The following is a 108,942-nucleotide window of genomic DNA, read 5'->3' as shown; positions in this document are numbered from 1 at the left end:
CTTCATCTTGAAGATCGGATCGTATAGCGCGCTGTGCCCGAGATCGTAGGCGGCGAGCTTCTCGGCCGTTTCGGGGTTTCGGCGGTCTTCCGAGTAAATCGGGCAAGCATTGAGGACGAGGACGAGGTCCACCATCTCTTCTGCCTCGACCGCTTTGCCGAAGTCCGAGAGTCTTTCCATGCAGAACTGCTTGGTTTCGCCATGCTTACCGTCCAGCATTTCCTGCTGATAGGTTGTGAGCTTCATCGCCATGACCAACTCCTTCGAAATAGAGTGAATTCTTGAGTTCGGGCTATGCCCGTCGAGTGATAGTGACGGTCGCCTTCTGGCCGACCTCGGGTGCGTCGATCTCAACGATGTCGCCATTCTTGATGGTCGTGATCGGGTCCTGGTCCAATTTGTCGACCGCTGGGATCTCGGAGGCGATGGCGCCGCTGATATCGAAGGGGAAAATCTCGCGGCAGATGAGGCCGGCCGGGCCGTGTTTCGACTGTTTGACCTTGAAGTAGAGGCTGACGGCTCCGCTGGTTGAGCCGGTCACGGTCGGATAGACGACGATCTTGCCCGTCACGGACTCCCCCTGGTGATCCCAACCGGCCGTCAGGACCTTGCCGTCTTCGTTGCCGACGTGATTGAACGCCCATCCAAACCGATGGCTGAACACCATCGCTTCGGCTTTCGCCTTGCCTTTGGACCGCGCGATGCCGGTCAATACGATCTTCTGTTCTTGCGTCGTCATCTCTGTCGGCCGCGGTGCTATGGTCTGTTCCATTTTACCCTCGCTGTTGAATGTTGCGCTGAGCACAATCACGCTTGCTCAGTGACTTAACTGCTCCTCAGTTCTTGCAATGATTTCAGCCTGCTGGCTGGGGGACAGATCGACGAAGAAGGCGCAGTAGCCGGCGACCCGCACGACTAGATCCCGATACTTCTCCGGATCCTTCTGCGCCTCGATCAGGACTTCCCGATTGAGGATGTTGAACTGGATGTGCACGTGTTTCTGCGCGGACCACGTGCGGATCAACTGCATCAGCCGGCGCGTCCCCTCTTCGCCAGCGACGTTCGCCGGCGACATCTTCATGTTGAGGAGGTCTTCGCGATGCTCCTTGTAGATCTGGCAGGTCGCCCTCGCGATCGAGTTAAGGGTTACCGTGGGGCCCTTGGTGTCGCAGCCGTGTGAGGGCACGATCCCGTCCGAAAGAAATTCGCCGGCGCGCCGTCCGTTCGGCGTCGCCATCGTCACCTTGCCGCTGGGGTTGTGGAAGGTGATCGGAATGATGCGCATGTTGGCGCTCTGGCCGTGCGGCCTGGGATGCCTGTGGGCATATTCCATGACCGTGCGCTGGATCCGGTATCCGATGGCATCGACCCACTCGATGCCGTTGCCGTATTTGGGCGCATTCACGCACATCTGGCGGATGGCCTCTGCGCCTTCCCAATTCTTTTCCAGCGCGTCGAGCAGCTCGTCCCAAGTCAGCTTCTTCGTATCGTAGATGAGGTGCTTGATGGCGGCGAGGCTATCGATGCAGGTCGCGAACCCGCCGAGCCCGTCGATGCAGGAAGCGTCGAGCGCGCCCGGGATGTAATCCGCGTGGGTATGGAGATCCCTGCCGTGCTCCATGCATAGATCATGCATCGTGGAGGCCAGAGGGGCGGCGATATATCGGGGCTTCAGACCGGCCGCGATATAGTTCTGAATCATGATGTGCTTGACGACGTTCTCAAGCTGCAGCTGATACGCGTTCCACACATCCTCGTAGGTCTTGAAGGTCCTCGGATCGCCGGTCTTCAACCCAAACTGTTCGTTGTAGATCTTCATCTTGCCGTCGCGGAGGGTCATCTCCATGACCGCTCCGTAATTGATGCCCGCATTGCCCGTTTTATGCGTCTCGCGGTTCGGCAGGCGTGATTCCGAGCAGCCGGACATCGCGTAATCGAGCGCTTCCCGCTTCTCGATCCCGTTGCTCATAAACCAGGGAACTTCGAACTCGTCGTTGATCAGCTTGGGCGAGCCCTTGCCGTCCTTGATGGTCTCGGCCACGGCATGCAGGAACCGTTCCGGCGTCCCGGCATGGATCCGCACACCCAGCTCGGGATAGCTGATCGGCAGCGGACGGGTGGATTCCAGAAGAACGTAAGAGAGCTCGTTAGTGGCGTCGAAGCCGTCCGGCGTCTGGCCGCCGATGGTCACAGTCTCGTGGTGGGAAAATCCTTCGCGGCCTTTGGCCGCGGAAGGCGACATCTGGGACTCGATGCTCTGCATGATGTTGAGCCACAGGCACTGGAACAGTTCCTGCGCGCCGTCCGGTGTGATCCGTCCCTCGTCGACGTCCGCTCGGTAGGTCGGATAGAAATACTGGTCCATCCGGCCCTGGTTGATCTGTCCTCCGACCTGCTCTTCGAAGCGCGAAAAGAGCTGGGTGAACCACTGAGCCTGGATGGCCTCGCGGAAGGTGCGCGCGGGGTTTTCCGGGACCCACGCGCAAATCTCCGAGATCTCTTCCAGCTCCTTCTTGCGCTGCCGGTCCGTGGTCGTCGCGGCCATCGATGCCGCCAGTTCGGAATACCGTTTGGCGAAGAGGCTCAATGCGTCGCAGCTGATGATTGCCGCTTCGTAGAACGGTTTCTTGAATGCCAGGTCGCGCGGGTCTTCAAGCGAGTTCAGCCGCTCCCGGGCTCCCTCGCGCAGGCCCTTGCATCCGCGCTTCAGGATCTTCTCGAAGTCGATGACCCAATTCTGGGAATGGCGCATCGTCGACGTGGAAATGATCACGAACGAGAACTTGGTCCCGACATTCTCCGGGTCAGAGCCCCAGCAAAAATGCCGGGTCTCGGGCGGCAGCGCCTTGATGAAGTTCGGCGTGAAGTCCTTGCCATTCCAATAGGGAAAAAGGACCTCGTCGATGATCCTCTTGTCTTCGTCGGTTACCGTGACGGCGTCATGTGCGCCCTTGGCCGTAATGAACGCCTCGGCACCCGCCTGCATGATCGTCCCGTCGAGTTCCGGGTAGGCGAGCGTGTATCGGCCGAGCCACGTATTGGGCCGGCCGACGATCAACTCGTCGTCGAAGATGGTGACGGAGATATTCTCCGCGATATGATGGAGCGCCTTTGCCCAGCGCCAGACCAAGGGCTGGCCTTCGGTCTGCTTGAAGGACTCGGTGAAATAGACTGCCCGCTCAAGAGTAAGTTGCGGCGGCCCATAATTGCGGATCGCGTCGTGCAGCCGAAGCACTCGATCCGTTACACGGCCGCGCAGGAGCTTCGCGCCGGTCTCGATCGCACGCTCCTGGCTTGAGAGGTTTTCAGCTTCGGCAGTTTTGACTTCGGCGACGTCCATGTCGGTTCACACTCGCGCTGACCCTCGGATCGATGAGTGCGAATCTACGCGCGCCGGTGCCCGGCCCTATCCGTGATGTTCCGTAAGTAGTTGTAGGGGTTATGCGGGTGCCGCCCTGCTTCGCCGCATCTGCAATGGTTAGTCGTGGTTATCCCTGCGGACCCCGGGAAAACCCCAAAAGCCTTACCCATGCTACGAGTCTAAAAGACGGCTTCCAGCGCTCGGTTAGGGAGCCTTCTCATGATCAGTTTCATGTTCGCCACCGGGATCGAAAACAGCGTGCCGACCATCCAGAACGGCCGTCATCGCGTCGACGAGCTGGAAAAGTGCGGCTTCTACAAGCACTGGCGCAAGGACTTCGACCTTGTGCAGGAACAGGGAATACATTTCCTGCGCTACGGACCGCCGATCCACACGACCTGGCTTGGGGACGGCCATTACGACTGGAGCTTCGCGGACGAAACGTTCAACGACCTGAAACGGCGCGACATCGTGCCGATCGTCGACCTTTGTCATTTCGGCGTTCCGGACTGGGTCGGAGACTTTCAGAACCCGGATTTCCCAAAGCTGTTCGAGCGCTACGCCGGCGACTTCGCGGCGCGCTTTCCGTGGGTGCAGCTCTATACCCCGGTCAACGAGATGTTCATTTGCGCCACCTTCTCTGCACGCTGGGGCTGGTGGAACGAGCAGCTGAGTTCGGACCCGGCCTTCGTGACCGCGCTCAAGCATATCGTCAAAGCCAATATCCTGGCGATGTACGCGATCCTGGAAATCCGGCCTGACGCGCTGTTCATCCAGAGCGAGTCTTCCGAATATTTTCATCCGGAAAGCCCCGACGCGATCGGCGCCGCCGACGCCTTCAACGAGCAGCGCTTTCTGTCGCTTGATCTCAACTACGGCTACGACGTTTCCGGGCGAATGATGGAGTTCCTGCGCGACTGCGGAATGACGCTCGACGAGTACAAGTTCTTCCGCACGAAGAACCTCCGGCATCACTGCATCATGGGTAATGATTATTACATCACCAACGAGCATCTCGTGCACGCCGACGGCCGCACCGACCCGTCGGGCGAAATCTTCGGTTACCACACGATCACGGCCGAATATTTCCAGCGCTATCGCCTGCCGGTGATGCACACGGAAACGAACCTGTGCGACGGCTCAAGGGGTGAAGCGGTGACGTGGCTCAACAAGGAATGGGCGAATGTCCTTCGCATCAAACGAAGCGGCGTGCCGGTGGTCGGTTTCACCTGGTATTCCCTGATCGACCAGGTCGACTGGGACAGCGCCCTTCGAGAGAACCGTGGCAACGTGAATCCGCTCGGCCTGTACGACCTCGATCGCAACATCCGGCCGGTCGGCCGGGCCTACAAGAAGCTCATCGCGGATTGGTCGAACCTGGTCGATGCGCAGACGGTCTGCCTGACCATTCCCGTATTCAGCCCCTCCGAGCAGGAAGAGCCGCTCATCATCCGGGAGCAAGCGAAGGCGCGCTCCAATCGCATCGCCCTGAGCAAGCTGTCGCTTTCGGCCCTGAAAGAGCCGGCGATCGCCGAAAGCAGCCGAAAGCTCCCACAGGAAGCGATCTGATCGTCTTTCGGAGCCACCGGTTAATCCAATCGGCCCATCCCAACAGGAACGGGAATGAGCAAATCCAGGCGAATTCTCATCATCGCCCTCGGAAGCCTGGGATTCCCGATTGCCGCAGCCGGCGCGTTATATTGGTGGCTGCTCGGCGCCGTCACAGCAACAGATCGCGCGCCCTTCCTTCAGGCCAAAGCGCTGGTCGCGCTCGGATGCCTGATGGTCATCACCTCTCTCGTGTTGGGGCGCCGGCTCTCTCGGTAGCGCCCTGCGTCCGGTTTCAACCCATTGCGGACATTCGCGCTTCTGTTAGCCTCCCACCAGCGGGAGAGTGAATGGTCATTCGTCGTATCCGGGAACATGCGGCGCACGCTGACTGGTTCACGGTAGGTTTAGACCTGCTGATCGTGATCATCGGCGTTTTCCTGGGCATGCAGGCGAACAATTGGAACGAGACGCGGGTCGAGCGCCAGCAAGCCGAAAGTTATCGTACCCGGCTGGTCGAGGATCTGCGGGCGAATGAATCGGATCTCAAGCAACGGCGGGAATATTATCGCCAGGTTCGACATCATGCCCTGGCGGCGCTCGAGGTTCTCGACCATCCATCGGCGTCGGCTGGTGAGCAGTTCCTTATCGACTCATTCCAGGCGACCCAGATCGTCCCGCGCACCTTGTCCCGGTTCACATATGACGAGATGATCGCCGCGGGCGGGCTGGACCGGCTGGGCAATGCCGCCCTCAGGACCAGGGTGAAGAATTACTATTCGGCTATGGAGACGGCCGAGACAACCTTTCGATCGACACCACCCTATCGCGAACATCTCCGGCGTGTGATGCCGTATCAAGTGCAGCAGCGCGCGCGAATCCGCTGTCGCGAGAAATTGGGCACGGCTCAGTCCGGCGAACAGACAAACGTCCTTCCAACTTCTTGCGCGCTTGAGCTCGATTACGAGATTGTAGCCAAGGCCGTCACTCGCATTCGGTCATCGCCCGAGATTGCTGATGACCTGACACGCCACCTGATCGACCTCGATCTAAAGCTCGACTTGTTTGACCTCTTCGAAGGTAGGGCCCGGAACCTTCGCCAGAATATGGAAGTAAAAACCTCCTAGCTAACGAGATGGCAGCTTTCGACCCAAAACTGCCATTGCGCGACTTCAGCCGGCGACCAACTCCGCGAATTTGGCGAGGTCGATATTCCCGCCTGACACGACGCAAACGATCGGTCCCTCGCGGGCCTCTTCAGTAAGCGCCGCAGCCAGGGCCAGTGCGCCCGCCCCTTCCGCAATCGTTCGCGATCTCTCCGCGATGAGGCGCATCGCGTCTCGCGTCTGGTCGAGGGTGACGGTGATCGCGCCATCGGTGACCGGCCGCATGCGCTGCCACATGCGCTCGGTGACGCTCTTCCCGCCTGCGCCGTCGACGAACGACGCCTGCCAGTCAGGGAACTTCCGCGGGCCGCCTTCGCGCAACGACAGCGCATAGGGGGCCGCCGTCTCTGGTTCTGCGCCGAGCACGCGCACGTTCAGACGCTTCCCCTTGATCGCGCTGCCGACGCCAGTGATCAGGCCTCCTCCGCCGATGGCGCAGATGACGGTCTTCACGCCCGGCAGGTCCTCTAGGATCTCCAGCCCCATCGTCCCGTGTCCGGCGATGAAGTCGTGATTGTCGAAGGGGTGCACGAACGTGCTCTCCAGTCCCGGGAATTGGTGCGTCTCCGCCGCGACCCAGGCGTCGTCGTAGGACACCGGCACGATCGTCGCGCCCAGCGCGCGCATGCGGTCGAGCTTGGTCTGCGGCGCCGTCTCGATCGCGACCACGGTGCTCGGGATGCCGAACGCCCGCGCGGCATAAGCGACGCCCTGCCCGGCGTTGCCGGCGCTGATCGTCCACACGCCACGCGCCCGCTCCTCGTCCGACAGCTTGGCGACCGCGTTGGCCGCGCCGCGGATCTTGTAGGCGTTGGTCGGCTGCAGGTTTTCGAGCTTGAGATAGATCTCGCGCTTGTCCCCGGTGTCGATCCGCACCAGCGGCGTTCGCAGAACGGTCCCCGCGATGCGCTCCCTCGCCTGCTCGATGTCGTCAATCGAGATCGGCCGAACCGGATGGATCATTGTCTTCCCCTCGCGCTTGCGCACGCTTCTAGACAGGCGCCGCCTGCCTTCCAATGTTGGAATCCACCTGCCACGCTCGATGCCTTGGCTCCGGCCAATGGCCTTAAAGTCACGGCGAAAGAGCCGCTCACCGTGACTTTAATGACCTTAAGGCTCTTCTCCCTCTACCAACGTCATTGCGGGCAGCGCGGCGACGCGGCAATCGGGCGCTGGATTGCTTCGTTTTGCTCGAATTGACGGAAAAAACGCGATGAAAACTCCCCAGCTCCTCAATTATGAGCGCGACCAGTGGGTCGCCGGCGCCGGCAACCTGGCGGAAATATCGAGTGCGATCGACGGCGCGCCGGTGGCGATGACGGGCTCCGGCGGGCTCGATTTCGGCGGCATGCTCCGCCACGCCCGCGAAGTCGGCGGGCCGGCGCTGCGCAAGCTCACGTTCCATGAGCGCGCGCGGATCATCAAGGCGCTCGGTCTCGCGATCATGGCCCGCAAGGAGGAATTGTACGAACTCAACTATCTGACCGGCGCAACGCGCAAGGACGGCTGGATCGACATCGAAGGCGGTGCAGGCACACTGTTCTCCTTCTCGTCTAAAGGCCGGCGCGAACTGCCCGATGCGCACGTGCTTCTCGACGGCCAACTCGAAGGCCTGTCGAAGAACGGCACCTTCGTCGGCCAGCACATCTACACCTCGCTGCAGGGTGCGGCGGTGCACATCAACGCGTTCAACTTCCCGGTCTGGGGCATGCTGGAGAAGCTAGCCCCAACACTGCTCGCGGGCGTCCCGGCGATCGTGAAGCCGGCGTCGGCGACGTCCTACCTCACTGAGGCGGCGTTCAAGATCATGATCGACGCCGGCGTGCTTCCACCGGGCGCGGTGCAGCTGATCGTCGGCGGCGTCGGCGACTTGTTCGACCATCTGACGGGCCAGGACATCGTAAGCTTCACCGGCTCGGCCTCGACCGCGCTGAAGCTGCGCATGCACCCCAACGTCACCCGGGACTCGGTTCGCTTCGTCGCCGAGCAGGACAGCCTCAATGCCTCCCTACTCGGCCCAGATGCTGCGCCCGGCACGCCCGAGTTCGACCTCTTCATCAAGGAGGTCGCCACCGAGATGACGGTGAAGGCGGGCCAGAAGTGCACCGCCATCCGCCGCGCCATGGCCCCGGCGCAGTATCTCGATGCAGTCGAGCAGGCGCTGAGCGAGCGGCTGGCGAAGACCAAGGTTGGCGACCCGCGCGCGGAGGACACGCGCATGGGCGCGCTCGTCAGCGTCAGCCAGCGCAACGACGTGATCCAGCGCATCCGCGAGCTCGAAGCCGCCGGCGCCCGCATCGTCGCCGGCGACCCCAACGCGCGGCCGCCGATTGCCGGCGGCGCCTTCCTGCCGCCCGTTCTGCTGCGCACCGACGATCCATGGGGCAACGATGCCGTCCACGACTGCGAGCCGTTCGGGCCGGTCTCGACTATCATGCCCTACCGGGACATGTCAGACGCCATATCGCTCGCCAATCGTGGCAAGGGCAGCCTGGCGCTGTCGCTCTTCACCCACTCGCCCAACGCCGCGCGCGACTTCGTGCAAGGCGCCGCCGCTTTTCACGGCCGAATGCTGGTCATCGACCGCACCAACGCCGCAGAATCCACCGGCCACGGCTCGCCACTCCCAGTCCTCGTTCATGGCGGCCCCGGCCGCGCCGGCGGCAGCGAGGAGATGGGCGGCATCCGCGGCGTGAAGCATTACATGCAGCGCACCGCGATCCAGTCGTCGCCCGCGATGATCGCCGCGATTACCGAGCAATACGTGCCCGGCGCGCCGAAGCATTTCATCGGCACCCACCCCTTCACGCTGAAGATGAGCGAGCTTCACATCGGCGACACGTGGAAGACGGACGCGCGCACCGTCACCATCGAGGATATCGAACATTTCGCGGAGTTCACCGGCGACAAGTTCTACGCCCACATGGACGAGGAAGCGGCGAAAGCGTCGCCGATCTTCGAAGGCCGCGTGGCGCATGGCTATTTGATCCTGAGCTTCGCCGCTGGCCTGTTCGTCTGGCCTGACCCTGGGCCCGTTCTTGCCAACACCGGCCTCGAAAACTTGCGTTTCCTTACCCCGATCTACCCTGGCGATTCACTGCGCGTGGAACTCACCGTGCGTTCGAAATCGATCAAGTCGGAGGAGACCGGCCAGGTGCGCTGGGCGGTCGAGGTCTTCAACCAGAAGGACGAACTGGTGGCGACCTACGACCTGCTGACAGAGAACGTGCCCTGATCGCAGCAACCGTGGGGCTTGCGGATCGTTCGGGTTGCGAAATCTCAAAAAGGAGAGCGACCATGAAAGTCAGTGAAGTGATGACCCGCGACGTGCAGACCGTCAGCCCGGACCAGCCGGTGCGGGAGGCCGCCTCCTTCATGCTGAGCGCAGATGCAGGCTCGATCCCCGTGACCGAGGGCGAACGGCTGATCGGCATGATCACCGACCGCGACATCGCAGTCCGCGGCGTCGCCAAGGGCCATGGCCCCGATACGCCGGTGCGCGACCTGATGACCGACGACCTCGTCGTCGTGCGCAGCGACGACAATGTCGAAGACGTTGCAACGAAGATGAGCGAAGCGCAGGTGCGCCGCCTTCCGGTGATCGACGAGGACAACCGCCTGTGCGGCATTGTCAGCCTCGGCGACCTCAGCCGCCAGACCGACACGGAATGCGCGACGCAGGCGCTGGAAGGCGTGACCCAGAAGGGCGGCCAGCACCAGCAGTAAGGAGCACTCCCGCCAGTGGCGGGAGGGTGACTTAGCGGCCCGCGATATCCTTGATCGCGCGATCGACGATCTGGGCATCCGTGCCCGCATCGTGTCGCTCGGCGATCAGGCGCGCGGCGGCCTTGGTCGCGGCGTCGGCGGCAGCGGCGCGAAGCTGATCGACAGCGGCGCGCTCTTCGGCGGCGATCTTCTCCTCTGCCATGCGCGTGCGGCGCTCGACGAGCGCTTCGGCATCGCGCTGGGCCTTGGCGACAATCTCTTCGGCTTCGTGCTTCGCGCGCCCGAGAAGCGCAGCGCGATCCTTGTCCGCCGATGCCGACTTCGCCTCATATTCGGCCTTCAGGGCTTCGGCTTCCTTGCGCAGCGATTCCGCCTCGGCGAGCTGGTCGCGGATCGTGGCGATTTTCGAGTCCAGCGCCTTGCTGATCGCGGCCGGCACCTTCTTCCATATCATGATCGCGATGACGACGATCATCGCCAACGAGATATAGGCAGGTGCGGCAAGGCCGAACGCCGTAGGCTCCTCGTGAAGTGCGCCGCCGTCATGCTGGACGGAAGCGACGGCTTCCGGATGCTCGACGGGCTGGCCGGGATTCTGCGGCTGCGGATCAGACATTGAGCTTGCCCTTCACTGCCTGCGCGGCGTCCTTGGGATCGACCTGGATGCCGGTAAGGCGGTCGACCATCTCGCGCGTGGCGTCGGCCGCAACGGCCTCGATCTCCGCCCGTGCCGCGTCGACGGCCGAGCGGATCTTCGCTGAGGCAGCCTCGACCTTGACGTTGATCTGGTCGGCTGCAGCATTGACCTTGGCTTCGGTCGCCTGGGCACTCGACTGCTTGGCCTCTTGGGCAAGGCGCGCTGCCTCGCCGCGAGCAGCATCCATGCGGGCGCGCCACTCGGCCTCCGTCGCCTCCGCCTCGGATCGTGCGGCTTGCGCGCGCTCAAGGTCGTCAGCGATCTTCTTGTCACGCAGCTCAACCGTGCCCTGGATCTTCGGAAGCATCCCTCGCCCAATGACGAAGAAGATGATCCCGAACACGACCAGCAGCCAAAAGAGCTGCGAGAAGAAGATGAACGGAAGTTGTTCTATCTGAGGCATTTCAGTCCCCGGCGCCTAGCCTTTCAGGCGATTAACGCGCGTAGAGAATGATCATCGCGACGGCGAACGCGATGAGGCCCAGAAGCTCCGCCGCGGCGAAGCCGATGAAGAGACGGCCCTGCTGGCTGTCAGCAGCCGCCGGGTTGCGCAGCGCGCTCTCGAGGAACGAACCGAAGACGTTACCGACGCCGACGGCGGCAGCACCGACGCCAATCGCCGCGAGACCGGCACCGATGACCTGAGCGGAAGCGAAATCCATGTGAAACTCCTTGGCTTGAATATTAGTGAAGATTGATTGCGTCGTTGAGATAGAGCGTCGTCAGCAGCGCGAACACGTAAGCCTGGATCGCGCAAACCAGCAGCTCCAGCGCGGCAACGCCGACGATGAAGACGAAGCTCAGAGCGCCCACGCCAATGCCTACCGCACCGCCGTTGAAACCGCTGACAATGAAGCTTCCGAACACTTCCATCAGGATGTGGCCGGCGATCATCGCGACGAACAGTCGGAGACCCAGGCTGAACGGGCGGACCATGAACGAGATGAACTCGATCGCGAAGATCAGGGGGACCATCACAATCGGTGTGCCGTGGGGCACGAACAGCGAGAAGAAATGAAGACCGTGGCGCCAGAAACCGACGATCAGCACGATCGAAAAGCTCATCACGGCGAGCACGCCAGTGATGGAGAAATGGCTGGTCGTAGTGAAGCTGTGCAAGCCCGGAATGACCGCCAGGGGCAGAAGACCGAGCAGGTTCGCGACGAGAATGAAGGTGAAAAGCGAGAAGATGTACGGGACGTACTTCTTGCCTTCAGGCCCGATATTCACCTTGACCATGTCGTCGATGAAGCCAGTCAGCCCTTCGACGGCGACCTGCCAGCGCCCGGGCACCAGCTCACGCTTCATGCCAAGCGCCATGAAACCGAAAATCAGCACGAGAGCCACCAGCAGCCACGCCGAGCTGGTGGTGAAGCTGATGTCGTATTTGCCCAGGTGCAGCGGAACCAGCGGCTCCACGGTGAACTGGTGCATCGGGTCGATCTTGGTACCGGCCGCCACGCTTGTCTCTCGCCTCTACTCAGTTGCCCGGCGTCGACCGGGTCTTTGAAAGCCGCATGATGTTCCTCACGCCGACGCCGAATCCGAAGAACAGCATCAGCAGAAAGAACAACGGAAAGGTCCGGTGACCGGCCGCTCCGGCCAGGCTGTCCAGACCCCAGCCGATCACTGCGCCGCCTACCGGAGCGCCGATCAGCTGGCCGAAGAGTTGCTGCCACAACCGATCGCTCGGGTTCGGCTCCACATCTCCGGTCCGTTTCGCTTCCGCCTGCTGCAATCGGTCGAGCCGCTCATCGAGCGATTCGAGCCGTGCGTCTGGTGGAAGCTTCGGAACCTCTGCGCTCTCGTCCTCTGCCATGCGTCTCCCCTGTGCGTCGCCCCTGCTGAAATCCAAGGGCCAGACGGGGCGAGAAACATGGCGGAAAAGCGATACCGCCAAGGCGCCGCCCCTTTATGAACAGGGCCACCGATAGTCAACCGCAGGCTACGGCTGTAAGCTCCGCCGCCATGAGATGTGCGATGATTTTGGCCTTGGCGCTCGTGACCGCCTCAGGCGCCGACGCCAAAGCGGTGAAGATCGTGCGCAACAGCAGCGCGCTGGAATTCAGTTATGCCTGGCCGGCGCAGGCCGCGGCGATCCCCGCGCTCAACCGCTGGATGCAAACCGACGCCGACAAGATTTTCAAGCGCGAAGCCGCTGCGGCCAGGAGCGACTTCCAGAATTCGAAGAAGAGCAACTATCCCTTCCATCAGCACGAAATTCAGATGGCTTGGGAAACGGCAGGCCAGTCTACACGCCTGCTCTCGCTCGACGGCAGCTTCTACGGCTTCACCGGCGGTGCGCACGGGCTCGGCTCGAGCTCGGCGCTTCTATGGGACGGCGCCCGCAACGCGAAGATCGACATCCAGCAGCTTTTGGCCGTGGGCCAGACCTGGACCGGCGCAATCCGCCAGCCTTTCTGCGTCCTGCTGAACCGCGAGCGTGCCAAGCGCCGCGAGGAGCCGATCAAGCCGGGCGGGATGTTCACCGAATGCCCGGCCTACAAGGAGCTGACGGTCCTTATCGCCGACAAGAATTCGAACAATCGCTTCGATCATGTCCAGGTGACGGCCGACCCTTATGTTGCCGGCCCCTATGTCGAAGGTCCCTATGTGATCGACCTGCCCATCACCGCGGCGATGATTGACCGTCTGAAGCCCGAATTCCGCCCGTCCTTCGAGCCTCAGCGCCCCGTGCAGTAAACGGGGACCGAAACCGGTTGCCCCGCCGCGCGCCGCCGCCAGCCGCCCTGGCTAAGCATGTAGACTTCACCCACCGAAACCCGCGCGAGCAGCTGGCATCCCGCCGTGATGCCCACGTCCGCCGGGCTGACGCCCCGGCTCGCCGCCAGGTTGCTGTAGAGAGAGCGCCGCTGGATATTGATCGTCGCGACCTGGTTCCGGACCGCGCCCGACACGGATCCGGCCACGCCCAGATAACCGTCGAAACGCTCCCCGACCTGCCCAGATGCGCGCGCCGCGTTGACCGCCGGCGTCTGCGCCACGACAGGCGCAGTCACCGCCAGCAACGCGAGGAGCAAAAATTTCCTCATTGCTTCGGCTTGTTCTGCGGAAAGGCTTGCGGGTTCTGGTTGATCAGCTGCTCGACGTCGCGCTGCAGCCTCACCACGACCTCCTGACGGATGGTGACGTTGAGGTTGATGTCGATCGGCTTGTCCGGCGCCTTCAGCGAAACGCAGCTCGCCAGTGGCACGGACAGGATCGCTGTCGCGAACAACGCGGGACGGGAAATGGGCTTTCTCATCTTTTCTCTCACTTGGGCTTCGTGGGCTGGGGCTTCGTGGGTTGAGTTTGGGTTGGCGGCGCCGTGTTCACTTGCTCGTTCACGGGCGTTTGCGATTGCTGCTGCTGTTCCTCGACGTTGCGGACTTCGGTCGTAATGCCGGGGATGTCGTCGAGCGGCCGCGGCAGCACGTCCTTGATCACCTCGCGCGGATCACGGACCGCCTTTGCAGTGGCGATCAGCGCACGGAAGGGGCCGGTGATGTTAACGCTCAGGCGCAGCGGGATCTTCTTCAGCAGACCGCGGATGATGCGCTGTGTGCTCGTCGACTGCCCGATGCCGGCACCGTCGATGCTCAGCCGCGCGGCAAATTCGCCTGCGAGATCACCGTCGAGCCGAACGATCATCGACTTGAAGCGCAGGTCGCGCAGCGCGTTGAAGGCGATATTGCCCATCGTGCCGAGGCTCGCCTTATTGACCACCCCGACATAGGCGAGCGAGCCGCCGTTCTGGGACTCGAGCCGGCCGCCGACGATCCGGCCTCCATTCTCATCGAAGATCATCGGTAGGACGCCATCGAACTTGCCGGTCGCGTCGAGCTCCTTGAAGCCCAGGGTTTGCACGAACACTTGCGCGTCGAGGCCAATGACTTGGAACGTCAGGCGCTTGGCTGTCGGCCTGGCGAAGTTGAGCACGGTTTCCTGAAGGACCAGGCGCCCACCCATGAAAGGCCACTCGCCGCGCTCGATTTTCACCAGCTGGCCGGGCAGCAGCTGGTAATGGATCTGCCCGTTCTCGACGAGAATACCGGGATTGATCGATCCGACGGTCATCAGCTGCCCCGGCGCCGTCGTCAGGCCGAGCAGGTCGTTGAAGTGGATTGTCCCGCGCATGCCGGTGACGGGACCGAACGGCGCGGCGAGGTCGATGCCATTGGTGGTGAAATCGCCGGTCGACGTAACCTTGCCGCTGCTGTTCCAGTCGATCCGGCCGTTGCCGCTGATCGTTCCTCTAACCAGCGCGATGACGCCCTCGGTCAGCCGCGTAAGCTGGTCCGGCTGGAGATTGTCGCCGAACGTGATCCCCGGCACATCGAGCGTCGCGTGGCCGGCGCCGCTCGACAGGCGATGTTCGATGTTGACGTCGGTCACCCTGATCCCGGTCGCCGGGTTGCGTAGCGTGCCCCTCGCGCGGACGAAATCGCCGGCAAGCGAGAAATGGGTGTCGTCGCTGCGAAGCGGATAGAAGCGCGGGTCGGCGTCGCGATCGGTGACCGTCAGCGCGCTCTTCACATCAAGCTTGCTGTTGCGGAAGGTCCAGCTTCCTGTGCCATCGCTGAGCAGCAGCGGCACGTTGCCGATCGTCGCCTTCGCGCCGCCGAAAGTGCCCTTGAAATTCGATCCTGCAAATGAGCCGTTGAGCCGCGCCGCATCGAAGAGGATCGGCGAATCCGGCTTGCCCAGTCGCATCGCCAGGCTGTTGAAGCCGAACCGGTCGCCCGTGATCTGGCTGTTAGCCGCGACCAAGTGCAGCGGGGAGCTGCCGATGCGACCATTCAGCACCGGCTGGTTGAGCCGCGCCGCGGTGACCACCGACCCGCCCGGACTCTTCGAGATGATCGCGCCTCCAATTGGGCATACCGGAAGGCGTGTCGCGCCGAGCTGGATCGAGCTCATCTGGAACAGGTTGAAGCTGACGACCGCGCAGCTCGTGCCGAAGGCAAAGCTGCCGCCCTGCCCTACGCGACCCTGGATCGGCAGGCGCAGCGCCTGCACCCTGCCGCCGGGGAATGGTCCGTCGAGCTGCGCGACCATGCTCATCGCCGTCGACCCGCCCGGCCCCGGCCCGAAGCGGATGGTGTCGAGCGCCAGCCGCTGCCCGCCCGCGGAGTAAGGTGCAAGCTGCGCAGTGCCGCTCATCGGCGCGCCGGGACCCGGCTGGCTGAGCGATACGCGACCAGTCGGCAGACCGCCGCCGGCCATTTCGAGATTGCCGTCGATGCGCAGTCCGCCCGCCGGCCAGTAATAAGTCACGCCGCTGCCGCCGAAGACGCGAGCGCGAGCGCCGCCAGGTGCGGCGATCGTCGCATTCTGAATCCGCGCGCCGCCACCGCCGATGAAGTTGACGAGCCGGATTTCGCCCGCCGCGTTAAAATTCTTCGACACGCGGAGGAAGGCGTTGCCGATGCTACTCGCCACCGGGCCGATCGGCGTTTTCGCCACGGCCGCCAGCGGCCCTGTCACGCCGGCCAGCATCGACGGGTCGAGCGCGGAGCTATCGGCATTGAACTTGCCGATCAGGGCGAAGGTCCCCGACGAAAGCCCGAGGTGATAACCGCCCGCCAGCCGCGTACGATCGGCATAAATGGTGCCGAGCCGCGACTTCTGCGCCGACAGCCGCACGCGCCCGTCGACCTGCTTTAGCGACCCCTTGTAGGTCAGCTCGCCGTTGAAAGCCGCGAGGCCGTTGGCGCCGGCCGACAGCGTTTTGATCGCCATCCGCCCGCTGCCGTCGACGTTCGTGAACGCCTCGTTGAAGCTGGCCTTCGCGTCGAAGCGCGGTGCGGCAACGTTGAAGTGGCTTGCCGGGCAGTTGAAGCTGCTGAGCGTCACCGGCCCTTCGACCTGCGGCCGCCTTGCGATGACCGCAACCGCGACGTTCACCCGCAAATCGGAAGCGGCGCATTTGCCGGGGATGATACGCGGGCTGTTCACCGCGACCCGGCCCTTGAAGCCGCCGCTGAGCCGCCCCGCTCCGTCCAGCGCCACACCGACGGGCCCGAATGGCGTCGCAAGCGCGATGGTGCTGTCGGCAACGTCGATCACGACGTCAGGCAACTGGAACGGTTTGTTGCTAGGCGGCGGCATCAGCCTGTCGATCTGGCCCCAGCTCACGCGATTCTTCACCAGCTTGCCGCGCAGGCGCACGCCGCGCGCCTCCACACGGAAGACCTGGAAATTTCCGTCGAGCTTCAGCCGCATCTGAATGATGGCGTGCTTCGCGGTCAGGTCGGGATGCCTGGGATCACCGATAACGAGGTCGCTGACCTCTTGCGTACGGAAGCCGATGCGGTCGAGGTGATAGCTTGCCTGGACGCCCCGCCGCTCGAACTCGCGTTTCAGGAAGTGGGTGGCGATCGGACGCCGCTGGATCCAGACGATGGTGACGGCAACCGCGAACACCAGCAGCGCGGCGAGCGCCACCAGCATTGCAAGGCGGCCCCAGCGCGAGCGGCGCACGACGATAGTGCCGCCGGGCTCCGCGCCCAGCACCTCACGCCCCTCCTCGCTCGACCGATCGCTCATTGGGCTTATCTAACCCCTTCCGCGCATGACCGTTCCGATTGCGGCATGACCCTTTCCTGCGCTGAGAACTCCCGTTACTGCCTCCCCCGCTCGGGTAAAGTCGCAAGAAAGCGGCATGCACGGGCACGCCCAGAAGATTGAAGAAGCGGAAAAGCCGTCCGGGCACCGGGGACGGTTGCGGCAGCGTCTGCCGGACGCCGGGCCGCAAGGTTTCCACAATTATGAGCTGATCGAATATCTGCTGACGCTGACGATCCCACGCGTCGACACCAAGCCGCTGGCGAAGAAGCTAATCGGTGAATCATCCAAGCGGCGACCTTACGCCTTCGAGCCAGGACATTCGCCTGACCCGCAACCTAGTCGACGCCGGCCGGCACATGAAGATCGCCATCCACGACCGCGTCGTTGTCGGCGCCCAAGGCCGCACCAGCATGCGGGCGATGGGGCTGATTTAGCGAGGATAACCAATGGGCAACGCACGAAGGGGCTATCGGCGAGGGCCACTCGCGAGTAGTGCGCGGCAATGCCCCATTCCCAATTGCATCCCGCCCTCGCCGGGGCGCTCGATTCTCGTGGCTATGAAAAGCTGACCCCGGTCCAGTCGGCCGTTGCCGCCGAAGAGGCTCATGGACGCGACCTTATCGTTTCGGCGAAGACCGGGTCGGGGAAGACGGTCGCCTTCGGGATTGCGATCGCTTCGGCCGTCCTGGAGGGCGAGACTGCACCGGTAGCGCGAGCACCGCTCGCGCTGGTGATCACGCCTACACGCGAGCTTGCCATCCAGGTGAGCAAGGAACTGCAGTGGCTCTTTGCCGGCGCCGGCGCCCGCGTGGTGACTTGCGTCGGCGGCATGGACCCGATGAAGGAGCGGCGCGCACTTTCGAGCGGCGCCCACATCGTCGTCGGCACGCCGGGGCGGCTCCGCGATCACCTCGAACGCGGTGCACTCGATCTGTCTTTTCTGCGCGCGGCGGTGCTCGATGAAGCCGACGAGATGCTCGACATGGGTTTCCGTGAGGAACTCGAAGAAATCCTCGATGCGACACCGCAAGGCCGCCGAACATTGTTGTTCTCCGCCACGATGCCGCGCCCGATCGTCGCTCTCGCCAAGCGCTATCAGAAGGACGCGCTCCGTATCGAGACGCTCGGGGATAAGGAAGGCCACCAGGACATCGCCTATCAGGCGATGGCAGTGTCGCCGACCGACATCGAGCACGCGGTCGTCAACCTGCTTCGCTTCCATGAGGCGGAGACCGCCATCCTGTTCTGCGCCACGCGCGACGCCGTCCGCAGGCTTCATGCCAGCCTCAACGAGCGCGGCTTCCACGCCGTGGCCCTGTCCGGCGAGCACAGTCAGAATGAGCGCAATCAGGCGCTGCAGGCGCTTAGAGACCAGCGCGCACGCGTGTGCGTGGCGACCGACGTCGCGGCGCGCGGTATCGACCTTCCTTCCGTTTCGCTGGTTGTCCACGTCGAGCTTCCACGCGACGCGGAGGCGCTCCAGCATCGTTCCGGGCGCACCGGCCGCGCGGGCCGCAAGGGAACCGCGGTGCTGATCGTCCCATTCCAGCGCCGGAAACGGGTTGAGGGGATGCTGCGCGGAGCGCGCATCGACGCACAATGGATCTCGGTGCCCTCGGCGACCGAAATCCGTGCGAAGGATCGTGAGCGAATGCTCGCGGCGTTGTCGGCGCCGGTCGAGCTCGAGGACGAAGACCGGGAGCTCGTGACTCAGTTGATGACCGAGCTGGCGCCCGAGGCGATCGCCGCGGCGCTGATAAAATCGCTTCGAACGGACATGCCCGCGCCGGAGGACATCATCGGTTCAGGGCGGCGAGACGATCGCGGCGCGGAAGGTGGGCCGCGACCCGGCTTTGAAGACGCAAGCTGGTTCCGCATCAACGCCGGTCGCCGCCACAATGCGGATCCTCGCTGGCTGCTCCCTTTGATTTGCCGTTACGGGCATGTGACTAGGACCGAAATCGGTGCCATTCGGCTGGCGGCCAACGAGAGCTTTTTCCAGGTCAGCGAGCGTGCCACGCCCGGATTCATCAAGGCGCTGCGCCGAGCAAACATTGCGCCGGAGGACCAAGGTCTGATGATCGAGCTTGCCGAGCCGCGCGAGAAAAGCTCAACTTACCGCCCGGAGCTTGCCCACGAGAGACCACGCCCAAAGAAGAAACCGCGCCGGACTGCCGAAAGCGTTGCGAGCCGCCGATGATCCGTCGAACCGCGTAGCGGCAAGCCGTTGCCACCAGCCCCAGAATCCCGCCGAGAGAAAATTGAAACAATGTTCGGACTAAGCAGCGTTCCGTCATGCTGAACGAATTCCCCGAAGTGCACTCCGAAACTGAGGAGCCAACCCAGATCTCCGGCCGCGAAGCGCCGATCGACCCGCGGCGCCTGGTGCGAGATCTGCATGCCTTCCGCGACCCGAGCGTCGGCCGCAGCCTGCGCGAGCTTGCCGTGACTCTGGCGCCGTTTTTGGCGCTAATCGCAATCACGCTCGTGGCGGTAGAGGCCGGTTACGTGGTCGCGCTTCTGCTCATTGCCCCTGCGAGCCTGTTTCTTCTTCGCCTGTTCCTCATTCAGCACGACTGCGGACATGATGCCTTCTTCCCCAGCCGGCGCGCGAACGACTGGCTGGGACGATTCCTGGGAGTGCTTACGCTCACCCCCTACGATTGCTGGAAACGGTCCCACGCGCTCCATCATTCGACCACCGGAAACCTCGATGCGCGCGGTTTCGGCGACGTGGATACGCTGACCGTTCGCGAATTCCTGGGCCAGAACCGGTGGAAGAGATTGCTGTATCGCTTTTATCGCCACCCAGTGGTGCTGTTCGGCATAGCGCCAACCTACCTGTTCCTTCTGCGCCATCGACTTCCGGTTGGCTTGATGAAGGCGGGAAGCCGTTACTGGGTGAGCGCATTGGCGACCAATGCGACTACGGTCGCGCTCGTCGCGCTTGGGACCATTTGTTTCGGCCTTTCGACCATCCTCTTCACATTCGTGCCAGTCGTGCTCCTCGCGGCGTCACTCGGCGTCTGGCTCTTCTACATCCAGCACCAGTTCGAGGAGGCCCATTGGGATCGCGGCGATGATTGGTCATTCCACGACGCCGCGCTGCACGGAAGCTCGCACCTCGAGCTTCCCCGCGCGTTGCGCTGGTTCACCGCGAACATCGGCATCCATCATGTCCATCACCTATCCAGCCGCATTCCTTTCTACCGGCTGCCGGAGGTGCTGGAGCGCTACCCCCAACTCGTCTCCATCAACCGTTTCACTGCCGTCGAAAGCCTGAAGGCGCTGCGATACTCCCTCTGGGATGAGCAGCAGAGACGGATGGTGAGCTTTTCGGCGGTGTCGGCCCGCTAGGCGATTTGAAGCCTGGCGGCGGCTCTGCTAGCCGCCTCGCCATGGTTCCCCGCTACTCGCGCCCCGAAATGTCGGCCATCTGGTCGGCCGAAAACCGCTACCGCATCTGGTGGCAGATTGAAGTCTTTGCCGCGGAGGCGATGGGCAAGATCGGCATGATCCCGGCCGAAGACGCCGCGACCATTCGCGCCGCCTATGATCGCGACATGCTGGGCAAGATCGATATCGATGCGATCGACGCCATCGAGGCGGTGACCAAGCATGACGTGATCGCCTTCCTGACCTGGGCCGGCGAAAAATTGGGGCCCGAACGGCGCTGGCTGCACCAGGGCATGACCAGCTCAGACGTGCTCGACACGGCGCTGGCGGTGCAGTTGAAGCAGGCGGCCGACCTACTGATCGACGACATCGACAAGCTGCTCGACGTGCTGAAGCGCCGCGCGCTGGAGCACAAGCTGACCCCGACGATCGGCCGCAGCCACGGCATCCACGCCGAGCCGACGACCTTTGGCTTGAAGCTCGCCCAAGCCTATGCCGAGTTCGTCCGCAATCGCCAGCGCCTGATCGCCGCCCGCGACGATGTCGCGACGTGCGCGATTTCGGGTGCGGTCGGCACCTTCGCCAACGTTCCGCCGTCGGTCGAGGAGCATGTTGCCGAAGCGCTCGGACTAACGCCGGAACCGGTCTCGACCCAGGTCATCCCGCGCGACCGCCACGCTCATTTCTTCGCGACGCTTGGGGTGATCGCTTCGTCGATCGAGCGACTAGCGACTGAGATCCGCCACCTGCAGCGTACCGAAGTGCTCGAGGCCGAGGAATATTTCTCGCCCGGCCAGAAGGGAAGCTCGGCGATGCCGCACAAGCGCAACCCGGTTCTGACCGAAAATCTTACCGGTCTCGCCCGCATGGTCCGCGGCTACGCGCTGCCGGCGATGGAGAATGTGGCACTGTGGCATGAGCGGGACATCTCGCACTCATCCGTCGAGCGCTTCATCGGACCGGACGCGACGATCACGCTCGACTTCGCGCTCGGGCGGCTGACGGGCGTCGTCGACAAGCTCATCGTCTATCCCGAGCGGATGCAGAAGAACCTCGACCGGATGGGCGGCCTTGTCCACTCACAGCGGGTCCTGCTGGCGCTTACGCAAGCGGGCCTCAGCCGCGAGGAATCCTACGCTTTGGTGCAGCGCAATGCGATGAAGGTGTGGGAATCCGATGGCCAGCTTTCGCTGCTCGAATTGCTCAAGGCTGATCCTGAAGTTTCGCAGCGACTCTCGGCCGATGAACTCAACGCGCTGTTCAACCTCGATTATCACTTCAAGCACGTCGACACGATTTTCGACCGTCTGTTCGGCCCCTCGGCCTAAGCGTTTCGCATCGCCCATTTTTTATGGTGCACCGCGCAGCCAGAAGGCTATTCTAGGCGCGTTCAGAAGCCGGGGGGCCGATGACCGAAGTCCAAGAATTGCACGCTGAAACGATTGCCGAATCGCATCCGCACCGCGACGTGCAGGTCCAGGATGGCGCTTATCTCCTTGAGCTGTCGCTCGACTGGATGGTACTGCGCGCTTCCGAGAACGTGCATCACCTGCTCGGCGAATCGCACGTCACCTTAATCGATGAGCCGCTCGGCCGCTTCGTGCACAGCCAGGCGCTCCACGACCTCCGAAACCTCTTCTCGCGACTTAGCGGTACAACCGGCATTGGCCGAGCATATGCTGTGCGACTGACCAATGACCCAGACCTGTTCGACATCGCTTTCCAGCTAAGCGATGGCCGCGTGCTCCTTGAAGCAGTCCCGACGACCGGATCCTTCGGCGAAGCTTTCGGCACGGTCGGCGGCCTTATCGCCGGTCTCGCCAATAGCCGTGGCCAGGCGTTGCTCGACGCCGGCGCCCGTCGGATGAGGGCGCTGACCGGTTACGACCGGGTGACGCTGATCTGTGGGGACGATAGGGCCGAGAGCAGTCGCGGCGCTTTTGCGGAACCTTGCGATTTGTCGGCGGAAATCCCGGCAATCGTCGCCGACACCGAGCGCTCAGGCGTAAGCATCTTCCCTCGTGACGAAGATACTTCAGTCGCCGACGCGCTAATGCGTTTGCTTGACAGCGGTGCACCACCGAGCGCCGGTGTCCGCGCAGCGATGCGCGTCCCTTTCAGCGTCGATGGCTTGACCGGCGAATTCCGCTGCGAGTCACGGACGCCGCGCGAGCCGGGCTTCGAGCTCCACGCCGCGGCCGAGCTGTTCGCACAGCTATTCGCGATGCGGCTTGAGATCGATCATCTGAAAAACGGCTGATCAGCCACCGAACATATCTCGCACGCGGCCGAAGAAGCTCTTAGCGTTCGGGCATTCGTCGCCCGTTTCGGTGCCGCGGAATTCCTCGAGGATTTTCTTCTGCTCCTTGCTGAGGCGCGTCGGCGTCTCGACTAGGATGCGCGCGACAAGGTCACCCCGGCCGCGGCCGTTAAGGACGCTCATGCCCGCCCCGCGATGGCGGAGTTGCTCGCCCGATTGGACGCCGGCGGGAATCTTGATGTCGATCTGCTGCCCATCGAGGCCCGGCAGGCTGATCGATCCGCCGAGCGCCGCCGTCGTGAAGGTGATCGGGCAATCGGCAATCAGCGTCGTGCCTTCGCGAGCGTAGATCGAGTGCCGCTTCATGTGGACGAAGATGTAGAGATCGCCGCTCGACGCGCCGCGGACACCTGATTCCCCTTCACCCGAGACGCGGATGCGCGTGCCTTCGTCAACGCCGGCTGGGATTTTGACCGCCAGCTTGCGCTGCTGAAGCGCGCGGCCCTCGCCCTGGCAGTTGGGGCACGGATCGGAGATAACCTCGCCAGCGCCGCGGCAGGTTGGGCAACCGCGCTCCACCACGAAGAAGCCTTGCTGCGCGCGCACCTTGCCGGCTCCGCCGCAAGTCTTGCAGGTGCTGGCGCAGCGATCGAGGCTGGTGCAGCCTCGGCCATCGCACACTTCACAGCGCGCGTTTGCTTCGATGGTGACGGTCTTCTCGGCGCCCGTGAACGCTTCCTCGAGGCTCAGCTCAAGGTCATAGCGCAGGTCGGCACCACGCGCGGCATTCTGGCGAGCGCCACGCGGATCCATGAACTCGCCGAAGATCGTCGAGAAAATATCGGAAAAACCGTTGAACCCGGCGTCGCCGAAAGGATCGCCGCCGCCGCCGCCATTCTGGAAAGCAGCCTTGCCGAACCGGTCGTAGGCTGCGCGCTTCTGAGGATCCTTGAGAACGTCATAGGCCTCATTGATCGACTTGAAATGCGCCTCGGAATCCTTGCACCCGTTCTTCCGATCGGGATGGTGTTCCTTCGCCATCCGGCGATAAGCGGCCTTGATCGCGGCGTCGTCCGCACCGCGGGCAACACCCAGCAGCTCGTAATAGTCCTGCTCGACCATCACCCTTCCCCGCTACGCAACTGATGATGCCGCGGCGCCTCCCACAGCAAGAGAGCGCCGCGCGCGATCATGCGCCCTTATTCTCTTCGTCGACTTCCGAAAATTCGGCATCGACAACCTCTTCCTGCGGCTGCTCGCCAGCGCCGCTCTCGGCACCGGCGTCGGTACCGGCAGCGCCTTCGGTTTCGGCCTGCTGCTGCTGATACATCGCCTGACCGAGTTTCATCGCCGCCTGCGTCAGCGCCTGTGTCTTCTGGGTCATCTGTTCAGCGTCGCCGCTCTCGACCGCGGCCTTAGCCTCGGTGAGCGCAGTCTCGATCTCCGTCTTGATCTCCGGAGACACCTTGTCGCCATGCTCTTGGAGCTGCTTCTCGGTTGTGTGAATGAGACTTTCGGCGTTGTTCTTCGCCTCGGCCGCAGCGCGCCGCTTCTTGTCTTCGTCGGCGAACTGCTCGGCTTCCTTGACCATCCGCTCGATGTCGGAATCGGCGAGGCCGCCCGACGCCTGGATGCGGATCTGCTGCTCCTTGCCGGTGCCCTTGTCTTTCGCGGAAACGTTGACGATGCCGTTGGCGTCGATGTCGAACGTGACCTCGATCTGCGGCACGCCACGCGGCGCCGGAGGAATGCCGACCAGGTCGAACTGGCCGAGCACCTTGTTGTCGGCAGCCATTTCGCGCTCGCCCTGGAAGACGCGGATGGTGACCGCGTTCTGATTATCCTCGGCGGTCGAGAAGACCTGGCTCTTTTTGGTCGGGATCGTCGTGTTGCGGTCGATCATCCGGGTGAACACGCCACCCAGCGTCTCGATGCCCAACGACAGCGGCGTGACGTCGAGCAGAAGCACGTCCTTGACGTCGCCCTGCAGAACGCCGGCCTGGATCGCTGCGCCCATGGCGACGACTTCGTCCGGATTGACGCCGGTGTGCGGATCGCGGCCGAAGAACTCCTTCACCCGCTCACGCACGCGCGGCATACGAGTCATGCCGCCGACGAGGACGACTTCAGCAATTTCCTTGGCGTCGATGCCGGCGTCCTTGAGCGCCTTTTTGCACGGTTCGATCGTCCGCTCGATCAGATCGTCGACCAGCTTCTCGAGGTCGGCGCGGGTAAGCGTCTCGACAAGGTGAAGCGGGGTCGTCGTGCCGCCTTCCATGCGGGCGGTGATGAACGGCTGGTTGATCTCCGTCGACTGCGCAGACGAAAGCTCGATCTTCGCCTTCTCCGCAGCTTCCTTGAGGCGCTGCAGCGCGAGGCGGTCCGTCCGGAGGTCAATGCCCTCCTTCGCCTTGAACTTATCGGCCAGCCAATTGACAATGCGGGCATCGAAGTCTTCGCCGCCGAGGAAGGTGTCGCCGTTGGTCGACTTCACCTCGAACACGCCGTCGCCGATCTCGAGGACCGAGACGTCGAACGTGCCGCCGCCGAGATCGTAGACGGCGATCGTCTTGCCGTCGTCCTTCTCGAGGCCATAGGCCAGCGCAGCCGCCGTCGGCTCGTTGATGATGCGAAGCACTTCAAGACCGGCGATCTGGCCGGCGTCCTTGGTCGCCTGGCGCTGCGCGTCGTTGAAGTATGCGGGAACGGTGATGACCGCCTGCGTGACGGTCTCGCCGAGATAAGCCTCAGCGGTTTCCTTCATCTTCTGCAGGATGAAGGCCGAGACCTGCGACGGCGAGTAATCCTTGCCGCCGGCCTGGACCCACGCGTCGCCATTGGCGCCCTTGACGATCTTGTAGGGCACCAATTCGGTGTCCTTCTTGGTGATCGGATCGTCGAAGCGGCGGCCGATAAGGCGCTTCACCGCGAAAATGGTGTTGTCGGGATTTGTGACCGCCTGGCGCTTCGCCGGCTGGCCGATCAAACGCTCGCCGTCCTTGGTGAAAGCGACGACGGAAGGCGTGGTGCGTGCGCCTTCGCTATTCTCAATGACCTTCGGCTTACCGCCTTCCATGACGGCGATGCAGCTGTTGGTCGTGCCCAAGTCGATTCCAATGACCTTGGCCATGTTTTTCTGTCCTCTTCTACAGCCCCTCGTCCGACCCCGTTACGGCAGCCGGAACGTTGATTTCGAGGGCGATATAGGTGCCGTTGAAGCGAGGACAAGGCGTTTGGCAGCAGAGACGTTCTGCTGCTTACGGCATCGCCATTCCGCCGTTCACGTGAAGCGTCTGGCCGGTGACGTATCCCGCCTCCTTCGACGCGAGGTAGACACAGGCCGCCCCGATGTCGTCGCCGGTGCCCATCGCGCCTGCTGGAATGCGCGAAAGAATGCCGGCGCGCTGCTGCTCGTTGAGCGCATCCGTCATGGCTGAAGTCATGAAGCCGGGCGCAACCGCGTTGACGGTGATGTTGCGGCTGGCGAGCTCCTGCGCGACGGCCTTCGTCATGCCGATAAGGCCCGCCTTCGACGCGACGTAATTGGCTTGGCCAGGATTGCCGGTAACGCCGACCACCGAAGTGACGGAGATGATGCGCCCGAAGCGCGCCTTCATCATCGGCTTGGCGGCCGCGCGCATCAGGCGGAACGCGGCTTCGAGGTTGATACGAATGACGTCCTCGAACTCCTCGTCCTTCATGCGCATGAGCAGGTTGTCTCGGGTAACGCCCGCATTGTTGATGAGAATGTCGAGCTTGCCCCCAAGTGCTTCCACGGCTTGCGGGACGAGCTGGTCGACGGCGGCGCCATCGGACAGGTTGCAGGGGAGCGCGACGTGTTGACCGCCAAGACCAGCGCGAAAGCTCTCGAGCTTATCGACGTTGCTGCCGCTGACGGCGAGGCGCGCGCCCTGCCCGGCCAATGACCTTGCGATTGCGCTTCCAAGACCGCCCGAAGCGCCGGTCACCAGCGCAGTCATCCCAGTGAGGTCGAACATCACGCAATCTCCTTCGCCAGCGCTTCGATGTCGTCGATGGATGTGAGGCTGGTCACCTTCGCGTCGGGCGCGATGCGCTTGACAATGGGGCCGAGCACCTTGCCGCCAAGCTCCACAAATTCCTCCACACCAGCGTCGAACATGTTCGCGACACTTTCGCGCCAGCGCACCATGCCAGTCACCTGCTCGACGAGTTGATTTCGGATGGTGTCCGGGTCAGTCTCCGGCTGTGCCGTCACATTCGCGAACACGGGCACGAGCGGCGCCCCGACGACTACATAACTGAGCGCGTCCTGCATCGCGTCGGCCGCAGGCTGCATCAGCGGGCAGTGGAACGGCGCCGAAACGGGGAGCGGGATTGCGCGCTTGGCACCCATGTCTTTCGCCATCTCGATCGCGCGGTCGATTGCCGCCTTGCTACCGGAGATAACGACCTGACTGGGGTCATTATCGTTGGCGACGGTACAGACTTCGCCGTGCGCAGCGGCGTCCGCTATCTTCTGCGCAAGTACGAGGTCAGCGCCAAGCAGCGCGGCCATCGCGCCCTGCCCCACTGGTACGGCCTGCTGCATTGCCTGCCCGCGCAACTTCAAGAGCTTGGCGGTGGTCGGAAGGTCGAACGAGCCGGCTGCGCAAAGTGCGGAATATTCGCCGAGGCTATGCCCGGCGACGAAATTCGCAGCCTTCGCAAGGTCGACGCCACCGTCTTTCGTGAGGGCGCGGAATACGGCGATCGAATGCGCCATAATCGCGGGCTGCGCATTTTCAGTGAGCTTCAGCTCATCGTCGGGGCCATCGCGCATGAGGCGAAACAAGTTCTGGCCGAGCGCTTCGTCGACTTCCTGAAACACGTCCTGCGCGGTCCGGCTCGCCTCGGCGAGCGCTGCGCCCATACCAACGGCCTGGCTGCCCTGCCCCGGAAAAATGAAAGCGCGCATCTGACTCCCCTGATTATGCGGCGCGGTTAGGCGCGGGCGTCCGCATTGCCAACCCCGACGAGGGATGCGAAGCCGCTCAAATGACCGAAGAGCCCGTGATCCTCGACGCGAACGTAGAGCCTTCGTCACGGATGCTTGGTAAGTGGATGAGCGCGGCCATGGTCGTCGGCTCGATGGTCGGTTCAGGCATCTACCTGTTGCCCACGACGCTCGCGCCTTTTGGAAGCAACCTGGTCATTGCGTTCCTGCTCACCGGCTTCGGCACCATGTGCCTGGCCTTTGCGCTGGCCCGGCTCGCCGCGCGAATACCGGGCGGCCCCTTCGCCTACGTCGACCAGGCATTCGGCGAAAAGACTGCGTTCGTAACCCTGTGGTGTTACACTTTCTCTCAGGTCACCGGCGTCAGCGGCGTTGCAGTCGCCGTCGCGGGCGCGCTCGGACATGTCTGGCCAAGCGTGGTGTCGGGACCACCACTTATCGGCGTCGCGCTCTGCTCGATTTTCGCCTTGCTGATCGTGAATCTCCGCGGCACGCGGTCGGCGGGCGCGCTGCAAATCGTCACGGTCGTCATCAAGCTGGTGCCGCTCCTTGCGGTCATGGCGCTCGTGCTCGGGCGCTTCGGTTCTGGCTCCGGGGTTGAACCACTCGCCGCGGTGCCACTGAGCTTCAGCGGAGTCATTGCCGCTGCCGCCCTCACGCTCTTTTCGCTGACTGGCTTCGAAGGTGCTGCAATGACTGCCCGCGTCACGCGCGATTCAACGACCACGGTCCCCCGCGCCACGATCCTCGGCACGGGGTTCACGGCGGTCGTCTATCTTCTCGCGACGGTCGCAGTGCTCCTGCTCCTGCCGAGCGCGGTCGCGGCGAAGAGCGGCGCCCCGTTCGCCGACGCTATCTCACCATTGCTGGGCGCCACGGCAGGCATCTTCGTAGCGCTTATCGCTGCCGTTAGCGCCTTCGGTACGGCCAACTCGCTGCTACTGATGGCGGCCGAAACCGCCCGCACCATGGGTCAGGCCGGCGACCTGCCGCCGGTGTTCGCCCGTGCCAATGGCCGGGGCGCACCCGCCGGCGCAATTTGGATCTGCTCCATTCTGTCCGCATTGCTAGTGCTCGCGAGCTCATCGAAGAATTTCGTGAACGTCTACGTGTTCATCACACTCGTTTCGACGGTCCTGGCGCTGGTGCTGTACATCGTCTGTGCGGCGGCCGCGCTTAAGCTGCGCGCCGGCGGCAAGTGGACCGCCATCGTGGCGATCGGCGTCGTCTACTCGATCGCCATGTTCATTGGTTCGGGTGTCGAGGTCTTGTTGTGGGGAGCCGCGGTGGCGCTCGCCGGCCTGCCCATCCGGGCTATCTCGCGTTGGCTAAACGGCTCCAGCCGGGCGGCGGCGGAGAGTCCAGCCTCGCCTCTGGGATGAGCTTGCGGAGCTTCTTCGCGAAGCTCCTCAGGCACACTTCACTCTTCCCGAGCGGCCCGGCGACATAAGCAGGCGATTGCATGCCGAGCTGGACGCGAGTGATCAACTCGGTGTCCTCGGTATTGACCATGCGGTTGATGCGCCAGTTCAGGTGCCGCGCCACTTTCATCTCGCGACGGTCGTCGGGGACGACATAGCTGATCTCGCGGATCACCGCCTCCGTCGCACTCACCGGCAGGAACTGCATGAAGTCGACCTGGTCCGGGTAGATATCGAACGCGACGTTCGGGAACAGCTTGTAATAGAGCCACTTGCGCTGATGGCTCGCGGGAAGATGCGGGACCGAGGGCAGGACGCGCTGGTAAGTGCGTTCCGACGGATTGGCCGATTCCTTGTCGACAAGATCGCCTTCCATCCGGTCGACGTGCTCGTTCGCCTCGATGCGGTAGCCTTTGCCGAACAGGCGCGTCAGGCCGGGGTGGCCGACCGGGATGTGAAGCCCGTCGGAATAATTGTCGGCAATCGTTTTCCAGTTGAGATCTCGCGGCCGCAGCGTGACGCGGCCGATCGCCTGAAGATCCTCGAAGCGATAAGGCGCGACCTCATCGTCGTAAGGCGCCATCATCTCCGCGACCGACGGCGCGCCGGGCTCCAGCGCGATGAACAGGAACCCGCGCCAATGCTCCAGCGCCACTGGAAAGAGGCCGAGATTCTCCGTCTGTAGGCCCGGATATTCGCTGCGATGCGGCACGCCGACCAGGCGCCCATCCCGCGCGTAGCTCCACGCATGGTAAGGGCACGTCAGGACTTTCGAGCAGCCTGCATTGCTATCGACGATGCGCGAGCCGCGGTGCCGGCAAACGTTCGAGAAAGCCCTGACCTCGCCGTCATCGCCGCGGATGACGATGACGCTTTCGCCGAGATATTCGATGGTGCGCCAGTCGCCCGGTTGGGGTATTTCGTTGACATGGCATACGACCTGCGGCGCAGCGCGCAGGAAGGCCTTCTTCTCCGCCTCGAAGAATTCGGGATCGTAGTAGAGCCATCCCGGTAAACTCATATCGTCAAGCGGGTCAGAGGTCGGCTGTACCGAGCGAAGGTGCGTTGCCATCGCGGACACTTGCCATTTTGGGGCTTTTGCGGCAATGGGCGCACCGCTGGCGCACGGGCTTGGCTCGGGCGCCTGTTTAATTTGGAAGACAGCCGGAGGGGCGTCGCACTGGGCGGCGTCAGCGATCGGCCAACAGAAGAGACGAAGAAACATGCCGCTCTACGAGCATGTTTTCCTCGCGCGTCAGGACCTAGCTCAGGCTCAGGTCGATGCGCTCGCGGAAAACGCTACCAAAATCATCACCGACAATGGCGGCAAGATCGCCAAGACGGAGACCTGGGGTCTTCGCAGCCTTGCCTATCGCATCGCGAAGAACCGCAAGGCGCACTATGTCGCCCTCGACATCGACAGCCCGCCGGCAGCGATTGCGGAGCTCGAGCGCCAGTCGAACATCAACGAGGACATCATCCGCTTCCTCACCATCCGCGTCGACGAGCACGAAGCTGGCCCGTCCGCGATGATGCGCCGCGGCGAGAAGGAGCGCGAGCGTCGTTCCGATCGTGGCGATCGCGATGACCGTCCCAACTTCCGCGCCCGCGAAGAGGAGGTCGAATAATGGCCCGCGCATTCTTCCGCCGCCGCAAGTCGTGCCCCTTCTCGGGCAAGGACGCGCCGAAGATCGATTACAAAGACGTTCGTCTGCTGCAGGGCTTCGTGTCCGAGCGTGGCAAGATCGTTCCCAGCCGCATCACTGCTGTTTCTTCGAAGAAGCAGCGTGAGCTGGCCAAGGCGATCAAGCGCTCGCGCCACATCGGCCTTCTTCCCTACGTCGTGAAGTAAGGAGAACGACCCATGGATGTTATCCTGCTTGAGCGCGTCGAAAAGCTCGGCGCCATTGGCGACGTGGTGAAGGTCAAGGACGGCTTTGCCCGTAACTACCTTCTGCCGCGCAAGAAGGCGCTCCGCGCCAACGAAGCGAACCGCAAGGTCTTCGAAGCCAACCGCGCGAAGATCGAAGAAGACAATGCCAACCGCCGCACCGAGGCCGAAAGCGCCTCGAACGGTGTCGACGGCAAGACAGTTCAGCTGATCCGTCAGGCTTCGAACACCGGTCAGCTCTACGGTTCGGTCAGCGCGCGCGACATCGTCGACGCGCTGGAAGCCGAGGGCGCGAAGGTGACCAAGAGCCAAGTCGTGCTCGATCGCCCGATCAAGGCCATCGGCATGCACGAGATCAAGGTCGCTCTACACCCGGAAGTGTCGGTGACCGTGAAGGTCAACGTCGCTCGCTCGCCGGAGGAGGCAGAACTGCAGGCACAGGGCGTCGACGTCATGGCGCAGATGTTCGAGCGTGACGATGCGGGCTTCACGGAGGCCTACGACCCGAACGCCGAACCCGGTGCGACAGCGGAGACCAACGAGGCCAGCGCGGAAGCTCCCGAGGCCCCGGCGGCCGACGCGGAAGAGACCCAGGCTTAAAGTCGGTTTCTCGACACAAGATTAGGGCCGTCGCTGACGTGAGCGGCGGCCTTTTTCTTTGCGCCAAGCCGTTCGTCGCAAACGTCTTTTCACTGTCGGAACGGTTTGCGCCCAACCCATGTTCTAACTGCCGGAGCAAGCGGGGGCCTTGTCGAGGAGTATTTCGCAATGGCTGAGGAACGCGACGAAGACCAATTCGGCGAAAACCAGAGCAGCAACGCCAGTCAGCAGCCCACCGGGCAGCAGAACCAGGCGAATGAGTTCGGCCAGCAGCAGGGCCAGCAGTCCGACCAGTTCGGGCAGCAGGCGACGGGCAGCCAGAGCGGCCAGCCGATCGGCGGCAACGACAGCGAAACGGGTTCGGGAACGACGATGAGCCAGGGCTCCGACTTAGGCGGCCAGAGTTCGACCGGCCAGAACCAGTCGAGCGAAACGCTCACGACGGACCAGGGCTCGAATGCCGGTTCCGACACGACCGGCCAGAGCGGCGGCTTGGGCAGTGGCTCACAGGGCCAGTCGAGCGGCGGCTCGCAGGGCGAAGGCTTCATCGGCTCGCAGGGTAGCGGGTCCGACGAATACCTGCAGGAAGACCAGGATCAGTCGAGCGACGCGACGGGTTCCTCGTCGAATCCGACCGGAGGCTCCGATTTCGCAAAGCAGGGCCAAGGCTCGCTCGACCAGGATGCCAATGAAGACGACAGCGGCTCCGGCGGCTCAGGCTTCAGCGGCGTCGGGTCAGGCGGCTCGGGCAGCTCCGGCGACGGCGGTTCCTTCTAGGAGTGCTTCCGTCCAACAGAAAGCGCCGCGTTCTCACCCGAGAGCGCGGCGCTTTCTTTTCAGGCCGCCGTCTTGGCGAGAAGCGCCGCCTCCTGCTCGATCCACGGCGCGATGCTCGGCCGCGCGAGGATACGGTCGACGTAAGCGACAGTCCGCGGATAGCGGTCAGGACAAACGCGTGTCTCCGTGTGGCGGAAATTCGCGAACGGACTCGCGACCGCAATGTCCGCAAGCGTGAGGCCGTCGCCGACAAGGTAACCGTCGCCGGTGGGCACGGTCTTCTCCAGATATTCCAGGATCGGCGGCAGGTCGTTCAACTCCGCCTGCTTCGCTGCTTCCGGGTCACCCGGCTGCTTGAGAAAACGCGGCGCGACGATCAGGTTGAAGAAGATCTTGGCACCGCAACTGACGAGGATCGTGTCGGCAAACTCGTCGAACCAGATGGTCTTCCCGCGAAGCTTCGCATCGCCAGGAATTAGCTTGGGCTCGGGGACTTTCGCCTCCAGGTAATGAACGATCGCGCTCGAGTCCGAGAGGACGTAGTCGCCGTCACGAAGGGCCGGCATTTTGCGGAAGGGGCTCGCTTCAAGATATTCCGGGGAGTGGTTGGGGAAACCGGTCGGCTGAAGCTCCAGCTCGATGTTTTTCTCCGCCGCGAAGGCCACGACCTTGCGCACATATGGCGACAAGGACGATCCGTAGACAATCATCGGCTGCTCCCTCGTTTCGCGCGACGAGCGGCAGAAGCATTCGTCCGCTTGCTCGTTCCGCTCCTTGCGATTCCAATAGGAGTGCCGGCTGAGCGCAGCAACATGCGGCGACCGCGCGCGACCCTAGCGCTGACCGTAAGGATTAGCGGATCCGATAATAATGCGCGAAACGATCCAGCGCGAAGCGGAGGACAAGCTTGCTGGCACGCGCTGGCCCGCCGAGTGCGCTTTCTGCCTCGCGCATGCCTTCGCCCGAGCAGACTACGCGCCAAAGGATATCCGCCAGTCCAGGGCCCGCAGCCGCCGCTGCCTCATCGAAACGCTTGCGCGCATCAATTTGCGCGCCGCCCAAGTCCTGATCCGGGGCCGAACCTCCCCTGCCTCGCGCGATCGAAGCTGCGTCCCACGACATCGTAACTCGTGGTGCGAGTTGCGCGCGCTCCCAATCCCACCGGAGCCACTCACCAGCGTCGAATTGTCTGCGGCTGACGAACCCTCGTGCGAGCAGCCGGCCCAAAGGCGACTCCGCCTGGTTGACCGTAACCGGCCGGAGGGTCTTGCCTCCGTCGCGCCCACCAACTGCCCGTTCACTTAGTAACCTGTTCGTCATCACCGCAGCCCTTCTCGATTCGGACACGGCTTGGCAATTATATACTTGAGTTAGCAGGCGAGGTCGGTTATGACAGTCCGCATAAGAGGACCGCCGTCATGAACATCACCAATCCGATCTTCCATGACGAAGCCAAAGCCGCCGCGCACATAGAGCAGTCGCGTTGGCCGGACGGTGAGCCCGTGTGCCCCTTCTGTGAGAGCACGGGCGTCACTCGCATGGGCGGCAAAACCCAAGCGGGCATGTTCCTGTGCAATTCCTGCCGCGACAAGTTCACTTGCCGAACCGGAACGGTGATGGAGCGCTCGCATCTGCCCCTCCACAAATGGCTTCTGGCAACGCACCTCATGGCCGCTTCCAAGAAGGGAATGTCCGCTAAGCAGATGGAACGTATGCTTGGCGTGACCTACAAAACGGCTTGGTTCCTTTGCCACCGCATCCGCGAGGCCATGCAGGACGATGGCGCTCCGCTCGGCGGCGAAGGCAAAACTGTTGAGAGCGACGAAGCCTTTGTCGGCGGCTTCAAGAAGAAGCGCCTGTCAGGCAAGGTTGCCCCGAAGAAGAAGATCATGACGCTGGTTGAGCGCGACGGTCGCGCCCGCAGCTTCCATGTCACTCACATCGATCATACGAACGTCCGCGCCGCGCTGGTCACCAACGTCCACCGCTCGTCCACGCTCATGACCGACGATGCGCGCTGGTATAAGAATGTTGGCCGTGAGTTCGCCGCTCACGGTTCGACGCTTCACGCCCTCCGCCAGTTCAGCAAAGGCGATGGCGTTCACAGCAACACCGCCGAGAACTTCTTCTCGATCTTCAAGCGCGGCGTCATTGGCGTCTATCACCACATGAGCGCCGTCCACATGCATCGTTATCTGGCCGAGTTCGACATGCGCTACTCGACCAAGAAGATCAGCGACGGTGAGCGTGCTTCGCTTATCCTTAAGGGCATGGAAGGCCGCCGCCTCACCTATCGGCGGACTAACGCAGTCGCAGCCTAACTATTTCGTCCCGCCTCTGTGGTGGGGTGAACGCCGCAAGCGCTGGACTCGACTCTAAAGCCGAATCTCCCCACCATCCGCGCGGGCGAAAGGTGTAGCACCCTAGGAAAACACCCTAGGGCCAGCGAACCCCACGCCTTGGCCTTGTCTGGAAACGGCAAAGGGGGCCTCAAGGAGGCAAGATCGCCGCCCCGGGCGCAACCGTCTCTGGGTGTAACTTGGCCGCCGCCTGATGCGGTCTAGAACGCGGATGGTGGGGAGATTGCTCGCAACCGTCCTTACAAGTTGCACTAGAAGCTTATCATGTCCCTCTAAGGGCCGTGAGCGCTTGCGGCCTTGGGAAAACTTCAATGTCTACCAAGACGCACGTAGCAGTGAACGTGACCTTTGATGTGGCTGCCACCGTAAGGTGGATTTGCTTACTGATTTCGGTCTTGAATCTGTGAACGGCAACGGGGGAGACTTCGGTCTTCCCCGTGGCTTACTAGACTCGTCTTTAACCGCTGTTAGCTTCGCGCTGCCGAATCGTTCCGAAGGAGGGCCTGTATGCCGCTCTTCCTGATTAGCTACGACGAACATCCTCAGCGCGATTACACGGAATGTTACAAGCTCATGGCGGAATGGAAAGCCGCCAAAGTTCTTGAGTCCCTATGGCTGGCAGAGCTGGCTGGCCCAGCAGAGGCTATACGAAATATCGTTTCCGCCACCTTTGCAGGCAGCGCTTCGGTCGCCGTGATCCAGCTCTTCCCCAATGGCGATTGGGCCACTGCCAAGGGCTACAATACGGGCAACAAGTGGCTTCAAACGCATATGAACCTCTAGCTTGTGAAGAGCGCCCTAGCCGCTCCCGCGCGGCCTACTTCTTCGGTTTGCCTGACTTCTTCATCTGGTCGTGCGGCTTGTGCGGCGTCTGGAGCATCCGCTTCAGCGCCGCAGCTGCGCGGGCTTCCGTTTCCTCTTGAGAGTAGGTTTCTTCGTCAGCCATGGGATCTCCGGACAACGAGTTTCACAGCAGCGTCGGGGCGCTCATTGGCGCCTTCGCTGATGTCGAAGATAGGCTACGTCTCTGCCTTCGTGAACTGTCGGGCTTACCGCAGAACAAATTTGAAATCCTGGTGGGCTTTCCACGAACCGGTGAGAGCCTGTCCAAACTCAAAAAGCTTCTGGCGCTGGCCCATCTTGAGGGTGATGGTCACGCGAGGGTTCAAGAGGCCCTCAACCAACTCGAAAACATCGTCAAACTGCGCGATCGGCTTGTCCACTACGGAGGATTTGCCGAAGAAGAGGTTGTTGCCGTCTATCTCAAGCCGAACGGCGTGCCACAGAATGTTCGCTGGTTCGCCGAGGAATACCCGCCATCTTCGATCCGAGACGCGGCAAGCGACCTCGGCACAATCTACACCACACTAACGGCTTATATCGGCTCCAGACCTCCCGAAGAGATCAGGAACGAGATGAAGCGCGAACTGCCGAAGCTCGGCACATGGCAATATAAACCTCCCGAACAGCAGACTGTTCGGAGATAAGTCCAAAGTTCTCGGCGAGCGCCTTTGTGCCAGCTTCGATCATGGCGGGTGTAACCTCATAGGTTTCCGGCTCTTCGCGCTGGTCAATCATGTCGAATCAGCCCTGCTAAGTTAAGTACACAATTGCCCACGGCTTGCCATAATGGCGTGTCTGCAGGACATAGAGAAAACCAGTTTGGTTCAAACGCACAATTGAGGGGGACGGATGATCACCCGAATCCGGGAGGTGCGCAGGGCGCGCGGGATGACGCTCGAAGACGTCGCGCAAGCCTGCGATCCGCAGACAACCCCACAGACGATCGGTCGACTTGAAACCGGAACGCGAACCGTCTCGGTTGGCTGGCTGAACCGCCTTGCCAAGGCCCTGGGAGTTGACGCGCAAGATCTTGTCCAGGCTGACGACACCGCAGAGCTCAACGTAATCGCCGTGCTTGGCCCGAGCGGCGCAATGGCTCCGAAACGCGCGGCGATCGTCGTCCCTCCCCGCGTCGATGAGGGGCAAGTAGCGCTGACGGTGACCGCAAGCGTCGGCCAGTATCACGCAGGCGATGAGATCTGGTGCGAGATGCTCCAGCCCGCAGACTTTGCCCGCGGCATGAATCGCGACGTACTTGTGCCGCGCCCCGCCGGCCGCTTCCTGTTCGGTCGGCTTATCAACCGCGACGACGAGCGGCTCCAAATTCTACCGCTCGAAGCCGGTGGGCGTCAGCAGGTTGTCACCAATCCACCCTGGATCGCGGTCGCTTCAAAGTTGGTGCGGAGTCTTTGACGGCTTCAGCCGATTCCCATGACCTCGCCCCAATGAGCTTCCCGCTCCAGCCGGCCGATGCGTTCGTCATCAAGTCGCTCGTCGAACGTGATTCCGCATTCGTCGCGGCCATTCCAGACCACGGATGCGAACACTTCCCACTTTCCTAATTGGAACAGTATCTGCGAGCCCTTGCCGGGCAGATCCCGGCCGCGAAGCTTCGCTCCCTCGGCGCTAACATCCTCGACGAGAACCGTTCGCGAGCGGTCTATCGTCAACGCCGAGGCGGCAAGGACAACATCTTGTCTGACGTTCCGGCGACGGCCGGTCGGCCCATCAATCTTCTTTCCAAACGCAGGCATCACAAACTCCCACTCGATGCCACCCGACGTCCCGCCGACGACGGATTCACACGTTTTGAATGTAGGAGAGGTCACCAAATCTGGGTAACGCGATGTGCACCAGGATATTGTGGCGGATACTTACGAGCCCGCAGTCGAAAAGGCGGCACCGGCGCGGTTTAACTTAAGTTACACTTATCCTGATCGCGCGCCACCGAGCTGCCGCCGCAGCATTGCAGGATTAGGTGGTGGGCGGTGACGGGCTCGAACCGCCGACCCTCTCGGTGTAAACGAGATGCTCTACCAACTGAGCTAACCGCCCGCGCGGCTCAGTTGCATGGAGAAGTGCCTCGCCGCAAGTGCGCAAGCGTCCGGCTCCGATTACAGCCGCCGGCCCCACCTCAGCGCAGTAGCGCCGCAGGGCAGCGCTAGCTTCGGGTGCCAATTCGACGAACACCCGGCGGCCGTCCTTCCGGTCGTCGCGGCGAATGAACAGCCCTTAGCTGACCATGGTCTTCAGCCAGCGCAGCGCGGTCGTGGCCGGGACTGCCGCGGCGATGCACAAACTCGATACCGGCACGCGCATCTGCGATATTTCGGCCTGCAGAAGGTCGAGCAGCATGTCCCACGCCGGGTCAGCGAATAATTCCTCCGAGAAGAACCGCGATCGAAGACGTCGCGCCTTAATCACCGCACGAACCGTTTCGGCAGAATCGCGCGGCGCGTCGGCGTTGGCGGCGTGCATGACTGGCTTTGGCGATGAGGCCGGTCCGATGGAAAGGCGGGCGAGTGGCTGCGATCCGCCCAACCTCATCGCTAAGCTGGCGGAGGCTTTCGGCACTTCGGTCAGCGGGGATTTCTCGGAATGGCCTCAATGAAGGCCAGCGATTTAGATCGTCAAACGCCTTGCGGCAGGTCACCGCCGCCCGAAAATGGCTCAAGATATTCGTCGAGCCGCGGGGCTTTCCATCCCGAGGTCGCCACGAAGCCGCGGTTGAGAAAAGCGCGCTTGCCGTAGTGTAGAGGCGCTCCGTCCGGGCCGTCGACCGCGCCACCAGCGGCGAGCAATACCGCGTGGCCCGCGGCCGTATCCCATTCGCTGGTTGGCGAAGCTCGCGGGTAGATGTCCGCTTGTCCCTCCGCAACGATGCAGAACTTCAGCGATGAGCCCACCGAGACGTAACCACAGGTGCCAACCGCGGCCTGAAGGTAATCAATCGTCGCCTGGTTGAGATGGGACTTGGAGGCGACCGCCATCGTCTCCGCCCCGCGCCTGCGGGTCCTGATCGATTGCCGCCCGTTTCCGCGATCGACCCATGCACCGTCGCCGATCCACCCTGCATGGAGAGTCCCTGTCGCTGGCGCGTAGACAACGCCAAGCAAGGGAGCACCGCCCTCGATCAAACCGATGTTGACCGTGTAATCGTCGCCTCCCCGAACGAACTCCTTCGTGCCATCCAGCGGGTCCACCAGGAAATAGAAATCGCCATGCGCCGGAATTCGCCCGGCCGCGACTTCCTCTTCGGCAATAACGGGCACGCCAGGTGCGGCCCTCGCCAGAGCCGCGAGGATGACCAGCTCCGCCGCGCGATCGGCCTCCGTGACCGGCGAAGCATCGCCCTTCGTTTCAACCTCGAAACCGCGTCGGACGACCGTGAGTATCGCCTCACCCGCCTCCCGCGCGGCGTCGGCGAGCTCGTCGACGAGCCGCCGATGGTCGATGGTCACCGCGGCGCCATGCGGATGCCACCGTCGAGGCGAACCGCCGCAGCGTTCATGTAAGGATTTTCGATTAGGAAGCAGGCTAGGTTCGCATATTCCTCGGGCTGGCCAAGTCGCTTCGGGAAAGGCACCTGCGCGCCAAGCGCGTCTTGCACGTTGGCCGGCATCATCGAGACCATTGGGGTCTTGAAGACACCCGGCAGAATCGTGTTCACGCGAATGCCGTCGTTCATCAGGTCGCGGGCGATCGGCAACGCCATAGCCAGAACACCGCCCTTCGATGCCGAATAAGCGGCCTGGCCGATTTGCCCGTCCTCGGCGGCAACCGAGGCCGTGCTGATGATGACACCGCGCTCGCCATCGGCAAGCGGTTCAAGATCGACCATCCCAAAGGCCGAATTGGCGATACAGCGGAAAGTCCCGATCAGGTTAATCTGGATGGCAAGCTCGAACTGCTGCATCGGATAGAACTTGGCGGTCTTAGTTTCCTTGTCGCGCGCAACGGTCTTTGCGGCATTCGCTACACCGGCGCAGTTAACGAGGATGCGCTCCTGGCCATGGGCCGCGCGCGCCTTTTCGAAAGCGGCGGCAACCTTCTCGTCGGACGTCACATCGACTTCGCAGAACACGCCGCCGATGTCTGCGGCAACCGCCTCGCCCCTTCCGGCATCGCGGTCAAAGACGGCAACCTTCGCGCCCCTCCGTGCCAGCTCGCGGGCAGTCGCTTCACCCAGGCCCGACGCGGCGCCCGTCACGACAGCGGCAAAACCTTTGACGTCCATCTTCTTACCTCTTCGAAGTTTAGGACCGCGTATGCGCCGTGCGCCGAGGAAACAAGGCCAACGGCATGGTCCGGCAGCGCGATAACTTTGGCTTGATCTTCAAGACCGGTGTAAGCTGTGGATCCCGTGCAGTACCGGCGCCAACGACGGCGCGGTTAATGGCAAATCCAGCTTGGAAGTCGGATAAGCCAGACTAAATCTGTCGGATAGCAATCCTTGGGGGACACTTGTGGCGACTGACTTGACGAAAATGGGACTGATCGCAGTGACTGCTCTAGGGCTCGCGACCTCCACATCCCTTTCGGCGCAAATGCCGCTCGCAACGCCTTCGCTCTCTTCCGGCAGTGCGGCAGCCGTCGCGTCTTACTATGACACGCGGCTGGCACCGGCGATCTGGTTCCGCGCGAACGCCGATGGCGCCGCGATTAGCCAGCTGACAGCGATTCTGCAGCGCGCCCCGTTCGACGGGTTTAGCGAGGGTCCTCAGCTAGCCGCTCAGGTTCAGGCCGCGGCCGCGCAGGCCCGCAGCGGAAATCCTGCGGATGTTAAAGCTGCCGAGCGCGTCCTGTCGACAGCTTGGGTGCGCTATGTTCAGGCGGTCAAGCGGCCGACGCCGGGCATGATTTACGCTTATCCGGTGCTCCAACCGCAGGGCACTCGCCCAGACCAGATCCTCTTGACGGCCGCCGCTGCGCCATCGCTGACGACCTACCTCGCGAACACCTCAAATCTGAACCCGGTGTACCAGCAGATCAGGGATACGGCATGGGCGGAAGCACAGTCGACGGGGAACCTCACTCCGGATCCGCGTCTACTCGCAAATCTCGATCGCGCGCGCTCGATCCCGTCTACCGGACGCTTCCTGATCGTCGATTCAGGAACGCAGTTGCTGACGCTCTATGAAAATGGCCGCCCAGCGGATTCGATGAAGGTCATTGTCGGCACCTACGAACTGCCGACGCCGCTCATCTCGAGCATCATGTATTACGTGACTTACAATCCTTACTGGCACGCGCCGGATCATTTGGTGCGTAAGACAATAGCTCCGAACGCGTTGAAGCTCGGGCCGAGCTATTTGAAATCGCATGGCTACAATGTGCTCAACGAATGGAGCGAGACAGCTACCATTGTGGACCCCAAGTCCGTCGACTGGAAAGCGGCCGCGGCGGGAACGGCGCATTTGCTCGTGCGTCAGGATCCGGGTCCGCTGAACTCGATGGGCAGGCTCAAGTTCCCCTTCCCGAACCCGGAAGACATCTATCTGCACGACACGCCCAACAAGGCGCTGTTCGCCAAGGACGTCCGCAACCTCAGCAATGGCTGCGTGCGCGTCGAGGATGCAACGCGCCTGGGGCGTTGGCTGCTTGGCACGGACCCCGTTGCACCGGGCAAGGATCCGGAAATGCGCGTGCATTTGCCTGCCGGCGTGCCGATCGTGCTCACTTACATCACCGCACAGGTCCGCGATGGCAAGGTGACCTATCTGCCCGACATTTACGGTTGGGATAAGCGGGCCGCACAGCAGGTCGCGGCGAACTAAAACTTCTGGTTGCCGCCCTACAGGCGATAGCACCACTGGATCTGCGAGCGGGCGGCGACGCGCGCCTGGGCGATGAACAATCGCGACAATCTTCCGCGATCACGATTTAGCGCGCAGCACAAAAGAAAACCGGCCCGGGCACTGGGCCCGGACCGGTGTTTCTTAGCCTAGCTTCGCTTTCGCTTAGCCGCGCTCTGGCGCCGGTGGCGGCGGCGGAGGCGGAGGCGGCGGTGCCGGGCAGGTATCGGTCGCCAGGATCACCGAGCCATCCGGGCACGTCTGCGTCGCCGGAGGCGGCGGAGGCGGCGGGGGTGGCGGCGGCGGAGGCGGAGGCGGAGGCGGAGCCCAGAAGTTGTAGATCAGGCTCGCCATGATGCTGTGCGAACGCCAGCGCGTGTCGAGACGGAGACCGTTCTCGCTGTCGCTGAAGTGCAGGTTCGGCACGTTGAAGAAGCGATACTTCAGGCCGATGTCGATGTTCGGGCTGACCGCATAACGGATGCCCGCGATCGCCTGCCATGCAATGCCGCTGTCGCTATCCGAATAACCGACCGTCCCGTTCGGGGTGTCGGCAAAAGGATCGTACTTCACTTCGGCCAGACCGATACCAGGGCCGGCGTAGCCGCTCAGGCCGTCTTCGTTGCCGAAGTCGAGCAGGAAGTTGACCATCGCCGACAGGGCGCGGCCACGGCCGCTGGCGTCGTAGTTGTCGCCAGGTCCACCGCCCGCGATACGCGGATCGATGATCGCCTGGTTCACAGACGCGCGCTTGTAACCGATTTCGCCTTCAAGGCGAACGAAGCCGAAGTCGTATCCGGCAATCGCATCCACGTCGTAACCGCTGTGGTGCGAAAGAGTCACTGCATCGGTGAGCGTCCCAGGAGTGCCGAGAACATCCCCAGTTTCGTCTACCACGTCGTGATCTGCGTTCTCGACGTAGAGCACGCCGCCTTCGACGCCCGCGTAAAAACTATGGTCGCGAGCGAGGGCGGGGGTCGCCATCGCCGTCGATGCGAGCGCCACCGCAATGGCTAGCTTGCGCATATAAGAGTCCCCTTTCACATGCGTTCTTCAGATTGAACCGCTTGAACACATTATGAGAGCGCCGGTTGCCGCGCAAGGTCGTGAATCCGAGCCCTGTTGCGCAAAAGCATCACTCTTGAGGAAGATAATGCCTTACTCTTTGTGATTGCTGGGTTTTTTACGTTTCGATAAGCCCGTGCGTGCGCATTGCGAACAGCATGTTTTCGATCGCCTCGCGCGCCGCAATATCGACCACCGCGACGCCCGCGGGAGAGCCAATTGCCACTCCTCTCTCGTGCACAACCTGTTGACCTCCAAGGACAACGGCAGACCCGTGGATCTGGTCTAGCTCCCAGCCACCGTTGCGGAAGAGCGCGAAGGTTCCCGTGGACCGGATATACATGCTGAATCCAGGCTCGGCCTCGACAAATTGCCAGCCTCCGCTCGTGAAGGAAGCAACACATTGTGCTTTTCCAGCCCACGCGTCGGAAGGCGCGTCGGAAATCAGGTAGCACGCCCCCAACGCCGGCGCTTCGGGCGGCGACCTACGCGGCGGTTCCTCGACAGCGCCCGCGACGATTGCATCAAGAACCGACAGGCTCGAATTCGTCATCATTTCCTTCTGCGCTTGCCCGCGCTTAAATAGGTAAGTCGCTCGCATCAGACGCGACAAGCGAAGCCGGCGTTCACCCAACGGCGAAACATCCCCGGACTGGATGACCTCATTCCCGAGAGGAGCGAGGTTCCCGCCCATGACTAATGCGTCGTCATCACCACTCAGCAGCCACTGACCGCGATCGACAAGCTCGACACGGAATTCTGACCGTCGATCAGGTACGGCTATCCCGCAGGCAAAATGGTTTGCGCCCTGCCCAATATGCTCTTCCGCGCAGGGGTGCTCACGCTCGAATGGAATTGCCCGCACTCGGCCTCCACACGAGCCGGTGCCCACCCCGGCGTAGGCGAAGACGCGCAAGAAGCAGGTTCGGTACCGTCGACACTGTCCCCAGCACGTCTGGTACATCGAACAACGCAAGGACCAAGTCGCCGGCAACGACATCGCGATTTGCAACGATCCGACCCGGGTCCGCCGGCTAGTTGGCGGAACTGAGCGTCGCGCAGACTACCTGACAAAGCCCCCTTCAGACCTCCGCCAAGTAGACTATAAGGCGCGCGTGAACATAGCCGCCGGCATTTTCCTCTTCCTGGCCACCGTCCTCTTCATGGAAGGCGTCGCCTATGTCGCGCACCGCTGGGTCATGCACGGCCCCGGCTGGTTCCTGCACGAGAGCCACCATCGCCTTCGTACCGGCCTGTTCGAGCTCAACGATCTTTACGCCCTGATCTTCGCCATCCCCTCGATCATCCTGCTGCTCGGGGGCGTGCAGCTTGGCTGGGGCGATTGGGCGACGTGGGTCGGCGCGGGCATTGCTGCCTATGGCGCGATCTACTTCGGCTTCCACGACGTCATCGTCCACCAGCGCATTGCCCACCGCTATGTCGCGCGCTCCGCCTACATGAAGCGCATCGTGCAGGCGCACCGTCTCCATCACGCCACCACCGGCAAATATGGCTCGGTCAGCTTCGGCTTCCTCTGGGCCCCGCCCGCGGCCACGCTGAAGCAGCAGCTCGCAAGCAACGAAGAAGCGCTGATCCGCGCGCCCCGCGGATGAGCATTGCCCTCGCCCTGCTCCTTTCGGTCGCCGCGATGACCGGGATCGTGGCGCTCCGTTACCTCGCCGTCAGCGGCGTCTTCGCCTGGCTGACCAATCGCCGCATTCCCAGTCTTTACAGCGGCCGCGCGATGCAGGTCCGACGTGAAATCCTCTGGTCGCTCACCAGTGCTGTCATCTACGCCGCGCCCGCGGGCGTCCTCGCCTGGGGCTGGCAAGCGCGCGGCTGGACCCTCATCTATTCGGACGCTTCCGACTATCCGCCCTGGTGGCTACCCCTGTCGGTGCTCGTCTACCTCTTGGCTCACGACACCTGGTTCTACTGGACCCACCGCCTGATGCACCGGCCGGCGATCTACAAGAAAATGCACGCCGTCCATCACGCGAGCCGCAGCCCGACGGCCTGGGCGGCGATGAGCTTCCACCCGTGGGAGTCCATCACTGGCGCGGTCCTCATTCCGGCGCTCGTTTTGTTGATCCCGATCCACTGGGCAGCGCTGCTCACCGTCCTTACGATCATGACAATCATGGGCGTCACCAACCATATGGGTTGGGAAATCTTTCCGCGCTGGCTCGTCGACGGACGCCTCGGCGAGTGGCTGATCACCGCTAGCCATCACCAGCGGCACCACGAAAAATACCTCTGCAATTTCGGGCTCTACTTCCGCTTTTGGGACCGCCTGTGCGGCACCGACCGCGGTATCGGCGGCTTCAGCGGCGCGGCGTCACCAGCGCTTCGGCAAAGCTAGGGACTACGAACGCCAGCTTGCGCATCTTGCCGACGCTGACCCTCTGCTCCCACGCCGCGCTTCCCAACTGCCGCACCTTGCGCCCGATCGCGCCGTAGATGCGAAGCGCCGACAGCACTGCCAACCGCGACCGGAACGGCAGGCGATTGACGCCCCGCCGCGCGCTCGCCTCATAGATAGCGACGCTGTCGATCAGGCGCTTGATCATTTCCTGAAGCGCGGCCTCGTTCTCCGGCGCGAAGAGCGCCTCGCGCTTGACCCCCAGTTCGTCGAGCCAGTCGGTCGGCAGGTAGCAGCGCCCCGCCTCCAGATCCTCGCGCACGTCGCGCGCGATGTTGGAAAGCTGGAAGGCAATGCCGAGGTCCGCCGCGGTCTCCAGCGTCACCTCTTCCTCGGGTTTCACGCCCATGATCACCGCCATCATGCAACCGACCGCGCCGGCCACATAATAGCAGTAGAGCGCCAGATCCTCTTCGGTCGCCGGCTGCCACCCGATCTCATCGAGCGCAAAACCGCGAAGATGATCTTCGAGGAAGCGCTCGGGAATCGGGCATTCCGATAGAAGCTGGGCCAGCGCCTGGAACGGCACCTCGTCCGCTGACCTTCCCGCCACCGCGTCGCGCGTCTTGCCGCGCAGCACGCCGATATTTCCCCGCACCCCGCTGCCAAACCCGTAGGTCTGTCCGTCGCAGACGTCGTCGCAATGCCGGCACCAGCAATAAAGCATCCACGCCCGTTCACGCGTCGTGCGGTCGAACAGCCGGCTCGCCGCGCGGAACGACTTGGAACCGTGCTGGATCGCGTCACGCGCGCCGGCGACGATTTCGTCCCGCGTCACGCCGCCAGATCCTCGATCATCAAGCCCGCGGTGGCCTTCGCGCTCCCGACGACGCCAGGGATCCCCGCGCCCGGGTGAGTCCCCGCGCCGACGAAATAAAGGTTGCGGATCGTATCGTCGCGGTTGTGCACACGGAACCAGGCACTCTGCGTCAGCACCGGCTCAAGGCTGAATGCCGACCCCAAATGCGAGTTGAGCTCCTGCTCGAACTCTACCGGCCCGAAGTGGAAAACCGTGCCGAGCCGCGCCGACAGTCCCGGCATCATCCGCTCTTCGATGATGTCGAGGATGTGGCGCGCATAAGCCGGCCCTTCCCGTTCCCAGTCGACCTTGGCCTTGCCCAGGTGCGGTACCGGCGCCAGCGCATAAAGCGTCGACCGCCCCGGCGGCGCCATCGTCGCATCGGTCGCCGTCGGGTGGTGAAGATAGATTGCCGGATCGTCGGGCAGCTTCGACCCGCGGTAGATGTCGCGCAGCAGCCCGCCGTAGCGCGGCCCGAACAAGATGCTGTGGTGAGGCAGGTCCAGCCACGATCCCTCGGTCGAAAAATGCACTACGAACAGCGACGGCGAAAAGCTCTTGCGCGCCAGCTTGGTCGACGAGCGCTTACCCACCGGGTGATCGAGCATCTCGTACGTGCGGACGATGTCCGCGTTCGACGCCACTGCATCGAACGTCTCGCTCCACCCGCTCATCGTCCGGACCGTCGTTGCCCGCCCGTCCTTGGTGCCGATCCCGGCGACCGGATCGTTCAGCCGCAGCTTGCCACCGAGGCGCTCGAAATGCGCGACCATTCCGGAAACCAGGCGGTTGGTCCCGCCGCGCGCGAACCACACGCCGCCGTCGCGCTCCAGCTTGTGGATCAGCGCGTAGATCGCGCTCGTCGTCATCGGATTGCCACCGACCAGCAGAGAGTGAAACGACAGCGCCTGCCGCAACTTCTCGTTGCGGACAAAGCTCGACACCATCGAATAGACCGACCGCCATGCCTGGTAGCGAGCCAGCGCGGGCGCCGCCCGAAGCATCGAACGGAAGTCCAGGAACGGCACCGCGCCCAGCTTCTCATAACCCTCGGCGAAGACGCCCTCGGAATATTTGAGGAAGCGCCGATAGCCCTCGACATCGGCCGGCTCGAGCGCAGCGATCTGCTTGTTCAATTGCTCGTCGTCATTGACGTAATCAAAGTTGCTGCCGTCGGGCCAGGACAGCCGGTAGAACGGCGACACCGGGATCAGGTCGACGTCCTTCGCCATATCAGCGCCGGTCAGCTCCCATAGTTCGCGCAGGCAGGCCGGGTCGGTGATCACGGTCGGCCCGGCGTCGAAGACGTGGCCGTCCTTCTCCCAGAAATATGCGCGACCGCCCGGCTTGTCCCGCGCCTCAATGATTGTCGTAATGATGCCTGCCGACTGCAACCGGATCGCCAGCGCCAATCCGCCGAAGCCCGATCCGATGATGGCGACCTTGCGGCTCATGCCGCCTTGCTCCGCAGCGCTGCCAGCGCGCGACCGATCGGCACCGGTGGCCGCCCGCTCAGGATCCGCACCTTGTCGAACGCGGTCAGCCCGCTGCTGTAAAAGCGCCCGATCACCGGCGGCGGGAGGCGGTAGAAATGCTCCAGCACACGGTAGGATTCCGCCGGTTCCGCGGCGCGAAACAGCATTCGGTTCAAAAGACGGAAGAACGACCGCTCCCGCCACAGCCGCGCCGCACGGCTCCGGAACAGGGCGAACAACGCCTCGGCGCTGAGGTCGCGCTGCTCCGCCAGCAATGCCGCATTGGCGACGGCGTCAGGCAGCGAATAGCTGGTCGTCGGCTGGAAGAACCCGCCGCGAAGCCCCAGACGCACCAGTGGCTCTCCCTTCCACAAAGTCTCGACGTCTCCGTCCATCACTACCGGCAAGACGCCCTTCTCCTCCTCAATGATATCCGCCGCACCAATCGCCGCTGCGACCTGGTCGACACGCTCGCCGAGCACTGCCTCATCAAGAAGCGGCGACGCCGAATAATAAGTGTCCTCGATCAGCAGCTCGGTATCGCTGAGCGGTAGCTGGTAGATGAAGCGATACCCGTCGATCTGCTCGACCGTCGCGTCCATGATCACCGGCGCGCTTACGCCATGCGCCTTCTGAAACCGGTAGGTCCGCCCGACGAACTTCTGCCATCCTAGCTCGATCCCTAGCATCGGCCCCGGCCCGCGCGTGTCGAGCATCGCATCGCCCTCGATCCGCTCGCCGCCTTCCAGCGTCACCGACCGCGGCGTTACCTCGGCAATGCGCTGTCCAAGCCGGTACTGCTCCAGTCGCAGCGCCCTGCGCAGCGCCGCGTCGAGGGCCGCCGATCTTATGCTGTTGTAGCCGAGCGCGATCGTCCGCCGCCGGTGCGGAAATCGCACGGTATGTTCGGGCCAGTGATGCGCCTCGATGCCATCCAGCACCCCGCGCCGATCCGTGGGCACGTCGTTGTCGAAGAACGACCAGGTGTGATTGCCGCCGAAACGCTCGCCCTGCTCGACGACGACCAGTTCCACTTCTGGCCGCTTCCGCGCCATCGCGAGCGCGCAGAGGCCGCCGGCAAGCCCGCCGCCGGCAATGATCAGGCGCGTCATCCGGAATGTTCCAGCCACTGCATGGTGCAGCCCTTAAACGCCTGATATGCATAAGACGAATGCCAGTGATCGCCGCCCTTGTTTTTGCCGCGCAGGCGGCCGTCGCGGGCGGCCAGGCTGGCGCTGTCGAGATCGATTTCGAAGGGCTGCGCAACTCGCGCGGCACGATCCGCGTCTGCATGACCCGCGACCCGGCCCATTTTCCCGATTGCAGCGGCGATCCCGCCGCACTGACGCAGTCGGTCAGCGCCGTCACGCGCAGGATCGAATTCGGTTCGGTTCCGGCGGGCAATTATGCGATCGCCGTCTTTCACGACGAAAATAACAACAAGAAGCTCGATACCTTCCTTGGCGTCCCGCGCGAGGGCTTCGGTTTTTCGCGCAACCCGACAATCAGTTTCGGGGCACCGCATTTTGACAAAGTCGACATCAGGATTGCGCCGGGCATGTCGCGGGCGAGCGTCCGCCTGCAATACCTACTTTAGCAGAGGTAGAACGGCCAGTTTCAGGCACTTAATCCCATATTCTGGGGGCTAGTGCCCAATGGAAAGGCAATGCTCGACCCGCAAGCTGAAGCCAGTGAACTGAGCCGTCGCGAAGAGCGGCCCGAAGTGCGGGTGATCCTTGCTGCACCCCGGGGTTTCTGCGCGGGCGTCCGCCGCGCGATCGACGCGGTTCGCGATGCGCTCAACGTCCATGGCGCTCCCGTCTATGTTCGCCGCGCCATCGTCCACAACCTCGAGGTCGTACGAAGCCTTGAAGCCGAGGGCGCCATCTTCATCGAGGAATTGTGGGAAGCGCCCGAAGGCTCGGTCGTCTTGTTTTCGGCGCATGGCGTAGCTCCCGCGATCGCCGCCGACGCCAGACGGCGCGGTCATATCGCCTATGACGCCGTCTGCCCTTTGGTCGCCAAGGTCCATCGCGAGGTCGAGCGTCACGAGCGGAACGGGCGTCAACTGATCCTGATCGGCCATCGCGGTCACCCCGAAATCGAAGGCACGCTCGGCCACCTGCGTTCCGCAAAAGCCTTTGTCGTGAACAGCGTCGCCGAGATCGCGGACCTTCCGATGCGTCCCGACGAGCCGACCGCCTACGCGGTCCAGACCACTTATTCGGTCGATGATGCGCAGGAGATCGTCGAGGCCCTGCGTACGCGCTTCTCCGACCTCGTCGAGCCCGCCAGCAGCGACATCTGCTACGCGACCACCAACCGCCAGGCCGCAGTGCGTGAAGTCGCTGCGCAGGCCGACGCGATCATCGTCGCCGGCGAAAGCTTCTCGTCGAACGCCAATCGCCTTGCCGAAGTCGCTGCCCTCACTTGCCCGAGCGTGCAGCTCGTCGCCTCCGCAACGGACATCGACTGGTCGAAGCTTCCACGGAACGGCGTCATCGGCGTCACCGCCGCCGCGTCCACGCCGGAAACGACCGTCCAGGACATTATCGAAGCGCTTTCTGTCCGCTACCGAGTCATCCTCGAAGAGCTTGAAGCGATGCGGGAATTAACCGTTTTCAAGCGTCTGGCGATCGCATGAGCAGCGCGCCCAACCCCCACCTTCCAACGCAGCTCGGTCAGTCGCTGGCCTGGGTAGGCGCCGGGATCGACCAGCTGTTCGACGAGTTGCTTGCGGTTCCCGATGACTCCAGGGCGCGCCTAATCCAGGCGATGCGCCACGCCGCTATCGGCGGCGGCAAGCGGCTGCGCCCCTTGCTCGTCTGCGCGTCGGGCGATCTGTTCGGCGTCTCGCGCGCCGCCTCGCTCCAGGCCGGCCTGGCCGTCGAATGCATCCACGTCCATTCGCTGATCCACGACGATCTGCCATGCATGGACGATGACGATCTGCGCCGCGGCAAGCCGACCGTCCACGTCGCCTTCGACGAATCCACCGCGATCCTCGCCGGCGATTCACTTCTGGCGTTGGCGTTCGAAATCCTGGCCGGGGCCAGCATCCATCCGATCGCAGACGTCTGCGCCGAGCTGGTTCGCGACCTCGCTTTCGCGGCCGGCGCCAGTGGCATGGCCGGCGGCCAGATGCTCGACCTGCTGGACGACGACGGCCCTTCCGACATCGAAGCGATCGCGCGGCTTCAGCGGCTGAAGACGGGTGCGCTGATCGCATGGTGCGTCGAAGCCGGCGCGATCCTCGGCGGCGCCACCGCGGAGCAGCGCACCAGCCTTCGCGGCTATGCCCAGAACCTCGGCCTCGCCTTCCAGATCGCCGACGACCTCCTCGATGAAGACGGTGACCCCGCAACCGTCGGCAAGCGGCTGCGCAAGGATGCCGGCCGGGGCAAGGAAACCTTCGTTAGCCTCCTCGGCAAGGACCGCGCCCGGCAACAGGCCGAGATGCTCGTCGACCAGGCGATCGACCATCTGCGCAGCTTCGGCGAATCCTCCAGCCTGCTCGCTGAGATCGCCCGCTTCAGCATCGACCGCGACCGCTAGAAGCAGCGTTCCAGAAAAGCCGCCGACTCATCGGAAATGCCGACGATCTTGTTGGTCGCCTGCCGATATAATTTGAAGTTGAGCTCGGTCTCCGGCCGGCCGTCGCCCCACGCGTCGAACGCCTTGAGTTCGGCCCTGCCCAGCGCGCGCTTCGCAACAGCCGTCCGACCTACCGTGATGCTCACGCGGGGCGTTTGCCGCTCAACGCCGGGCAGCTTCGCCATTGGTTCGGCCGAGGTCACCACGCCCTTCCCAAACAGGCCCGCGCCGCCGTCATTCTCGCTCGCGAACAGGTAGATTCGATCGCCGGCAGCGATCCGCTTGCCACCATACATCGTCTTTTGGGCAGCGAAGGCGAAGGTCTCCGCGTCCGGATCCGCTATCGCCGACTTGATCGCGAACATCATCGCGCCATGCTAAGCGACCAATTGCGCACGAGGAAATGATGACTGCTGCCCACGATACCCACGCGCTCGACGCCATGACCGCCGCCGCTGACCATCATCAGGTATTACTGGAGAATGACCAGGTCCGGGTACTCGACACGCGCCTGCCGGCCGACGAGCGAACGCCGGTCCACACCCACCGCTGGCCGGCCACGCTCTACGTGATGAGTTGGAGCGACTTCATTCGTCGCGACGCCGACGGCAACGTCATCGTGGACTCGCGCACCTGGGAACGCCAGCCCGCCGTCGGAGACGCGCTATGGCTACCCCCTCTCACACCGCACTCGGTCGAGAACATCGGGAACCAGGAGCTGCGCCTCATCGCCATCGAGCTGAAATCGGCTGAGGAATGAATATTCATTACCCGCCGAGCTAGTGGCAGCTTTCGCTCCATTCCGGCCGCGGCAACTTTCGACCCACAGCTGCCGCTAAAGTAGCGCGCAACCATTGCGGACTCTCGTGCGAGTGTTAGCAAAGCATTGATGGACGGAGGGCGCGATGAGGAAAACGCTCGCTTTATTGCTGGCTATGATTTTGCTTCCATTGTCGGCTGCGGGTGCCGAAACTCTTCCTGCCTCTCCACTGCTCGGGACGTGGACCGTCGATGTTTCCCGATTGCCGGTTCCCGCGGAAGTTCGACCGAAAAGCGTCACGATTACGTTTAGCGAAGAAGGCGGGGGCAAGTGGACGACTAGAGTCGAGATAATCAGCAATGACGGTTCCGCCAGGCGTATGACGTCGAAATATTCGTTGGACGGAGTTTCGGTTCCCATAGTTGGCGATAGCATGGAATCGGATAGTGTGGCCGTTAGGATGCCTGTGCCGGATGTCATGGTTCTGGCGCTCGCCAAAGGCAGCACGCCGGCTTCAACCCGCGTGTACACGGTTGCGCATGACGGTCATGACATGGTCGAGACGGCGGTCTATTTCGACGATAGCAAGGCAGTGATGCGGACGAACTACTTCTCTCGCGTGCAGTAGCGTCCCCTTTCCACCCAAAGCCGCCATTAGACATTGCAGCGAGATACGAATGGTGCTTGGATCCGGTCACCGGACTCGGGGACGCACGTCGTGAAGCTCTATCGGATCAACAAACTGACTGGGCCAGGTGGCGCGGTCGTCAAGAAGAAGGACGTTCTCGCGGCGTCTGACAGGGAAGCGGTGCAAAGAGCCGCGGACAGTGAAGACTGTCCAGTGTGCGACGTCCTCAAGGACGGGCAAAGCGTCGGCTCAGTAACCTAGGCGTCATCGTCGTCACATTCTTTGCGGTGACGGCGCAGCATTTCATCGGATTCTCCAACCAGACGCTCAGTCTCGGCAATGCTTTGCCGCAGGCTATCCTGGCTCGCCTCAATCTCTGCTGTGTGCTGCTTTCGCCGCTCAGCGCGCTTTTTGGGATCCGACACAAGGCTTCAACAATCCGCGAACGGGATCGGACCCGCCCTCTTTATGCCTGCGGGGTCGCTGCCGGGCGGTCGAGTTGTTTTAGTTCCCCTGGCCCAGGTCAGCAGCTCGACGCATTCCTGCAACTAGCGGTTTTCGGAGGTGCCTGAGCACAGCCGCCGAAAGTCCGCTCGAGTGCCGTTGCTACGAACCGGCACCGATCCGTGCTAAGCGAACCCCGACAGGGGAGCTTCAGGAGGTGATTATGCGTCGTTTGCGCGTCGCGGCTGTTGCCGCTTTTTCCTTGACCCTCGTCGCCCCTTCGGCCGCTCAAACGCCGGCCGCGCAAACCATCGACGTTCGCAGCTACTCGTTCGCGCCGGCGCCGATCCGTCTGACCGCTGGCAAGCCGGTGACGCTGACCTTCGTCAACAATTCAGGAAGCGGGCACGACTTCACCGCCAAGGACTTCTTCGCCCATTCAGCGATCACCGCCGGCGCCGCGCCGGGGGGCAAGATCGAGCTAAAGAGGCACGAAACGAAGAAGATCACGCTCGTGCCCAGGGCCGGGACATACGAGGCCCATTGCAGCCATTTTCTGCACGCATCGATGGGCATGCACGACCAGATCGTGGTCGGCTGAACCCGCTAGAACTGCGTCAGACGACGTGCTCGGAATGGCCGTAGACGAGGATCGTCATATAGGCCTTCTTCGCTGTCGCGGCGCCCGTTTGCGCGCTGGCGTGGAACTTCTCGGCCGACGCTTCCTTGCAGCCATATTCGGGCCGCATATCGCCCGAGGCAGACACGATCTCGCAATTGTCGACTGTACCTTTGGCGCCGATCGCCAGTGCCATGACCTGCTGGCCTAGAAGCGTGTCGCCGGTCGGCAGGCCGGTGGGGTCGGGCGTGTTCGGGCTGAAGCGTCGTTCGAACGTGATCCGGGTGTAGCTGTCCTTGGGACCAGACGCCGCCTTGGCGACTGCAGCCGGGCTGGCGACCACATCGCACGGCTGCGTTGCCTTGATGCTGGATTCGAACTGGCAGGCCTGCGGCTGACCGTCACCGCTGATGGTGACCGTCACCTTTTCCCACCACGGCGCCGCGGAATCGAGCGCGGCGATGTTGGTCGTTGCAGCAGTTGCGATTGTGGCGGCCGAAGCCAGGCCAAGGGCAGCGATCATGCGAAGCACGTTTCACCTCATCAGCCCGCCACTCCGGCGACCTGATTGCCGCCGCCACCTGCTCCCCCAAACGCGCATTGGCTGGTTCGTATCCGTTCGGATCTCGCATCAGAATTTACCGCAGTCTTTGCAGGCCGTTGTTTCGGCAAGGCGATCTTTCGACCGCGCGGCCACATGCAGCCGTCGGTCCACATCAAGTCGATTGAGCTATTCCGTATGGAACATGAGCCCGTCACGTAACGGTCTGTATGCTCGACGGCTGACTGCCTGAGGAGCAAGATGCACCCAACCCGCGGCATGCCCCACAAGGAAATGGGGGCCGGCATTGCTGCCAGCCCCCACTGCGCCGAGCGAAGGATCTGCCGGTGTTCGATCTACCTTGGTCCCGCCCCGATAAATCGGCTTGAAACCCCGCTTCTCGATCCTGGCTCACCAGCTCAGGCGTCGCTTCCTATCGAACCGCTCCCTCCGAAGAGGAGCCTGACCTCTACTTGACTGCGCTTCCCGAGGGTTCGCTTGTCTTTCGCTGTCCGGCCATTCTGGAAACCGAAGTTTCCGTCGAAAGCCGTCCGATTTTCCGCGGCCCTTCTTGGGATGACCTCTCTCGTGTCCCGCTTTGCTCACCTGAATTCCGAAGAATTCCGGGAGCCGCGTCGCACGACAGGAAGATCATCTCTTCCGGCGCCTCTTCCCGACTGGCCCCGAGAAAAACCCAAAGGTCTCGCTCAATTGCCTGTCGGCGGAGATCGGTTCTTCTGCCCCTTCCTCGCCCTTCGCTGCCGTTGCCGGCCTTTCCGGGGAGACTGGGACTTCCGCCCCGATCACTTGAAGACCATGCACCTTCGCCCCGAGTCGCAAAAGCGAAATTTTTGGTAATTAGACTGTGGATAACGGGGATATCGGGAACAACAGTCGGAACCCTTTTGGAATCGCCCATCAGGTTGCCGATCCGTTCTCCTTTCCCTACCTCGGACCCGTGCCTGAATCGCCTGTTCCAACTGCCGAGCCCGGCTATCTGCAGGGCTTGAACCCGCCCCAGCGGGACGCCGTCCTGTCGACTGAGGGACCGGTGCTCGTGCTTGCCGGCGCCGGCACGGGCAAGACCGCGGCGCTGACCGCGCGGCTCGCCCACATCATCGCGACGAGGCTGGCTTGGCCGAGCCAGATCCTCGCCGTGACCTTCACCAACAAGGCCGCGCGCGAGATGCGCGAGCGGGTCGGCAAGCTGTCGGGCGGTGCGCTTGAAGGCATGCCCTGGCTCGGCACCTTTCACTCGGTCGCGGCGAAGATGCTGCGCATGAATGCGGAGCTGGTGGGCTTGCATTCCAATTTCACCATCCTCGACACCGACGACCAGCTTCGTGTGCTCAAGCAACTGATCCAGGCCGCCGACCTCGACGAGAAGCGCTGGCCGACGCGGCAACTCGCTTCCCTAATCGACCGCTGGAAGAATCGCGGCTGGACGCCGAAGCAGGTCGACGCGGGCGAGTCCGAGGCATTCGCCGCTGGCCGCGGCGCCGAGCTTTACGCGCAATATCAAGAGCGGCTGCGCACGCTAAACGCCTGCGATTTCGGAGACCTCTTGCTCCACATGCTGGTGATCTTCCGCACGCATGCCGACGTGCTCGAGGACTATCGCGACCGATTCCGCTATCTTCTCGTCGACGAATATCAGGACACCAACAGCGGCCAGTACGAGTGGCTGCGCCTGCTTGCCGAGCCGCGCCGCAACGTCTGCTGCGTCGGCGACGACGACCAGTCGATCTATTCCTGGCGCGGGGCGGAGGTCGCTAACATCCTCCGCTTCGAGAAGGACTTTCCGGGCGCGAAAATCATCCGGCTGGAGCAGAATTACCGCTCGACGTCGCACATCCTGTCTGCTGCCGACGGCCTGATCGCGCACAATGCCGGCCGCCTGGGCAAGTCGCTTTGGACTGACGCGGGCGATGGCGAGAAGGTGCGCGTTATCGGCGTGTGGGACGGGCCGGAGGAAGCGCGCCGCGTCGGCGAGGAAATCGAATCCCACCAGATCCGTGGCGGCTCGCTCGACGACGTCGCCATCCTTGTCCGCGCGCAGTTCCAGACGCGCGAGTTCGAAGAGCGATTTATCGGGATCGGTCTCAATTATCAGATCATCGGCGGCTTCCGCTTCTATGAGCGCGCCGAGATCCGCGATGCCATCGCCTATCTCCGCCTCGTCACGCAGCCCGCCGACGACCTCGCCTTCGAACGCATCGTCAACACGCCCAAACGGGGCCTCGGCGACAAGGCGATCGCCGCCATCCACCGCCACGCCCGCGCGACGCAGCAGCCACTGCTCATCGCCGCCGCGTCGATCGTCGGGACCGACGAGCTGACCCCGCAGGCCCGCCGCAGCCTCACCAACTTCGTCGCCGACATTGCCCGCTGGCGCGAGATGGCGACCACCCTGTCACATCCCGAGCTCGCGCGGATCCTGCTCGACGAGAGCGGCTACACCGCCATGCTCCAAGCCGACCGCTCGGCCGAAAGTGCCGGCCGCCTCGAAAACCTCGCCGAACTCACGCGCGCGATGGAAGAATATGAGACGCTCCAGGCATTCCTCGAGCACGTCAGCCTCGTCATGGACAATGACGAAGCGCGGCAGGGCGATCGCGTGACGATCATGACCATCCACGCCGCCAAGGGACTGGAGTTCGACATCGTCTATCTCGCCGGCTGGGAAGAAGGCGTGTTCCCGTCGCAGCGAGCGCTCGATGAGGGCGGCCTCGCCAGCCTCGAGGAAGAGCGCCGCCTTGCCTATGTCGCGATTACCCGCGCCCGCCGCCGCGCGACCATCTTCCATGCCGCCAATCGCCGCATCTACGGCCAGTGGACAAGCAGCATCCCCAGCCGCTTCCTGGCGGAGCTGCCCAAGCCGCATATCGAGGAAGAGACGACAATGTCAGGCGGCGAGAGCCTGTGGCGCGCGCAATGGTCCGAACGCGCCGATCCCTTCGCCCACCTCGGCCCCGCCCAGACCATGCGCGCCAGCACCCGGGGCCCCGGCTGGCAACGCGCCAGCCGCGGGAACTTCAATCCCGAGCCGCAGCGCATCATCGAAGCGCGCGCCTCGGCGGTGTCACTAGGTAACCAAGGCCGCACCGATCTCGAGCTCGGCCAGCGCGTGTTCCACGGCAAGTTCGGCTACGGCATCATCGCCGCGATCGAAGGCAACAAATTGGAAATCGACTTCGAGCATGCTGGCCGGAAGAAGGTCCTCGACAGCTTCGTCAGCGCTGGGTGACTCTGCCCGTGAAAGCGGGACCGCCGCCTGGAGCATCCCAGGGCGGATCGCGAACCAGGTTCCGTCCTAAGGCACCAGACTGCAACACCACGCGGCGCGCTTGGCGGTGGCGGAGATCAACAGCTCTTTCCGCCGGCCTCATTGCCTTTCGACCTAGGAGCGGTTGCGGGACACCGTACCCGACGGCTCCCGCTTTCCGCCAAGCTTCCGAAGACGATCACTCACCAGCGAAGCTGTGCGACTGGCACGAGCTGGTGAGAGAATCCCTGTCGCAACCCGGCGCACTTGGCGACAAGCTCGCTGTACTGCAGGGTGCGGCTGCCCCCGCAACTCCAACTTCATCAACTGGCTGTCAGGACCTTCCTCGGCAATCTCAAAGCGGGACGTCAGCGAAGCTTGCCAGCGAACCGCGAAACCTTAGCTGGTTCACGGATGACGCCGACCAAGCGCTCATGCGCCAGGGGTCGGGCGTGTGGCTGCCGATCCCGCAATCACGGAGAGGGCCGCAGTCCCGGGCGACGGCTGCACGGCTCCCGGTGTTCTAGCGCTCCTCCTACGTGGATCGCTCGCCGACAACGCGCAACAGCTTCGATCGCATGCTCCCGCAGATAATAGGTGCATCTTCGACAAAATGGCGTCCTCTGCGGGAGCGCGCGACGCGCTCGCCTTGACCGATTCCCTGGATGACTAGAACGCCGCGGTCGCCAGCTTCACGTCGGCCTTGCCCCACGCTTTCTCGAACTGCACGCGCGCTTCGGCGGCCTCGGCGCCCTCATTCTGCGCGGCGAGCGCCTGGCTCAGGCCGAGATAGGCCCAGCCATTGTTCGGGTGACGCTTGAGGTCGTCGCGGAACACCGCTTCCGCTTCGGCCGCCTTGCCCGCCGCCATCAGCGCGTTCCCGAGCATTGGCCGGGTCGGGAAAATGATGTCGTTGGGCTCGTTATAGGCGAGCTTGTCTTCCTGACTGACGGCTTGCGTCAGCAGCGCAATCGCCTCGTGTCGCCTACCGCCGGCGGCCGCCAACCGCGCCCGTGCCTTGAGCTGCCCGATTTCGTAGAGTGGCTTCGCGGCATTGTTGCCCTGCGTCGCGTCCGCGGGGACTGCGGCTATCAGCTTGTCGGCCTTCGCCAATTCTCCGGCGGCTTCGTCGAGCCGCCCTTTCGCCGCCAGCGCCTCCGCCCTAGCCTGCAAATAGTGGATAGTCGCGCCGGTCAGCCGTGCGCTTGGCGCGGGCTCGGCGAGCATCTCGTCCCACATGCCGAACTTCGTGTAGCCGTCGTAGATGAAGCCCGCGCCCCAATCGAGGCCGGGCATCGCCATCAGCATGGCGTCGGGCATGTGCTGCCGCGCCGTCCGCAACGCCTCGATCGTCTCGGCCCGACGGCCTTCCATCCCAGCCGACGCGGCGAGGAACTGGAAGTTGTGAATGAGGTACATCGGATAATAATCGGGCGGCGCCGTTTCCTTGATATAGGCGAGGTCGGCGGCCGCGCCCTTCCGATTGGCCTCCGCCGCTTGCTCGTAGCGGCCGACGCGCTGCATAATGTGGGCCGGCATATGTTCTAGATGCCCGGCCGAGGGCATCATGCCGGTCAGCACCTCCGCCGATGCCAGTGCCTGTTCCGGGTGCTGCGACGCCTCTACCGCGTGGATGTAATAATGGTTGGCACCGGGGTGCTTCGGGTCACGCTTCAGCACCTTCTGCAGCGCATCGAGGATCTGTTGCGTCCCCGGATTCTGCGTGCCGTCGGCCTTCCACAGCTTCCACGGGTTCGTGTTCATCAGCCCTTCGGCGTACATCGTCTGCACGTCGAGATCGTTCGGATATCGCGCCGCGACCTTCCGCATCGCGTCGACATAGTTCTTCAGCAGAGGCCCGCTGTTGGACGGATCGACTTGCTCCGCGCCGGCATAGCGCAGCGCCACCGCTGCGATGAGCGCCCGCTCTACCGGCGTCGCTCGCCTCTCGTTCACCCGTGCCTTGCGCAGCGCTTCCAGCCCGATCCTGGCCCGGGCGGAGCTCATCATCGGCATGTTGTAATTCGGGCCGAGCGTCAGCGCGACGCCCCAGTAGCAACTGGCGCAGCGAGGATCGATTTCCGCCGCCTTGGCGAAGGACCGCGTCGCCTCGTCATGGTTGAACGCCCAGATGAAGCGCATGCCCTGGTCGAAATAGCGCTGCGCCAACTTCGAGCGCGTCGTCACCTTGCGATGGAAAGTGCCGAGCCCGTCATAGAGCTTCGCTCCCTTCGCCCATCCGGCGAGCGTCTCGGGAGGCGGCGGCGCGTGGGTATCGTGGCTTTGCGCCAGGACGCCTTGAGGCATGGCGAGCGACATGGCGGACAACAGGTACGCGAGAACGGCTTTGCGCATCGGCGATCTCCTGCGATTGCCGCAGATTACGCCAACAGCCGTTTCGCTCCAAGCTGGTGCGACCCAGAGGCCGCCGCTACACCCCGGGAATGACCTCGCCGCAACGCCAGTACGCCATCCGCGACAATCCCGACCGCCATCGCTTCGAGGCCGATCTTGGCGACGGCAGTTTAGGCATCGCCGAATACAAGCTCGTGCCCGGCAAGATCATCTTCACGCACACGGAGGTGCCGCACGCGCACGAAGGCCAGGGCGTCGGTTCGGCCTTGATACGCTTCGGCCTCGGCGCAGCGCGCGACCGGGGCTTAAAGGTCGTGCCGATCTGCCCCTTCTTCGCCGCCTACATGCGGGATCACCCGGAAACGCAGGACCTGCTCGACGAGCAATAGCGCGAGCGACTGGGGCTTTAGAGCGGTTCGTCCTCTCCCATCGTCCATGACGGCGGGTCGCTTGCGGGGAAAGACTCTTCGTCCGCTTCCTCGACGAGATCGTCGCGCAACGGCGGTCTCGGCGCGGTCGCGGATTCCGGATTCGGGCGCAGCCATTTGAGCAGCAGGAAAGCGCCGGTTCCGGCCGCAATGGCCGCGATTGCTGGGGAAAGCCGGGGCTTCATCCGCGCCTCATAGCAGTCCCCCTTGGCGCGTCTCAAGGCGGGCCATGCACGTTTTGCACGGAACTCGACTCAGGGTCCGAGCATTCTCGCAGCAAAAGTCAACAATTAAAATTCAGGTGTGAAATGAAGCAGCTAGCCCTCGCGCTTGCGCTGACGGGATCGTGCGTACTTGCGACTACCGTCGCTACGACCCCGGCTTATGCGCTGGAAACCTACGAAGCCAAGATGCAGGCGAGCGACGCCGCGTCGCAGGCGCGCATCGACATGATGGACGCCTTCGGCCCGAAAGCGCTTCGCCCCGGCCAGTACCTGTGGCGCTACGTTCCCGAATCCGCCGGCGCGCAGCGCGTCGTCGTCAGCCTGTCTGACCAGATGGCCTACCTCTATCGTGGCGACACGCTGGTTGCCGCATCGACCATCTCGAGCGGCAAGGATGAGAAGCCGACGCCGACCGGCATCTTTTCGGTGCTCGCCAAGCAGCCGATGTACCGTTCGAAGAAGTACGATAATGCGCCGATGCCCTGGATGCAGCGCATCGACCAGTACGGCATCGCTCTTCACGCTGGCTTCAACCCGGGCGTTCCCGCCAGCCATGGCTGCGTCCGCCTCCCCGCCGCGTTCGCCAAGAAACTATATTCCGTAACCGACGTCGGCACGCCGGTTTACATCGGCGCGTAGGCCGATCGGGCCGCGTCTTCCGCTAGGGCGCGGCCCATTCGGTTCCATCGGGCGGCGGCAGAGTCCCGGTCTTGAACAATATGCCGGCGAATTCAGATTCACCTTGTTTCTCAATGCTATTTTTGAACCGTTGACCCCATTGCAGCGTTGTGTCGGCAAAAGAACTTTTAAGGTTTAGCGCCGTGAAAAATTGGATGCTGGTCGGTGCCGCGATTGCGGCGCTGGCGATCTCGCCTGTCCCCGCTTTTGCTGCCGCGACCCCCCGGGTCGCGGTGCCGGTAGTTGCGTCTGCCGCTCCCACGACCGATGTCGTCAGCAGCTTCTACGCCCAGCGCCGCAATGCGCCTTTGTGGCTTAAGGCCGGCGCGCAAAGCTCGGCGGCAACCGAATTCCTCCAGGTCCTGCAGCGCGCGCCGCTCGACGGCCTGTCGAACGGCCCAGCGCTTGCCAACCAGGCGCAGGGCCTGCTTGCCCGTGCCAGCACCGGCGATCAGGCCGCCGCGGCTGATGCGGAGCGGCTGCTGTCGACCGCCTGGGTCATGTACGTTCAGGCGCTTCAGCGTGCGCCGGCCGGCATGACCTATGCCGACAATTGGGTGAAGCCGCACTTGTCGACCCCGGGCCAGATCCTCTCCCGCGCCGCGTCGGCCCCCTCGCTGTCGGCTCACATCCGCGAGGTTTCGGCCGTCAACCCGATTTACGCCCGCCTTCGCGACGCCGCTTGGTCGAACATGCAGATGACCGGCGCGCCGGCCGATCCGCGCGTCCTCGCCAGTCTTGACCGGGTCCGCGATATGCCGTTCCAGAAGCGCTACGTGATGGTCGATACCGCCGGCGCGCAGCTCTACATGATCGAGGACGGGCAGATCGTCGACACGATGAGGGTCATCGTCGGCAAGGTCGATCCGTCGACTCAGACGCCGATGCTGGCCAGCACCATCTATTATGCGACGCTCAACCCCTATTGGCACGTCACGGATGAGCTCGTGCGAAACCTCATTGCGCGCAATGTCATCAACCAAGGCGTCGGCTATCTGAAAACTCGCGGATATCAGGTGATGCCGGCGACGGCCGGCGACGACACTTTGCTAGACCCGGCCAAGGTCAACTGGCGCGCGGTCGCCGCGGGCGATGAACAGGTGCGCGTGCGCCAGCTGCCAGGGCCAATGAATTCGATGGGCCAGTTGAAGATCGGCTTCCCGAACGCCGACGACATCTACCTGCACGACACGCCGTCAAAGGGCCTGTTCGCGCAGGACGATCGCAACCTCAGCCACGGCTGCGTCCGGCTGGAGGATGCCGAGCGGCTCGGTCGCTGGCTGCTCGGGCGCGATCCGCAGAGCGCGTCGACGAGCGATCCGGAGCAGCATGTCCTGCTGCCGACGCCGGTGCCGATCTACATGACTTACGTCACCGCCCAGGTGAATGACGGGAAGCTCAGCTACGTCGACGATATCTACGGCCGCGACAACGCACATGCGTCGCAGGTCGCGACGCTCGCCAACTAAGGCAGCTTCAGCGGAATCTTGAGATAGCTGGTGCCGTTCGCTTCGGCGGGCGGCATGCGGCCGCCGCGAATGTTCACCTGGATCGCGGGGTAGAGGAGCTTCGGCAAGTTGAGCGTGGCGTCGCGCGTTTCACGCATCGTCACATAATCGCTCTCGCCGACCCCGCCTCCGATATGAACGTTGCGGTCGAGCTGCTCGTCCACCGTTGTCTCCCACGCGAAGACCTCGCGGCCTGGCGCCTTGTAATCGTGGCACATGAAGAGGCGGGTCTCACGCGGTAGAGAAAGGACGCGGTGCATCGACTGGAATAGCTGCCGCGCATTGCCGCCCGGGAAGTCGCAGCGGGCAGTGCCATAATCCGGCATGAACATCGTATCGCCGACGAACACGGCGTCGCCGACGCCATAGCTAACGCAGGCGGGCGTGTGGCCCGGTGTGGCGATCACTTCGACTTCTAGCTCACCGAGCGGCAGACGGTCGCCATCGCGAAGGAGCCGGTCGAAGTCGCCGCCGTCTGGTTTCAGGTCCTCGACTGCCAATAGGCCGCCGAACACCCGCTGCACCTCGCGAATGCCCTCGCCGACGCACAGCGTCGCGCCGGTCCGCTGCCGCACGAGATCCCCGCCCGACAGGTGGTCGGCATGGACGTGGGTCTCGAGCACCCATGCGATCTGGAAACCGGCTGCTTGCGCCGCACCCAGGATCTTTTCCACCGGCGCCGGACCGACGCGGCCGCTGACGATATCGAAACCGAGAACCGGATCGATGATCGCGGCCGTGCCTGTCGCTGGATCCGCGACGAGATAGCTGATGCTGTTGGTGGCTTCGTCGAAGAAAGCGTCGATGACCGGGGCCGTGACGTCGGCCCGCCCGGCTATTTCGCTCACTCGGCTAAATGGCTTGCCGTTCGGCGCTGGGCGCACGACCGTCTCGGTAAAGCGCAGCGCGTCCGGCGTGGAGCGATGCCAGCTCTTCGTGCCGCCGCTTCACGTCCGGATCACTCGCCGACTCTGCCATCGTCTGGCACTGACGAGCGCGCTCCTGGTGATAGACATGGTCTTCGTAACTCATCGCCCCTCGCCTTTTTAAGCGCAGCTGGGGGGCTGCAGGGCGCGGTGCTCGCAAGACGTGCGCCCATGGATGGACTTATACCATCCAACGGGCGCAGCACGCGAATCTGACGGAAAACCTAGATTTCTCGCCAGATCCGAGTCGGAACGGACGCGTACCGAAGTCTAGACGGTGACGTCTTCCATCGTTTTCAGCTTCGGTGTCGGAATGCCGCTCATCTTGAACTGCTCGGTCAGTTCGGCCTTGCGGGCCGCCAACTGTTCGCCAAGCGCGTCCATGTCGAGCCCGGCCTTCTTCGCCTGCGCGAAAAGGCCGTCCATGCGCTTTTCTTCTTCTTCGACGTGATGCTCGATCTCTTCGGAGAGTACTTTGACCTTGGCGTCGTAATATTCGTCGTCTTTCGGCCCGCCGGACAGAATCTCGGCGATCAGCACCTTGGCGCCGTCATGCTCGACATAGGCTTCCTTGAGCATGTCCTCTTCGACATTGCCCTCGCAAGCCGGGTAGAAGATTTCCTCCTCGATTTGCGCGTGCACCGACAGTTCCAGGCAGATCTGCTCGGCGAGCGTCTGCTTGCGTGTATCGGCGCTGGCCTTCTCGAACTTTTCGAACAGATCTTCGACTGCGCGATGATCGGCTTTCAGGAGCTGGACTGCATCCTGTGATTTTGTCTCGGCCATAACCTTACTCACCTCCGTGTGCTTGGTTACGAAACCAACCGATGACCTCGTATGTTCCTGCACCGATGCGTCACGAAGCTGTCTCGAACACAGCCGCGGGCCGGGTCGACTGGAAGGGCCTCGGCTACCTCATCTCAATTGTCAGCGTCGTCCTGCTCAGCGCGATCGCTTGGCCGAAATCGGGCGACCCCGGCTGGCACTTGCCGCTGCTGCTCGCCGGCATGACGACCTCGATCATCGGGATGGGCTGCCGCTACAAGGCGCACCTCGACGAACAGCGCGAGATCAAGAAGGCGAAAGCTGAAGCCCGAAGCCGTTAGCGGCGGCCGCGGCCCCTGCCGCGCGGCGTGTCGACGGAATCACCGCTGCCGCTGTCGATCTCCGGATCGGAAGAAGCGATCTCCTGCGTATTGGCGCCCGGGCGTGAATTGAGCTCCAGCCAGTCGCGGAACGGCAGGTGATAGAGCTGGTCCATCACCTCGAATTCCAGCCCGCCCGGCTGCCAGGTATCACTGTTCCATAGCGCGACCACGCCGCTTTTCTTCACCGGGTCGAACAGAATGAAGGAGCGATAGCCCTTGATACCGCCGCGGTGCCCGATGATCCGGTGGCCCGAATAATCGTAGCTGCGCCAGCCGTAGCCGTACCAAGCGGTGCCAAGGCGCTCGAGGAACTTGCGGAGCCGTCCGCGCTCGGTCGGCGTGACGACGTAGGGCGCGTGGATCGTATCGAGCAATTTGCCGTCGAGCACGTCCGGCATCTCCCCCATCTGCGCTTCCATCCACAGCGCCATGTCCTTGATGTTGCTGTTGATGCCCGCTGCGCCCGGGACCTTGTAGTAAGTGTCGACGATCGGCTCCGGGCGGCGGCCGGCGCTGTGCGGCTTCGCCCAGCTCTTGTTCGACTGCAGGCCTTCCATCGAGACGCTGCCGCTGCTCATACCAATCGGGTTGAACAGGTAGCGCCTGACCGCCGCTTCGTAGGGCATGCCGGTGGTGCGGCTTACCATCTCGCTCGACGCGTCATAGGCGATGTTCTGGTACGACCAGCAGGTGCCCGGCAGGCAGGTTGCGCTCAGCGACGAGAGACTGGCGCGCAGGAAGCTCGGGTCCTGCCCTTCCTCCAGCTTATTATCAAAGGCGTTTCGGTAAAGGCCGAGCCGATGCGACAGCAGGTCGCCGACGGTCGCGCGGTTCTCGTTCCCCGCGGGCAGCTTGAGGTCGGGTGCGTATTGGGCGACCGGCGCCTCCAGATTGATCTTCCCTTGCTCGGCGAGCTTGGCGACCATCGTCGCGGCGACGCCCTTCGACGTCGAAGCCCAGCGGAAGACGGTGTCGGGCGTCACCGGGTCGCCCGACCCGGCCTCGGTCTCGCCATAACCCTGAAGGAAGGTGATGCGCCCGTTCTCGACGACGCCGACGGCGAGGCCGACCATCGCCGGCTTGGCCATCAGCTGGCGCAGGCGTCCGTCGAGCAATTTATAGTCGATGTCGCGCCGCGAATCCGTGGACAGCGAGGCGAGCTTGAGATGCGCCTGCGCAACCGCAGCCTGCTCATGAGCGGCCTTGGTCGCGGCAGTCGGCCGCATCGCCAAAAGTGACGCGCCGCCCAGCAAAGCCAGGACAGCCAGCGCTATCTTGTTCACATCGCGCAAAACATTCTTCTCCCCACCCCGAGATAGGGTGTGGCCTTGACGGTGAAAACGCTCAACGCCCCGTGCGGCACGCTTGCGGCGAAGCGACTCTGGCGCACGACGAACTCCTAGCCTAAACGCCGCCAGCGGAGAAAAGGTACAAATGCGCTTTCTTTCGACGGTTTTTTGGGCGCTTGTCGCAGTCGTGATTGCTCTCTTCAGCTATCGCAACTGGAACGACGTCACGCTGAACCTGTGGGGCGACATCCAGGCCGAGGTGAAGATCCCGGTCCTGACGTTCATCATGTTCCTGCTCGCCTTTCTGCCGACATGGATCATCATGCGCGCCCGGATCTGGGCGCAGCGCCGCAGGCTCGAGGCGATCGAGCGGCAGCATGCGTCGGCCACCCCGCCGCATATCGTCACTGCCGAGGATGGAGAGCCGGTCATATGAACCCGATCTTCGTTGCCCTGGACACGCCCGATATCCACCGTGCCGTCGCGATTGCGCGGGACGTTCGCGGGCTTGCCGGTGGCGTGAAGCTCGGCCTCGAATTCTTCTGCGCCAATGGCGAGGAAGGCGTGCTTCGCATTGCCGAGGGCGAGCTTCCGGTTTTCCTCGACCTCAAGTTTCATGACATTCCCAACACGGTCGCCAAGGCGGTGGCGGCACTCGCGCACCTTGAGCCCGCGATCCTGACGGTCCATGCCGCGGGCGGCCGCGAGATGCTTGCGGCGGCAAAGGCGGCCGCGTCGCCCAAGACCAAGGTCGTCGGTGTCACCGTCCTCACGAGCCTCGACGCCGCCGATCTGGCCGCGGCGGGGATCAGCGGTTCGCCCGCCGACCAGGTCAAGCGCCTCACCGACCTCGCCCAGCAGTCGGGCATCGACGGCATCGTTTGCTCCGGAGAAGAAGTCGCGGCGGCCAAGAAGCAATGGCCCGATGGTTTCTTCGTCGTCCCCGGCGTCCGGCCCGAAGGCGCCGACGTCGGCGACCAGAAACGCGTCGTTACCCCAGCTCAGGCGTTGTCCGACGGTGCGAGCGTCCTCGTCATCGGCCGGCCGATCACCGGCGCGCCTAACCCGGCGCAGGCGATCCGCGACATCGCCGGCACCTTGAACAGCAGCGAAGAAGCGAGAGTTTGAAATGAATTGGCTAAGCCGCGTCCGCAGCGGAATCCCGTTCCTGCCCAAGCGCCAGACGGCCGAAAACCTATGGCACAAATGCGTGAAGTGCGGGACGATGGTCTTCGTCAAGGAATGGGAAGAAAATTACAGCGTCTGTCCGCGCTGCGACTTCCATGACCGCATCGGCCCGGAAAAGCGCTTCGAGCAATTGTTCGACGCCGCTGAATATGAGGTTCTTCCGGCCCCCGAAGTGCGCGAGGACCCACTTCGCTTCCGCGACACGAAACGCTACACCGAACGCATCAAGGCGGCCCGTGCCGCGACCGACGAGCGTGATGCGCTCATCAACGCGCGCGGTAGAATTGACGGACACAAGGTCATCGTCGGCGTCCAGGACTTCGCCTTCATGGGCGGGTCGATGGGCATCGGCGTCGGAGCGGCTTTCGTCGCCGGTGTGCGCGCCGCGATCGAGCAGCGCAGCCCCTTCATCCTGTTCACCGCCGCCGGCGGCGCGCGCATGCAGGAAGGCATCCTGTCGCTGATGCAGATGCCGCGCACGACCGTCGCCCTAGCCGAGCTCAAGGAAGCCGGCCTGCCCTACATCGTGGTGCTGACCGACCCGACGACGGGCGGCGTCACGGCCTCCTACGCGATGCTCGGCGACGTGCAGATCGCCGAGCCCGGAGCGCTCATCGGCTTTGCCGGACAGCGGGTCATCGAGCAGACAATTCGCGAGAAGCTGCCCGAAGGTTTCCAGCGCGCAGAATATCTCCTCGAGCACGGGATGATCGACATGGTCGTCCATCGCGCCTCGCTGAAGGAGAAGATCGCACTGTTGGTTGCCTATCTGGCGCCGGAGGCGAAGGAAGCGGCCTGATGGCCGACTTCGCGCGCTCGACCCACCCGGAGGTTCAGGCGCAGCTCGATCGCTTGTCGATGCTGTCGCCCGGCGGCGACCGCCTCGGCCTGCAGCGCATTTCGGATTTGCTCGACCGGCTTGGCCGGCCACAGGACAGGCTGCCCCCGATCTTCCACATCGCGGGCACTAACGGCAAAGGCTCGACCGTCGCCTTCATTCGCGCGGCGCTGGAGGCGTCGGGCCACGATGTCCACGTCTTCACCAGCCCGCACCTCGTCCGCTTCAACGAGCGCATCCGCGTCGCCGGGCGCTTGATCGAGGACGAGCAGCTCGCGGCACTGCTGACCGAGGTGGTGAATGTTAGCGAGGGGATCGAGCCGAGTTTTTTCGAGGTTGCGACGGCGGTTGCACTGCTCGCCTTCGCGCGGACTCCAGCCGACGCCTGCATCCTTGAGGTCGGCCTAGGCGGGCGGCTCGATGCCACCAACGTGATCGAGCAGCCGCTTGTCACCGGCATCGCCAACCTTGCGCTCGACCACCAGCAGTTTCTCGGCCACGGCCTCGGCGACATCGCCGCTGAAAAAGCTGCCATTGCCAAGCCCGGCGTGCCGCTGCTCACGCAGCTCTACCCGCCCTCGGCGGCGGCGCGTGTCGGTGAAGTCGCACGCGATAAGGGCGCACCCTGGCTACCGCGCGGCGGCACGTGGGATGCGATCGCGCAGACCGGCAAGCTCCGCTATCACGATGAACAGGGCAGCCTCGACCTGCCCCTCCCCCGCCTTCGCGGTCGTCATCAGGCGCTGAACGCCGCTCTCGCCGTCGCCATGCTCCGCCATCAGGATGCGCTGCATGTCCCGATCTCTGCTTTGAACGCCGCCATGGGCTGGGCCGACTGGCCGGCGCGGCTTCAACGGCTCGCTGCTGGCCCGCTCGTGGGGTTGCGCGAAGTCTGGCTGGATGGCGGCCACAACCCGTCCGCCGCGCGTCAGATCGCCAGTTGGACGAAGCATGCATTCACCGACGACAAGCCGCTCCACATGATCTTCGCGAGTTTGACGTCGAAGGACCCGACCGGGATGCTGGAGCCCTTCGCCGGCATCGCCGACCATGTTCACGCCGTTTCGATCCCCGATCACGCAAGCTTCGCGCCGGCCGAGCTTGTCCAGATCGCGCGGTCTCTCGGCTTTCCCGTCGATGCGGACGACAGCGTGGCGGATGCGCTCGCGGCCACTCCCGCCGACGCGCGCGTCCTGATCTTCGGCTCGCTCTATCTCGCCGGCGCGGTGCTCGCGGCGAACGACCAGGTGCCGGACTAGGCCTTCGCGGGCTCGTCTACCTTCGCTGCGGTGTCCTCCTCCGCGCGGCGGCCTTCAGCGGCGACGCGCATCCATTCGAGAATCACGAACAGGATCGCGAACGCACCGGCGGCGGCGGTCCAGCGGAACACGGTCGCATAGCCGTAGGTGTCGAACGCTTCCCCGGCGATGCCGCGGCCCAGCGAGCCGATAAGAAAGGTCAGGGAGGACAGCAGCGCATATTGCACCGCAGTAAACCGCTTGCTGACGATGCCCGACAGGTACGCAACGAACGACGCGCCCGCGATGCCGGTCGAGATATTCTCGTAGGAGATGGCGAGCAGCAGCCGGACCATCCGCTCGTCGAAGCCGAAAAGGCCGAACAATTGCGTCAGCCCGATCGTGCCTGCGACCGAGTCGAGTTTCGGTCCGCCCTCGGCGAGATCGGCATAAACGAAATTGCCGAACACCGGCAGGATCGCGCCGATCAGCACCGTCGGAAGCCGGCCGAGCCGAGCGAATAAATAGCCGCCGAGCGCGATGCCGATCATCGTCATGAAGATGCCGAACACCTTCGACGCGAACGCCACCTCGTCCTTCGAATAATGGAGGAAGTCGAGGTAGAAGGGGAAAGCGAAGCTCGACCAAATATTGTAGCAGAGCGTGTAGGTGAGGATCAGGCCGAGCACGATCAGCACGCCCCAGCCGAGCCGCGCCGACAGCTCCCCGAGCGGCGCCACCAGCGCGACATAGAGGTGATTCAGCGCATTGCGGAGCGGCGTATGCGCGTGGTCAGCCTTCGTCAGCACGTGGCGCTTGCGCGCCCGCAGCCAATTGATCAGCGACGAAACGATCAGCGGCACCAGAACCGTCGCCAGGATGATCCACGGCCCGTAATGCTTGGTGAAATCGGCGACCGAAGGCTGCTTTTCACCCGGCGCCGTCGTCAGCATCGAGATCATGAAGTGGCCGATGGTGTAGATTGCCCACGCCCAGCTGACGCCGACGATGGCGAGCGCAAAGCCGCGCGCCTTCGGGTCCAGCGCGCCAGGCTCCTCGAGCTCCTTGTGGAGGACGTCATTGTCCGGTCGCGGCGTATCCGGCGCCTGCAGCGCAATGACCGCGATCACTGCGATCAGGCCGCCCATCAGAAGATAGACCAGCGACCAGCTCATCCGCGCGGCCAGCACCAGCGCCAAGGCGCCGCCGACAATCGAGGCGATCCGATAGCCGAACTGGTAAATGGCGGAGAGAAGCTCCACCGGCGTTTGTTCGTCGGCGACATCGATGCGCCAGGCGTCAATGGCGACGTCCTGCGTTGCCGATGCCAGCGCGGCGATCACCGCGAAGATCGCAAAGGTGCCGATGTTCGTTGCCGGGTTGGTCGCGGCAAGGCCGGCAAAGCCGGCGATCATCACCGCTTGGCAAAGGACGATCCAGCTCTTGCGCCGCCCGATCCGCTCCAGGAGCGGCAGCGGCATGCGGTCGACCAAAGGCGACCACAGGAACTTGAAGCTGTAGCTGAGCCCAATCCAAGACAGCACGCCGATCGTCGCCAAGTTGATCTTGGCTTCGCCGAGCCAGGCGTTGAGCGTTCCAATGAGGAGCGCGAATGGCAGTCCCGACGAAAAGCCGAACGCCAGCATGATCGACGACTTTCGCGTCTGCAGCGCCGCCTTGAGCAGCCTCCAACCCTTCGGACGTTGAGTGGCCACCGTTCCCCCTTCTGGCTAGCTGGTTGCAGGTTTAGCCTGCTTTCACGGCCTGCCTAGCCCTGCGATGAACGGTCGTCGCGTCAGCCGTTCTCGTCGACGACTATGAACAGCCGCACGCCCTTGGGCGGCTTGACCTTTTGGCCCTGCAGATGGCGGTCGATGCACTCGATCGCCTTGCATAATTGGCGGTCGGAATAGGGCTTGCTGACGCAGCCGATGGCGATTTCATGCGCGCCTTCATATTCGTGGCCGGTGGCGAACAGGGTTGGGATGCCCTTTGCCTTGGCCGCATGGGCGAGTTCGATGCCCGTGCGGTCCCCGCGCAGGCGAACGTCGCTGAGAATCAGATGCACCTCTTCGCGCTCCAGCACGTTGAGCGCTTCGTCGAGGTCGTCGACCGTCGCGACGATCTCGTAGCCGGCATCGCCGAGCGTGTTTTCATTGTCGAAGGCAGTCAGCGGCTCATCCTCAACGATGAGGATCCGCTTGACGACCTGCTTACGCTTCCCGAACAGCATCGAAACTCCAGCTTATGACTTCGCCTCCGAAACAACCGACCCAACGCTCACATAAGCGACCAGTGCCGCGCCGGCGCGACAAGCGTAGCACTACGCCTGCTGAGCCGAGGAAGGAAGGCGGGCCGCAGCGCATCGCCAAGCTGCTCGCGCGCGCCGGAATCGCTTCGCGTCGCGAGATCGAGCGGATGATCGCCGAAGGACGCATCGCGCTCAACGGCGAGAAACTCACCACCCCGGCGACTTTGCTCGAGACGCTGGACGGCGTGACGGTGGACGGCAAGGCTGTGCGCGCGGCCGCGGCAACGCGCCTGTTCCGCTACTACAAGCCCGACAAGACCATCACCGCCGAGCGTGACCCGCGGGGGCGGCCAACGATCTATGACCGGCTTCCGACCGGACTTCCGCGCGTAATGCCGGTGGGACGGCTGGATTTCATGACCGAGGGGCTGCTGCTTCTGACCAACGACGGAGAGCTCAAGCGCCAGCTCGAGCTTCCGCGCACCGGCGTCGTCCGCACGTATCGCGCCCGCGCGTTCGGCACGATCACGCAGAGCCAGCTCGAGGATCTTGCGGACGGGATAACCATCGAGGGCATCCACTACGGATCAATCAACGCCAACCTGGAGCGGCGGACCGGGCGCAATTGCTGGATCGAGATGAGCCTGACCGAAGGCAAGAACCGCGAGGTCCGGCGCGTGCTGGCGTTCCTCGGGCTGCAGGTGTCGCGGCTGATCCGGACCGCCTACGGCCCGTTCACGCTGCAAGGACTGGAGCCGACGGCCGTCCTTGAAGTCGATCCGGCCGAGCTGGAGGCGTTCCGGAAAACGCTGAAATGAGGATTATCGCCGGACAGTGGCGCGGCCGTCCGATCGAAGCACCACCTGGCGAGTTGACACGCCCCACCGCCGACCGCGTGCGCGAGACCTTGTTCTCGATGTTGCTCAGCCGCCTAGGCTCATTCGAGGAGCTCAGAGTGGCCGATCTTTATGCCGGCAGCGGCGCGCTTGGGCTCGAGGCGCTGTCGCGTGGCGCGGCCTCAGCAACATTTGTCGAAAATGACGCGAAGGCGCAGGCGATCATCAAGCGCAATGCCGAAAAGTTCGGGATCTCGCCGCGCGTGCTCGGCACGTCAGTACTCACATTGCCGCGCTCGGATCCGTTCGACCTGATCTTGGCCGATCCGCCTTATGGAGCGGGGGCCGGCTCAGCCGTGGTCGAAGCCGTCGCCAAGGCCGAATGGCTGGCGCCCGGCGGCTGGATGAGTGTTGAAACCTCGCGCAATGACGCAGTGGACGCGGGCGACTTCGTTCTCGAAGCCACCCGCGATGTCGGGCGGGCCCAGCTTACGCTTTTGCGCCGGCCTTAGTCGCGCTCGCCGCTTTCTTGATCTCGTCGAACTCGTTGCCGAGTCGGCGTCCGATCGCAGCAGCCGCGGCCTTGCCGGCTTCCTTCACCGCTTTGCCCGCCCGCTTGCCGCGATTGCCGCTGCCGCTGGTGAAGCCGTGCTCGGCCAACGACGCGAGCGCCGCCGTCGCCGCGACCGCGACCAGTTCGGCCACTAACGGACTCTGAAGCAGCTTCACGAATGCCTCGCTGGCGTCGAAACCGCTGCCACTATCCTTACGGGATCCGCCGCTCCTCGCCGACGACACCCGCGCGACCGCGGTACCCGCCTTCGATGTGCTCTTCTTGCCGCCGCCTGCCGGGCCGCCTTTGGCCGTCGCCTTTTTCGCCATGTCCTGCTTCTCCTGTAACTTGAGCTTTGGACGCTTAACTCACGCGACGCATCGACGTTTCCGCGAACGGCCTCGCAAGCGCACACGCATTGGCCCGTTCGCTCGACAGCCACTGGTCGACATCGGCTCCCGGGGTCAGCATCACCGGCATCGCCTTGGGATGAACCTCGCCCACCAACTGGTTAGCCTCGCAAGTGAGGAAGGCCATGTACGGCCCGCCCTCGCCCGGTCGCCAGATGCCGGCAAAGGCGAACAAAGGATGATGTTCCTCGCTTAGCCCGAACCATACCTTCGACTTGCGCTTGGTCGAAGGATCGGGTTCGGCGGTCCATTCGCAGAAGCTCGTCACAGGCACGATGCAGCGCCGCGCTGGATCGTTCAGCGCGTTGTGCCAGAAGCCGCTGTCGAGATTGCGGACGTTGGTGACCGGCCGCCCGCCCGCCGCTTGCGGCCCGGGAAATCCCCATTTCATCATCTCGAGCTTCAGCCCGCCGTCTTCCTTCCGCCGCAGGACCGGCGCGGAATAGTTCGGATAGATTTCGTCATAAGCCGGCACGTTCGACGTATCGCCCTCGAACGGGCCGAAAATCCGCCGCATCTCATCGACCGTCGCGGTCATGCTGTAGAGATTGCACATCGCGCACCCATTTGGCGCTGGCGTGGCCGGGGTCAACTGCCTTGCTGTATTGATACTATAATACACAAAGCCTACAATGCCGGAAAACGGGAGGACTGAATGTACAGCCAGCAAGAGCTTGACGACGCCATCGCCGCGGGGGCGATCAGCGCCAAGGACGCGGATGCGCTGCGCGCCTATATCGAACAGCAGCGATCGACCGTGATTCCGGACGAGGAGCAATTTCGCCTCCTCACCGGCTTCAACGACATCTTCGTTTCGATCGCCGCAGCCATCCTGTTGTTCGCCGTCGGCTGGATCGGCCAGAGCGCCGGGCAGTCGACGGGCCTCCTGATCACCGACCATGGCGAGATGGGTCCGAGCTTCCTCGGCCCCCTGTTCGTCGCCGCCACGGCTTGGCCGCTGGCGCTGTTCTTCACCGCGAGGCGGCGCATGGCGCTGCCGTCGATCCTGCTTCTCCTTGCCTTCGTCGGCGGGGTGCTCGCAACGTCCGGCTTCGCGCTTGTCCAGATCCTCGGGGCGGAGCGTTTCAATGGCCCGAACGACCTCAACGGGGCGATCGTCGCCGGTCTTAGCGCAGCGATCGCGGCGGGCGCGGCCTGGCTTCACTGGCGCAGATTCCACGTGCCGATCACCGTCGCGGCGGGCGCTGCCGCAGTCGCCGGCATCTTCCTCGCTCTCGTCGTCGGCATCGTCCAGCCGGGTAATACGGAGAGCGCCAAGAACCTGATCCTCGGCTTCGTCCTCCTGCTCGGCATCGGCATGTTCCTGTTCGCGATGTGGTGGGATGCCTCGGACCGTGCCCGCCTCACGCGTCGCTCCGACGTCGCGTTCTGGCTGCACCTGCTCGCAGCGCCGATGATCGCGCACCCGATCTTCACCCTGATGGGCGTGACCAGCGGCAGCGTCGGCACCGGCGAGGCACTCATCGTCGTCGGCCTGTATGTGCTGTTCGGCCTGACCGCGCTTGCGGTTGACCGTCGCGCGCTCCTCGTCTCGGCGCTGGCCTATGTGCTCTACGCGCTGACCGAGCTGTTCAAGCAGTTCGGCGCGGTCGAACTAAACGTCGCACTGACCGCGCTGGTCATCGGCTCCGCCCTACTGATGCTGTCGGCCTTCTGGCACCAGGCGCGGCGGGTGATTGTAACGCGCCTTCCGGCAAACCTGCAGGATCGGCTTCCGAACCTCGACCGGCCGGCGATCGCTACCCAACCAGCCGCATAAAACGGCGCTCCAGCGGGGCGAGCACGGGCCCAAGCTCGTGCCCCCGCTTCAGTACCACACCGTGCTCACCGACCAAGGCAAACGCCCCCTGCTTCAACCGAAGCTCGGGGCGTTTTTCTATGCGCACTTCGGGGCGCTCGGAATGGCGGCGGTAGGCAGCGAAGACGGCAACGTCTGGATCGATGCGCAACGCGTAATCGCGCCAGTGCCCCGCGGCGACCATGCGACCGTAGAGGTCGAGGATCCGCATCAGCTCGTGCCGGTCGAATGTGGCGATGGGGCGCCGGTCCCGAGACCCTGGGAACGGCGCGACGACGCTCAAGCGGACTTCACCTTCGGCTGCGGCTGGCGGGCCCCTCTCAGAACCGCGATCTCCGCACGCAGGTCTTCAAGCTCCTTTTCGAGCTCCCCAAGGCGCGTCCGCAACGGGTCGATGTCCTCGCCGCAGGGTGTGCCGTAAGCCATGAATCCCGGGCTGTAGTGGACGGCGTCAATCGGGACCGGGCGGGCCGGAATGCCGACGACGGTTGAGCCAGGCACGACATCCTTGGTGACGACCGAATTGGCGCCGATCTTCGCGCCTTCGCCAACCTCAATCGGCCCGAGCACCTGCGCGCCGGAGCCGATGACCACGCCGGACTTGATCGTCGGGTGGCGTTTGCCGCCCACGCCGGTCGTCGGGTTCGTGCCGCCGAGCGTTACGTGCTGGTAAATGGTGACATCGTCTTCAATGATCGCGCTTTCTCCGATCACGCTGAAGCCGTGATCGAGGAAGAAGCGCTTGCCGATCTTCGCGCCGGGATGGATGTCGATGCCGGTCAGGAAGCGGGACATGTGGTTCACCAGCCGCGCAAGGAAGGTCAGGTCCCCCTCCCACAACCAATGCGCGAGGCGATGGAGCCCGAGCGCCAGAACGCCCGGATAAAACAGCACGTCCCAGCGCGAACGCGCAGCCGGATCGCGTGATTTGACCGAGTCCAGATAAGCCAACAGTCCGGATTGCAAGCGCAAGAACCTCTTTCCGTTACGGCTTCAATTTATGTCTGAAGCGCCGCGAATTCCAGCCGAGCTGAGAAATCGTGCGCCAACGGACCTTGCCGGGACCCGTAACGTTAGTGCAAGTCGCGACAAACAGGGCTGGAGCGGGCTATCCTCACGTCGATCCTGGGCGATCCTTCGACCCTACTCATCTTCATTCTCATCGGCTTCGCGGCGCAGCTCGTCGACGGGGCTCTGGGCATGGCTTACGGCCAGATTTCGAGCACCCTGCTGATCAGCATGGGCGTGCCGCCGGCCGCCGCGTCAGCGGGCGTGCATACGGCTGAGACGTTCACGACCGCCGTTTCCGGCATCAGCCACGTGGCGCACCGCAACGTCGACTGGAAATTGTTTTTTCGCCTGGCAATCCCGGGCGTGATCGGCGGCGTGCTCGGCGCCTATGTGCTGACGCGGATCGATGCGACGATCGCAAAGCCGATCGTCCTCACCTATCTGACTGCGCTGGGCCTTTACCTGTTCTACCGCGGCATCATGCACCGCCATACGGAGCGCCGTCCGCGCGTGGTGTCGTCGCTCGGATTGCTCGGCGGGTTCCTCGATGCCGCAGGCGGCGGCGGCTGGGGCGGCATCGTAACGTCCAACCTGCTGGTGCAGGGTAGCAACCCGCGCAAGACGATCGGCACCGTGAATACGGCCGAATTCTTCCTGACGGTCACCATATCCGCGACCTTTCTGGCGACACTGGGCTGGGCGGCTTTCACCACGGCGACCGCCGGGCTTCTGATCGGCGGCGTCATCGCGGCCCCGTTCGGCGCGTTCATCGCCAAGCGCGTCAATCCCGACACGCTGCTAACCTTCGTCGGCGCACTTCTGACCGCCACGAGCCTCTACGGCCTCTATCGTGCGCTGAGCTGACCCCGGGCGAAGCTGGAACGCAGAACGCGTATTCCCGACTCGTGAAGTAGGGTACATGATGCGCCGGACTGTGAGGACCGCGCATGCTGACGAAATCGAGGGTACACCTGATCGAGGCGGGTGAAGATTATTTCGAACACCTGCGCTTCGCGGTCGGTGTCGGGCTGATGCTTATCGCGGCCGGTCTGGCCTGCATCATCCATGGGCTGATCCCGGCAGTCTGCACGAAGACTGCCAGCCGCACCGTCGACGAGCTCAGAAGGCTATTTGCCGAGCGTCACACCCTTGCGTCGGTCCTGGAAGAAGCGTCCGGTGCGCTGACGCTTGTCGGCCTGGTCGCGCTGACGACCCCGGCTTGGGCGCTCTTGCTGCTCTCGCCGGGCTATCCGCTGCCGCTGCTGACGGCGGCGTTCGCACTCGCAATTCCCGCTGCCTATTTGTGGACCAACCCGCAGCTCGAGCGGGTCGACTGACGCAAACCTAAAGCGTTGCGTGAACGGTCGCGATCGCCTTCATCACGGCCGCAATCCTCACCGCCGACTGGATCGTGTCCGGCTTCACGCCATGTTCCAGAAGCACGCGCTCGTGGCTGTCGATGCACATGCCGCAGCCGTTCATCGCCGACACTGCCAAGCTCATCAATTCGAAATCGTCCTTGGCGATGCCGTGCGAACCGATGAAATTCATGCGTAGGCGTGCCGGCAACTTGCCGTATTCGGCGTTCGACGCGAGGTGCACGAAGCGGTAGTAGACATTGTTCATCGCCATCACCGCCGCCGCGCCGCGCGCCGCATTGGCGACCTGGTCGGACAGCTTGCCTTCGACCTCGGCTTCCGCAGCTGCAACCAGCGGGCGGTATCCTGATCCATGCGCGCAAGAGAGCAGGAGCGCGAGCTTGCGCTCATCCCCCATCAGCTGGTCGCTGAGGATCGATCCGAGGTTGAGGCGCAGGTCCTTGGCATAGTCGGGCAAGGTCTCAGCGAACTGCTTGAGAGACATGGGTTCTCCGCTGATCTGGATATGAAGAAGGGGCGGGCCTGGGGAAGAAAGCCCGCCCCTTCGGTTTGGCCAGTCAAAGGGGGCTGACGGCCAATGGCCCTTCCGGAGGGGACTGGAAGGGCCACACTTAAATGGTTACGCAGCCTGCGGCTTCAACACCTCTTCGCCCGGCGTCCAGTTGCAGGGGCAAAGTTCGTCAGTCTGAAGAGCATCGAGAACACGCAGCGTCTCTGCCGGATTACGGCCGACGTTGAGCCCGTTCACCGTGACGTGCTGGATGACGTTGTCTGGGTCGACGATGAACGTCGCGCGGAAGGCGACACCCTCTTCGCGGTCGAGGATACCAAGCGTTTCCGCCAGCTCGCGCTTGTTGTCCGCGATCCACGGGAAGTCGGCGTTCGCCAGCTGCTCATCCGAACGGCGCCAGGCGAAGTGCACGTGCGCGGTGTCCGTCGACGCGCCGAGAAGGACGGCGTCGCGATCCTCGAAATCCTGCTTCAGCTCGGCATAGCCGGCGATCTCGGTCGGGCAAACGAACGTGAAGTCTTTCGGCCAGTAGAAGAGGACCTTCCACTTGCCGTTGGTCTGGCCGAGATCGATCGTCTCGCCCGCCGGCAGCGCGGACGTGCCCTGCTGAACGGGAAGCTTGAGGGAGGGAAGCTTGTCACCAACGGTCAGCATTCAGGAAACTCCATTCTGTTGCATTGCACAAAGTCTGTCTTGCAGCGCAGCATCTATGGCGCTGGCTTCAATCGTTCAAGTCCATTATATCGACTATATTGATTGAGTTTTTCGATTAGGCCGATGACCGTCCACCTGCCCACGATCAAGCAGCTGCAATATCTGGTTTCGCTCCGGCAGCATGGCCATTTCGGCAAGGCGGCAGAGGCGTGCTTCGTCACGCAGTCGACGCTGTCCGCGGGGCTTCGCGAGCTAGAGACCTTGCTCAACGTGACGTTGGTCGAGCGGACGCGGCGCGTGGTCCGGTTCACGGCTCTGGGCGAGAAGATCGCCGAGAAAGCCGTTCGCGTGCTGCGCGAGACCGAGGAGCTGGCCGAGATGGCGCGCGCCGAGGGCCAGCCGTTACACGGCGAGCTGCGCATGGGCGTCATCCCGACCATCGCGCCCTTCCTGCTCCCGGCAATGCTGCCGCGGCTGCGGCGCGAGTGGCCGAGCCTCAAGCTCTATCTTCGCGAGGAGACCAGCCAGGCTGCATGCGAGGCGCTTCACCGCGGCCAGCTCGACTGCGTGCTGCTCGCCCTGCCCTACAATTGCGGCGACATCGAGTCCGCGGCGCTGTTCGACGATCCCTTGTTCGTCGCCTTTCCGCGCGGCGAAGCACCTGCTGGCAGCCAAGTCGATGTCGCCGCGATCGACGAGAGCCGCATGCTGTTGCTCGAAGACGGGCATTGCCTGAAGGATCACGCACTGTCGGCCTGCAACCGGCCCGACTTACGCGCGCATGCCGCGATGATGGGCACGTCGCTGCATACGCTGGTGCAGATGGTCGATAACGGCCTTGGGCTGACCTTCATCCCGTCGATGGCGATCGAAGCCGGGATCCTCGAAGGCACCCAAGTAGATGCGAAGCCGCTGAGCTCCGACCACGGCTATCGCCGCATCGCCTTGATCTGGCGTCGTTCAAGCCCGCGCGAGACCGAATTCCAGCTGCTCGCCGGAACGCTGCGCCGCATCATGCTGGAGCTCCATCCGAAGCTCGCCGCAGGTGCCCAGCCCGAGCCCATCCGGACTCTCGAACCTTCACTTTAAATGTCCCCGACACGGCGGGCACGCCGCGGCGCCGGGGAGGGGAAGGAAGCGCCGCGACGGCCCGAGCTGAAGGCTATTTTGCCAGGGCAGGCTCCGCGATTCCGAGGGGCTCAACCGGCTTAGTCTTCTGCGGAACATCGAAGCGGTCGGCATTCATGACCTTCGTCCAGACCTTGATGAAGTCGCCGACGAATTTCTCTTCATTGCCCTTCTCGGCATAGACCTCCGCGGTCGCGCGCAGCTGGCTGTTCGACCCGAAGATGAGGTCGGTGCGGGTCGCACGCCATTTCTCGTGCTTGCCGCCACGGTCGCGACCGATGAATTCCTCGTCGCCGCTGCCATCGACGACCTCCCAGAAGGTCTCGTTGTCGAGCAGATTGACGAAGAAGTCGTTGGTGAGCTGACCCTTACGGTTGGTGAAGACGCCGTGCGGGCGGTCGCCCTGGTTTGCGCCAAGCACGCGAAGGCCGCCGAGCAACACCGTCATTTCCGGGGCCGACAGGCCAAGCAGCGATGCCCTGTCGAGGAGAAGCTCCTCGGTGCGGACCGAATGCTTGGTCTTCAGATAGTTGCGGAAGCCATCGGCCGCCGGCTCCATCACCTCGAAGCTTTCGACGTCAGTCCATTCCTGCGTCGCGTCGCCACGTCCGCCAAGGAACGGCACTTCGACGTTGAAGCCAGCGTCCCTGGCCGCCTTCTCAACCGCCGCCGTGCCTGCGAGCACGATCGCGTCGGCGAACGACAGTCCGCCACGCAGTTCGTCGATCTTGGCGAGCACCTGGCCAAGCTCTTGCGGATCGTTGGCCGCCCAGTCCTTTTGCGGTGCGAGCCGGACGCGCGCGCCATTGGCGCCGCCGCGATGGTCGGACCGGCGATAGGTCGAGGCCGACGCGAATGCCGCCTTGGCCAGTTGGCCGACGCTAAAGCCCGCATCGAGAATGTTCGACTTGAACGCCGAGACGTCGCCGTCCGACGGCTTCGAGCCGGCCGGAACCGGGTCCTGCCAGACGAGGTCCTCGGCCGGCACTTCCGGGCCGAGGTAACGGGCCTTCGGCCCCATGTCGCGGTGCGTCAGCTTGAACCAGGCGCGAGCGAAGGCGTCCTCGAACGCTTCATGGTCGTTGCGGAACTTCTCCGAGATCTTGCGGAACTCGGGGTCGACCTTCAACGCCATGTCGGCCGTCGTCATCATCGTCGGCACGCGCTTCGACGGGTCGTGCGCGGCGGGCGCCATGTCCTCCGGCTTCTGATTGATCGGCTGCCACTGCTGCGCGCCCGCAGGCGAGCGCACGAGCTCATATTCATAGTCGAGCAACAGGCGGAAATAATTCTCCGACCATTGGGTCGGCGTATTCACCCAGGAGCCTTCGATGCCGCTGGTGATAGTATGCTCGCCGACCCCGCTCTCGAAGGAGCTTGCCCAGCCGAGACCTTGGAGAGCGATGTCGGCGCCCTCCGGAGCGGCATCGACGTGGCTTGGGTCGCCAGCGCCGTGTGCCTTGCCAAACGTATGCCCGCCGGCGGTCAGCGCGACGGTCTCCTCATGGTTCATCGCCATGCGTTCGAAGGTGATCTTGATGTCGCGAGCCGACTGGAGCGGGTCGGGATTACCGCCCGGCCCTTCCGGATTGACGTAGATGAGGCCCATTTGAATCGCGGCCAGCGGGTTTTCTAGCTCCAATTCGCGGTCCGGCTGGATGCGGGTCTCGGTCGCTTCGACCCACTTTTCCTCGGCACCCCAATAAATGTCGCGCTCCGGCTCAAACACATCGGCGCGGCCGCCGCCGAAGCCGAAAACCGGCCCACCCATGCTTTCGATCGCGACGTTGCCGGCGAGAACGAACAAATCGGCCCAGCTGATCGACGATCCATATTTCTGCTTGATCGGCCACAGCAGGCGCCGCGCTTTGTCGAGGTTGCCGTTGTCCGGCCAGCTATTGAGCGGGGCAAAGCGCTGCTGCCCGCTGTTGGCGCCGCCGCGCCCGTCGGCGGTGCGATACGTGCCGGCCGCGTGCCAGGCCATGCGGATCATGAAGGGGCCGTAATTGCCGTAATCGGCAGGCCACCACGGCTTGCTATCCGTCATCAGCGCGGCGAGGTCGCGCTTCAGCGCCTGATAATCGAGCTTCTTGAACGCTTCGGCATAGCTGAAGTCGGCGCCCATCGGGTCCGGCGATCCGCCGCCCTGACTGAGAATGTCGACCGGGATCTGTTCAGGCCACCAGTCGCGGTTCTGGCGGCCGAGCAGTGAGCGCACCGTGCTTGGCCGATCAACCGGGCACCCACCCATTTCGCCAGTCTTTGCGTCCATGTCAGAATCCCTCCGAAGCTAATGTCGACGCGACGACTAGTCGCGAGGCGGGGCGGACGGAAACCGGATTCCTTCGTCAGTGAGAACAGCAGAATCGATAAGTGCTGCCGAAACTCAGTCCATGTGCTTCAGGCCGATGCGCAGATAATCGTAACCGGTCGCCAGCGTCAGTGCGGCCGCGAGCCACAGGCTGACAATACCGGTAAGGTGCACCCACGGATAATCGGGCATCGCGCCGCCGAGGATCAGCGCCCCCAAAGCCACCATCTGGAAGGTGGTCTTCCACTTGGCCAGCGCGCTGACCGGTAGTCCGACACGAAGCTCGGCGAGGAATTCGCGCAAGCCCGAGACGATGATCTCGCGGAGCAGGATGACCAGCGCGGGGATGATATGGAGGCTCGCAATCTCCGGCACCGGATTGGCCTTGCGGCTGGAGATGAGCATCACCAGCACTGCGGCGACCATGATCTTGTCGGCGATCGGGTCGAGGAACTGGCCGAGCCGTGAGATCCGCCCCTGCGCCCGCGCCAGATAGCCGTCGAAATAGTCGGTGATGCCTACAAGGCAGTAGAGGACGAAGGTGATCGCATAGTCCCACGGCGCCGGGCGCCACAAGAGGAACACCAGGATAGGCACCGCAAGGATGCGCGAAAGGGTCAGCAGGTTCGGCAGCGACAGCATCGTTCTGGAACAAGGCCGTTATAAGGTTTGGAGCAAAGCGGAAAGCTGGCTATTCCACGGCCACCGTCAATGAGCGCGCTCAGCTAAGCCTTGATCCAGAACGTTTCACATCTGCTGCGCTCGCGGCGGTTCCTGCCTTTGTTCACGACGCAGTTCCTCGGCGCGTTCAACGACAGCCTGTTCAAGCAGGCGGTCGTCCTGTTCGTGACGTACCAGCTCTATTCGAACCCCGCGAAGGAGTTTCAGTTCAGCGCGATCGCGCAGGGCCTGTTCATCCTGCCCTTTTTCCTCTTCTCGGCTTTGTCCGGGCAATTGGCCGACGATCACGACAAGTCGCGCCTGATCCGGATCATCAAGCTTGCCGAGATCGGGATCATGATCCTTGGCGGATCGGGCATCCTGCTGGCGAATATTCCGCTGATGCTGGCAGCGGTTTGCGCGATGGGCATTCACTCGACCTTCTTCGGCCCGATCAAATACGCCATCCTCCCGCAACATCTGCACAAGGACGAGGTGCTCGGAGGAACCGGATTGGTCGAAGCCGGCACCTATCTCGCCATCCTGGGCGGAACGATCCTTGCCGGCGTCCTGGCAGTGCAGCCGTCCATCGCGGCAGCAGCGACGATCGGCATTGCGGTGCTCGGTTTCCTCGCCGGGCGCCAGGTCCCTCCTGCGCCGCCTTCCGCCGAACGCATACCGATCAACTGGCACATCATTCACGCGTCGATCGAGCTGGTGAGCGGGACGCTGCACATCCGCCGCCTGTTCCTCGCCATCCTGTCGATCAGCTTTTTCTGGACGATCGGCGCGGTGCTGATCATCATTTTCCCGCCGCTGGTGAAGAACGTGCTTGGCGCGAACGAGCAGGTGGCCAGTCTCTTTATCGGCATCTTCTCGGTCGGAATCGCCATCGGCTCGGTCGCCATAAACCGCTTGCTGAAGAGCGAGGTGTCGGCCCGCTTCGCCCCGGCGTCCGTAATCGCAATGGGCGTTTTCGTCCTGCTGCTGCACTTCGTGGCGCTGAGTTGGGGCAAGCATGGGCCCGACCTGACGACGCTCGGCAACTTCCTGTTCAACCCGATGGCGGGACTGATGATCCTGGCGCTGCTCGGCGTCTCGATCACCGGCGGCATGTTCGTCGTCCCTCTCTACGCCTTCCTGACGACCACGGTGCCCAAGGCGGAAACCGCTCGAACTGTGGCCGCCAACAATATCGTCAACTCGGGCGCGATGGTCGTCGGTTCGCTCATGGCTTACGGGCTGAGCAGCGCGGGCGTCGGCCCGACGGGTCAGTTGCTCTTAGTGGCGGCGATGTGCCTGGTCTCGGCTTGGCTGGGGTACAAACTGCACCTCGCCTGCGATTGATCGCGGCTTAGCCGAAGAACACCGAAACGAAGACGAACCCAGCGGCGAAGGTCGTCGCGAATAGCTTCAGATCGTCACTGATCTTCGCCGGCGTCGGTGCCGGCCCCGCATCCTTCACGGGGCCGCGGCCGAAGCGGCGCGGGTTGATCGAACGGGCTGGACGCGCAAGCAACATGGTAAATCCTTAACCGGACATTCACCATGTTCAAAACACCGATTGCACAACAGGGCTCCATCCGTCCCGTGGCGGGACAGATGGCTCTAATCTCCTGTTTTTGGAACTAAGCTCGGGCTGCGGCGGACGAATGCGGCGGCTGCAGAAGCTCGGTGCGGCGACTGGTCGCGAGCATCTCTCGGGCCTGCTCGGCCGGCATGGCCTTGCCGAAATACCACCCCTGCCCGATCTCGCAGCCGAGCGACATCACGCCCTCGAGCGTGCTCTCGTTCTCGATACCCTCGACGCAGACCGGCACGCACAGCGCATTGGCAAGCGTGGTCACGGCACGGATGATCGCGCCATTCTCGCGTTTGCTGTGAATGTCGGCGACGAAGCTACGGTCGATCTTGATGATGTCGAACGGCAGTGAGCGAAGGTGCGCCAGCGACGAGAAGCCGGTGCCGAAATCGTCGAGCGCAAGGCGGATGCCCTGGTTCTTGAGGCTTGCCACGATCGAACGCGCGAGATCCATGTCGGCGAACAGCGAGGTTTCGGTCACTTCCACGACGAGGCGATCTGCCGGGAAGCGCGTTTCGGTCAGCAAGCGGACGATCCGCTGCGCAAACCAGCTATCGGCAAGCTGCGACGGGGAAATGTTGACGGAGATCTTGATCGCCGGGTCCCAGGTCGCGGCCTCCCGCAGCGCTTCGCCGATCAATTGCTCCGACATACGGCCGATCAGGCCGATTTCCTCGGCAATCGGGATGAAAATGTCCGGGCCAATGATGCCGGTGAGTGGGTGATTCCAGCGCGCCAGCACCTCGAAGCCGACGATGTCGCCGGTCGCGAGGTCCACCTGCGGTTCGAAAAAGGGAATGAACTGGCCGTTCTCCAGGCCGAACCGGATGCCCTGCTCGATCTCTCCCTGGGCCAGTAGAGCCCGCTCCATGCCGGCGTCGAACCATACGGGGCGCGCGATGCGGCCGTTCCGGGCGCGGTCCATCGCGATGTCGGCGCGGCGCAGGAGATCGGGCACGCCGGCCTCCGCTGCGGGTGCTACCGCAATGCCGACAAACGCGCCGACCTGGATGATCCGGTTTTCGAAGACGTATGGGCGAGTGACGATCTTCAGGAGGGTCTCGGCGACTTCCTCGGCCCGCTCCGCCTGGTCCGGCCGAACGGCGAGCGCGACAGCGAATTCGTCACCGCTAAGCCTCGCGATGACCATGTGACCCGGCAACTCCTTGCTGAGGGAAGCCGCGATCTCCTTGAGCAGGCGATCGCCCATCTCCAGACCGTGCTGGTCGTTGACGGTCTTGAACCGCTGAACCTGGCACGAAACCACCGCGACATGATCGCCACTTACCAAGCTTCGCGCCAGCAACTCGCCGGCGCGGTCCGCGAAGCCCTTGCGATTGTAGAGGCCGCTGATGGCGTCAGTCGTTGCGAGGACGACGGCCCGCCGTTCCTGCTCTGCCCGCAATTCCGCTTCGTGCTGCAGGTCGACGTAGCGCCGCCAGCCGAACAGGATCAGTGCGACATTCAGCGTTAAGGCGGTACTTGCGATGCGTACGTCGGGGTCGAAATTCCCCGCGATCTGCAGATTGGCGAAGAAGGTGCTGCCGTTCCAGATGAGCAACAATACCGCGGCAATGAGGATGGTAAGCACTATCGCATCGCGCTGTGCATTGACCACGCGCTCATTCGCCGCCGAAGCGCTGTTACTCGGTACAGCTTTACTCACGGCGACGGTGTTATGAGAAAACGCTTAATAAACCGTCTCGTGAAACATCGATTAATGTTCGAAAATTGGTCAATTTTTCGGTGACCATGAATCGTCGGGAACTCGGTGATCGACGTTGCGGCGACTTGCCCCGCTCCGCCGCCTCCGCCGCCACCCCCACCGCCTCCGGTGGAGCGCGGCGAACGCGGCTAAGCGGCAACGCTGAACACAGGGGTTGGGGCGGGCTTCGGTCTGCCCCAATTTTTTGGGCTGTGTGGATGTTCGGTTTCGAAGGTCTCGCGCCGTCACGGAATAAATACGTGACGTCGATCCACTCGGCATAGGGGCCGGCGGCCGGCCGGCTTTCGCAGGCTCTTCGCGCTGCTCGACGATCGCATCGCGATCGAATCTCTACGCTCGGCTGCTCAAGGGTTGGTGCGGACGGCGGGAATCGAACCCGCACTCCCAATCGGGAAGAAGATTTTAAGTCTCCAGCGTCTACCGTTCCGCCACGTCCGCATTGCCAGCCGCGGCGACGGTAGTGCTGCCCCGGCTATTCGGCAGTGACTTCACCTAAGTTCAGGCGCTCGCGCATTTCCTTGCCAGGCTTGAAGTAAGGCACGCGCTTGGCGTCGACATCGACGGATTCGCCGGTGCGCGGGTTACGGCCGATGCGCGCATCACGGTTGCGCGTCGAGAAGGCGCCGAAGCCGCGAAGCTCCACCCGGCCGCCCTTGGCGAGCTGATCCGTGATAGAATCGAAAATGGCGCTGACCACGCCCTCGACCTCACGCTGCGTGAGGTCCGGGAAATCGGTGCAAAGCTTCTGCACCAGCTCAGAACGGATCATCGGCTTCCCCGCATTAAGGATGACCGGCCCCTACTCCCCCCGAACAATGGGCCGCTTGGGAATAAGGCTGTCAGGAATCAGTTTCTCACGCAAGAGGAATTGAAAGGCGGCGTCTCAAGAAGAAACGCCGCCTTCACAATTACTTCTTCTTGGATTTCGTTTCCTGGGCTTCCTTCAGCGCCTGGCCGAGGATGTCACCGAGCGACGCGCCGGAATCCGACGAACCGTACTGCGCAACCTGCTGCTTCTCTTCGGCAATCTGCATCGCCTTGATCGAGAAGTTCGGCTTCTTCGAACGATCGAAACCGATGACCATCGCGTCGAGCTTCTGACCGACCTGGAAGCGCTCGGCGCGCTGCTCGTCGCGGTCGCGGCCAAGGTCGCCGCGCTTGATGAAGCCGGTGGCCCCGTCGTCACCGACCTGAACGTCGAGACCAGCATCCTGGATCGCGCGGACGGTGACGGTGACCGTCTCGCCCTTCTTGACCCCGCCGATCGCCGCGCCAGTGCCAACGGCCGCGCCAGCACCGCCGCCTTCGAGCTGCTTCATGCCGAGGCTGATGCGCTCCTTCTCGACATCGACGTCGAGCACCTGCGCCTTGACGGTCTCTCCCTTGCGGTGAAGCTGAAGCGCTTCCTCGCCCGACACGCCCCAGGCGATGTCCGACATGTGGACCATGCCGTCGACGTCGCCTTCGAGGCCGACGAACAGGCCGAACTCGGTCGAGTTCTTGACTTCGCCTTCGACGACGGATCCGACCGGGTGCGCTTCGGCGAAGGCTTCCCACGGATTCGACTGCGCCTGCTTGAGGCCAAGCGAGATGCGACGCTTCTCTTCGTCCACCTCGAGCACCTTCACGTCGACTTCCTGGCTCGTGCTGACGATCTTGCCCGGATGCACGTTCTTCTTCGTCCAGCTCATTTCCGAGACGTGGACGAGGCCTTCGATGCCCGGCTCGAGCTCGACGAAAGCGCCATATTCGGTGATGTTGGTGACGCGGCCCTGGAACACGCCGCCGACCGGATACTTGGCCGATGCGCCTTCCCACGGATCGCTCTCAAGCTGCTTCATGCCGAGGCTGATGCGCTGCGTCTCACGGTTGATGCGGATAATCTGCACCTTCACCGTGTCGCCGATGTTGAGCACCTCGCTCGGATGATTGACGCGCTTGTAGCTGATGTCGGTAACGTGCAGCAGGCCGTCGATTCCGCCGAGGTCGACGAACGCACCGTAATCGGTGATGTTCTTGACCACGCCCTCGATGACTTGGCCCTCGGCCAGCGACTGGATGAGGCCGCTGCGCTGCTCGGCGCGGGTCTCTTCGAGGATCGCGCGGCGCGACACTACGATGTTACCGCGGCGGCGATCCATCTTGAGGATCTGGAACGGCTGCGGAAGATCCATTAGAGGACCAACATCGCGGACCGGACGAATGTCGACCTGCGATCCCGGAAGGAACGCTACGGCGCCGCCGAGGTCGACGGTGAAGCCGCCCTTCACGCGGCCGAAGATCACGCCTTCGACGCGGTTGCCGGCTTCGAATTCCTTTTCGAGCTTGTCCCAGGCGGCTTCGCGGCGCGCGCGGTCGCGTGACAGCATCGCTTCGCCAGCCGAATTCTCAACGCGGTCGACATAGACTTCGACTTCGTCGCCAACCTTGAGGTCGGCTCTCTGGCCCGGCGCCGCGAACTCGCGCAGCGGCACTCGGCCTTCGCTCTTCAGGCCGACGTCGATGACGGCCATGTCATTCTCGATGCCCGTGACGGTGCCCTTCACCACCTTGCCTTCGAAGGTTTCGTTCTCACCACCGAGGCTTTCGTTGAGGAGGGCCGCGAAATCGTCGCGGGACGGGAATGTCGTTGTCGCCATGTGTATCTGTGTTCCTGAACTTCAAACTGGCCTGCCGCGTGACGCGCCACCATGGCGGGCCTTCACATGCGGACCTGGTTGCATGCACTGCCGCGGCGGCACCGTGCCGAAGCGGCGACCTGCGGGCGGTGTTCGGAACGGCCCTGTTCATGACAAAGAGCGCGCCCCGGTGCCGGTCGCTTCCGGTACACCGTACGCGCTCGCCGAAGAGACGGGCTTCCGCGGCCACCGCCGCCGGACGCGCGCCCCTTAGCTTAGAGGGGCTTAGAGGGCAAGTTGCGCCAGTGGGCATTGCAGACGGTCGCGAGGTCATCGATAGAAGCGCCGTGCGCGCAAGTCCCATGATCGACAGCCTATCGAAGCGCGCGCCCTCCATCGTCGCGCTCACCCTCTGCGTTACGCTGCTAATTGAATGGTTTGGCGCGCCGGCCCTGCTGCCCAGGGCGCTTGCGGCCTTGGTAGGCAGCCTCGCCCTGCTGCTGCTCCTGACTCGTGGACGGCGACGCCCGATGCACGGTCCGGAGGAACGGGGCTCCGAGCAGCTCAATTGGATCCAATATGAGATCGCCGGCAAAGGATCGCCGAAGGGCTGGTACGTCCTCGGCTTCTTCTGCTTTCTTGCGCTGATGCTGACCGGCTTCGACACCGACTATGCGATGCCCGCGTGGGCTGCCCTCGCGCTCGCGATCGCATGGGGATTGGCGAACGCGACCTATCCAACCGACGAGCAGTCGGGAGCATAGCCTAAAGCCAGCTGCCGCCTGCCACTGACCTTGCGGTGACGCGATGAACGACCCAAATGCGGGCCCATGGTGCCCCTCTCCATCCTCGACCTGTCACCGATCGTCGAGGGGAGCGACGCGGGGCAGTCACTTCGCAACTCCGCCGACCTCGCCCGCCATGCGGAGAGCCTCCTCTACCAGCGGTTCTGGATGGCCGAGCATCATTCGATGGCTGGCATCGCGAGCGCGGCGACGGCGGTGGCACTGGCGTTCGTCGGGTCGCAGACCTCGACGATTCGCATCGGCGCTGGCGGCATCATGCTGCCCAACCACGCACCGCTGATCGTCGCTGAGCAGTTCGGCACGCTGGAATCCCTCTATCCCGGCCGCATCGACCTCGGACTGGGACGCGCTCCGGGCACGGACCAGGCCGCTGCTCATGCGATGCGCCGCAACCTGGTGTCGGACGCCGATCAGTTCCCGCGCGATGTGGTCGAGCTCATGGGCTATTTCCGCGGTGACAACGGGCGTGTCCGTGCGATTCCCGGCGAGGGCCTCTCCATCCCGATCTGGATTCTCGGGTCGAGCCTGTTCGGAGCGCAACTCGCGGCAATGCTCGGCCTTCCATACGCCTTCGCCTCGCACTTCGCGCCGCAGATGATGATGGAGGCGATCAAGGTTTATCGCGAGCGGTTCGAGCCGTCGGAACAGCTCGACAAGCCGTACGTCATGCTCGGCTTCAATGCGATCGTCGCAGACAGCGACGAGGAAGCGCAGCTGCTGGCAACATCGGTGCAGCAGGCCTTCGTCTCGCTACGCACCGGCAACCCCATCCAGCTACCGCCGCCGAGGCCCGGTTATGCCGACGAGCTGCCGCTCGAGGCGCGCGCAACGCTGCGCCAGATACTGTCGGCATCCGCCATCGGCAGTCCCGAGACGGCGCGCCGCCAGATCGGGGAGTTCGTCGAGTGCACGCTACCCGACGAGCTGATGGTCACCGCGCAGGTTTACGATCACCAGGCGCGTCTGAAATCCTACCAACTCCTCATGGAAGCCGTCCGGCAGCCCGAACCCGCTCTCTCCAGCTAAGGAATTTCATGCCAGCCTTGTTCAGCCCGATCGAGGTCGGCGGCCTCAAGCTCGCTAACCGCATCGTCATAGCGCCCATGTGCCAATATTCGGCCGAGGACGGGAACATGACCGACTGGCACATGATCCACCTCGGCCATCTCGCGCTGTCCGGCGCGGCGCTGCTCACCATCGAGGCAACCGGCGTTACGCCGGAGGGGCGCATCAGCTACGGCGACACCGGCCTGTGGTCGGACGCCAACGAGGAAGCGATGGCGCGGGTGCTGGCAAGCGTTCGGCGCTGGTCGGACATGCCGGTTGCGATCCAACTGGGCCATGCCGGGCGCAAGGCGTCGACCGACAAACCATGGTTCGGCGGCGCACAGATTACGCCGCATGCGGAGAATGGATGGCAGACGGTAGCGCCTTCGCCCATTCCATTCCTCGAAGGCGAGAACCCGCCGGTCGAGCTCGACCGCGAGCGCCTTGATCGCATCCGTGAAGCGTTCGCGGACGCCGCAGTGCGCGCAGCGCGCCTCGACCTCGCTGCCGTCCAGCTACACGGCGCGCACGGCTATCTCCTCCACCAGTTCCTTTCGCCGCTCTCCAACCGCCGCACCGACGAATATGGCGGCAGCCTCGAAAACCGAATGCGCTTCCCGCTCGAAGTATTCGACGCGGTTCGCGCTGCCTTTCCGCCCGACAAGCCCGTCACGATGCGCGTCTCCGCAACCGACTGGGTCGATGGTGGCTGGGACCTTGAGCAAACGATAGAGTTCGCTAGGGCGCTGGATGCGCTCGGCTGCGGCGCCATTCACGTCTCTAGCGGCGGCCTGGACCCGCGCCAGCAGATCCCGGTCGGCCCGAGCTATCAGGTTCCTCTAGCCCGCGAGATCAAGCGCGCCGTCAACATGCCGGTCGTTGCGGTCGGGATGATCACTGAGCCGGAGCAGGCAGAGGCAATCGTCGGAACGGGCGATGCCGACATGGTCGCGCTCGCCCGCGGCATCCTCTACGACCCGCGCTGGCCGTGGCACGCGGCAGCCGAAATCGGCGGCAAGGTGCAGGTGCCGCCGCAATATCTCCGCTCCCAGCCGCGCCAGCATCCGGATTTGTTCGACTGCGGCAAATAGGATGATAGGATGAACGCTCACTCGTCCTCGCGGTGCTGGCCGGCGCGCTGATCGCCAAGAAAATTGGCCAGGGTTATGCACTGCTCAAAAAATGTGCACACGACGACGGCTTGCAACTAAGCCTCGACGGCGGAATTGGCTTGGTCGTCGACACTCCTGGGCCGACGGCCCCGGTCACCACTCCATTCACGATCACCGCGCCGTCCGCCGGCACGTACCACTTCACCATGTCCTACGGTGAGTGCTGCGGAGGCCCGGCGGTCCTGCAGTGGTTCTATAAAGAAGGCGGACCGGTTGGTGAGGTCCCTGAACCAGCGACCTGGGCGATGACGCTTCTCGGCTTTGGCGCCATCGGGTTCCAAATACGCAGGACGAGGAACGTCAAGGTCACCTATCGGGCCGCGTAACCCGTCTACACATAAGCGAAGCGCCGCGGTTTCTCCGCGGCGTTTTGCTGTCAGCAGCACATGATTTTCGGAGCTAAAGCACTCGCCCGATCCGGGGGGTGAAGCGGTGGCGGTCGCCCTCGGCGGCTTTCGGTGGCTCGGCCGTCATGTCCCCAGCTCCGTTTTGCCCCTTGAGGCCAAGGAAAGTGCGAACGCTGTCGCCGCTCACCGGGCGGCCGAACAGCCAGCCTTGCGCTTCGGTGCAACCGAAATTCTTGAGCGCGTTTCGGATTTGCTCGGACTCAACGCCCTCGGCGGTGATCGGAACGTTAAGCTGATGGCCGAGCCCCGCGATCGAGCTGACGATCGCCGCCGTCGACTCGCTCTTAACGATCGTGCTGATAAAGCTGCGATCGATCTTCACGCGATCGAGCGGCAGCGAATTGACCTGCGCGAGGCTGGCATAGCCGGTCCCGAAATCGTCGAGGCTGACGCTGACGCCAACGTTCTTGAGGCTGTGGATGATCGACAGAACCTGATCGCGGTCTTCAAGCAGCGCGGCCTCGGTAATCTCGATTTCCAGCCGGCTCGCGGGGAAGCCGCTCTCAGTCAGCACCTTGATGATCTGCGCGGCAAGGCGGCTGTCACGGAACTGAACTGGCGAGATGTTGACGGCAAGCTTCAGGTTCGGCGGCCAGGTCCGCGCTTCCTTTAGCGCCTGTGCAATCACGCCGAGCGTCAGCGGGCTGATCAGGCCGCTGCTTTCGGCGACGTCGATGAACTGGTCGGCCTCGACGAAGCCGCGCTTCGGCGAGCGCCAGCGAGCGAGCGCCTCGAACCCGACGAGGTCCCGCGTGCTGAGGTCGATGAGCGGCTGGAAGAACGGCACGAACTCGCCCTTGGCGATGCCGACGCGCATGTCCTCCTCGAACTCGAGCCGCTCGCTCAGCTCGCGGTCGAGCTGCGGGTCGAACCAGGCGAACTGGCCGCGTCCGGCGCGCTTGGCTGAGTAAAGCGCAACGTCACCCCGTCGAAGCAGGTCCTCGGCCTTGCTAAGCTTCTCAGCGCCGGCAATGCCGATCGAGGCGGTGGCTTGCACCTGCGCGCCGGCGGCGAACGTCGGGGTCGCGAGCTGGGCGAGCACGCCAGTGGCGACCTGCTCGGCATTCTTGGCGTCGGCGCTTTCGATAAGCACTGCGAACTCGTCACCGCCGGTACGGGCGCAGCAAGCGCCACTGGGTGCGGCGCCGAGGAGCACTTCGGCGACATGCTTCAGCAACTGGTCGCCGACGACATGGCCGTGAAGGTCGTTCACCCGCTTGAAGTGGTCGAGGTCGATCAGCAGCAAAGTCGCACCGCGTCTGGCCTCCATTGCGTCGGCAATCGAGCGCAAGACCTCGCGCCGATTGGCAAGTCCCGTCGTCGGGTCGGTGTTGGCGTTGCGTTCGGCGAGCCGTTCGGCCTGCTCATAGGCGTCGAGCGCCTCGCGCAAATCCTTGGACCGCCGCCAGCCGAACAGGATGATCGCGATGTTCAGCAGGAACGCCATGGTCAGGCTGCTGTTCGGAACAGCGGCACCGCCAAGCGCCGGGGCAAGAACCCGGCTGCCCAGCGCGACGAACAACAGGATCGCGGCAATGGTCGCGCAGCTGATGATCATATGGCTGCTGGCGATCGGGCCGGCTTTGGCATGCATTGGTGGCGCGCTCCGGGCGTCGGTTTCAGCGCTATCGTCTAAGCACGAGAGGTGAAAATATCCCTACTCAGCGATCATTGGCCTGATAGGTATTTTCCTATTGTAGATAGGGAACAAATAGTGAACTGTGATTCACGGAGTCGCTGTCATGATGTTAATCAGTCCCGCCCTTCTGATCGCTTTCGCTGCCGTGCTGACCAGCCTGTCCGCGCTCGTTTGGAGCCTTCGCCGCAAGCCCTGACGCGTGGCCGGGTGTCTTGGTTCGAGACAAAGCGACAGTCGCGCGCAACGCGGATTTATGCTATTAGTTGAATCTCACGGAGCCCGCCTGATCTAGACGGCAATCTGGAGGCGGGTTCCAATACAGGATGGCCCGGCAGTGATCCCCTTGCTGCCGGGCCTCTCTTTATTCGGCGCGCGCGAGTTGCTCTTCGGCCAGGTTGATGGCCTTGGCGATCGATTGGTCGACATCGAGGTCAGTGGTGTCGAGCAGGAGCGCCCCGTCGGCTTGACGCAGCGGCGCGGTTTTGCGGCTTGAGTCCCGGTCGTCGCGAGCGTGGATGTCGAGCAGCACGTCCTCAAGGTGCGCAGGCATCCCGCGGGCAAGCAGCTCGCGCACGCGGCGCTGCGCCCTGACCTCGGCCGACGCAGTTACGAAAAGCTTCACCGGCGCATCCGGCGCAATCACCGTTCCGATGTCGCGTCCGTCCAGCACAGCCCCCTTCGGCTGTCCGGCGAATTCCTGCTGGCGTTCCAGCAAGGCCGCGCGCACGGAAGGGTAGGCCGAAATGGCGGAAGCATATTTGGAGACCGCCTCGCTGCGCAGCTCTGGGTCATCCGGATCGACACCGACAGCGGAGCACGCCCGGAGAGCCTCGAACTCGCTCGACGGGTCCCCGCCCCAGCGCCACAGGTTGAGCGCCACCGCGCGGTAGAGCAGGCCGGTATCCATGTGCGGCAGGCCGAAATGGGCCGCCAGTGCCCGGGCGATCGTTCCCTTGCCGCTGGCCGCGGGTCCGTCGACCGCGATTACGATCGGGCGGTTGTCACTCAGGTCCTTGCTCATGCGATTTGGGCGCTTTGACAGGGGGCTATGCCTATGGCAAGGCGCCCCGCCGAACGCTGCCCCAGTCGATGGGCGCGCGCGCGAATTCGAAACTGGAGACGTTTTTCATGGTGAAGCCCGAATGGGGCTCCAAGCGCACTTGCCCCAAGTGCTCGACCCGCTTCTACGACCTCGGCAATGACGATCCGGTGCACTGCATCAACTGCGGCACCGACTTCGTGCCGGAGCCGGTGCTGAAGTCCAAGCAGCCGATGGCGTTTGAAGCTGCGCCCGTGGCCGCCAAGGAACCCGCGCAGGACGACGAGCTGGCGGCCGAGGATCTGGCAGTCGACGAAGACGCCGAGATCAGCCCGGACGAGGAAGTCGACCTGGAAACCGGCGACAATGACCTTGGAGTCGAAACCGGCGGCGAGGACGACGAAAGCTAGTTGGTCTTGCCCGGTCGCGCGACGGCCTGCATTTCCTTCGTAATCTGGATCAGCAAGGCGTTCGGATCCCCGTTCGCCTCATAAAGGTTGCCGTGCGTCTTCCCGGGCAGGAAACGCACGTCCGCCTTCGCGCCCAGGCGCTCCAGCACCGCCTTCAGTTTCCGCGCCGCGCCGTCGAGATGGAAAGTATCCTCCGTCCCGACGATGACGTGAATCTTGCCGTCGAGGTCACGTTTCAGCGCCGGCCAATTGTGCTCGAGCCGGTAGGCAATGTCATAATGGTCGCGCCAGTAAGCGGCGACGACCGGATCGACCGCGCCGGTGCGGCGATCGAACATCTGCATCGGCCGGCCGTCAGCGCCCTTGGGCGAGAAGACCCAGTCGAACGACGACATCTGCCCGCCATAAGGGCCGAGCACCGACTCCAGCCGCGCGAAATCCTGCAGGTTGGCGACGTCCTTGCCGTTCATGCGCACCAGCGGCACCGGCTTGCCGGTGGCGTCGACATAGACGTTGGCATTGGGCCGATAGATGTCGGCGCCGGTGAAGTCATGAAAGTCGCTCGGGTCGGGCGAGGTTGACCAGGTGCCGCCGAAAATCTTCGGATAGCACGTCTGGAGCCATAACGTCGCCCATCCGCCTGACGAATGGCCGTTGAGGAAGCGCCCTGACGGACGCGCGTCCATGCGATACTGCTTCTCCAGTGACGGGATCAGCTCCGCCGTCAGCGCGGCGCCCCACGGCCCGTTGTTCACGGAATCCGCGAACTCGTGCGTGCCGGTCGGTGAGCTCTCGTCGAGCACGACCCAGATCATCGGCGGAATCTTGCCCTGCTCCATCAGCTGCGTACGGCTGGCCGCCTCCCACCGCGCGGACGGCAGGTTCCCACCGAAGCCCTGCGTGGCATAGACCGTCGGCCAGGTTGCCTTGGACGTCGGACTGTATCCAGGCGGAAGTGCGATCCAACCGCGCATGTGCACCGGCCGGCCCCAGAAGGCGCTCAGCTCCGGGCTGACGAAATCGACCGGCAGCGTCTTCGCCAAGAAAGGCGCCAAGGTTTTGCCTCTCTCGCTCTGCGCCGCGTAGGGATCGGTCGCCGGAATGACCGATGTCAGCCCGATCGGGGGAAGCGCACCGGGGAGCGACACTTCGGTGATCGGCGAAACAACATCGTTGGCGCCGCGCCCACTGTAATTATAGTCGCCGTTCACATCGAGCACGGCCTGCACCCGATACTTGCCGGACGGCAGCTGGGACCATGGGCCAGGCACCGTATCGGTATCCGCATCGACGACAGCGACCTGCCCCTTCGACAGCGACCGAACATCGCGCGCGGCAACAGCAGTCAGTGTTCCAGCGAATGGATTGGCGTCGATGCTTTCAGGCGCCTTGTCGCCGGGCTTCACCGGCTCGGCAAAGACGATAATCCGCCCAGCCAGCGGCGCTGGCGTATCGACGCCTAGCTGGACCGGCACCGTGGCGGGCGGCGCCGCCGCCACAAGCATAAAAGCAAAAACTGCAAGCATCGGCCGCATCGGCATCCCCCATCCCCGTCGATGCGGTTGTTTGTGGGCTAGGCCGACGCTGGGCAAGCGAATTCAATGCCGGCCGAGGTTGACCGAAAAGACCGAATTTCCCATTTGCAGAACGTCTTCCATCGCCTAAGGGCGCGTGACACGTGGGGCCGTAGCTCAGCTGGGAGAGCGTCGCAATGGCATTGCGAAGGTCAGGGGTTCGATCCCCCTCGGCTCCACCATCCTTCTCCTGAACCGCTGATTCCCTACGACAGGATCGGTCGCGCGTGATAATGGCGCTGGGCCGTGCGCGAGATTTCGTGCGGCCTATCGAAAGGCATCTCGAGAGGAGATTGCCGTGGCCGGTTCGAAAGAGATCGTGGGCGTTGCGGCGGCCGTCGCGCTGGCGCTCTCCGGCGCGTCCTGCACTTCCAAGGAACGCAGCAATGCGTCGAGGCGCGGCGTCCCCGCAACCACGGCAAGCGGCTATCTCGCCGCCGACCAGCTTCCCGATGTCATCTCGGCCGTGCCGCCGCCGCCCGCCGCTGGTTCGCCGGAAATGGCAAGGGACGAGGCCGCGCGAGAAGCGGCGCTGAAATACCGAGGCACCGATCGCTACGACCAGGCGATCTCCGATGCTTCGCGCTCGCTGCCCGTCATTCTGCACGGATTTTCCTGCGCACTCGGTACCGACATCGACAAGCAAAGCACCCCGGCCCTTTTCACCGTTCTCAACAAGACCTTTATCGACGTCCGGCGCTCGATCTCGCCGGCAAAGAACCGTTACAAGCGCCCTCGCCCATTTGCCGTCCACAACGGTGCGAGTTGCCTGCCAAGCGACGATGCAATGCTCCGGATCGAAGGCTCCTACCCCGGCGGGCAAAGTGCGACAGGCTGGGCGTTCGGGCACATCCTCGCGACGCTCAATCCCGCTCGCTCGACGGCGCTGCTCCAACGCGGCGACGATTTCGGCCAGAACCGCGTCATCTGCGACGGGCAATGGCAGAGCGACATCGACGCCGGCCGCGAGATCGGCAAGCTGATCCTCGCGCGGCTGCAGGCCGATCCGCAATTCCAGGCCGATCTCAGGGACGCGCAGGTGGAGGTATCGAAGGGGCTCGCGTCCGGCCGCAACCCGCCGAAGCAATGTCCCTCAGCGGCTACTAGCCGAAGGTGAAGGAGAAAGCGTCCACACCCGGATCGAGGAACTCGATCGTGAAGGTACGGTCGCGCACAGGTCCCTTCTGCCGGACAAGTTGGTAGAGGCGCTGCTCGCGCACCACGCCGCTGCTGTAGGCCGCATCGACCCCAGCGTCCGCACCCACCGGCTTGCCATCGAGAAGGACGCGATAGCGCACCGGCTTCCCGCTTGCTGGTCCGAGCACGAGATGCAGGTCGCGGGCATGGAAGCGGAAGCTGATCTTGGAACCGGCAGCTAGCGACCGCGCGCTCTGCCGGCTGACCTGCCATGATCCTTCCAACGACCAATCGTTCAGCGACAGCGGTGCGCCCGCATAGGTTTTCGGCTTGTCGGTCAGCAGCCCGCCTGGCGACACGAAGCGCTCGGCACGCGCACAGCCAATATAGGTTTCGGGCGAGCCGATCTGACCGATGGCCGCGCCTGCCTGCGCGCCGCTGGCCGCGACCGGCGCCATCGACTGACCGGCCGGCGCGTGGCCCGCTTCGGCAAGCAGCTGGCGGATCACGCGCTCCGACCCTGCATAGTCTCCCTCGCCGAAATGGTGGTAGCGAACGCGACCCTGCACATCGACGAAGTAGTGCGCCGGCCAGTAATTGTTATTCAGCGCTCGCCACAGCACGTAATTGTTGTCGAGCGCGACCGGGTAGGTGATGCCGAGTTCCTTCAGCGACCGTGCGACATTCGCCGGTTCGCGCTCGAAGGCGAATTCAGGCGCGTGCACGCCGATCACGACGAGGCCGTCTTTGCGGTACCGTTCGTCCCACGCCTTTACGTAGGGGATGGAGCGCAGGCAGTTGATGCAGCTGTATGTCCAGAAGTCGATCACCACGACCTTGCCGCGCAACGCCTCGCGGGTGAGCGCCTTGCCGTTGAACCACGGGCCGAGGCCGTCAAGCGGGGGAAGCTCGCCTTCCACCGGCAGCACCAGTTGGCCCATCTTGTTGGTGCGCGTTTCGGTGGCGCCCATCTGCTGCGTCGCACCAAGCTTCTGCGCGAGGCCGGTTTCCAGACTTGAAGTCTGGGCGCTGGAAAGCTTCGACAGAACGCGCGTGTCGAGGCCGAGCGCGATGGCGCCCACACCGACCAATACGAGCACGCCCAGCACTTGGCGGATGCGCTCGCTTGCGCCGAGCGACTTCTTCATCCGCGCGAACAGCTTCCCGCCGACCAGAAGCGCTAGCGCCAGCGAGGTCGCCGCGCCGAGCGCATAAGCCAGCAACAACAAAGTCGTGTTGAGGCTTGCGCCATTCAGCGCGGCTGCGGTGAAGATGATGCCGAGGATCGGACCCGCGCAAGGCGCCCACAACAGTCCGGTCGCGACCCCTAAAAGGAGGGACGACCACACGCTGTCGCGCTGCCCTTCCCGCTCCGTCATCCGCGAGCCGAGCGCGACCAACGGCCGCGTCAGCCGGTCGGAGATGCTCGGAAACACGAGGGCAATCCCAAACAATGCCAGCAGCACCAGCGCCGCCCAGCGCCCGACCTGGTTCGCGCGCACCGCCCAGCCGCCACCGACGGCGGCGAGCGTGGCGACGATCGCAAAGGTGGCAGCCATGCCGACGAGCATCGGCAGGCTGCTGCGCAGGAAGCCGCGGTCGGCGCGAGCGAACACGAACGGCAGAACCGGCAGGATGCACGGACTCAGGATCGTGAGGATCCCACCGAAATAAGCGAGGAGGATGATCAGCATATCGTCATCCTATACGGGAGCGCGGCTGCTGCGGATGCAGCCTAATGGAAGCGGCGCTTGTAAACCCTGAGGGAAACCGGACGCAGCGCACTGTTGCGCATGCAATTGTCGAAACCGATCCAGTCCACGCGATAGCGCCCGCGGGCGGCGTTCCGGTTGCACAGTTGGACCTTCGCAGCCGAGGGCCGCTGCGTCTTCACATAGCTAAGCGCGCGATTCATCGCCCGCTGCTGGTCGACGATACATTTCTGCCGCCACTGGCAATTGATACCGATGTTCAGGCGAACAGTATCGTAGAGCGGCGCGCGCGATGGCGCGGCCGCCGCAGCCGACGACATCCCCAGCAGTAACAGGGCAATTGTCCACCTCACCAGCGCCGAAGATGACACCCGACTGGAGTGTCGGCAACTGGCTAGCACGCGAAAAAACCCAACCTTTTCGAACGTGTTGCATATCGGCACGCACAGGCGAGATCCGCAAAAGAAAACGGCGGCGCCCGAAGGCACCGCCGTCCACCCCTCACGAAGTCCGCTCTTAGTTGAGCGAGTTCGAGACGTTATTGAACGTCGAGTTGAGCTTGTTGCCGACCTGCGTCATCGCGCCGATAGCAGCAACAGCAATCAGAGCCGCAATGAGACCATATTCAATGGCCGTCGCGCCCTTCTCGTTCTTCAGCAGCTTCACAAATTTGACCATTACTGGTCTCCCAACAGCCAATAGCAACGGGAACCTGCGCACATACACCGTGCAGGTCGACCTTGAATCTCTGCTTTCAGGGTTGAGAAAGTCTTAAAGCGCAACATTAAAAGACTGACATGTTGTTAAGTCACCGATATTTAACTGTTAATTACCGGTCAAATTTGCCAGCTGATCGGCAATCTCCCGTAGCTGTTTCGTTGAATCGCTCCATTCCGGTGGGAGCGGACTCTTCCGTCCATCCTGGGTCGGATCGGGTTGCGGCTGTCGCTGCGGCACGTGGAATTGGGCGGGAAGCCGCGGCCCGCGCTGCCCGTCGACCGCCACGGCGGATGTCATGAAATTACGCCAGATTTCGGCAGGCACAGTTCCGCCACTAATCTTGCCGAGTGAGCCGTTATCGTCGCGGCCGACCCACACGCCGACGACCAGATTCCCCGCGAAGCCGACGAAAAGAGCATCGCGGTTCTCCTGCGTCGTTCCCGTTTTGCCGAAGGTGGGAATAGCGAGTGCGGCGCGCTTGCCGGTGCCATTGTTAGCTGCGGCAAACAAAAGATCGAGCATCGGCGCCCAGTCGCGCCGCTGGTCAAGCGAGCCGTCGCTACGGAAGAATGCGGCCAGGCCCTCCGGCTCCTGCGCGTCCGGGAGCCCACGCGCGCGGATCGGATAATGCCCGCTCGCCACGGCCGCATAAGCCGACGTCAGCTCGAGCAGGCTTACGCCGGCGGTGCCAAGCGCAAGGCTCGGCCGATCAGGCAGCGGCGTCGTGATGCCGAGATCGCGCGCGGCGCGGATAATATTGTTGCGGCCGACCGATTCCGACAGCCGCACGGTTGCCGCATTGCTTGACCGGGCGAACGCTTCTCGAAGCGTGATCTGCCCGCGGTAGACCCGGTCGCTGTTGACCGGCGTCCAGCCGCCGATGGTGATCGGTTTGTCTTCGATCAGGCTGTCGGGCGTCCAGCCGGCGCGCAGCGCGGCGAGATAGACGAAAAGCTTGAACGCCGATCCCGGCTGGCGCTGCGCCTGCGTGGCCCGGTTGAAGGGTGAATCCTTGTAGCTTTTGCCGCCGACCATCGCGACGACGCGCCCGTCCGGCCGCATGGCCACCAGCGCGGCCTGAGCGCCGCCGATCTGTGCGCGGGCGACCGCGCGGACGGCCAGCCGCTGCAGGTCGCTGTCGAGCGTCGTGCGCACCTTCACCTGCCCGAAGTCAGTTTCGAACGCATTCTGCGCTGACGGCGCAACCCAGTCGGCGAAATACGTGCCCGTCGGGACCTTGGACGTTATCAGCACCGGATGTGCCAACGTCGTCGCCCGCGCCCGCGATGCGGTGATCGCGCCGGTGTCCGCCATCGCCGCCAGCACCAGCTTGCTCCGCTTCTGCGCCGCCGGAAGATTGTGCGTCGGCGCTAACCGCGATGGCGCCTGCACCAGGCCTGCGAGCATCGCAGACTGGCCGAGCGTGAGATTTTCCGGGTCGCGGTTGAAGTAATGATGTGCCGCCGCGCGCAGGCCATAGACGCCGTCGCCAAAGTAGACGCTCGACAGATAGCGCGACAGGATCTCCTGCTTGGTCAGCCACGCTTCGAGCCAGAACGCGATGATGATCTCCTGCGCCTTGCGTTTGACGGTGCGGTTGTTCGACAAGAAACTGGTCTTCGCGAGCTGTTGCGTGATCGTCGATCCGCCCTGCCGCACCCCGCCCCCGCGCAGATTGGCAACGAACGCACGGCCAATGCCTCGCGGGTCGATGCCCCAGTGACTGTAGAAGCGCCGATCCTCGATCGACACGAAAGCAGCCGGCGTGAACTTGTTGAGCTTGGCTACCTCGACCGGCGCTTCCTTGATCGCGCCGCGAACGGCGATTGGCCGGCCGTCGTCGCTCAGCATCAATAGCGCGGGATTTGCGAGCGGTTCGAGCGCGCGCGACAAGGGCGCGGTCAGCACGAGCCAGACAATTGTGACGAAGATCAGGCCAAAGACGCAGTAAAGCACGATCGGCCAGCGGCGGCGGCGCTTGCGGGGCGTTTCGTCCGGCTGTCCTTCGGGAAGGTCCTGATGCTCCGACGGCTCCGTCGCGAACGGGTTCGGCAGTTCCTCCACCGGCAGGCCGCCGCGGCTCCAGATGTCGTCCCTTGCCGTCACTGTCATCTTTCGCGGACTCGCCCGAACTGCCTTAGTCCACTAAAACAGTTGCAGAGATATATCCAGACGCTTGCTGAACCACGCATTGCGGCTAAACCCCCCGCCATGCTGCGGCGATTGCTGCCAATCCTGATCGTTTCCGCGCTCGTGCTCGAAGCGTCGGCCTGCAAGCCCACACCCGAAGGCGCGGTCAAGGTCGCGGTCATCGGCGCTACGCCGACAATGCGCGATCCGGCGCTCGGGCCGCTAAGCGCGCCAGACGCAGTCCTGCTGACCAACGTTGCGCAGGGGCTGGTGCGGTTTGATGCTGCAGGAAACATCGTCGGTGGGCTCGCAGAGCGCTGGAACGTCAGCGACGACGGGCTGAGCTACATATTTCGTCTGTCGTCGGCCGAGTGGCCCGACGGCAGGAAGATCACCGCGCAGCAGGCGGCGAAGCTGTTGAAGCGCAACCTTGCGCCGCGATCGAAGAACAGCCTCAAGGACGCGCTCGGCGCGATCGAGGACATCGTCGCGATGACCGACCGGGTGATCGAGATCCGGCTTATTGCACCTCGACCGAGCCTGCTGGCGACGCTGGCGCAGCCCGAAATGGCAATCTTTCGCGGTCGCTTCGGCACCGGACCCTTCAGCCTCTCGGCGCCTCCGAACGCGAATGGGTTCCTCCGGCTGACGCATGAGGCAACCGTCGGCGACGACGAGAAACCGGAAAAGGAAGAGGTCGAGCTGGCAGGAGGCGCGGCCGCCGATGCAATCAGCAGCTTTGCCGCCGGCAAGGTCGACCTCGTGCTCGGCGGCACCTTTACCGATTTGCCACTCACTCAGCGCGTTCAGCTTCCGCGCGGCAGCGTCCGCTTCGATCCCGCCTCTGGTCTGTTCGGCCTCGTGCCGTCGAAGCCGCACGGCGGCCTCGACGACCCCGATGAACGGCGGCTGCTGAGCCAGGCCATCGACCGCGCAACCTTTGTCACGGCGCTGAACGTCCCTGGCCTTGCGCCGCGTGCGACCGTTCTCGAACCCGGCCTCGACGGTATGCCGAATCCCGCCGTACCGGCGTGGCTGAACACGCCGATCGCCGACCGACGTACCGCGCTGCTCGCGGAAGCGAGCCGAGTTTTCGGCAAGGGCGACAAGCCGGTCATCAAGATCGCGGTTCCCGAAGGCCCGGGCGGCGAACTGCTGCTGGTCGCGCTCGGACGCGATTGGGGCATTTTCGGCTTCAAGGTCGAGCGCGCGAAAGATCTTGCTGAGGCCAACTTCCGCGTGATCGACCTCGTTGCCCCGTCCGCTTCCTCGGCCTGGTTCGTCCGCCAGTTCCGCTGCGACGTGACCCCGATCTGCGATCCCGAAGCTGACGGCTTGATGGATGCCGCGCGCCAGACGCTCATCCCGCCACAACGTTATGCGCTTCTTCAGCAGGCCGCGCTGAAGATTGATGAGAAGCTGCTCTTCATTCCGATCGCCGCGCCGGTGCGCTGGTCGCTGGTGTCGAACCGCATCCAGGGCTTTGCCGGGAACCGCTACGCCGTTCACACGCTCACCGGCCTGGACCAGAAACCGGGTGCCGGAGACTGACAATGACCGTTGGCCCGAATGAGAAACTCAAGTTCCCGACGGTGGGCACCGACCCGAAGGCGGTTCGGCAACGCGTCGAGGCAATGGAAAAGGTGCTTGAGCGGCTGTTCATCGTGCCGGGTCTCAATCGCCCCGTGGGTCTCGACGTCATCCTCGACCTCGTGCCTGGCGTCGGCGACGTCGCCGCAGCGGCGCTTGGCGCCTACATCGTCTGGGAAGCGAAGAACCTCGGCATGTCGAAGTCGCAAATGTCTCGCATGGCCGGCAATGTCGGCGTCGACTTCCTGCTCGGCCTGATCCCGTGGGTCGGCGCGATCCCGGACTTCTTCTTCCGGTCGAACACGCGCAACATCCGCATCATTAAGAAGCACCTCGACAAGCATCACCCGGAAACCGCGACCGTCGAAGGCAAGGTCGCTCATCGCCCCTAGCGGCGGCTGACGTCCCAGACATGTTCGCCTTCGACCTGGTCCGCCACCGGTCGGCCAAAGCGGTCGGTTGCCGGGCGGAAGACAAACCGTTGCATGATGAGGCGGCAAGTCAACGCGTCGAGTTCGGGAACGCCGCTCGACCTGGTCACACGACACTGCGAGACGCGACCGTTCGTTCCCACGGTGAACAGCAGGCCGACGCGACCGCCCACGCCGGCATTGCCCAGGTTGCGCGGATAGTCGCGAGGCGTGATTTCCCCCGCGATCTGCTCCATTTCAGAGCCGCCGCCGCCGTCTTCGCCATAGCCGTTGCCGCCCGTGCCGCCCCCCGCGCCGCTGCCGGTCGCCGGGCCTGACCCGGTGCTGCCGCCCGAAGGCGCCACGGTCGGCTGGATGGCGACAATGGGCGCGACGGATGGCGGCGCGTGCGCAGGCTCTGTACCGGGGGAACCGCCCGGCGGGGCCGGCTCGGCCTTCGGCGCTGACTCAGGTTTGCTCGCCTTTTTCGGCGCTGGCGGCGGCGGAGGCGGAACCGGCGGGGGCACGTTCGGCAACACGACTTGGATGAGTTGGCTTACCGCTTCGGCTGAGCGGCCGACCTGCACCCGAAGTCCCGTCAGCAGCGCCAGTCCGAGCGCAAGCTGAACGATTACGACCGCGGCGAGCGCACATGCGCGCTCCCGCGGTCGTGTCGTGCTTCTATGATCAAGGTAAGCGGGCACGATGAGCGCCCGCTCAGCCGGTTAGCGCCAGTAGCAGCGCCGGCGTTCAGTCACGCTGCGGTCGATTGCGCGACCCGCGACAGCACCGCCAACGGCACCCGCCGCGGCGCCGAGAATGCCACCGCCAAGGACCTTCGAACCAACAACCGCGCCCGTCACGCCACCCGCGACAAGGCCCGTCGTACCGCTCGAGCGGCGACAATACTTGCGCGCATAGTGTGTGCTGCCGTGGTACCTGTGGGTATGGTAATAAGTGGTGGAATGGGCCTCGGCGGGCGCCATCACCGGAATACCGCTGGTCGCAATGACCGAGCTGGCGATCGCAATATTCAGAATCTTACGCATCTAGTCTCATTCCCTTATGTTTCGCCGATATAACGAGCGTCACCCGCGCATGTTTCCCAGCGCAACTCGGTAACGGTGGAACGTGCGTTACCGTAGACCAGCGAAGGACGCCTAAGGAAGGCGGCGGCCGTCCATGTTTCCCGCGGTGGCGTAGCGGCAAACCAGGTAATCGGTACGCGCGGTCGATGCGAGCGCGCAGCCGACGCGTGTCGTCGTCGGCCAGATCATCTGCGTGTAATGTCCGACGTCTTCCCAGTGGCCGGTGCTGCTGTTGTTCGGGAATATGCCCGGGACGAAATAACGGCGTTCCGCCGACCATCCGCCGACCATTGTCTCCAGGCTGAAGGCGCCATGCGTTCCCATCCACAGATTCTCGCCGATGCCGCGACGGGCCTGGCGATTTGAATGCTGGAAGAGGCCAGTGAAAGCCATCTGCTGCGCGTAGGTGGCAGCGCCGACGCCAAGGCTGTCGTCCCAGGCGAGCGGCGGCATCCCTGCCCGCGCCCGCTCAAGATTATGAGCAGCGAGAATGCGTGACGGAAATTCGCTTGGGCTGAAGGACGCAGCGGAAGCGACGCCGGCCAGGCACGCGGCGGCTGTCACAAGCACAAACTTGGAATACACGGACCAAAAGTCCCCCCGGGATGCGAACATGCTTGTCTGCCGAACCTCTCGCGAGCGGTTCAGCAGGTCGATCGCAAATCCCATGGAATCGGGACCCTTGAAGAGTGCTAAACGCTCGGTCCCGGAATGCCCTAAACAGAGTTACTTAACGGTTTATCGCACGACACTTTTCGGACGCATATTTCTCTGCTTTAAGCGCGCGCTTACGATTCGGGAGCGTTACGATGCATAAGTTGTTGGCCTTGCTGGCCATTCTCGGCTCGGCAAGCGTGCCGGCAGCGGCTCAGACGGCGCCAGCCACCGCGGCGCCGGCGACCCAGCAGGCCGAACCTGCGAAGCCGCAAATGGTGAAGAAGCGCGTTTGCGAGCAGGTCGACGAGGACAGCTATTCGCGCCTCGGCAACCGCAAGATCTGCAAGACCGTCATGGTTCCAGCCGACCAGGCTGGCGATAGCGAGAAGACTAGCTCAAGCTCAGAGCGCGGCAACTAATCGACGGGCGGCCGCGGCCGCAAGTCGAGGTTTCCGACGACTATGCTTCTGAGCTCCGCGAACTTGCGGTGCTCAGCTAGCTGCTGCGCTGATCAGTCGCCGCTGATCGCCGGGTCGATCTGCTCAGGGTTGTCGATGATCGGCTTGCCGACGTCGCCCTGTCCGACAGTGCGGCCGGCCATCTCCAGCATCCGCTCAAGCGGGAGGCGGGCGCGTTCCATGACTGCGGGCGACAATTCTATCCGCGGCTCGAGGTCGCGCAGCGCGACATAGAGCTTCTCAAGCGTATTGAGCGCCATGTACGGACACATGTTGCAGTTGCAGTTCCCGTCGCCGCCTGGAACGCCGATAAATGTCTTCTCTGGCGCCGCCTTTTCCATTTGGTGGATGATGTGCGGTTCGGTCGCGACCAGAATCGTCTGCGCGGGCGAGGTCAGCGCGAAGTCGAGGATCGACTTGGTTGAGCCCACGTGGTCGGCATGCTCGATGATGTGCGGCGGGCATTCTGGGTGCGCGGCCACCGGCGCATCCGGATATTCCGCCTTGATCTTTAGGAGCTCGGTCTCGCTGAAGGCCTGGTGGACGATGCAGATGCCCGGCCACAGCAGCATCTCGCGCCCCATCTTGCGCGACAGATAGCCGCCGAGGTGGCGATCGGGGCCGAAGATGATCTTCTGATCCTTCGGGATCTGGTCAAGGATGACCTGCGCGCTGCTAGATGTGACAATGATGTCGCTGAGCGCTTTCACTGCGGCCGAGCAGTTGATGTAGGTCAGCGCGATATGGTCCGGATGTGCCTTGCGGAAGGCTGCAAACTGGTCGGGCGGGCAGCTGTCTTCCAGACTGCAGCCAGCATCCATGTCGGGCAGGATCACGGTCTTCTGCGGTGACAGGATCTTCGCGGTCTCGGCCATGAAACGCACGCCGCAGAAAGCGATCACGTCCGCATCCGTCGCCGCGGCCTTGCGCGACAGGTCGAGGCTGTCGCCGACGAAATCCGCGAGGTCCTGGATCTCCGGCTTCTGGTAATAATGGGCGAGGATGACGGCGTTGCGCTCACGCTTCAGCCGGTCGATTTCCGCGATGAGGTCGAGCCCTTTCAGGCTGGTCGATTGAACCGTCATTTCTGCCCCTGAGCCCTGCGGCGTTCTGCTTCCTTGATCGCCTCTTCATATGGTGTGGAGAGGTCGAGATATGAAGGATCGTCGGTTCCTTCCGTCGGGAAGCGGGCGACCACCTTCGCATCCTTGAAGCCGGCCGCCGCCAGCGGCATCGCGAAGCTGCGCTCGACCGCCTGACGCGCCGCTTGCCGGGCAAGGCGCATCGGCACCGCGGCCTGCGCCTGCTTGCGCAGGTCGGCCACGGCCTTGGCACGGTTAGCCTGATCGAGCTGTTCGCCCGCATTGGTCAGCGTCGACAGGATGCCTCCCTCGCCGAACTCCCGCGCACCGGCAAGGTCGACGTCGGGCCCGGCGATTTCGACCTCGGGCAGCTGGACGCGGAGCGTGTGCGTCGCCGCATCCCACGACACGTCCTTCTCCTGAAGTTTCGAGAGGTCGAGTTCGTATCGCACATCGCCCGGCAGGACGAGCGTCCGCTCCGAGCTGATCAGCCCGCCGAGCCGGTTTTGCTCGCTGCTCGTCACTGACACGTAGCGGGCGACGAAGGCCACCAGCCTGTTCTGCGCGCGCATTGATTCCAAGCTCGATGTCGCGATCGTCTTGGCGTTCGGTCCACCGAACAGGCGTCCGGCGAGACCGCTCGTGGTTCCGAGCAGTACGCCGATCACGAGTGCCAACGCGACCATTGCCACCACCAGCGGCTTATTCAGGCGGCTTTCCATAGCTCTTCCTGCCGTTGAACGAGGCCGCGACGCTCGAGGTCCACCAAATGTGCGAACACCGAACCGCCTGCCGCCGGAACGAGACGCGGGTCGAGGCCGGGATAGGCATTGGCGACGATGTCGGGGATTGCAAGCGCCTCATCCCTGACGAGACCGAGGATTTGGCGTTCGCGCTGCATTCGATGGCCGGAAAGGTGCCGCACATATTGCTGCGGGTTGGTCACCGGATCGCCATGCGCCGGATAATAAATGATGTCTTCACGCTGCCGGAGCTTGTCGAGGCTCTGCATGTAAGCCGCCATGTCGCCGTCGGGCGGCACGACCACCGTTGTCGACCAGCCCATCACATGGTCGCCGGTGAACAGCGCGCCTTCGTAAGCGAAACAGAGATGGTTGGACGTGTGACCGGGTGTCGCGACGGCGGTAACGGTCTTGCCGTCCACTTCGATTGTCTCGCCGTCCGCGAGCACATGGTTCGGCACATAGTCGCCGTCGAAGGACGCGTCCGCGCGCGGTCCGACCGTTGCAAGCGCCAGCGGCGCGCAGCCGACGATCGTCGCTTGCGTCCGCTCGGCCAGTGGTTTCGACGCAGGGCTGTGGTCGCGGTGCGTGTGCGTGCACAGTATCGCCACGACGGGACGGCCGCCGATCGCCTGCTCCAGCGCATCGACATGCTCGGGCAGGTCCGGCCCCGGGTCGATCACCGCGACCTCGCGCTCGCCGAGCAAATAGGTCTGCGTCCCGAAATAAGTGAAGGCCGACGGATTATGCGCGAGCACGCGGGCGATGCCGGTCTCCAACTGCACAAGCTTCGCGTAGGGCGCATCCATCGGCTGCGCCTGTGCCACGGCGCGCCGCTGCTTGCTAGCAGCGCA

120 protein-coding genes and 3 tRNA genes (2 of these 123 only partly in view) are annotated in these 108,942 nt (G+C 63.6%); 56 read left to right on the top strand and 67 right to left on the bottom strand.

The window, feature by feature from the left end:
* The 3 genes in view from ABD704_RS14020 to ABD704_RS14010 are tightly spaced (at most 45 nt apart) and all read right to left on the bottom strand, a layout consistent with a single transcriptional unit that may run on beyond the window.
* Positions 1–252 carry the 5' portion of an aconitase X gene (locus ABD704_RS14020; RefSeq protein ID WP_344700307.1) on the bottom strand. The gene continues 1,227 nt to the left of window position 1, outside the view, so only the first 252 of its 1,479 coding nucleotides appear in the window; the start codon lies at positions 250–252; its stop codon lies beyond the left edge, outside the window.
* Between the two features lie 40 nt (positions 253–292).
* On the bottom strand, positions 293–772 hold the full coding sequence (locus tag ABD704_RS14015; RefSeq protein ID WP_344700306.1) for an aconitase X swivel domain-containing protein: 480 nt from the start codon (positions 770–772) through the stop codon (positions 293–295).
* Positions 773–817: 45 nt separating this feature from the next.
* Positions 818–3,340: a glycyl radical protein gene (locus tag ABD704_RS14010; protein ID WP_344700305.1), complete on the bottom strand. Its 2,523-nt coding sequence runs from the start codon at positions 3,338–3,340 to the stop codon at positions 818–820.
* 240 nt (positions 3,341–3,580) lie between these two features.
* Here ABD704_RS14010 and ABD704_RS14005 point away from each other — a divergent pair, with 240 nt between their 5' ends.
* The 3 genes from ABD704_RS14005 (at position 3,581) to ABD704_RS13995 (ending at position 6,036) form a co-directional block, all read left to right on the top strand.
* Entirely contained in the window at positions 3,581–4,930 is a 1,350-nt protein-coding gene (locus ABD704_RS14005; protein WP_344700304.1) for a family 1 glycosylhydrolase, read from the top strand.
* 54 nt (positions 4,931–4,984) lie between these two features.
* The gene (locus ABD704_RS14000; RefSeq protein WP_344700303.1) at positions 4,985–5,188 is read left to right on the top strand and encodes a hypothetical protein; all 204 of its coding nucleotides are present in this window, start codon (positions 4,985–4,987) and stop codon (positions 5,186–5,188) included.
* A 71-nt stretch (positions 5,189–5,259) separates the two neighbouring features.
* Positions 5,260–6,036 (top strand): hypothetical protein, encoded by a 777-nt coding sequence (locus tag ABD704_RS13995; protein ID WP_344700302.1) that lies wholly within the window; start codon positions 5,260–5,262, stop codon positions 6,034–6,036.
* Between the two features lie 45 nt (positions 6,037–6,081).
* Here the strand turns inward: ABD704_RS13995 and ABD704_RS13990 are convergent, their stop codons facing one another.
* Positions 6,082–7,038, bottom strand: a complete 957-nt coding sequence (locus tag ABD704_RS13990) for a threonine ammonia-lyase (protein ID WP_344700301.1) — start codon at positions 7,036–7,038, stop codon at positions 6,082–6,084.
* 250 nt (positions 7,039–7,288) lie between these two features.
* Here ABD704_RS13990 and paaZ point away from each other — a divergent pair, with 250 nt between their 5' ends.
* Positions 7,289–9,310 carry a phenylacetic acid degradation bifunctional protein PaaZ gene (paaZ, locus tag ABD704_RS13985; RefSeq protein WP_344700300.1) on the top strand — a complete coding sequence of 674 codons (2,022 nt, stop codon included), beginning with the start codon at positions 7,289–7,291 and terminating at the stop codon, positions 9,308–9,310.
* Positions 9,311–9,372: 62 nt separating this feature from the next.
* Entirely contained in the window at positions 9,373–9,801 is a 429-nt protein-coding gene (locus ABD704_RS13980; protein WP_344700298.1) for a CBS domain-containing protein, read from the top strand.
* A gap of 31 nt (positions 9,802–9,832) precedes the next feature.
* Here the strand turns inward: ABD704_RS13980 and ABD704_RS13975 are convergent, their stop codons facing one another.
* Genes ABD704_RS13975 through ABD704_RS13955 form a run of 5 tightly spaced genes read right to left on the bottom strand, consistent with a single transcriptional unit; the run spans position 9,833 to position 12,317 of the window.
* A complete protein-coding gene (locus ABD704_RS13975) occupies positions 9,833–10,417 on the bottom strand; it encodes a F0F1 ATP synthase subunit B family protein (RefSeq protein WP_344700296.1) in 585 nt (194 codons plus the stop codon).
* Positions 10,410–10,901 carry a F0F1 ATP synthase subunit B gene (locus ABD704_RS13970; RefSeq protein WP_344700295.1) on the bottom strand — a complete coding sequence of 164 codons (492 nt, stop codon included), beginning with the start codon at positions 10,899–10,901 and terminating at the stop codon, positions 10,410–10,412. Before ABD704_RS13970 ends, ABD704_RS13975 begins: the two co-directional genes overlap by 8 nt.
* A 31-nt stretch (positions 10,902–10,932) precedes the next feature.
* Complete coding sequence (locus ABD704_RS13965) at positions 10,933–11,160, bottom strand: F0F1 ATP synthase subunit C (protein WP_249830143.1); 228 nt, start codon at positions 11,158–11,160, stop codon at positions 10,933–10,935.
* A 22-nt stretch (positions 11,161–11,182) separates the two neighbouring features.
* Positions 11,183–11,959 carry a F0F1 ATP synthase subunit A gene (locus ABD704_RS13960; RefSeq protein ID WP_344700294.1) on the bottom strand — a complete coding sequence of 259 codons (777 nt, stop codon included), beginning with the start codon at positions 11,957–11,959 and terminating at the stop codon, positions 11,183–11,185.
* Between the two features lie 19 nt (positions 11,960–11,978).
* Positions 11,979–12,317: an AtpZ/AtpI family protein gene (locus tag ABD704_RS13955; protein ID WP_344700293.1), complete on the bottom strand. Its 339-nt coding sequence runs from the start codon at positions 12,315–12,317 to the stop codon at positions 11,979–11,981.
* A gap of 161 nt (positions 12,318–12,478) precedes the next feature.
* Here ABD704_RS13955 and ABD704_RS13950 point away from each other — a divergent pair, with 161 nt between their 5' ends.
* Entirely contained in the window at positions 12,479–13,201 is a 723-nt protein-coding gene (locus tag ABD704_RS13950; protein WP_344700292.1) for a DUF4163 domain-containing protein, read from the top strand.
* Here the strand turns inward: ABD704_RS13950 and ABD704_RS13945 are convergent.
* Genes ABD704_RS13945 through ABD704_RS13935 form a run of 3 tightly spaced genes read right to left on the bottom strand, consistent with a single transcriptional unit; the run spans position 13,183 to position 17,047 of the window.
* Positions 13,183–13,551 carry a YdbL family probable chaperone protein gene (locus ABD704_RS13945; protein ID WP_344700291.1) on the bottom strand — a complete coding sequence of 123 codons (369 nt, stop codon included), beginning with the start codon at positions 13,549–13,551 and terminating at the stop codon, positions 13,183–13,185. The two genes, ABD704_RS13950 and ABD704_RS13945, sit on opposite strands and share 19 nt — an antisense overlap.
* Positions 13,548–13,763, bottom strand: coding sequence for a YnbE family lipoprotein (locus tag ABD704_RS13940; protein ID WP_344700290.1), 216 nt, complete (start codon positions 13,761–13,763; stop codon positions 13,548–13,550). Before ABD704_RS13940 ends, ABD704_RS13945 begins: the two co-directional genes overlap by 4 nt.
* 8 nt (positions 13,764–13,771) lie before the next feature.
* The gene (locus ABD704_RS13935) at positions 13,772–17,047 is read right to left on the bottom strand and encodes an intermembrane phospholipid transport protein YdbH family protein (RefSeq protein WP_344700289.1); all 3,276 of its coding nucleotides are present in this window, start codon (positions 17,045–17,047) and stop codon (positions 13,772–13,774) included.
* A gap of 296 nt (positions 17,048–17,343) precedes the next feature.
* On the opposite strand from ABD704_RS13935, the gene ABD704_RS14705 reads away from it, so the two are divergent.
* The 5 genes from ABD704_RS14705 (at position 17,344) to ABD704_RS13910 (ending at position 22,724) form a co-directional block, all read left to right on the top strand.
* Positions 17,344–17,502, top strand: a complete 159-nt coding sequence (locus ABD704_RS14705; RefSeq protein WP_425565437.1) for a JAB domain-containing protein — start codon at positions 17,344–17,346, stop codon at positions 17,500–17,502.
* Positions 17,503–17,570: 68 nt separating this feature from the next.
* Positions 17,571–19,268: a DEAD/DEAH box helicase gene (locus tag ABD704_RS13925; RefSeq protein WP_344700288.1), complete on the top strand. Its 1,698-nt coding sequence runs from the start codon at positions 17,571–17,573 to the stop codon at positions 19,266–19,268.
* A gap of 95 nt (positions 19,269–19,363) precedes the next feature.
* Complete coding sequence (locus ABD704_RS13920) at positions 19,364–20,425, top strand: fatty acid desaturase (protein WP_344700287.1); 1,062 nt, start codon at positions 19,364–19,366, stop codon at positions 20,423–20,425.
* 41 nt (positions 20,426–20,466) lie between these two features.
* A complete protein-coding gene (gene purB / locus ABD704_RS13915) occupies positions 20,467–21,792 on the top strand; it encodes an adenylosuccinate lyase (protein WP_344700286.1) in 1,326 nt (441 codons plus the stop codon).
* A gap of 80 nt (positions 21,793–21,872) precedes the next feature.
* A complete protein-coding gene (locus tag ABD704_RS13910; RefSeq protein ID WP_344700285.1) occupies positions 21,873–22,724 on the top strand; it encodes a hypothetical protein in 852 nt (283 codons plus the stop codon).
* On the opposite strand, the gene dnaJ is transcribed toward ABD704_RS13910, so the two are convergent.
* The 4 genes from dnaJ to fabD form a co-directional block, all read right to left on the bottom strand.
* A complete protein-coding gene (gene dnaJ / locus ABD704_RS13905; protein ID WP_425565436.1) occupies positions 22,725–23,849 on the bottom strand; it encodes a molecular chaperone DnaJ in 1,125 nt (374 codons plus the stop codon).
* A 64-nt stretch (positions 23,850–23,913) separates the two neighbouring features.
* A complete protein-coding gene (gene dnaK, locus ABD704_RS13900; protein WP_344700283.1) occupies positions 23,914–25,854 on the bottom strand; it encodes a molecular chaperone DnaK in 1,941 nt (646 codons plus the stop codon).
* A gap of 127 nt (positions 25,855–25,981) precedes the next feature.
* A complete protein-coding gene (fabG, locus tag ABD704_RS13895) occupies positions 25,982–26,722 on the bottom strand; it encodes a 3-oxoacyl-[acyl-carrier-protein] reductase (protein WP_344700282.1) in 741 nt (246 codons plus the stop codon).
* Entirely contained in the window at positions 26,722–27,660 is a 939-nt protein-coding gene (gene fabD, locus ABD704_RS13890) for an ACP S-malonyltransferase (protein ID WP_344700281.1), read from the bottom strand. Before fabD ends, fabG begins: the two co-directional genes overlap by 1 nt.
* Before the next feature lie 80 nt (positions 27,661–27,740).
* Between fabD and ABD704_RS13885 the strand changes: the two genes are divergently transcribed.
* Entirely contained in the window at positions 27,741–29,081 is a 1,341-nt protein-coding gene (locus ABD704_RS13885) for an APC family permease (protein WP_344700280.1), read from the top strand.
* Here the strand turns inward: ABD704_RS13885 and ABD704_RS13880 are convergent.
* Positions 29,014–30,192 (bottom strand): aromatic ring-hydroxylating oxygenase subunit alpha, encoded by a 1,179-nt coding sequence (locus ABD704_RS13880; protein ID WP_344700279.1) that lies wholly within the window; start codon positions 30,190–30,192, stop codon positions 29,014–29,016. The genes ABD704_RS13885 and ABD704_RS13880 overlap by 68 nt on opposite strands.
* Before the next feature lie 151 nt (positions 30,193–30,343).
* On the opposite strand from ABD704_RS13880, the gene rpsF reads away from it, so the two are divergent.
* The 4 genes from rpsF to ABD704_RS13860 all read left to right on the top strand — a co-directional run bounded on the left by rpsF (position 30,344) and on the right by ABD704_RS13860 (position 32,388).
* On the top strand, positions 30,344–30,748 hold the full coding sequence (gene rpsF / locus ABD704_RS13875) for a 30S ribosomal protein S6 (protein ID WP_344700278.1): 405 nt from the start codon (positions 30,344–30,346) through the stop codon (positions 30,746–30,748).
* Positions 30,748–30,972 (top strand): 30S ribosomal protein S18, encoded by a 225-nt coding sequence (rpsR, locus tag ABD704_RS13870; protein ID WP_308517454.1) that lies wholly within the window; start codon positions 30,748–30,750, stop codon positions 30,970–30,972. Before rpsF ends, rpsR begins: the two co-directional genes overlap by 1 nt.
* 12 nt (positions 30,973–30,984) lie before the next feature.
* On the top strand, positions 30,985–31,611 hold the full coding sequence (rplI, locus tag ABD704_RS13865; RefSeq protein ID WP_344700277.1) for a 50S ribosomal protein L9: 627 nt from the start codon (positions 30,985–30,987) through the stop codon (positions 31,609–31,611).
* 168 nt (positions 31,612–31,779) lie between these two features.
* A complete protein-coding gene (locus ABD704_RS13860; protein ID WP_344700276.1) occupies positions 31,780–32,388 on the top strand; it encodes a hypothetical protein in 609 nt (202 codons plus the stop codon).
* A gap of 59 nt (positions 32,389–32,447) precedes the next feature.
* Here the strand turns inward: ABD704_RS13860 and ABD704_RS13855 are convergent, their stop codons facing one another.
* The gene (locus tag ABD704_RS13855; RefSeq protein ID WP_344700275.1) at positions 32,448–33,098 is read right to left on the bottom strand and encodes a glutathione S-transferase family protein; all 651 of its coding nucleotides are present in this window, start codon (positions 33,096–33,098) and stop codon (positions 32,448–32,450) included.
* A 142-nt stretch (positions 33,099–33,240) separates the two neighbouring features.
* Positions 33,241–33,708 (bottom strand): DUF6456 domain-containing protein, encoded by a 468-nt coding sequence (locus tag ABD704_RS13850; protein ID WP_344700274.1) that lies wholly within the window; start codon positions 33,706–33,708, stop codon positions 33,241–33,243.
* A gap of 98 nt (positions 33,709–33,806) precedes the next feature.
* Here ABD704_RS13850 and ABD704_RS13845 point away from each other — a divergent pair, with 98 nt between their 5' ends.
* Both ABD704_RS13845 and ABD704_RS13840 read left to right on the top strand, forming a co-directional pair.
* Positions 33,807–34,709 (top strand): IS1595 family transposase, encoded by a 903-nt coding sequence (locus tag ABD704_RS13845; protein ID WP_344700273.1) that lies wholly within the window; start codon positions 33,807–33,809, stop codon positions 34,707–34,709.
* Positions 34,710–35,255: 546 nt separating this feature from the next.
* Positions 35,256–35,531 carry a hypothetical protein gene (locus ABD704_RS13840; protein WP_344700272.1) on the top strand — a complete coding sequence of 92 codons (276 nt, stop codon included), beginning with the start codon at positions 35,256–35,258 and terminating at the stop codon, positions 35,529–35,531.
* A gap of 34 nt (positions 35,532–35,565) precedes the next feature.
* Here the strand turns inward: ABD704_RS13840 and ABD704_RS13835 are convergent, their stop codons facing one another.
* Positions 35,566–35,694: a hypothetical protein gene (locus ABD704_RS13835; protein WP_344700271.1), complete on the bottom strand. Its 129-nt coding sequence runs from the start codon at positions 35,692–35,694 to the stop codon at positions 35,566–35,568.
* Here ABD704_RS13835 and ABD704_RS13830 point away from each other — a divergent pair.
* Together ABD704_RS13830 and ABD704_RS13825 are read left to right on the top strand one after the other, a co-directional pair.
* Positions 35,693–36,235, top strand: coding sequence for a hypothetical protein (locus tag ABD704_RS13830; protein WP_344700270.1), 543 nt, complete (start codon positions 35,693–35,695; stop codon positions 36,233–36,235). The genes ABD704_RS13835 and ABD704_RS13830 overlap by 2 nt on opposite strands.
* Before the next feature lie 205 nt (positions 36,236–36,440).
* Positions 36,441–37,004 carry a helix-turn-helix domain-containing protein gene (locus ABD704_RS13825; RefSeq protein ID WP_344700269.1) on the top strand — a complete coding sequence of 188 codons (564 nt, stop codon included), beginning with the start codon at positions 36,441–36,443 and terminating at the stop codon, positions 37,002–37,004.
* Positions 37,005–37,009: 5 nt separating this feature from the next.
* On the opposite strand, the gene ABD704_RS13820 is transcribed toward ABD704_RS13825, so the two are convergent.
* From ABD704_RS13820 to ABD704_RS13800, 5 genes are all read right to left on the bottom strand, one after another.
* Complete coding sequence (locus ABD704_RS13820; RefSeq protein WP_344700268.1) at positions 37,010–37,345, bottom strand: PilZ domain-containing protein; 336 nt, start codon at positions 37,343–37,345, stop codon at positions 37,010–37,012.
* Positions 37,346–37,570: 225 nt separating this feature from the next.
* Positions 37,571–37,646 (bottom strand) — tRNA-Val (locus tag ABD704_RS13815).
* 177 nt (positions 37,647–37,823) lie between these two features.
* Complete coding sequence (locus ABD704_RS13810; protein ID WP_344700267.1) at positions 37,824–38,069, bottom strand: hypothetical protein; 246 nt, start codon at positions 38,067–38,069, stop codon at positions 37,824–37,826.
* A 152-nt stretch (positions 38,070–38,221) separates the two neighbouring features.
* Positions 38,222–39,052: a 3'(2'),5'-bisphosphate nucleotidase CysQ gene (gene cysQ / locus ABD704_RS13805; RefSeq protein WP_344700266.1), complete on the bottom strand. Its 831-nt coding sequence runs from the start codon at positions 39,050–39,052 to the stop codon at positions 38,222–38,224.
* Entirely contained in the window at positions 39,049–39,828 is a 780-nt protein-coding gene (locus ABD704_RS13800) for an SDR family oxidoreductase (RefSeq protein WP_344700265.1), read from the bottom strand. Before ABD704_RS13800 ends, cysQ begins: the two co-directional genes overlap by 4 nt.
* A 250-nt stretch (positions 39,829–40,078) precedes the next feature.
* Between ABD704_RS13800 and ABD704_RS13795 the strand changes: the two genes are divergently transcribed.
* Positions 40,079–41,368: a L,D-transpeptidase family protein gene (locus ABD704_RS13795; protein WP_344700264.1), complete on the top strand. Its 1,290-nt coding sequence runs from the start codon at positions 40,079–40,081 to the stop codon at positions 41,366–41,368.
* A 183-nt stretch (positions 41,369–41,551) separates the two neighbouring features.
* Here the strand turns inward: ABD704_RS13795 and ABD704_RS13790 are convergent, their stop codons facing one another.
* Both ABD704_RS13790 and ABD704_RS13785 read right to left on the bottom strand, forming a co-directional pair.
* Positions 41,552–42,412 (bottom strand): outer membrane protein, encoded by an 861-nt coding sequence (locus ABD704_RS13790; RefSeq protein WP_344700263.1) that lies wholly within the window; start codon positions 42,410–42,412, stop codon positions 41,552–41,554.
* Between the two features lie 157 nt (positions 42,413–42,569).
* Positions 42,570–43,316: a DUF2793 domain-containing protein gene (locus tag ABD704_RS13785; protein WP_344700262.1), complete on the bottom strand. Its 747-nt coding sequence runs from the start codon at positions 43,314–43,316 to the stop codon at positions 42,570–42,572.
* Positions 43,317–43,566: 250 nt separating this feature from the next.
* Between ABD704_RS13785 and ABD704_RS13780 the strand changes: the two genes are divergently transcribed.
* A complete protein-coding gene (locus tag ABD704_RS13780; protein WP_344700261.1) occupies positions 43,567–44,064 on the top strand; it encodes a sterol desaturase family protein in 498 nt (165 codons plus the stop codon).
* Between the two features lie 2 nt (positions 44,065–44,066).
* The gene (locus ABD704_RS13775) at positions 44,067–44,813 is read left to right on the top strand and encodes a sterol desaturase family protein (protein WP_344700558.1); all 747 of its coding nucleotides are present in this window, start codon (positions 44,067–44,069) and stop codon (positions 44,811–44,813) included.
* On the opposite strand, the gene ABD704_RS13770 is transcribed toward ABD704_RS13775, so the two are convergent.
* The 3 genes from ABD704_RS13770 to crtY are packed head-to-tail and all read right to left on the bottom strand — an operon-like array spanning position 44,776 to position 48,259.
* Positions 44,776–45,651: a phytoene/squalene synthase family protein gene (locus ABD704_RS13770; protein WP_344700260.1), complete on the bottom strand. Its 876-nt coding sequence runs from the start codon at positions 45,649–45,651 to the stop codon at positions 44,776–44,778. The two genes, ABD704_RS13775 and ABD704_RS13770, sit on opposite strands and share 38 nt — an antisense overlap.
* On the bottom strand, positions 45,648–47,126 hold the full coding sequence (locus tag ABD704_RS13765; protein WP_344700259.1) for a phytoene desaturase: 1,479 nt from the start codon (positions 47,124–47,126) through the stop codon (positions 45,648–45,650). The genes ABD704_RS13770 and ABD704_RS13765 overlap by 4 nt, the downstream gene beginning before the upstream one ends.
* Positions 47,123–48,259 (bottom strand): lycopene beta-cyclase CrtY, encoded by a 1,137-nt coding sequence (crtY, locus tag ABD704_RS13760; protein ID WP_344700258.1) that lies wholly within the window; start codon positions 48,257–48,259, stop codon positions 47,123–47,125. Before crtY ends, ABD704_RS13765 begins: the two co-directional genes overlap by 4 nt.
* 65 nt (positions 48,260–48,324) lie before the next feature.
* On the opposite strand from crtY, the gene ABD704_RS13755 reads away from it, so the two are divergent.
* From ABD704_RS13755 to ABD704_RS13745, 3 genes are all read left to right on the top strand, one after another.
* Positions 48,325–48,744 carry a DUF2141 domain-containing protein gene (locus ABD704_RS13755; protein WP_344700257.1) on the top strand — a complete coding sequence of 140 codons (420 nt, stop codon included), beginning with the start codon at positions 48,325–48,327 and terminating at the stop codon, positions 48,742–48,744.
* A gap of 69 nt (positions 48,745–48,813) precedes the next feature.
* On the top strand, positions 48,814–49,791 hold the full coding sequence (ispH, locus tag ABD704_RS13750) for a 4-hydroxy-3-methylbut-2-enyl diphosphate reductase (RefSeq protein ID WP_344700256.1): 978 nt from the start codon (positions 48,814–48,816) through the stop codon (positions 49,789–49,791).
* Positions 49,788–50,702: a polyprenyl synthetase family protein gene (locus tag ABD704_RS13745; RefSeq protein WP_344700255.1), complete on the top strand. Its 915-nt coding sequence runs from the start codon at positions 49,788–49,790 to the stop codon at positions 50,700–50,702. Before ispH ends, ABD704_RS13745 begins: the two co-directional genes overlap by 4 nt.
* On the opposite strand, the gene ABD704_RS13740 is transcribed toward ABD704_RS13745, so the two are convergent.
* Complete coding sequence (locus ABD704_RS13740; RefSeq protein ID WP_344700254.1) at positions 50,699–51,109, bottom strand: hypothetical protein; 411 nt, start codon at positions 51,107–51,109, stop codon at positions 50,699–50,701. The two genes, ABD704_RS13745 and ABD704_RS13740, sit on opposite strands and share 4 nt — an antisense overlap.
* A 35-nt stretch (positions 51,110–51,144) precedes the next feature.
* Here ABD704_RS13740 and ABD704_RS13735 point away from each other — a divergent pair, with 35 nt between their 5' ends.
* From ABD704_RS13735 to ABD704_RS13720, 4 genes are all read left to right on the top strand, one after another.
* On the top strand, positions 51,145–51,501 hold the full coding sequence (locus tag ABD704_RS13735; RefSeq protein ID WP_344700253.1) for a cupin domain-containing protein: 357 nt from the start codon (positions 51,145–51,147) through the stop codon (positions 51,499–51,501).
* Positions 51,502–51,961: 460 nt separating this feature from the next.
* Positions 51,962–52,129 carry a hypothetical protein gene (locus tag ABD704_RS13730; protein ID WP_344700252.1) on the top strand — a complete coding sequence of 56 codons (168 nt, stop codon included), beginning with the start codon at positions 51,962–51,964 and terminating at the stop codon, positions 52,127–52,129.
* Between the two features lie 90 nt (positions 52,130–52,219).
* Positions 52,220–52,390: a hypothetical protein gene (locus tag ABD704_RS13725; RefSeq protein WP_344700251.1), complete on the top strand. Its 171-nt coding sequence runs from the start codon at positions 52,220–52,222 to the stop codon at positions 52,388–52,390.
* Between the two features lie 406 nt (positions 52,391–52,796).
* Positions 52,797–53,174 (top strand): cupredoxin domain-containing protein, encoded by a 378-nt coding sequence (locus tag ABD704_RS13720; RefSeq protein WP_344700250.1) that lies wholly within the window; start codon positions 52,797–52,799, stop codon positions 53,172–53,174.
* A 16-nt stretch (positions 53,175–53,190) separates the two neighbouring features.
* Here the strand turns inward: ABD704_RS13720 and ABD704_RS13715 are convergent, their stop codons facing one another.
* Positions 53,191–53,715: a hypothetical protein gene (locus ABD704_RS13715; RefSeq protein ID WP_344700249.1), complete on the bottom strand. Its 525-nt coding sequence runs from the start codon at positions 53,713–53,715 to the stop codon at positions 53,191–53,193.
* A gap of 976 nt (positions 53,716–54,691) precedes the next feature.
* Here ABD704_RS13715 and ABD704_RS13710 point away from each other — a divergent pair.
* Complete coding sequence (locus ABD704_RS13710) at positions 54,692–56,980, top strand: ATP-dependent helicase (protein WP_344700248.1); 2,289 nt, start codon at positions 54,692–54,694, stop codon at positions 56,978–56,980.
* Positions 56,981–57,667: 687 nt separating this feature from the next.
* Here the strand turns inward: ABD704_RS13710 and ABD704_RS13705 are convergent.
* Positions 57,668–59,353, bottom strand: coding sequence for a tetratricopeptide repeat protein (locus tag ABD704_RS13705; RefSeq protein WP_344700247.1), 1,686 nt, complete (start codon positions 59,351–59,353; stop codon positions 57,668–57,670).
* A gap of 89 nt (positions 59,354–59,442) precedes the next feature.
* On the opposite strand from ABD704_RS13705, the gene ABD704_RS13700 reads away from it, so the two are divergent.
* Entirely contained in the window at positions 59,443–59,742 is a 300-nt protein-coding gene (locus tag ABD704_RS13700; protein WP_344700246.1) for a GNAT family N-acetyltransferase, read from the top strand.
* A gap of 17 nt (positions 59,743–59,759) precedes the next feature.
* On the opposite strand, the gene ABD704_RS13695 is transcribed toward ABD704_RS13700, so the two are convergent.
* Positions 59,760–59,966 (bottom strand): hypothetical protein, encoded by a 207-nt coding sequence (locus ABD704_RS13695; protein WP_344700245.1) that lies wholly within the window; start codon positions 59,964–59,966, stop codon positions 59,760–59,762.
* Positions 59,967–60,089: 123 nt separating this feature from the next.
* Here ABD704_RS13695 and ABD704_RS13690 point away from each other — a divergent pair, with 123 nt between their 5' ends.
* Both ABD704_RS13690 and ABD704_RS13685 read left to right on the top strand, forming a co-directional pair.
* Positions 60,090–60,644: a L,D-transpeptidase family protein gene (locus ABD704_RS13690; protein WP_344700244.1), complete on the top strand. Its 555-nt coding sequence runs from the start codon at positions 60,090–60,092 to the stop codon at positions 60,642–60,644.
* A gap of 182 nt (positions 60,645–60,826) precedes the next feature.
* On the top strand, positions 60,827–62,152 hold the full coding sequence (locus tag ABD704_RS13685) for a L,D-transpeptidase family protein (RefSeq protein WP_344700243.1): 1,326 nt from the start codon (positions 60,827–60,829) through the stop codon (positions 62,150–62,152).
* On the opposite strand, the gene ABD704_RS13680 is transcribed toward ABD704_RS13685, so the two are convergent.
* From ABD704_RS13680 to ABD704_RS13670, 3 genes are all read right to left on the bottom strand, one after another.
* The gene (locus ABD704_RS13680; RefSeq protein WP_344700242.1) at positions 62,149–63,039 is read right to left on the bottom strand and encodes an MBL fold metallo-hydrolase; all 891 of its coding nucleotides are present in this window, start codon (positions 63,037–63,039) and stop codon (positions 62,149–62,151) included. The two genes, ABD704_RS13685 and ABD704_RS13680, sit on opposite strands and share 4 nt — an antisense overlap.
* Before the next feature lie 4 nt (positions 63,040–63,043).
* A complete protein-coding gene (locus ABD704_RS13675) occupies positions 63,044–63,223 on the bottom strand; it encodes a hypothetical protein (RefSeq protein ID WP_344700241.1) in 180 nt (59 codons plus the stop codon).
* Between the two features lie 164 nt (positions 63,224–63,387).
* Complete coding sequence (locus ABD704_RS13670) at positions 63,388–63,903, bottom strand: hemerythrin domain-containing protein (protein WP_344700240.1); 516 nt, start codon at positions 63,901–63,903, stop codon at positions 63,388–63,390.
* Positions 63,904–63,968: 65 nt separating this feature from the next.
* Between ABD704_RS13670 and ABD704_RS13665 the strand changes: the two genes are divergently transcribed.
* Positions 63,969–64,223 (top strand): hypothetical protein, encoded by a 255-nt coding sequence (locus tag ABD704_RS13665; protein ID WP_344700239.1) that lies wholly within the window; start codon positions 63,969–63,971, stop codon positions 64,221–64,223.
* Here the strand turns inward: ABD704_RS13665 and ABD704_RS13660 are convergent.
* A complete protein-coding gene (locus tag ABD704_RS13660; protein ID WP_344700238.1) occupies positions 64,220–65,548 on the bottom strand; it encodes a serine hydrolase domain-containing protein in 1,329 nt (442 codons plus the stop codon). The genes ABD704_RS13665 and ABD704_RS13660 overlap by 4 nt on opposite strands.
* Positions 65,549–65,699: 151 nt before the next feature.
* Here ABD704_RS13660 and ABD704_RS13655 point away from each other — a divergent pair, with 151 nt between their 5' ends.
* The 4 genes from ABD704_RS13655 to ABD704_RS13640 are packed head-to-tail and all read left to right on the top strand — an operon-like array spanning position 65,700 to position 68,839.
* A complete protein-coding gene (locus ABD704_RS13655) occupies positions 65,700–65,990 on the top strand; it encodes a LapA family protein (RefSeq protein ID WP_344700237.1) in 291 nt (96 codons plus the stop codon).
* Positions 65,987–66,682, top strand: coding sequence for an orotidine-5'-phosphate decarboxylase (pyrF, locus tag ABD704_RS13650; protein ID WP_344700236.1), 696 nt, complete (start codon positions 65,987–65,989; stop codon positions 66,680–66,682). Before ABD704_RS13655 ends, pyrF begins: the two co-directional genes overlap by 4 nt.
* A gap of 1 nt (position 66,683) precedes the next feature.
* Positions 66,684–67,541, top strand: coding sequence for an acetyl-CoA carboxylase, carboxyltransferase subunit beta (accD, locus tag ABD704_RS13645; protein WP_344700235.1), 858 nt, complete (start codon positions 66,684–66,686; stop codon positions 67,539–67,541).
* Positions 67,541–68,839: a bifunctional folylpolyglutamate synthase/dihydrofolate synthase gene (locus ABD704_RS13640; RefSeq protein ID WP_344700234.1), complete on the top strand. Its 1,299-nt coding sequence runs from the start codon at positions 67,541–67,543 to the stop codon at positions 68,837–68,839. The genes accD and ABD704_RS13640 overlap by 1 nt, the downstream gene beginning before the upstream one ends.
* Here ABD704_RS13640 and ABD704_RS13635 read toward each other — a convergent pair.
* Positions 68,836–70,533: an AmpG family muropeptide MFS transporter gene (locus ABD704_RS13635; protein ID WP_344700233.1), complete on the bottom strand. Its 1,698-nt coding sequence runs from the start codon at positions 70,531–70,533 to the stop codon at positions 68,836–68,838. The two genes, ABD704_RS13640 and ABD704_RS13635, sit on opposite strands and share 4 nt — an antisense overlap.
* 80 nt (positions 70,534–70,613) lie before the next feature.
* Complete coding sequence (locus ABD704_RS13630) at positions 70,614–71,051, bottom strand: response regulator (RefSeq protein WP_344700232.1); 438 nt, start codon at positions 71,049–71,051, stop codon at positions 70,614–70,616.
* 62 nt (positions 71,052–71,113) lie between these two features.
* Here ABD704_RS13630 and ABD704_RS13625 point away from each other — a divergent pair, with 62 nt between their 5' ends.
* Together ABD704_RS13625 and rsmD are read left to right on the top strand one after the other, a co-directional pair.
* Entirely contained in the window at positions 71,114–71,887 is a 774-nt protein-coding gene (locus ABD704_RS13625) for a pseudouridine synthase (protein ID WP_425565435.1), read from the top strand.
* Positions 71,884–72,417 carry a 16S rRNA (guanine(966)-N(2))-methyltransferase RsmD gene (gene rsmD / locus ABD704_RS13620; protein ID WP_344700230.1) on the top strand — a complete coding sequence of 178 codons (534 nt, stop codon included), beginning with the start codon at positions 71,884–71,886 and terminating at the stop codon, positions 72,415–72,417. Before ABD704_RS13625 ends, rsmD begins: the two co-directional genes overlap by 4 nt.
* Here rsmD and ABD704_RS13615 read toward each other — a convergent pair.
* Both ABD704_RS13615 and ABD704_RS13610 read right to left on the bottom strand, forming a co-directional pair.
* Positions 72,395–72,787, bottom strand: a complete 393-nt coding sequence (locus ABD704_RS13615; protein WP_344700229.1) for a hypothetical protein — start codon at positions 72,785–72,787, stop codon at positions 72,395–72,397. The genes rsmD and ABD704_RS13615 overlap by 23 nt on opposite strands.
* A 34-nt stretch (positions 72,788–72,821) precedes the next feature.
* Positions 72,822–73,424 (bottom strand): SOS response-associated peptidase, encoded by a 603-nt coding sequence (locus tag ABD704_RS13610; protein WP_344700228.1) that lies wholly within the window; start codon positions 73,422–73,424, stop codon positions 72,822–72,824.
* A gap of 99 nt (positions 73,425–73,523) precedes the next feature.
* Here ABD704_RS13610 and ABD704_RS13605 point away from each other — a divergent pair, with 99 nt between their 5' ends.
* Entirely contained in the window at positions 73,524–74,648 is a 1,125-nt protein-coding gene (locus ABD704_RS13605) for a hypothetical protein (RefSeq protein WP_344700227.1), read from the top strand.
* Here ABD704_RS13605 and ABD704_RS13600 read toward each other — a convergent pair.
* Together ABD704_RS13600 and cysE are read right to left on the bottom strand one after the other, a co-directional pair.
* Positions 74,629–74,970 carry a DUF2794 domain-containing protein gene (locus tag ABD704_RS13600; protein ID WP_344700226.1) on the bottom strand — a complete coding sequence of 114 codons (342 nt, stop codon included), beginning with the start codon at positions 74,968–74,970 and terminating at the stop codon, positions 74,629–74,631. The genes ABD704_RS13605 and ABD704_RS13600 overlap by 20 nt on opposite strands.
* Positions 74,967–75,653, bottom strand: coding sequence for a serine O-acetyltransferase (gene cysE, locus ABD704_RS13595; protein ID WP_344700557.1), 687 nt, complete (start codon positions 75,651–75,653; stop codon positions 74,967–74,969). Before cysE ends, ABD704_RS13600 begins: the two co-directional genes overlap by 4 nt.
* 144 nt (positions 75,654–75,797) lie before the next feature.
* On the opposite strand from cysE, the gene ABD704_RS13590 reads away from it, so the two are divergent.
* Together ABD704_RS13590 and ABD704_RS13585 are read left to right on the top strand one after the other, a co-directional pair.
* Positions 75,798–76,562, top strand: coding sequence for a sulfite exporter TauE/SafE family protein (locus ABD704_RS13590; protein WP_344700556.1), 765 nt, complete (start codon positions 75,798–75,800; stop codon positions 76,560–76,562).
* Positions 76,563–76,645: 83 nt separating this feature from the next.
* Positions 76,646–77,035 carry a DUF6356 family protein gene (locus tag ABD704_RS13585; RefSeq protein WP_344700225.1) on the top strand — a complete coding sequence of 130 codons (390 nt, stop codon included), beginning with the start codon at positions 76,646–76,648 and terminating at the stop codon, positions 77,033–77,035.
* Between the two features lie 7 nt (positions 77,036–77,042).
* On the opposite strand, the gene ABD704_RS13580 is transcribed toward ABD704_RS13585, so the two are convergent.
* Both ABD704_RS13580 and ABD704_RS13575 read right to left on the bottom strand, forming a co-directional pair.
* Complete coding sequence (locus ABD704_RS13580; protein WP_344700224.1) at positions 77,043–77,561, bottom strand: carboxymuconolactone decarboxylase family protein; 519 nt, start codon at positions 77,559–77,561, stop codon at positions 77,043–77,045.
* A gap of 135 nt (positions 77,562–77,696) precedes the next feature.
* Positions 77,697–78,242, bottom strand: a complete 546-nt coding sequence (locus ABD704_RS13575) for a peroxiredoxin (RefSeq protein ID WP_344700223.1) — start codon at positions 78,240–78,242, stop codon at positions 77,697–77,699.
* 123 nt (positions 78,243–78,365) lie between these two features.
* On the opposite strand from ABD704_RS13575, the gene ABD704_RS13570 reads away from it, so the two are divergent.
* On the top strand, positions 78,366–79,331 hold the full coding sequence (locus ABD704_RS13570; protein WP_344700222.1) for a hydrogen peroxide-inducible genes activator: 966 nt from the start codon (positions 78,366–78,368) through the stop codon (positions 79,329–79,331).
* Positions 79,332–79,404: 73 nt separating this feature from the next.
* Here the strand turns inward: ABD704_RS13570 and katG are convergent, their stop codons facing one another.
* Both katG and pgsA read right to left on the bottom strand, forming a co-directional pair.
* Positions 79,405–81,642 (bottom strand): catalase/peroxidase HPI, encoded by a 2,238-nt coding sequence (katG, locus tag ABD704_RS13565; protein WP_344700221.1) that lies wholly within the window; start codon positions 81,640–81,642, stop codon positions 79,405–79,407.
* A 114-nt stretch (positions 81,643–81,756) separates the two neighbouring features.
* Positions 81,757–82,323: a CDP-diacylglycerol--glycerol-3-phosphate 3-phosphatidyltransferase gene (gene pgsA, locus ABD704_RS13560; RefSeq protein ID WP_344700220.1), complete on the bottom strand. Its 567-nt coding sequence runs from the start codon at positions 82,321–82,323 to the stop codon at positions 81,757–81,759.
* 93 nt (positions 82,324–82,416) lie between these two features.
* On the opposite strand from pgsA, the gene ABD704_RS13555 reads away from it, so the two are divergent.
* Positions 82,417–83,688, top strand: a complete 1,272-nt coding sequence (locus tag ABD704_RS13555) for an MFS transporter (protein ID WP_344700555.1) — start codon at positions 82,417–82,419, stop codon at positions 83,686–83,688.
* A 7-nt stretch (positions 83,689–83,695) separates the two neighbouring features.
* Here the strand turns inward: ABD704_RS13555 and ABD704_RS13550 are convergent, their stop codons facing one another.
* The 5 genes from ABD704_RS13550 to rpsA form a co-directional block, all read right to left on the bottom strand.
* Positions 83,696–83,863, bottom strand: a complete 168-nt coding sequence (locus ABD704_RS13550) for a hypothetical protein (RefSeq protein WP_344700219.1) — start codon at positions 83,861–83,863, stop codon at positions 83,696–83,698.
* 106 nt (positions 83,864–83,969) lie between these two features.
* A complete protein-coding gene (locus ABD704_RS13545; RefSeq protein ID WP_344700218.1) occupies positions 83,970–85,589 on the bottom strand; it encodes a putative bifunctional diguanylate cyclase/phosphodiesterase in 1,620 nt (539 codons plus the stop codon).
* A 412-nt stretch (positions 85,590–86,001) separates the two neighbouring features.
* A tRNA-Leu gene (locus ABD704_RS13540) sits at positions 86,002–86,087 on the bottom strand.
* Between the two features lie 34 nt (positions 86,088–86,121).
* Positions 86,122–86,418 (bottom strand): integration host factor subunit beta, encoded by a 297-nt coding sequence (locus tag ABD704_RS13535; RefSeq protein WP_344700217.1) that lies wholly within the window; start codon positions 86,416–86,418, stop codon positions 86,122–86,124.
* A gap of 139 nt (positions 86,419–86,557) precedes the next feature.
* Positions 86,558–88,288, bottom strand: a complete 1,731-nt coding sequence (gene rpsA / locus ABD704_RS13530) for a 30S ribosomal protein S1 (protein WP_344700216.1) — start codon at positions 88,286–88,288, stop codon at positions 86,558–86,560.
* A gap of 326 nt (positions 88,289–88,614) precedes the next feature.
* On the opposite strand from rpsA, the gene ABD704_RS13525 reads away from it, so the two are divergent.
* The 4 genes from ABD704_RS13525 (at position 88,615) to ABD704_RS13510 (ending at position 91,618) form a co-directional block, all read left to right on the top strand.
* Positions 88,615–89,031, top strand: a complete 417-nt coding sequence (locus ABD704_RS13525) for a hypothetical protein (protein ID WP_344700215.1) — start codon at positions 88,615–88,617, stop codon at positions 89,029–89,031.
* A gap of 66 nt (positions 89,032–89,097) precedes the next feature.
* Entirely contained in the window at positions 89,098–90,099 is a 1,002-nt protein-coding gene (locus ABD704_RS13520; protein WP_344700214.1) for an LLM class flavin-dependent oxidoreductase, read from the top strand.
* Between the two features lie 8 nt (positions 90,100–90,107).
* Positions 90,108–91,211, top strand: a complete 1,104-nt coding sequence (locus ABD704_RS13515) for an NADH:flavin oxidoreductase/NADH oxidase (protein ID WP_344700213.1) — start codon at positions 90,108–90,110, stop codon at positions 91,209–91,211.
* Between the two features lie 32 nt (positions 91,212–91,243).
* A complete protein-coding gene (locus ABD704_RS13510; RefSeq protein ID WP_344700212.1) occupies positions 91,244–91,618 on the top strand; it encodes a PEPxxWA-CTERM sorting domain-containing protein in 375 nt (124 codons plus the stop codon).
* 73 nt (positions 91,619–91,691) lie between these two features.
* Here ABD704_RS13510 and ABD704_RS13505 read toward each other — a convergent pair whose 3' ends face one another.
* Together ABD704_RS13505 and ABD704_RS13500 are read right to left on the bottom strand one after the other, a co-directional pair.
* Complete coding sequence (locus tag ABD704_RS13505) at positions 91,692–93,293, bottom strand: putative bifunctional diguanylate cyclase/phosphodiesterase (RefSeq protein WP_344700211.1); 1,602 nt, start codon at positions 93,291–93,293, stop codon at positions 91,692–91,694.
* A gap of 406 nt (positions 93,294–93,699) precedes the next feature.
* Entirely contained in the window at positions 93,700–94,329 is a 630-nt protein-coding gene (locus ABD704_RS13500) for a (d)CMP kinase (protein ID WP_344700554.1), read from the bottom strand.
* Positions 94,330–94,466: 137 nt separating this feature from the next.
* On the opposite strand from ABD704_RS13500, the gene ABD704_RS13495 reads away from it, so the two are divergent.
* Positions 94,467–94,787 (top strand): TIGR02300 family protein, encoded by a 321-nt coding sequence (locus tag ABD704_RS13495; protein ID WP_344700210.1) that lies wholly within the window; start codon positions 94,467–94,469, stop codon positions 94,785–94,787.
* Here the strand turns inward: ABD704_RS13495 and ABD704_RS13490 are convergent.
* The gene (locus tag ABD704_RS13490) at positions 94,784–96,262 is read right to left on the bottom strand and encodes an alpha/beta hydrolase-fold protein (RefSeq protein WP_344700209.1); all 1,479 of its coding nucleotides are present in this window, start codon (positions 96,260–96,262) and stop codon (positions 94,784–94,786) included. The two genes, ABD704_RS13495 and ABD704_RS13490, sit on opposite strands and share 4 nt — an antisense overlap.
* Before the next feature lie 205 nt (positions 96,263–96,467).
* On the opposite strand from ABD704_RS13490, the gene ABD704_RS13485 reads away from it, so the two are divergent.
* Positions 96,468–96,543: transfer RNA gene (locus ABD704_RS13485), tRNA-Ala, on the top strand.
* A 116-nt stretch (positions 96,544–96,659) separates the two neighbouring features.
* Positions 96,660–97,478 carry an acid phosphatase gene (locus ABD704_RS13480; protein WP_344700208.1) on the top strand — a complete coding sequence of 273 codons (819 nt, stop codon included), beginning with the start codon at positions 96,660–96,662 and terminating at the stop codon, positions 97,476–97,478.
* Here the strand turns inward: ABD704_RS13480 and ABD704_RS13475 are convergent.
* The 4 genes from ABD704_RS13475 to ABD704_RS13460 all read right to left on the bottom strand — a co-directional run bounded on the left by ABD704_RS13475 (position 97,465) and on the right by ABD704_RS13460 (position 102,042).
* Entirely contained in the window at positions 97,465–99,192 is a 1,728-nt protein-coding gene (locus tag ABD704_RS13475) for a cytochrome c biogenesis protein DipZ (protein ID WP_344700207.1), read from the bottom strand. The two genes, ABD704_RS13480 and ABD704_RS13475, sit on opposite strands and share 14 nt — an antisense overlap.
* A 41-nt stretch (positions 99,193–99,233) precedes the next feature.
* The gene (locus ABD704_RS13470) at positions 99,234–99,563 is read right to left on the bottom strand and encodes a hypothetical protein (protein ID WP_344700206.1); all 330 of its coding nucleotides are present in this window, start codon (positions 99,561–99,563) and stop codon (positions 99,234–99,236) included.
* A 163-nt stretch (positions 99,564–99,726) separates the two neighbouring features.
* On the bottom strand, positions 99,727–99,888 hold the full coding sequence (locus ABD704_RS13465) for a Flp family type IVb pilin (RefSeq protein WP_344700205.1): 162 nt from the start codon (positions 99,886–99,888) through the stop codon (positions 99,727–99,729).
* Positions 99,889–100,035: 147 nt separating this feature from the next.
* Entirely contained in the window at positions 100,036–102,042 is a 2,007-nt protein-coding gene (locus ABD704_RS13460; RefSeq protein ID WP_344700204.1) for a transglycosylase domain-containing protein, read from the bottom strand.
* 99 nt (positions 102,043–102,141) lie between these two features.
* On the opposite strand from ABD704_RS13460, the gene ABD704_RS13455 reads away from it, so the two are divergent.
* Positions 102,142–103,611: an ABC transporter substrate-binding protein gene (locus tag ABD704_RS13455; RefSeq protein ID WP_344700203.1), complete on the top strand. Its 1,470-nt coding sequence runs from the start codon at positions 102,142–102,144 to the stop codon at positions 103,609–103,611.
* A 2-nt stretch (positions 103,612–103,613) separates the two neighbouring features.
* Positions 103,614–104,042 (top strand): DUF4112 domain-containing protein, encoded by a 429-nt coding sequence (locus ABD704_RS13450; protein ID WP_344700202.1) that lies wholly within the window; start codon positions 103,614–103,616, stop codon positions 104,040–104,042.
* Here the strand turns inward: ABD704_RS13450 and ABD704_RS13445 are convergent.
* From ABD704_RS13445 to ABD704_RS13435, 3 genes are all read right to left on the bottom strand, one after another.
* On the bottom strand, positions 104,039–104,764 hold the full coding sequence (locus tag ABD704_RS13445; RefSeq protein WP_344700201.1) for an energy transducer TonB: 726 nt from the start codon (positions 104,762–104,764) through the stop codon (positions 104,039–104,041). The two genes, ABD704_RS13450 and ABD704_RS13445, sit on opposite strands and share 4 nt — an antisense overlap.
* 21 nt (positions 104,765–104,785) lie before the next feature.
* Positions 104,786–105,109, bottom strand: coding sequence for a hypothetical protein (locus tag ABD704_RS13440; protein ID WP_344700200.1), 324 nt, complete (start codon positions 105,107–105,109; stop codon positions 104,786–104,788).
* 111 nt (positions 105,110–105,220) lie between these two features.
* On the bottom strand, positions 105,221–105,733 hold the full coding sequence (locus tag ABD704_RS13435) for a CAP domain-containing protein (RefSeq protein ID WP_344700199.1): 513 nt from the start codon (positions 105,731–105,733) through the stop codon (positions 105,221–105,223).
* Positions 105,734–105,957: 224 nt separating this feature from the next.
* Between ABD704_RS13435 and ABD704_RS13430 the strand changes: the two genes are divergently transcribed.
* Positions 105,958–106,224 (top strand): hypothetical protein, encoded by a 267-nt coding sequence (locus ABD704_RS13430; protein WP_344700198.1) that lies wholly within the window; start codon positions 105,958–105,960, stop codon positions 106,222–106,224.
* A 92-nt stretch (positions 106,225–106,316) separates the two neighbouring features.
* Here ABD704_RS13430 and nadA read toward each other — a convergent pair whose 3' ends face one another.
* The 4 genes in view from nadA to ABD704_RS13410 are tightly spaced (at most 34 nt apart) and all read right to left on the bottom strand, a layout consistent with a single transcriptional unit that may run on beyond the window.
* Complete coding sequence (gene nadA / locus ABD704_RS13425; protein ID WP_344700197.1) at positions 106,317–107,348, bottom strand: quinolinate synthase NadA; 1,032 nt, start codon at positions 107,346–107,348, stop codon at positions 106,317–106,319.
* Positions 107,345–108,067 (bottom strand): DUF4230 domain-containing protein, encoded by a 723-nt coding sequence (locus ABD704_RS13420; protein WP_344700196.1) that lies wholly within the window; start codon positions 108,065–108,067, stop codon positions 107,345–107,347. Before ABD704_RS13420 ends, nadA begins: the two co-directional genes overlap by 4 nt.
* On the bottom strand, positions 108,052–108,897 hold the full coding sequence (locus ABD704_RS13415) for an MBL fold metallo-hydrolase (protein WP_344700553.1): 846 nt from the start codon (positions 108,895–108,897) through the stop codon (positions 108,052–108,054). The genes ABD704_RS13420 and ABD704_RS13415 overlap by 16 nt, the downstream gene beginning before the upstream one ends.
* A 34-nt stretch (positions 108,898–108,931) precedes the next feature.
* On the bottom strand, positions 108,932–108,942 hold the 3' portion of the coding sequence (locus ABD704_RS13410) for a hypothetical protein (RefSeq protein ID WP_344700195.1). Its footprint extends 796 nt past the window's final position; 11 of the gene's 807 nt are visible here — the last part of the coding sequence; its start codon lies off the right edge, out of view; the stop codon is at positions 108,932–108,934.

The sequence above is a fragment of the Sphingomonas limnosediminicola genome (assembly GCF_039537965.1).
In the GTDB taxonomy this organism is placed as follows: domain Bacteria; phylum Pseudomonadota; class Alphaproteobacteria; order Sphingomonadales; family Sphingomonadaceae; genus Sphingomicrobium; species Sphingomicrobium limnosediminicola.
The sequence above is the reverse complement of the archived record's forward strand: the minus strand, read 5'-3'. Positions and strand labels throughout refer to the sequence as shown.

Excerpts from the sequence above, each read along its gene's own strand:
- ABD704_RS13415 (WP_344700553.1), bottom strand. The coding sequence starts at position 108,897 with ATGGATGCGCCCTACGCGAAGCTTGTGCAGTTGGAGACCGGCATCGCC.
- ABD704_RS13520 (WP_344700214.1), top strand. The coding sequence starts at position 89,098 with ATGGTGCCCCTCTCCATCCTCGACCTGTCACCGATCGTCGAGGGGAGC.
- ABD704_RS13475 (WP_344700207.1), bottom strand. The coding sequence starts at position 99,192 with ATGCTGATCATCCTCCTCGCTTATTTCGGTGGGATCCTCACGATCCTG.
- ABD704_RS13965 (WP_249830143.1), bottom strand. The coding sequence starts at position 11,160 with ATGGATTTCGCTTCCGCTCAGGTCATCGGTGCCGGTCTCGCGGCGATT.
- ABD704_RS13695 (WP_344700245.1), bottom strand. The coding sequence starts at position 59,966 with ATGAAGCCCCGGCTTTCCCCAGCAATCGCGGCCATTGCGGCCGGAACC.
- ABD704_RS13935 (WP_344700289.1), bottom strand. The coding sequence starts at position 17,047 with ATGAGCGATCGGTCGAGCGAGGAGGGGCGTGAGGTGCTGGGCGCGGAG.
- ABD704_RS14000 (WP_344700303.1), top strand. The coding sequence starts at position 4,985 with ATGAGCAAATCCAGGCGAATTCTCATCATCGCCCTCGGAAGCCTGGGA.
- ABD704_RS13430 (WP_344700198.1), top strand. The coding sequence starts at position 105,958 with ATGCATAAGTTGTTGGCCTTGCTGGCCATTCTCGGCTCGGCAAGCGTG.
- ABD704_RS14005 (WP_344700304.1), top strand. The coding sequence starts at position 3,581 with ATGATCAGTTTCATGTTCGCCACCGGGATCGAAAACAGCGTGCCGACC.
- ABD704_RS13830 (WP_344700270.1), top strand. The coding sequence starts at position 35,693 with ATGGGATCTCCGGACAACGAGTTTCACAGCAGCGTCGGGGCGCTCATT.
- ABD704_RS13825 (WP_344700269.1), top strand. The coding sequence starts at position 36,441 with ATGATCACCCGAATCCGGGAGGTGCGCAGGGCGCGCGGGATGACGCTC.
- ABD704_RS13615 (WP_344700229.1), bottom strand. The coding sequence starts at position 72,787 with ATGGCGAAAAAGGCGACGGCCAAAGGCGGCCCGGCAGGCGGCGGCAAG.
- ABD704_RS13970 (WP_344700295.1), bottom strand. The coding sequence starts at position 10,901 with ATGCCTCAGATAGAACAACTTCCGTTCATCTTCTTCTCGCAGCTCTTT.
- ABD704_RS13465 (WP_344700205.1), bottom strand. The coding sequence starts at position 99,888 with ATGGTCAAATTTGTGAAGCTGCTGAAGAACGAGAAGGGCGCGACGGCC.
- ABD704_RS13720 (WP_344700250.1), top strand. The coding sequence starts at position 52,797 with ATGCGTCGTTTGCGCGTCGCGGCTGTTGCCGCTTTTTCCTTGACCCTC.
- ABD704_RS13810 (WP_344700267.1), bottom strand. The coding sequence starts at position 38,069 with ATGCACGCCGCCAACGCCGACGCGCCGCGCGATTCTGCCGAAACGGTT.
- ABD704_RS13580 (WP_344700224.1), bottom strand. The coding sequence starts at position 77,561 with ATGTCTCTCAAGCAGTTCGCTGAGACCTTGCCCGACTATGCCAAGGAC.
- ABD704_RS13995 (WP_344700302.1), top strand. The coding sequence starts at position 5,260 with ATGGTCATTCGTCGTATCCGGGAACATGCGGCGCACGCTGACTGGTTC.
- ABD704_RS13665 (WP_344700239.1), top strand. The coding sequence starts at position 63,969 with ATGCGTCACGAAGCTGTCTCGAACACAGCCGCGGGCCGGGTCGACTGG.
- ABD704_RS13745 (WP_344700255.1), top strand. The coding sequence starts at position 49,788 with ATGAGCAGCGCGCCCAACCCCCACCTTCCAACGCAGCTCGGTCAGTCG.
- ABD704_RS13585 (WP_344700225.1), top strand. The coding sequence starts at position 76,646 with ATGCTGACGAAATCGAGGGTACACCTGATCGAGGCGGGTGAAGATTAT.
- ABD704_RS13420 (WP_344700196.1), bottom strand. The coding sequence starts at position 108,067 with ATGGAAAGCCGCCTGAATAAGCCGCTGGTGGTGGCAATGGTCGCGTTG.
- ABD704_RS13670 (WP_344700240.1), bottom strand. The coding sequence starts at position 63,903 with ATGGCCGAGACAAAATCACAGGATGCAGTCCAGCTCCTGAAAGCCGAT.
- rpsR (WP_308517454.1), top strand. The coding sequence starts at position 30,748 with ATGGCCCGCGCATTCTTCCGCCGCCGCAAGTCGTGCCCCTTCTCGGGC.
- ABD704_RS13925 (WP_344700288.1), top strand. The coding sequence starts at position 17,571 with ATGCCCCATTCCCAATTGCATCCCGCCCTCGCCGGGGCGCTCGATTCT.
- ABD704_RS13455 (WP_344700203.1), top strand. The coding sequence starts at position 102,142 with ATGCTGCGGCGATTGCTGCCAATCCTGATCGTTTCCGCGCTCGTGCTC.
- ABD704_RS13795 (WP_344700264.1), top strand. The coding sequence starts at position 40,079 with ATGGGACTGATCGCAGTGACTGCTCTAGGGCTCGCGACCTCCACATCC.
- ABD704_RS13505 (WP_344700211.1), bottom strand. The coding sequence starts at position 93,293 with ATGCATGCCAAAGCCGGCCCGATCGCCAGCAGCCATATGATCATCAGC.
- fabD (WP_344700281.1), bottom strand. The coding sequence starts at position 27,660 with ATGCGCGCTTTCATTTTTCCGGGGCAGGGCAGCCAGGCCGTTGGTATG.
- ABD704_RS13460 (WP_344700204.1), bottom strand. The coding sequence starts at position 102,042 with ATGACAGTGACGGCAAGGGACGACATCTGGAGCCGCGGCGGCCTGCCG.
- ABD704_RS13910 (WP_344700285.1), top strand. The coding sequence starts at position 21,873 with ATGACCGAAGTCCAAGAATTGCACGCTGAAACGATTGCCGAATCGCAT.
- rpsA (WP_344700216.1), bottom strand. The coding sequence starts at position 88,288 with ATGGCGACAACGACATTCCCGTCCCGCGACGATTTCGCGGCCCTCCTC.
- ABD704_RS13840 (WP_344700272.1), top strand. The coding sequence starts at position 35,256 with ATGCCGCTCTTCCTGATTAGCTACGACGAACATCCTCAGCGCGATTAC.
- ABD704_RS13945 (WP_344700291.1), bottom strand. The coding sequence starts at position 13,551 with ATGAGGAAATTTTTGCTCCTCGCGTTGCTGGCGGTGACTGCGCCTGTC.
- purB (WP_344700286.1), top strand. The coding sequence starts at position 20,467 with ATGGTTCCCCGCTACTCGCGCCCCGAAATGTCGGCCATCTGGTCGGCC.
- ABD704_RS13640 (WP_344700234.1), top strand. The coding sequence starts at position 67,541 with ATGGCCGACTTCGCGCGCTCGACCCACCCGGAGGTTCAGGCGCAGCTC.
- ABD704_RS13880 (WP_344700279.1), bottom strand. The coding sequence starts at position 30,192 with ATGGCAACGCACCTTCGCTCGGTACAGCCGACCTCTGACCCGCTTGAC.
- ABD704_RS13735 (WP_344700253.1), top strand. The coding sequence starts at position 51,145 with ATGATGACTGCTGCCCACGATACCCACGCGCTCGACGCCATGACCGCC.
- ABD704_RS13570 (WP_344700222.1), top strand. The coding sequence starts at position 78,366 with ATGACCGTCCACCTGCCCACGATCAAGCAGCTGCAATATCTGGTTTCG.
- ABD704_RS13920 (WP_344700287.1), top strand. The coding sequence starts at position 19,364 with ATGCTGAACGAATTCCCCGAAGTGCACTCCGAAACTGAGGAGCCAACC.
- ABD704_RS13495 (WP_344700210.1), top strand. The coding sequence starts at position 94,467 with ATGGTGAAGCCCGAATGGGGCTCCAAGCGCACTTGCCCCAAGTGCTCG.
- ABD704_RS13450 (WP_344700202.1), top strand. The coding sequence starts at position 103,614 with ATGACCGTTGGCCCGAATGAGAAACTCAAGTTCCCGACGGTGGGCACC.
- ABD704_RS13440 (WP_344700200.1), bottom strand. The coding sequence starts at position 105,109 with ATGCGTAAGATTCTGAATATTGCGATCGCCAGCTCGGTCATTGCGACC.
- ABD704_RS13655 (WP_344700237.1), top strand. The coding sequence starts at position 65,700 with ATGCGCTTTCTTTCGACGGTTTTTTGGGCGCTTGTCGCAGTCGTGATT.
- rplI (WP_344700277.1), top strand. The coding sequence starts at position 30,985 with ATGGATGTTATCCTGCTTGAGCGCGTCGAAAAGCTCGGCGCCATTGGC.
- ABD704_RS13835 (WP_344700271.1), bottom strand. The coding sequence starts at position 35,694 with ATGGCTGACGAAGAAACCTACTCTCAAGAGGAAACGGAAGCCCGCGCA.
- ABD704_RS13885 (WP_344700280.1), top strand. The coding sequence starts at position 27,741 with ATGACCGAAGAGCCCGTGATCCTCGACGCGAACGTAGAGCCTTCGTCA.
- ABD704_RS14015 (WP_344700306.1), bottom strand. The coding sequence starts at position 772 with ATGGAACAGACCATAGCACCGCGGCCGACAGAGATGACGACGCAAGAA.
- crtY (WP_344700258.1), bottom strand. The coding sequence starts at position 48,259 with ATGACGCGCCTGATCATTGCCGGCGGCGGGCTTGCCGGCGGCCTCTGC.
- fabG (WP_344700282.1), bottom strand. The coding sequence starts at position 26,722 with ATGTTCGACCTCACTGGGATGACTGCGCTGGTGACCGGCGCTTCGGGC.
- dnaK (WP_344700283.1), bottom strand. The coding sequence starts at position 25,854 with ATGGCCAAGGTCATTGGAATCGACTTGGGCACGACCAACAGCTGCATC.
- ABD704_RS13845 (WP_344700273.1), top strand. The coding sequence starts at position 33,807 with ATGAACATCACCAATCCGATCTTCCATGACGAAGCCAAAGCCGCCGCG.
- ABD704_RS13980 (WP_344700298.1), top strand. The coding sequence starts at position 9,373 with ATGAAAGTCAGTGAAGTGATGACCCGCGACGTGCAGACCGTCAGCCCG.
- ABD704_RS13855 (WP_344700275.1), bottom strand. The coding sequence starts at position 33,098 with ATGATTGTCTACGGATCGTCCTTGTCGCCATATGTGCGCAAGGTCGTG.
- ABD704_RS13715 (WP_344700249.1), bottom strand. The coding sequence starts at position 53,715 with ATGATCGCTGCCCTTGGCCTGGCTTCGGCCGCCACAATCGCAACTGCT.
- ABD704_RS13860 (WP_344700276.1), top strand. The coding sequence starts at position 31,780 with ATGGCTGAGGAACGCGACGAAGACCAATTCGGCGAAAACCAGAGCAGC.
- ABD704_RS13765 (WP_344700259.1), bottom strand. The coding sequence starts at position 47,126 with ATGAGCCGCAAGGTCGCCATCATCGGATCGGGCTTCGGCGGATTGGCG.
- nadA (WP_344700197.1), bottom strand. The coding sequence starts at position 107,348 with ATGACGGTTCAATCGACCAGCCTGAAAGGGCTCGACCTCATCGCGGAA.
- ABD704_RS13605 (WP_344700227.1), top strand. The coding sequence starts at position 73,524 with ATGTACAGCCAGCAAGAGCTTGACGACGCCATCGCCGCGGGGGCGATC.
- ABD704_RS13610 (WP_344700228.1), bottom strand. The coding sequence starts at position 73,424 with ATGTGCAATCTCTACAGCATGACCGCGACGGTCGATGAGATGCGGCGG.
- ABD704_RS13535 (WP_344700217.1), bottom strand. The coding sequence starts at position 86,418 with ATGATCCGTTCTGAGCTGGTGCAGAAGCTTTGCACCGATTTCCCGGAC.
- ABD704_RS13690 (WP_344700244.1), top strand. The coding sequence starts at position 60,090 with ATGAAGCAGCTAGCCCTCGCGCTTGCGCTGACGGGATCGTGCGTACTT.
- accD (WP_344700235.1), top strand. The coding sequence starts at position 66,684 with ATGAATTGGCTAAGCCGCGTCCGCAGCGGAATCCCGTTCCTGCCCAAG.
- ispH (WP_344700256.1), top strand. The coding sequence starts at position 48,814 with ATGCTCGACCCGCAAGCTGAAGCCAGTGAACTGAGCCGTCGCGAAGAG.
- ABD704_RS13820 (WP_344700268.1), bottom strand. The coding sequence starts at position 37,345 with ATGCCTGCGTTTGGAAAGAAGATTGATGGGCCGACCGGCCGTCGCCGG.
- pgsA (WP_344700220.1), bottom strand. The coding sequence starts at position 82,323 with ATGCTGTCGCTGCCGAACCTGCTGACCCTTTCGCGCATCCTTGCGGTG.
- ABD704_RS13800 (WP_344700265.1), bottom strand. The coding sequence starts at position 39,828 with ATGGACGTCAAAGGTTTTGCCGCTGTCGTGACGGGCGCCGCGTCGGGC.
- katG (WP_344700221.1), bottom strand. The coding sequence starts at position 81,642 with ATGGACGCAAAGACTGGCGAAATGGGTGGGTGCCCGGTTGATCGGCCA.
- ABD704_RS13700 (WP_344700246.1), top strand. The coding sequence starts at position 59,443 with ATGACCTCGCCGCAACGCCAGTACGCCATCCGCGACAATCCCGACCGC.
- ABD704_RS13790 (WP_344700263.1), bottom strand. The coding sequence starts at position 42,412 with ATGCGCAAGCTAGCCATTGCGGTGGCGCTCGCATCGACGGCGATGGCG.
- ABD704_RS13515 (WP_344700213.1), top strand. The coding sequence starts at position 90,108 with ATGCCAGCCTTGTTCAGCCCGATCGAGGTCGGCGGCCTCAAGCTCGCT.
- ABD704_RS13850 (WP_344700274.1), bottom strand. The coding sequence starts at position 33,708 with ATGACGAACAGGTTACTAAGTGAACGGGCAGTTGGTGGGCGCGACGGA.
- ABD704_RS13940 (WP_344700290.1), bottom strand. The coding sequence starts at position 13,763 with ATGAGAAAGCCCATTTCCCGTCCCGCGTTGTTCGCGACAGCGATCCTG.
- ABD704_RS13675 (WP_344700241.1), bottom strand. The coding sequence starts at position 63,223 with ATGAGTTACGAAGACCATGTCTATCACCAGGAGCGCGCTCGTCAGTGC.
- ABD704_RS13630 (WP_344700232.1), bottom strand. The coding sequence starts at position 71,051 with ATGCTGTTCGGGAAGCGTAAGCAGGTCGTCAAGCGGATCCTCATCGTT.
- ABD704_RS13955 (WP_344700293.1), bottom strand. The coding sequence starts at position 12,317 with ATGGCAGAGGACGAGAGCGCAGAGGTTCCGAAGCTTCCACCAGACGCA.
- pyrF (WP_344700236.1), top strand. The coding sequence starts at position 65,987 with ATGAACCCGATCTTCGTTGCCCTGGACACGCCCGATATCCACCGTGCC.
- ABD704_RS13975 (WP_344700296.1), bottom strand. The coding sequence starts at position 10,417 with ATGTCTGATCCGCAGCCGCAGAATCCCGGCCAGCCCGTCGAGCATCCG.
- ABD704_RS13990 (WP_344700301.1), bottom strand. The coding sequence starts at position 7,038 with ATGATCCATCCGGTTCGGCCGATCTCGATTGACGACATCGAGCAGGCG.
- ABD704_RS13950 (WP_344700292.1), top strand. The coding sequence starts at position 12,479 with ATGATTTTGGCCTTGGCGCTCGTGACCGCCTCAGGCGCCGACGCCAAA.
- ABD704_RS13740 (WP_344700254.1), bottom strand. The coding sequence starts at position 51,109 with ATGATGTTCGCGATCAAGTCGGCGATAGCGGATCCGGACGCGGAGACC.
- ABD704_RS13550 (WP_344700219.1), bottom strand. The coding sequence starts at position 83,863 with ATGTTGCTTGCGCGTCCAGCCCGTTCGATCAACCCGCGCCGCTTCGGC.
- paaZ (WP_344700300.1), top strand. The coding sequence starts at position 7,289 with ATGAAAACTCCCCAGCTCCTCAATTATGAGCGCGACCAGTGGGTCGCC.
- rsmD (WP_344700230.1), top strand. The coding sequence starts at position 71,884 with ATGAGGATTATCGCCGGACAGTGGCGCGGCCGTCCGATCGAAGCACCA.
- ABD704_RS14010 (WP_344700305.1), bottom strand. The coding sequence starts at position 3,340 with ATGGACGTCGCCGAAGTCAAAACTGCCGAAGCTGAAAACCTCTCAAGC.
- ABD704_RS13575 (WP_344700223.1), bottom strand. The coding sequence starts at position 78,242 with ATGCTGACCGTTGGTGACAAGCTTCCCTCCCTCAAGCTTCCCGTTCAG.
- rpsF (WP_344700278.1), top strand. The coding sequence starts at position 30,344 with ATGCCGCTCTACGAGCATGTTTTCCTCGCGCGTCAGGACCTAGCTCAG.
- ABD704_RS13730 (WP_344700252.1), top strand. The coding sequence starts at position 51,962 with ATGCCTGTGCCGGATGTCATGGTTCTGGCGCTCGCCAAAGGCAGCACG.
- ABD704_RS13705 (WP_344700247.1), bottom strand. The coding sequence starts at position 59,353 with ATGCGCAAAGCCGTTCTCGCGTACCTGTTGTCCGCCATGTCGCTCGCC.